Source organism: Paenibacillus sp. FSL L8-0435, assembly GCF_037965655.1.
Lineage (GTDB): Bacteria > Bacillota > Bacilli > Paenibacillales > Paenibacillaceae > Paenibacillus.
Map to the genome: position 1 here is coordinate 4,728,563 of NZ_CP150185.1, position 115,343 is coordinate 4,843,905.

General features: G+C 45.6%; 106 protein-coding genes and 4 tRNA genes (2 of these 110 running past the window's edge). 22 read left to right on the forward strand and 88 right to left on the reverse strand.

Annotated features, from left to right (window positions below):
- The 12 genes from rsmB to NST33_RS21095 all read right to left on the reverse strand — a co-directional run.
- Positions 1-378: the beginning of a 16S rRNA (cytosine(967)-C(5))-methyltransferase RsmB gene (rsmB, locus tag NST33_RS21040; RefSeq protein ID WP_339304939.1), read on the reverse strand. 1,101 nt of this gene lie to the left of the window's left edge; only the first 378 of its 1,479 coding nucleotides appear in the window; it begins with the start codon at positions 376-378; its stop codon lies beyond the left edge, outside the window.
- Positions 375-1,328, reverse strand: coding sequence for a methionyl-tRNA formyltransferase (fmt, locus tag NST33_RS21045; protein WP_339304941.1), 954 nt, complete (start codon positions 1,326-1,328; stop codon positions 375-377). The genes rsmB and fmt overlap by 4 nt, the downstream gene beginning before the upstream one ends.
- Positions 1,329-1,340: 12 nt before the next feature.
- Positions 1,341-1,829 carry a peptide deformylase gene (def, locus tag NST33_RS21050; RefSeq protein WP_017687449.1) on the reverse strand — a complete coding sequence of 163 codons (489 nt, stop codon included), beginning with the start codon at positions 1,827-1,829 and terminating at the stop codon, positions 1,341-1,343.
- Positions 1,830-1,944: 115 nt separating this feature from the next.
- Complete coding sequence (priA, locus tag NST33_RS21055) at positions 1,945-4,494, reverse strand: primosomal protein N' (protein ID WP_105599619.1); 2,550 nt, start codon at positions 4,492-4,494, stop codon at positions 1,945-1,947.
- A 3-nt stretch (positions 4,495-4,497) separates the two neighbouring features.
- Positions 4,498-5,733 carry a bifunctional phosphopantothenoylcysteine decarboxylase/phosphopantothenate--cysteine ligase CoaBC gene (gene coaBC / locus NST33_RS21060; RefSeq protein WP_339304943.1) on the reverse strand — a complete coding sequence of 412 codons (1,236 nt, stop codon included), beginning with the start codon at positions 5,731-5,733 and terminating at the stop codon, positions 4,498-4,500.
- Positions 5,734-5,871: 138 nt separating this feature from the next.
- Positions 5,872-6,084 (reverse strand): DNA-directed RNA polymerase subunit omega, encoded by a 213-nt coding sequence (gene rpoZ, locus NST33_RS21065; RefSeq protein WP_091028645.1) that lies wholly within the window; start codon positions 6,082-6,084, stop codon positions 5,872-5,874.
- Between the two features lie 157 nt (positions 6,085-6,241).
- A complete protein-coding gene (gmk, locus tag NST33_RS21070; protein ID WP_017687445.1) occupies positions 6,242-6,814 on the reverse strand; it encodes a guanylate kinase in 573 nt (190 codons plus the stop codon).
- 13 nt (positions 6,815-6,827) lie between these two features.
- Complete coding sequence (locus NST33_RS21075) at positions 6,828-7,088, reverse strand: DUF370 domain-containing protein (RefSeq protein ID WP_006209218.1); 261 nt, start codon at positions 7,086-7,088, stop codon at positions 6,828-6,830.
- A gap of 51 nt (positions 7,089-7,139) precedes the next feature.
- Positions 7,140-8,039: a YicC/YloC family endoribonuclease gene (locus NST33_RS21080; protein ID WP_339304945.1), complete on the reverse strand. Its 900-nt coding sequence runs from the start codon at positions 8,037-8,039 to the stop codon at positions 7,140-7,142.
- Between the two features lie 19 nt (positions 8,040-8,058).
- On the reverse strand, positions 8,059-9,948 hold the full coding sequence (locus tag NST33_RS21085; protein WP_339304947.1) for a bifunctional homocysteine S-methyltransferase/methylenetetrahydrofolate reductase: 1,890 nt from the start codon (positions 9,946-9,948) through the stop codon (positions 8,059-8,061).
- Between the two features lie 215 nt (positions 9,949-10,163).
- Positions 10,164-10,997: a diaminopimelate epimerase gene (gene dapF / locus NST33_RS21090; RefSeq protein ID WP_339304949.1), complete on the reverse strand. Its 834-nt coding sequence runs from the start codon at positions 10,995-10,997 to the stop codon at positions 10,164-10,166.
- A 183-nt stretch (positions 10,998-11,180) separates the two neighbouring features.
- On the reverse strand, positions 11,181-14,039 hold the full coding sequence (locus tag NST33_RS21095) for a calcium-translocating P-type ATPase, SERCA-type (RefSeq protein WP_339304951.1): 2,859 nt from the start codon (positions 14,037-14,039) through the stop codon (positions 11,181-11,183).
- Between the two features lie 357 nt (positions 14,040-14,396).
- Between NST33_RS21095 and NST33_RS21100 the strand changes: the two genes are divergently transcribed.
- Positions 14,397-16,169, forward strand: coding sequence for an NFACT RNA binding domain-containing protein (locus NST33_RS21100; protein WP_221825323.1), 1,773 nt, complete (start codon positions 14,397-14,399; stop codon positions 16,167-16,169).
- 297 nt (positions 16,170-16,466) lie between these two features.
- The gene (locus tag NST33_RS21105; RefSeq protein WP_339304954.1) at positions 16,467-16,913 is read left to right on the forward strand and encodes a GNAT family N-acetyltransferase; all 447 of its coding nucleotides are present in this window, start codon (positions 16,467-16,469) and stop codon (positions 16,911-16,913) included.
- Between the two features lie 139 nt (positions 16,914-17,052).
- Here NST33_RS21105 and NST33_RS21110 read toward each other — a convergent pair whose 3' ends face one another.
- The 8 genes from NST33_RS21110 to NST33_RS21145 form a co-directional block, all read right to left on the reverse strand.
- Positions 17,053-17,922: a PHP domain-containing protein gene (locus NST33_RS21110; RefSeq protein WP_339304956.1), complete on the reverse strand. Its 870-nt coding sequence runs from the start codon at positions 17,920-17,922 to the stop codon at positions 17,053-17,055.
- Positions 17,923-17,986: 64 nt separating this feature from the next.
- On the reverse strand, positions 17,987-18,910 hold the full coding sequence (locus NST33_RS21115; protein ID WP_221825328.1) for a selenium metabolism-associated LysR family transcriptional regulator: 924 nt from the start codon (positions 18,908-18,910) through the stop codon (positions 17,987-17,989).
- A gap of 132 nt (positions 18,911-19,042) precedes the next feature.
- Positions 19,043-19,480 (reverse strand): hypothetical protein, encoded by a 438-nt coding sequence (locus NST33_RS21120; RefSeq protein ID WP_017687436.1) that lies wholly within the window; start codon positions 19,478-19,480, stop codon positions 19,043-19,045.
- Positions 19,481-19,645: 165 nt separating this feature from the next.
- On the reverse strand, positions 19,646-19,909 hold the full coding sequence (locus NST33_RS21125) for a YlbG family protein (RefSeq protein WP_026080981.1): 264 nt from the start codon (positions 19,907-19,909) through the stop codon (positions 19,646-19,648).
- A gap of 30 nt (positions 19,910-19,939) precedes the next feature.
- Entirely contained in the window at positions 19,940-20,377 is a 438-nt protein-coding gene (locus NST33_RS21130) for a YlbF family regulator (RefSeq protein WP_036614642.1), read from the reverse strand.
- Between the two features lie 152 nt (positions 20,378-20,529).
- Positions 20,530-22,248 carry a helicase-associated domain-containing protein gene (locus NST33_RS21135; RefSeq protein ID WP_339304958.1) on the reverse strand — a complete coding sequence of 573 codons (1,719 nt, stop codon included), beginning with the start codon at positions 22,246-22,248 and terminating at the stop codon, positions 20,530-20,532.
- Between the two features lie 36 nt (positions 22,249-22,284).
- Positions 22,285-23,979 carry a DNA repair helicase XPB gene (locus NST33_RS21140; protein WP_339177826.1) on the reverse strand — a complete coding sequence of 565 codons (1,695 nt, stop codon included), beginning with the start codon at positions 23,977-23,979 and terminating at the stop codon, positions 22,285-22,287.
- Positions 23,980-24,173: 194 nt separating this feature from the next.
- Positions 24,174-25,343, reverse strand: a complete 1,170-nt coding sequence (locus NST33_RS21145) for a M20 family metallopeptidase (protein WP_339304961.1) — start codon at positions 25,341-25,343, stop codon at positions 24,174-24,176.
- A gap of 210 nt (positions 25,344-25,553) precedes the next feature.
- Here NST33_RS21145 and NST33_RS21150 point away from each other — a divergent pair, with 210 nt between their 5' ends.
- Together NST33_RS21150 and ftsW are read left to right on the forward strand one after the other, a co-directional pair.
- Complete coding sequence (locus tag NST33_RS21150; protein WP_339304963.1) at positions 25,554-25,901, forward strand: YugN family protein; 348 nt, start codon at positions 25,554-25,556, stop codon at positions 25,899-25,901.
- A 13-nt stretch (positions 25,902-25,914) separates the two neighbouring features.
- On the forward strand, positions 25,915-27,204 hold the full coding sequence (gene ftsW / locus NST33_RS21155) for a putative lipid II flippase FtsW (protein ID WP_221825333.1): 1,290 nt from the start codon (positions 25,915-25,917) through the stop codon (positions 27,202-27,204).
- A gap of 129 nt (positions 27,205-27,333) precedes the next feature.
- Here ftsW and NST33_RS21160 read toward each other — a convergent pair whose 3' ends face one another.
- Positions 27,334-27,696: an Asp23/Gls24 family envelope stress response protein gene (locus NST33_RS21160; RefSeq protein ID WP_017687428.1), complete on the reverse strand. Its 363-nt coding sequence runs from the start codon at positions 27,694-27,696 to the stop codon at positions 27,334-27,336.
- Between the two features lie 184 nt (positions 27,697-27,880).
- Between NST33_RS21160 and cax the strand changes: the two genes are divergently transcribed.
- Entirely contained in the window at positions 27,881-28,951 is a 1,071-nt protein-coding gene (gene cax, locus NST33_RS21165) for a calcium/proton exchanger (protein WP_036674882.1), read from the forward strand.
- 234 nt (positions 28,952-29,185) lie between these two features.
- On the opposite strand, the gene NST33_RS21170 is transcribed toward cax, so the two are convergent.
- The 5 genes from NST33_RS21170 to NST33_RS21190 all read right to left on the reverse strand — a co-directional run bounded on the left by NST33_RS21170 (position 29,186) and on the right by NST33_RS21190 (position 34,255).
- Positions 29,186-29,479: a YlaN family protein gene (locus NST33_RS21170; RefSeq protein WP_017687426.1), complete on the reverse strand. Its 294-nt coding sequence runs from the start codon at positions 29,477-29,479 to the stop codon at positions 29,186-29,188.
- 225 nt (positions 29,480-29,704) lie between these two features.
- On the reverse strand, positions 29,705-29,950 hold the full coding sequence (locus tag NST33_RS21175) for an HPr family phosphocarrier protein (protein WP_036614658.1): 246 nt from the start codon (positions 29,948-29,950) through the stop codon (positions 29,705-29,707).
- Between the two features lie 96 nt (positions 29,951-30,046).
- A complete protein-coding gene (locus NST33_RS21180; protein WP_076211404.1) occupies positions 30,047-31,162 on the reverse strand; it encodes an aminopeptidase in 1,116 nt (371 codons plus the stop codon).
- Between the two features lie 111 nt (positions 31,163-31,273).
- A complete protein-coding gene (locus NST33_RS21185; protein ID WP_221825336.1) occupies positions 31,274-32,164 on the reverse strand; it encodes a hypothetical protein in 891 nt (296 codons plus the stop codon).
- Positions 32,165-32,263: 99 nt separating this feature from the next.
- A complete protein-coding gene (locus NST33_RS21190) occupies positions 32,264-34,255 on the reverse strand; it encodes a sensor domain-containing diguanylate cyclase (RefSeq protein WP_221825339.1) in 1,992 nt (663 codons plus the stop codon).
- A gap of 465 nt (positions 34,256-34,720) precedes the next feature.
- Between NST33_RS21190 and rpsD the strand changes: the two genes are divergently transcribed.
- From rpsD to NST33_RS21205, 3 genes are all read left to right on the forward strand, one after another.
- Complete coding sequence (gene rpsD / locus NST33_RS21195; RefSeq protein WP_062835377.1) at positions 34,721-35,320, forward strand: 30S ribosomal protein S4; 600 nt, start codon at positions 34,721-34,723, stop codon at positions 35,318-35,320.
- A gap of 165 nt (positions 35,321-35,485) precedes the next feature.
- Positions 35,486-37,615 (forward strand): methyl-accepting chemotaxis protein, encoded by a 2,130-nt coding sequence (locus NST33_RS21200; RefSeq protein WP_339304967.1) that lies wholly within the window; start codon positions 35,486-35,488, stop codon positions 37,613-37,615.
- A 229-nt stretch (positions 37,616-37,844) separates the two neighbouring features.
- Positions 37,845-40,940, forward strand: a complete 3,096-nt coding sequence (locus NST33_RS21205) for a transglycosylase domain-containing protein (RefSeq protein ID WP_339304969.1) — start codon at positions 37,845-37,847, stop codon at positions 40,938-40,940.
- A gap of 240 nt (positions 40,941-41,180) precedes the next feature.
- Here NST33_RS21205 and acsA read toward each other — a convergent pair whose 3' ends face one another.
- The gene (acsA, locus tag NST33_RS21210) at positions 41,181-42,905 is read right to left on the reverse strand and encodes an acetate--CoA ligase (RefSeq protein WP_339304971.1); all 1,725 of its coding nucleotides are present in this window, start codon (positions 42,903-42,905) and stop codon (positions 41,181-41,183) included.
- A 296-nt stretch (positions 42,906-43,201) separates the two neighbouring features.
- On the opposite strand from acsA, the gene NST33_RS21215 reads away from it, so the two are divergent.
- The gene (locus NST33_RS21215) at positions 43,202-43,834 is read left to right on the forward strand and encodes a GNAT family N-acetyltransferase (RefSeq protein ID WP_339304973.1); all 633 of its coding nucleotides are present in this window, start codon (positions 43,202-43,204) and stop codon (positions 43,832-43,834) included.
- Positions 43,835-43,944: 110 nt separating this feature from the next.
- On the opposite strand, the gene NST33_RS21220 is transcribed toward NST33_RS21215, so the two are convergent.
- The 4 genes from NST33_RS21220 to NST33_RS21235 form a co-directional block, all read right to left on the reverse strand.
- Entirely contained in the window at positions 43,945-44,640 is a 696-nt protein-coding gene (locus tag NST33_RS21220) for a 5'-methylthioadenosine/adenosylhomocysteine nucleosidase (RefSeq protein ID WP_221825350.1), read from the reverse strand.
- 128 nt (positions 44,641-44,768) lie between these two features.
- Positions 44,769-45,782: a catabolite control protein A gene (gene ccpA / locus NST33_RS21225; protein WP_169481547.1), complete on the reverse strand. Its 1,014-nt coding sequence runs from the start codon at positions 45,780-45,782 to the stop codon at positions 44,769-44,771.
- 92 nt (positions 45,783-45,874) lie between these two features.
- Entirely contained in the window at positions 45,875-46,222 is a 348-nt protein-coding gene (gene ytxJ / locus NST33_RS21230; RefSeq protein ID WP_339304975.1) for a bacillithiol system redox-active protein YtxJ, read from the reverse strand.
- 122 nt (positions 46,223-46,344) lie between these two features.
- Complete coding sequence (locus NST33_RS21235; protein WP_221825352.1) at positions 46,345-46,758, reverse strand: hypothetical protein; 414 nt, start codon at positions 46,756-46,758, stop codon at positions 46,345-46,347.
- A gap of 276 nt (positions 46,759-47,034) precedes the next feature.
- On the opposite strand from NST33_RS21235, the gene NST33_RS21240 reads away from it, so the two are divergent.
- Entirely contained in the window at positions 47,035-47,559 is a 525-nt protein-coding gene (locus NST33_RS21240) for a type 1 glutamine amidotransferase domain-containing protein (protein ID WP_036674874.1), read from the forward strand.
- Positions 47,560-47,679: 120 nt separating this feature from the next.
- Here the strand turns inward: NST33_RS21240 and ptsP are convergent, their stop codons facing one another.
- The 4 genes from ptsP to aroA form a co-directional block, all read right to left on the reverse strand.
- Positions 47,680-49,440 carry a phosphoenolpyruvate--protein phosphotransferase gene (gene ptsP, locus NST33_RS21245; protein ID WP_339177856.1) on the reverse strand — a complete coding sequence of 587 codons (1,761 nt, stop codon included), beginning with the start codon at positions 49,438-49,440 and terminating at the stop codon, positions 47,680-47,682.
- Entirely contained in the window at positions 49,437-51,317 is a 1,881-nt protein-coding gene (locus NST33_RS21250; protein ID WP_221825358.1) for a glucose PTS transporter subunit IIA, read from the reverse strand. The genes ptsP and NST33_RS21250 overlap by 4 nt, the downstream gene beginning before the upstream one ends.
- A 197-nt stretch (positions 51,318-51,514) precedes the next feature.
- A complete protein-coding gene (locus NST33_RS21255; protein WP_221825360.1) occupies positions 51,515-51,949 on the reverse strand; it encodes a CoA-binding protein in 435 nt (144 codons plus the stop codon).
- Positions 51,950-52,008: 59 nt separating this feature from the next.
- On the reverse strand, positions 52,009-53,304 hold the full coding sequence (gene aroA / locus NST33_RS21260) for a 3-phosphoshikimate 1-carboxyvinyltransferase (RefSeq protein ID WP_145151207.1): 1,296 nt from the start codon (positions 53,302-53,304) through the stop codon (positions 52,009-52,011).
- A 105-nt stretch (positions 53,305-53,409) separates the two neighbouring features.
- Between aroA and NST33_RS21265 the strand changes: the two genes are divergently transcribed.
- Complete coding sequence (locus NST33_RS21265) at positions 53,410-53,715, forward strand: rhodanese-like domain-containing protein (protein ID WP_017687407.1); 306 nt, start codon at positions 53,410-53,412, stop codon at positions 53,713-53,715.
- A 136-nt stretch (positions 53,716-53,851) separates the two neighbouring features.
- On the opposite strand, the gene NST33_RS21270 is transcribed toward NST33_RS21265, so the two are convergent.
- The 4 genes from NST33_RS21270 to NST33_RS21285 all read right to left on the reverse strand — a co-directional run bounded on the left by NST33_RS21270 (position 53,852) and on the right by NST33_RS21285 (position 58,680).
- Positions 53,852-54,361 (reverse strand): shikimate kinase, encoded by a 510-nt coding sequence (locus NST33_RS21270; RefSeq protein WP_223868845.1) that lies wholly within the window; start codon positions 54,359-54,361, stop codon positions 53,852-53,854.
- A 591-nt stretch (positions 54,362-54,952) separates the two neighbouring features.
- Positions 54,953-56,362: an NADP-dependent phosphogluconate dehydrogenase gene (gndA, locus tag NST33_RS21275; protein WP_339304978.1), complete on the reverse strand. Its 1,410-nt coding sequence runs from the start codon at positions 56,360-56,362 to the stop codon at positions 54,953-54,955.
- 172 nt (positions 56,363-56,534) lie between these two features.
- Positions 56,535-57,134, reverse strand: a complete 600-nt coding sequence (locus NST33_RS21280; RefSeq protein WP_076211433.1) for a hypothetical protein — start codon at positions 57,132-57,134, stop codon at positions 56,535-56,537.
- 253 nt (positions 57,135-57,387) lie between these two features.
- The gene (locus tag NST33_RS21285; protein WP_221825362.1) at positions 57,388-58,680 is read right to left on the reverse strand and encodes an MFS transporter; all 1,293 of its coding nucleotides are present in this window, start codon (positions 58,678-58,680) and stop codon (positions 57,388-57,390) included.
- 176 nt (positions 58,681-58,856) lie between these two features.
- On the opposite strand from NST33_RS21285, the gene NST33_RS21290 reads away from it, so the two are divergent.
- Positions 58,857-60,332: an aminotransferase class I/II-fold pyridoxal phosphate-dependent enzyme gene (locus tag NST33_RS21290; protein ID WP_047844430.1), complete on the forward strand. Its 1,476-nt coding sequence runs from the start codon at positions 58,857-58,859 to the stop codon at positions 60,330-60,332.
- A gap of 208 nt (positions 60,333-60,540) precedes the next feature.
- Here the strand turns inward: NST33_RS21290 and NST33_RS21295 are convergent, their stop codons facing one another.
- The 4 genes from NST33_RS21295 to NST33_RS21310 all read right to left on the reverse strand — a co-directional run bounded on the left by NST33_RS21295 (position 60,541) and on the right by NST33_RS21310 (position 62,726).
- Positions 60,541-60,858 carry a DUF1292 domain-containing protein gene (locus tag NST33_RS21295; RefSeq protein WP_036614722.1) on the reverse strand — a complete coding sequence of 106 codons (318 nt, stop codon included), beginning with the start codon at positions 60,856-60,858 and terminating at the stop codon, positions 60,541-60,543.
- 97 nt (positions 60,859-60,955) lie between these two features.
- Positions 60,956-61,510, reverse strand: coding sequence for a copper amine oxidase (locus tag NST33_RS21300; protein WP_036614723.1), 555 nt, complete (start codon positions 61,508-61,510; stop codon positions 60,956-60,958).
- Between the two features lie 474 nt (positions 61,511-61,984).
- Positions 61,985-62,164: a hypothetical protein gene (locus NST33_RS21305; protein ID WP_017687398.1), complete on the reverse strand. Its 180-nt coding sequence runs from the start codon at positions 62,162-62,164 to the stop codon at positions 61,985-61,987.
- 142 nt (positions 62,165-62,306) lie between these two features.
- Positions 62,307-62,726: an organic hydroperoxide resistance protein gene (locus tag NST33_RS21310; protein WP_221825363.1), complete on the reverse strand. Its 420-nt coding sequence runs from the start codon at positions 62,724-62,726 to the stop codon at positions 62,307-62,309.
- A 221-nt stretch (positions 62,727-62,947) separates the two neighbouring features.
- Here NST33_RS21310 and NST33_RS21315 point away from each other — a divergent pair, with 221 nt between their 5' ends.
- Positions 62,948-64,159: a chromate transporter gene (locus NST33_RS21315; RefSeq protein ID WP_339304981.1), complete on the forward strand. Its 1,212-nt coding sequence runs from the start codon at positions 62,948-62,950 to the stop codon at positions 64,157-64,159.
- A gap of 126 nt (positions 64,160-64,285) precedes the next feature.
- Here NST33_RS21315 and NST33_RS21320 read toward each other — a convergent pair whose 3' ends face one another.
- The 6 genes from NST33_RS21320 to NST33_RS21345 form a co-directional block, all read right to left on the reverse strand.
- Complete coding sequence (locus tag NST33_RS21320; protein WP_221825365.1) at positions 64,286-64,972, reverse strand: hypothetical protein; 687 nt, start codon at positions 64,970-64,972, stop codon at positions 64,286-64,288.
- A 2-nt stretch (positions 64,973-64,974) separates the two neighbouring features.
- Positions 64,975-65,973 (reverse strand): hypothetical protein, encoded by a 999-nt coding sequence (locus NST33_RS21325; RefSeq protein ID WP_237174427.1) that lies wholly within the window; start codon positions 65,971-65,973, stop codon positions 64,975-64,977.
- A 1-nt stretch (position 65,974) separates the two neighbouring features.
- Positions 65,975-66,232 (reverse strand): hypothetical protein, encoded by a 258-nt coding sequence (locus NST33_RS21330; protein WP_221825368.1) that lies wholly within the window; start codon positions 66,230-66,232, stop codon positions 65,975-65,977.
- Positions 66,233-66,570: 338 nt separating this feature from the next.
- Positions 66,571-68,784 carry a M1 family metallopeptidase gene (locus NST33_RS21335; RefSeq protein WP_221825370.1) on the reverse strand — a complete coding sequence of 738 codons (2,214 nt, stop codon included), beginning with the start codon at positions 68,782-68,784 and terminating at the stop codon, positions 66,571-66,573.
- A 226-nt stretch (positions 68,785-69,010) separates the two neighbouring features.
- Positions 69,011-70,645, reverse strand: a complete 1,635-nt coding sequence (locus NST33_RS21340; protein ID WP_221825372.1) for a recombinase family protein — start codon at positions 70,643-70,645, stop codon at positions 69,011-69,013.
- 212 nt (positions 70,646-70,857) lie between these two features.
- Positions 70,858-70,929: transfer RNA gene (locus tag NST33_RS21345), tRNA-Val, on the reverse strand.
- A gap of 204 nt (positions 70,930-71,133) precedes the next feature.
- Between NST33_RS21345 and NST33_RS21350 the strand changes: the two genes are divergently transcribed.
- The 3 genes from NST33_RS21350 (at position 71,134) to NST33_RS21360 (ending at position 72,423) form a co-directional block, all read left to right on the forward strand.
- A complete protein-coding gene (locus tag NST33_RS21350) occupies positions 71,134-71,391 on the forward strand; it encodes a hypothetical protein (protein ID WP_221825377.1) in 258 nt (85 codons plus the stop codon).
- A gap of 238 nt (positions 71,392-71,629) precedes the next feature.
- Positions 71,630-72,073, forward strand: a complete 444-nt coding sequence (locus NST33_RS21355) for a GNAT family N-acetyltransferase (RefSeq protein WP_036614958.1) — start codon at positions 71,630-71,632, stop codon at positions 72,071-72,073.
- Between the two features lie 113 nt (positions 72,074-72,186).
- Positions 72,187-72,423: a DUF3892 domain-containing protein gene (locus tag NST33_RS21360; RefSeq protein WP_105410271.1), complete on the forward strand. Its 237-nt coding sequence runs from the start codon at positions 72,187-72,189 to the stop codon at positions 72,421-72,423.
- A 419-nt stretch (positions 72,424-72,842) separates the two neighbouring features.
- Here NST33_RS21360 and NST33_RS21365 read toward each other — a convergent pair whose 3' ends face one another.
- The 4 genes from NST33_RS21365 to NST33_RS21380 all read right to left on the reverse strand — a co-directional run bounded on the left by NST33_RS21365 (position 72,843) and on the right by NST33_RS21380 (position 74,161).
- The gene (locus NST33_RS21365; RefSeq protein ID WP_221825380.1) at positions 72,843-73,124 is read right to left on the reverse strand and encodes a hypothetical protein; all 282 of its coding nucleotides are present in this window, start codon (positions 73,122-73,124) and stop codon (positions 72,843-72,845) included.
- Positions 73,108-73,329: a hypothetical protein gene (locus NST33_RS21370; RefSeq protein ID WP_017687387.1), complete on the reverse strand. Its 222-nt coding sequence runs from the start codon at positions 73,327-73,329 to the stop codon at positions 73,108-73,110. Before NST33_RS21370 ends, NST33_RS21365 begins: the two co-directional genes overlap by 17 nt.
- Before the next feature lie 146 nt (positions 73,330-73,475).
- Positions 73,476-73,796 carry a DUF3889 domain-containing protein gene (locus NST33_RS21375; RefSeq protein ID WP_221825383.1) on the reverse strand — a complete coding sequence of 107 codons (321 nt, stop codon included), beginning with the start codon at positions 73,794-73,796 and terminating at the stop codon, positions 73,476-73,478.
- Positions 73,797-73,852: 56 nt separating this feature from the next.
- Positions 73,853-74,161, reverse strand: a complete 309-nt coding sequence (locus tag NST33_RS21380) for a hypothetical protein (protein ID WP_221825385.1) — start codon at positions 74,159-74,161, stop codon at positions 73,853-73,855.
- Positions 74,162-74,421: 260 nt separating this feature from the next.
- On the opposite strand from NST33_RS21380, the gene NST33_RS21385 reads away from it, so the two are divergent.
- Positions 74,422-75,324 (forward strand): manganese catalase family protein, encoded by a 903-nt coding sequence (locus NST33_RS21385; protein ID WP_036614750.1) that lies wholly within the window; start codon positions 74,422-74,424, stop codon positions 75,322-75,324.
- Positions 75,325-75,548: 224 nt separating this feature from the next.
- On the opposite strand, the gene NST33_RS21390 is transcribed toward NST33_RS21385, so the two are convergent.
- The 9 genes from NST33_RS21390 to NST33_RS21430 all read right to left on the reverse strand — a co-directional run bounded on the left by NST33_RS21390 (position 75,549) and on the right by NST33_RS21430 (position 83,758).
- Positions 75,549-75,851 (reverse strand): DUF6809 family protein, encoded by a 303-nt coding sequence (locus tag NST33_RS21390; RefSeq protein WP_221825388.1) that lies wholly within the window; start codon positions 75,849-75,851, stop codon positions 75,549-75,551.
- 141 nt (positions 75,852-75,992) lie between these two features.
- Complete coding sequence (locus NST33_RS21395) at positions 75,993-76,172, reverse strand: ribbon-helix-helix protein, CopG family (RefSeq protein ID WP_221825390.1); 180 nt, start codon at positions 76,170-76,172, stop codon at positions 75,993-75,995.
- 187 nt (positions 76,173-76,359) lie between these two features.
- The gene (locus tag NST33_RS21400; RefSeq protein ID WP_221825393.1) at positions 76,360-77,445 is read right to left on the reverse strand and encodes a DUF3626 domain-containing protein; all 1,086 of its coding nucleotides are present in this window, start codon (positions 77,443-77,445) and stop codon (positions 76,360-76,362) included.
- Between the two features lie 178 nt (positions 77,446-77,623).
- Positions 77,624-78,205 (reverse strand): DUF3221 domain-containing protein, encoded by a 582-nt coding sequence (locus NST33_RS21405; RefSeq protein ID WP_221825394.1) that lies wholly within the window; start codon positions 78,203-78,205, stop codon positions 77,624-77,626.
- Between the two features lie 125 nt (positions 78,206-78,330).
- The gene (locus tag NST33_RS21410) at positions 78,331-78,660 is read right to left on the reverse strand and encodes a hypothetical protein (protein WP_221825397.1); all 330 of its coding nucleotides are present in this window, start codon (positions 78,658-78,660) and stop codon (positions 78,331-78,333) included.
- 231 nt (positions 78,661-78,891) lie between these two features.
- On the reverse strand, positions 78,892-80,607 hold the full coding sequence (locus tag NST33_RS21415) for an ABC transporter ATP-binding protein (RefSeq protein ID WP_076250814.1): 1,716 nt from the start codon (positions 80,605-80,607) through the stop codon (positions 78,892-78,894).
- A gap of 44 nt (positions 80,608-80,651) precedes the next feature.
- Positions 80,652-81,683: an iron ABC transporter permease gene (locus NST33_RS21420; protein ID WP_221825399.1), complete on the reverse strand. Its 1,032-nt coding sequence runs from the start codon at positions 81,681-81,683 to the stop codon at positions 80,652-80,654.
- A gap of 2 nt (positions 81,684-81,685) precedes the next feature.
- Positions 81,686-82,741, reverse strand: coding sequence for an iron ABC transporter permease (locus NST33_RS21425; protein ID WP_036614761.1), 1,056 nt, complete (start codon positions 82,739-82,741; stop codon positions 81,686-81,688).
- Positions 82,742-83,020: 279 nt separating this feature from the next.
- Positions 83,021-83,758, reverse strand: coding sequence for a glycerophosphodiester phosphodiesterase (locus tag NST33_RS21430; protein ID WP_221825402.1), 738 nt, complete (start codon positions 83,756-83,758; stop codon positions 83,021-83,023).
- Between the two features lie 230 nt (positions 83,759-83,988).
- Here NST33_RS21430 and NST33_RS21435 point away from each other — a divergent pair, with 230 nt between their 5' ends.
- The gene (locus tag NST33_RS21435) at positions 83,989-84,255 is read left to right on the forward strand and encodes a hypothetical protein (protein ID WP_076211469.1); all 267 of its coding nucleotides are present in this window, start codon (positions 83,989-83,991) and stop codon (positions 84,253-84,255) included.
- Positions 84,256-84,474: 219 nt separating this feature from the next.
- Here NST33_RS21435 and NST33_RS21440 read toward each other — a convergent pair whose 3' ends face one another.
- The 5 genes from NST33_RS21440 to NST33_RS21460 all read right to left on the reverse strand — a co-directional run bounded on the left by NST33_RS21440 (position 84,475) and on the right by NST33_RS21460 (position 88,116).
- Entirely contained in the window at positions 84,475-84,603 is a 129-nt protein-coding gene (locus NST33_RS21440) for a hypothetical protein (protein ID WP_255319930.1), read from the reverse strand.
- A 120-nt stretch (positions 84,604-84,723) separates the two neighbouring features.
- Positions 84,724-85,308 carry a TIGR00730 family Rossman fold protein gene (locus tag NST33_RS21445; protein WP_221825404.1) on the reverse strand — a complete coding sequence of 195 codons (585 nt, stop codon included), beginning with the start codon at positions 85,306-85,308 and terminating at the stop codon, positions 84,724-84,726.
- A 238-nt stretch (positions 85,309-85,546) separates the two neighbouring features.
- The gene (locus tag NST33_RS21450; RefSeq protein WP_017687369.1) at positions 85,547-85,966 is read right to left on the reverse strand and encodes a hypothetical protein; all 420 of its coding nucleotides are present in this window, start codon (positions 85,964-85,966) and stop codon (positions 85,547-85,549) included.
- 19 nt (positions 85,967-85,985) lie between these two features.
- The gene (gene ung / locus NST33_RS21455) at positions 85,986-86,654 is read right to left on the reverse strand and encodes a uracil-DNA glycosylase (RefSeq protein ID WP_076211477.1); all 669 of its coding nucleotides are present in this window, start codon (positions 86,652-86,654) and stop codon (positions 85,986-85,988) included.
- A gap of 241 nt (positions 86,655-86,895) precedes the next feature.
- Positions 86,896-88,116: a MalY/PatB family protein gene (locus NST33_RS21460; protein ID WP_339304988.1), complete on the reverse strand. Its 1,221-nt coding sequence runs from the start codon at positions 88,114-88,116 to the stop codon at positions 86,896-86,898.
- Positions 88,117-88,364: 248 nt separating this feature from the next.
- Here NST33_RS21460 and NST33_RS21465 point away from each other — a divergent pair, with 248 nt between their 5' ends.
- Entirely contained in the window at positions 88,365-89,072 is a 708-nt protein-coding gene (locus tag NST33_RS21465) for a helix-turn-helix transcriptional regulator (RefSeq protein WP_221825411.1), read from the forward strand.
- A 149-nt stretch (positions 89,073-89,221) separates the two neighbouring features.
- On the opposite strand, the gene NST33_RS21470 is transcribed toward NST33_RS21465, so the two are convergent.
- The 5 genes from NST33_RS21470 to NST33_RS21490 all read right to left on the reverse strand — a co-directional run bounded on the left by NST33_RS21470 (position 89,222) and on the right by NST33_RS21490 (position 99,181).
- Entirely contained in the window at positions 89,222-92,143 is a 2,922-nt protein-coding gene (locus NST33_RS21470) for an insulinase family protein (RefSeq protein ID WP_237174411.1), read from the reverse strand.
- A gap of 1,027 nt (positions 92,144-93,170) precedes the next feature.
- On the reverse strand, positions 93,171-94,112 hold the full coding sequence (locus NST33_RS21475; protein WP_237174410.1) for a hypothetical protein: 942 nt from the start codon (positions 94,110-94,112) through the stop codon (positions 93,171-93,173).
- Positions 94,109-97,018, reverse strand: coding sequence for an ATP-binding protein (locus NST33_RS21480; RefSeq protein ID WP_237174409.1), 2,910 nt, complete (start codon positions 97,016-97,018; stop codon positions 94,109-94,111). Before NST33_RS21480 ends, NST33_RS21475 begins: the two co-directional genes overlap by 4 nt.
- A 1,202-nt stretch (positions 97,019-98,220) precedes the next feature.
- Positions 98,221-98,306 (reverse strand) — tRNA-Leu (locus NST33_RS21485).
- Between the two features lie 425 nt (positions 98,307-98,731).
- Positions 98,732-99,181 (reverse strand): general stress protein, encoded by a 450-nt coding sequence (locus NST33_RS21490; protein WP_237174408.1) that lies wholly within the window; start codon positions 99,179-99,181, stop codon positions 98,732-98,734.
- Positions 99,182-99,388: 207 nt separating this feature from the next.
- Between NST33_RS21490 and NST33_RS21495 the strand changes: the two genes are divergently transcribed.
- A complete protein-coding gene (locus NST33_RS21495; RefSeq protein WP_017687353.1) occupies positions 99,389-99,613 on the forward strand; it encodes a hypothetical protein in 225 nt (74 codons plus the stop codon).
- Positions 99,614-99,805: 192 nt separating this feature from the next.
- On the opposite strand, the gene NST33_RS21500 is transcribed toward NST33_RS21495, so the two are convergent.
- Both NST33_RS21500 and NST33_RS21505 read right to left on the reverse strand, forming a co-directional pair.
- A complete protein-coding gene (locus NST33_RS21500; protein ID WP_169481583.1) occupies positions 99,806-100,288 on the reverse strand; it encodes a NucA/NucB deoxyribonuclease domain-containing protein in 483 nt (160 codons plus the stop codon).
- Between the two features lie 109 nt (positions 100,289-100,397).
- On the reverse strand, positions 100,398-101,546 hold the full coding sequence (locus tag NST33_RS21505) for an ATP-binding protein (RefSeq protein ID WP_339304992.1): 1,149 nt from the start codon (positions 101,544-101,546) through the stop codon (positions 100,398-100,400).
- 337 nt (positions 101,547-101,883) lie between these two features.
- Here NST33_RS21505 and NST33_RS21510 point away from each other — a divergent pair, with 337 nt between their 5' ends.
- Both NST33_RS21510 and NST33_RS21515 read left to right on the forward strand, forming a co-directional pair.
- Complete coding sequence (locus NST33_RS21510) at positions 101,884-102,048, forward strand: hypothetical protein (protein WP_339308737.1); 165 nt, start codon at positions 101,884-101,886, stop codon at positions 102,046-102,048.
- A gap of 139 nt (positions 102,049-102,187) precedes the next feature.
- Positions 102,188-103,411 (forward strand): MFS transporter, encoded by a 1,224-nt coding sequence (locus tag NST33_RS21515; RefSeq protein WP_237174405.1) that lies wholly within the window; start codon positions 102,188-102,190, stop codon positions 103,409-103,411.
- Positions 103,412-103,452: 41 nt separating this feature from the next.
- Here the strand turns inward: NST33_RS21515 and NST33_RS21520 are convergent, their stop codons facing one another.
- From NST33_RS21520 to NST33_RS21585, 14 genes are all read right to left on the reverse strand, one after another.
- Positions 103,453-103,782, reverse strand: coding sequence for a DUF1904 family protein (locus NST33_RS21520; protein WP_091028528.1), 330 nt, complete (start codon positions 103,780-103,782; stop codon positions 103,453-103,455).
- 159 nt (positions 103,783-103,941) lie between these two features.
- Positions 103,942-104,067: a sporulation protein YjcZ gene (locus NST33_RS21525; RefSeq protein ID WP_083657089.1), complete on the reverse strand. Its 126-nt coding sequence runs from the start codon at positions 104,065-104,067 to the stop codon at positions 103,942-103,944.
- Between the two features lie 116 nt (positions 104,068-104,183).
- Entirely contained in the window at positions 104,184-104,858 is a 675-nt protein-coding gene (locus NST33_RS21530) for a hypothetical protein (RefSeq protein WP_237174404.1), read from the reverse strand.
- Positions 104,859-105,029: 171 nt separating this feature from the next.
- Positions 105,030-105,209 (reverse strand): hypothetical protein, encoded by a 180-nt coding sequence (locus NST33_RS21535; RefSeq protein ID WP_339304995.1) that lies wholly within the window; start codon positions 105,207-105,209, stop codon positions 105,030-105,032.
- Between the two features lie 139 nt (positions 105,210-105,348).
- Positions 105,349-106,905: a tetratricopeptide repeat protein gene (locus NST33_RS21540; protein WP_339304997.1), complete on the reverse strand. Its 1,557-nt coding sequence runs from the start codon at positions 106,903-106,905 to the stop codon at positions 105,349-105,351.
- 242 nt (positions 106,906-107,147) lie between these two features.
- A complete protein-coding gene (locus NST33_RS21545) occupies positions 107,148-107,573 on the reverse strand; it encodes a hypothetical protein (protein ID WP_336761819.1) in 426 nt (141 codons plus the stop codon).
- A gap of 176 nt (positions 107,574-107,749) precedes the next feature.
- A tRNA-Ile gene (locus NST33_RS21550) sits at positions 107,750-107,823 on the reverse strand.
- A gap of 56 nt (positions 107,824-107,879) precedes the next feature.
- Positions 107,880-107,953, reverse strand: a tRNA-Met gene (locus NST33_RS21555).
- 71 nt (positions 107,954-108,024) lie between these two features.
- The gene (locus NST33_RS21560) at positions 108,025-108,189 is read right to left on the reverse strand and encodes a hypothetical protein (protein WP_017687342.1); all 165 of its coding nucleotides are present in this window, start codon (positions 108,187-108,189) and stop codon (positions 108,025-108,027) included.
- A gap of 131 nt (positions 108,190-108,320) precedes the next feature.
- Positions 108,321-109,772 carry an extracellular solute-binding protein gene (locus tag NST33_RS21565; protein ID WP_339305001.1) on the reverse strand — a complete coding sequence of 484 codons (1,452 nt, stop codon included), beginning with the start codon at positions 109,770-109,772 and terminating at the stop codon, positions 108,321-108,323.
- 21 nt (positions 109,773-109,793) lie between these two features.
- On the reverse strand, positions 109,794-110,657 hold the full coding sequence (locus tag NST33_RS21570) for an ABC transporter ATP-binding protein (protein WP_036614799.1): 864 nt from the start codon (positions 110,655-110,657) through the stop codon (positions 109,794-109,796).
- A 2-nt stretch (positions 110,658-110,659) separates the two neighbouring features.
- Positions 110,660-113,584 carry an FtsX-like permease family protein gene (locus NST33_RS21575; RefSeq protein WP_339305003.1) on the reverse strand — a complete coding sequence of 975 codons (2,925 nt, stop codon included), beginning with the start codon at positions 113,582-113,584 and terminating at the stop codon, positions 110,660-110,662.
- Entirely contained in the window at positions 113,584-114,693 is a 1,110-nt protein-coding gene (locus tag NST33_RS21580) for an efflux RND transporter periplasmic adaptor subunit (RefSeq protein ID WP_339305005.1), read from the reverse strand. The genes NST33_RS21575 and NST33_RS21580 overlap by 1 nt, the downstream gene beginning before the upstream one ends.
- Positions 114,656-115,343: the 3' portion of an ABC transporter ATP-binding protein gene (locus NST33_RS21585; protein WP_339305007.1), read on the reverse strand. 242 nt of this gene lie beyond the right edge of the window; only the last 688 of its 930 coding nucleotides appear in the window; the start codon falls outside the window, past its right edge — the gene reads right to left on this strand; the stop codon is at positions 114,656-114,658. Before NST33_RS21585 ends, NST33_RS21580 begins: the two co-directional genes overlap by 38 nt.

Sequence of the window (115,343 nt, forward strand, 5' to 3'; positions counted from 1 at the left end):
GCTGATTCGCAGCAGGCTACGAACCCATGGTTGCAGTTTGGATACTCCTTTGGCGACGTAACGTTCCAGAAAATAATCAAGTGTATTCAATCTGGCGATTGTTCCATACACCAATTCGGTAGCTAGTCCAGCATCTGCGGGGCTTAAATCCGCCTCTTTCAGACGACGGTTCAACTCCAGATTACTGTATGCTCCATCTTGCTCAACAGCACTCAGAACCTTGACTGCCAATGTACGAGCAGATGTTTTGGGTTGCTGGGAGCGCGATGCACCACCCGATCTACCGGAATTCGGACGACGGTTTCCTTCACGTCCGGATGAATTTCCATTAGCTTTCTGGCCTTTTCCTGACGAACGTCCTGGTATGTTACCGCTCATCGCAGCACCGTTCCAGGTTTCAGTGTACCACCGCGAGCAAAGTCAGCGGCCTGCATCACCTTTTTACCTGCTGGCTGCACTTCAGTCAACCAGAGAGACCCATTGCCTGTGCGGACTTCAATCCCTGCCTTGTTCAATTGCAGCACCGTTCCCGGCTCTGCTTGTCCAGCATCCGAAGAAGTTTCCAGGTCCACCTGATCGGGATTAGCCGTTGCCCAGACTTTGAAGACCTGATCATCCCACATCGTAAATGCACCGGAGAACGGCACAAGACCACGAATCTGATTGAACAGTTCACGTGAAGTACGACTCCAGTCCATTTTCTCGTCATCCCGAGTCAGATTGCGAGCATACGAAGCCTCGGCATCATCCTGAGGGACCGCCGTTGTCTCGCCTGCAATCAATCGTGGCATTTCTGCCTGAAGCAGTTTGGAACCAGCCTCACTTAATTTATCGAACATCGATCCTGATGTATCTTCATCCGTAATTGGCAGTTCCACACGCGAGATCATATCTCCGGTATCCAGGCCTTCAGCCATATACATCAATGTGACTCCTGTCACGGATTCCCCGTTAATAATGGAACGTTGGATCGGGGCTCCTCCGCGATATTTCGGTAAAAGAGAGCCATGCACGTTCACACAACCGCGAACAGGCATATCCAGCACAGCTTTGGGCAGAATCTGTCCAAAGGCCGCGGTCACGATCAGATCCGGCTTCCATTCAGCCAAGCGGGCTACAGCTTCCGGATCACGTAATTTAACAGGTTGAAACACCGGCAGACCGTGGCGTTCTGCCGCGGCCTTAACCGGTGTTGGCGTAAGTACTTTTTTGCGTCCTTGTGGTTTATCAGGCTGAGTCACCACACCCACCACATTGTATCCCTCTGCCATCAGCATATCGAGAGAAGGAACTGCAAATTCAGGTGTTCCCATAAAAACAATATTCAAATCGATCACTCCTTAATTACGACGCGGTCCCGTTTGATCGGCTGCAATTTCGTACACTTTCTCGGCGACATCCGTAAAGAGTACGCCATCCAGATGATCAATCTCATGCTGGAATGCACGGGACAGCAAGCCACTACCCGTAATAATAAGCTCTTTGCCTTCACGATCCAGACCTTTAACCGTAACGGTCTCGAAACGGCGAACATCACCATTAATTCCAGGGATACTCAGACAACCTTCCGGTCCAAATTGTTCTCCCTCACTTGCAATGATCTCCGGGTTAATCATCTTGATCAGCCCTTGCTCATCACCTGCGTCGATAACAATCAGACGTTTCAGAATACCAACCTGCGGCGCAGCAAGACCCACACCTTCTGCATCGTACATGGTATCAGCCATATCATCCAGCAATTTTTGTACGTTCGGTGTAATTTTGGTTACTTCTTTGGCTCTCTTGTGGAGCACCTCATCTGGTTCTTGCACGATAATGCGAATCGACATGTTGTAAGCACCTTCCTAATCCTCATCATAATTTCAGGACGATATCTGTATTTTGGGGTATTCATTTTAATCTATGTTTATACCGCTTGTTTACATCCGCATTGCTGCAAAATGCTTACATTAACATTTGCGGGTCTACATCCAGACTAATAAGCAATTTCTGCGCCTGAACATCATCGTCCATGCGCCGGGCCGTAGCCAGAGCAAGTCCTATGGCGTCTACATCCCCCCGCCATTTTATCATACATTGGAATCTGTATCTATTCTTGATCCGAGGAATCGGAGACGCTACCGGCCCCAGCACATCAAAGGCATCATTGCTGAATCGATCCAGACTGCCGAGCCATCCGGCCGCGTTAGCCTTCTCTTTCAGTATTCGCGTATAGTTCTCGGCAAGACGAATCAATACCGGAAGCTGCTCATGCGAAAAGGTCACCAGGATCAGGCGACAGTAAGGCGGATATTGCAAATTGCGACGGTGCAGCAATTCCTCACGTACAAACGACACATAGTCATGCTGACTCGCATGCCCGATTGAGTAGTGTTCCGGCGTATAGGACTGAACAAACACTTCACCAGGCAATTGGTGCCGACCCGCTCGGCCAGCTACCTGTGTTAATAACTGAAACGTTTTTTCCGCAGCACGGAAATCAGGTAAATTCAACGCTGAATCCGCTGTTATCACGCCAACCAGGGTTACATCCGGGAAATCAAGTCCCTTCGCAACCATCTGGGTGCCCAGCAAGACATCCGCCTTTTTCTCACGAAACTGTTTCAGCAGCTTCTCGTGAGCCCCTTTTTCCGTTGTTGTATCCACATCCATCCGTATAACCCGAATACCTGGAAAGAGCTTTGCAAGTTCTTCCTCGACCCGTTGTGTACCTGTACCAAAGTATCGAATATGCTCACTTCCACAATCCGGACACACTTCAGGAGCCGCTTCCGCATATCCGCAGTAATGACAACGGAGATTATTCGAGCGCTGATGGTACGTCAATGAAATATCACATTCGGGACAACCTGCCACATATCCACAACTTCGGCACATGACAAAGGTCGAATATCCACGGCGATTCAGCAGCAGCACCGTCTGTTCACCACGCTCCAAGCGCTCCTCCAGTCCTTTGTGCAAAGCCCTACTGAACATGGAGCGGTTGCCATCCTTCAACTCTTCACGCATGTCAACGATTCGCACTTCAGGCAACTTGTTCCCCAGTGCCCGTGTTGGCATCTCCAGCAAGAGTGGTGCAAAATCATCATTACTTTGCGAGCGTGCCGCATAATAACTTTCCAGCGAAGGTGTCGCCGAACCCAGAACAACCACGGCCTGGTGCTGCTGTGCTCTTTTTACCGCTACATCACGGGCATGATATTTCGGCGTTTCCTCCTGTTTGTAAGAAGTCTCGTGTTCCTCATCCATAATGATCAACCCAAGTCGACTGAACGGAGCAAATACAGCTGAACGCGCCCCAATCGCAACCTTCACCTGACCCTCACGAATCTTGCGCCATTCATCATAACGTTCACCACCAGACAGACGACTGTGCATAACAGCAACTTGGTCCCCAAATCGCCCTTTAAAACGTTCTACCATCTGTGGTGTGAGTGCAATCTCGGGCACCAGAACGATAGCCTGCCGATCCTGTTCGATGCATTGTTGAATGGTTTGAAGATAGACTTCCGTCTTGCCACTTCCCGTAACACCATGTAACAAAAACACCCCATGGCGTTGTTCCTGCAATCGGCCATTGATATTGTCGTAGACAAGTTTTTGCTCATCGGTCAGAACCAGCGGTTCAGTCGCTTTGAACGTCCTGCCCTGATAAGGGTCACGGAAGACCTCAACGTCCTCGGTGACAATCAATCCCTTTTCCTCAAGCCCTTTAATCGTTGCAGCCGATACCTGTAGTGTAGATAACACTTCTTTCATCGGCATGGGCAGCAGTTCTTTCATTTCCAGCAAAAAAGCCAGAATCTCCTTCTGCCGCTGTGCTTTCGCCGGGAATGAAGCAAGTGCTTCCTGAGCAGCAGCAATATCTACAGCCAGATCAACGGACTTCATCGTTTTTTTATTTAACTTGTCCTTGATTGCCTGACTTTCCAGCAGCACGCCACCAAGCAATAATTTCTTAATTAGTGCAGCATGATTGGGATATTTTCGACTCAGTTGTTGCAGCGGTACCTGACCCCGACTTTTGACAAAACGGATGATATCCTGCTGTACTTTCTCAGTCGTAGACTCTTCTCCCCAAACAAATAACACCTCATCATCCGGTTGTGCACCCGCCATCTGTCCATCAAGTGCATCTCCCAGCGAGATGTATCGCTCTGCTTTCCCTTTCAATGCCGTCGGCACCATGACCTGCAATGACAAAATCCGGTTACTGGCATAACGTCCACTCATCCATTCGGCCAACTCAACCAAATCCTTTGACAACGGGGGAACAATGTCCAGTAACTCCTGAATCTGCTTAAGCTTGAATGTTTCCTCTCCGGTACGCGGCACAAGATCAATCACGAATCCCTGCACCGTCCGATGACCAAAAGGCACACCCACCCGGCTGCCAATCTCGATCCATTCTCTCATCGATTCAGGTACCAGGTAATCAAACGGCCGATCTGTTTCCTTCACGGGAACATCGACTATGACCTTGGCAATCTCCATATCCTAATTCCTCCCGGCAATGCGCTCCGCCGCAATCTGGAGCAACCGATGAGCCACATCGTCCTTGGCCATCACTGGAAGCTCCTCCACCAAACCTTCCCGGTCATAGATATGTACCGCGTTGGTGTCTGTTCCAAATCCTGCACCCGTGCGGGTTACATCATTGGCTACGATCAGATCACAGTTTTTCCGTTCCAATTTCTCACGTGCATACATCTCAACTGACTGAGTCTCCGCAGCAAAACCAATCAAAAACTGATGGGTTTTCTGTTTGCCCAGTGTTTCAAGAATATCTATATTTTTAATAAGTTCGAGCGACAGCGTGTCGCCTTTCTTCTTGATCTTCTCGGTATAAACTTCCTTTGGACGATAATCGGCAACTGCCGCCGCCTTAACCACGATATCAGCATCGTCCCACTCGCGTGTTACCGCTTCATACATATCCTGTGCAGACTGTACAGGGATCAACTCCACGTTCTCCGGTGGCTTGGATTGGGTACTGCCCATAACCAATTTCACATCTGCCCCCAGATCACGCGCAGCTGCGGCTATGGCAAATCCCATTTTGCCAGATGAATCGTTCGTAATGTATCGTACTGGGTCAATGCGCTCAATCGTACCTCCAGCCGTAACAACAACCTTCTTGCCCTGTAACAATGGAGCTTGTCCCTGCCGACTAATGCCTGCAGACTCTCGCTGTTCAAAGAAACGTTCTACCACATCCACAATGCTCTCCGGTTCTTCCAGACGTCCCTTACCCACATATCCACACGCAAGCAGACCTTCACCCGGTTCAATCATCATGGCGCCCCGTTCAACAAGCAGGTTCATATTATGCTTTACAGCTGGATGATCATACATATGTACATTCATCGCTGGAGCAATCATGACAGGGGCTGTCGTGGCAAGAAGAGTTGTTGAGAGCATATCATCTGCCATGCCATGCGCCATCTTGGCAATCACATTCGCAGTAGCCGGGGCAACCAGAACAAGATCCGCCAGATCGGCCAGATGAATATGAGATACGACTGCTGGTTCACGCTCATCAAATGTATCGGTATATACGGTGTTTCGGGTCAACGTTTGCAGCGTTAATTCGGTAATAAACTGTGTAGCGGAAGCTGTCATGATCACATGAACATCCGCTCCCTTTTGCACCAGTCTGCTGCATAATGTTGCCGCTTTGTAAGCGGCTATGCCGCCAGTCACACCAAGCAAGATTTTTTTACCGTTCAACATGTTTATTTCCCCCGATATTTATACGACGTCTAAGTAAGATTCCGTTAAAATATGCTTATTCGTAAAAAAATAACAACCTCGCGGTTGTCAATTAATCCGGCTTGCGCCGTATGCAGTTGAAGAGCAGCCGCAGGCGGCTTACTCTTCTTCTTCGTCCTGTCCTTTGATGACAACGAGCAGGTCTCCATAGATTTCTTCCAGTGCAACGCCCACTTGTTTATGGGATCTCGCACCTCTTAAATCCGATTTTTCACCTTCACGTAGCTGTCTAGCCCGGCGGGAAGCAGCAACAACAAGGGAATACTTGCTGTCGACTTTGTTCATCATTTCATCAATAGAAGGATACAGCATATTAACAAACACCTCTTCGCATTAGTATAATCGCAAGTTGCCGCCTGACAGAACTGATGTGGCATGTCTTCACACCCGGGCATTCCGAGAAGGAGTGCTTCAGTATATGATATGACAACTGCCCCACTTATATCGCATTCTGCAGCGGCAAAAGGGATTATTTATTGATCTTACAATGTTCGGCGATTATGATGCTTTCTATTCTCTTGCACGCCAAATCAATTTCATCATTAACAACAGCGTAATCATACTGCTCCAGCAGACTGATCTCATCAACCGCTACGGACATCCGGTGATCAATGGTCGCTTGGCTTTCGGTACCACGGCCCTGAATGCGATCTTTCAGCTCGTCCAATGAAGGAGGAAGCAGGAAAACAAAGATCCCTTCCGGGAATTTCTCTTTCACTTTTAACGCGCCTTGAACCTCAATCTCCAGAATGATGTCGCGGCCTTCGTTAATCGTTTTCTCCACAAAATCACGCGGTGTTCCGTAATAATTACCAACATACTCCGCATGTTCCAACAATTGATCTTCAGCAATCATGTTCTGGAACTCTTCATGACTTCTGAAGAAATAGTTCACACCATGTTCTTCACCAAGACGAGGCTGACGGGTTGTCGCCGATACGGAATAGATCAATTCCGGCACCCGTTTGCGCAAAGCGCTGCATACAGTACCCTTCCCGACCCCAGATGGGCCGGACAACACTACCAGTAATCCCTTAGACATATTACACTCCATTTTATTCGTCGTTATCATCATCTTTCGAAGAAAGACGATGGGCGACCGTCTCAGGCTGAACTGCAGACAAAATGACATGATCGCTATCCGTAATAATTACGGCACGAGTACGTCTTCCGTACGTTGCATCAATCAGCATGTGACGATCTCTTGCCTCTTGTATAATTCTCTTGATCGGCGCCGATTCCGGACTCACGATGGATATAATCCGGTTCGCCGATACGATGTTACCGAATCCAATGTTAATGAGTTTGATTGCCATAATCAGGTTCTTCCCCCTATACATGCGACTCTTTTGCCGAAATGTGGCCGTTCATTCGATATTCGCAGCTTGCTCACGAATCTTCTCCAGCTCCGCCTTCATCTCGACAACACGATTCACCAGAGCCAAATGGTTGGCTTTTGATCCAATCGTATTGACTTCCCGATTCATCTCTTGAATTAGAAAGTCCAACTTACGACCTACGGGCTCATCACTCTTCAGCAGTTCCCTGCTCTGTCCAAAGTGACTCTGTAGACGCGTAAGCTCCTCTTCTATGTTAGAACGATCGGCAAACATTGCAATTTCCATACCCAATTTATGCTCATCAAAAGGGAAAGAGCCTTCTTCCTGCATTTCCGTAAGCCTCTGTCTTAGCTTGTTGCGGTAATCACTTACCACAGTCGGTGCAAGATCAAGCATCTCGGTATGCAGTGACTCCAGACGGGTAATCCGCCGTTCCAGATCACTGGCCAGATGAAGACCCTCGCGAGCGCGCATCTGTTCAAGGCTGGACAGAGCCTCCTTCAATCCTTCCTGCAGAACTCGCTCCCATTCGTCCTTCTGCTCTTCGGCAATGGAACTTGTCCCATCCGAATGAACCATGACGTCCGGCAACCCAAGCATATCCACAATACTTGGTTTGCCCTGCATTCCATATTGGGTCTCCAGTTGCTCTGCAGCCTGCAGATAGGCCCTGACCGTCTGTTCATTCAGAACAGCGGGAAGAGCCTGGTCTTCCTCTTTTTCTTTCATTACATAAACATCAATCCGCCCACGTTTCAAACGACTCTGTACAATCTTCCTCAAACCGTCTTCATAATACGTCCACTCTCTTGGCAGACGCATCATCACTTCGCAATAACGATGATTAACAGATTTGATCTCTAATTGTACCTTATAGCCGCCAAAATGAAAGGCGGATTGACCGTATCCGGTCATACTGAATGACATCGGCATCACATCCGTTTTACTATTGTAATTGATTATTAGGGTTGAAACAAGTAGGACATTGATGCTCCGACTTCTCCCATACGTATTGAGTCAGTTCGGCCGTCATGCCGTAGAACATAAACGGTGTCATGAGATAGATGCCTTTGAAATGCGCTGTTGCTACGTCCAGCAACTCCTTGGCAATTTTTACCCCCATCGCACGGCCTTCTTCGCCTTCCAATCCGGCCATACGGGAACGCACTTCATCCGAAAGCTGAATTCCGGGAACCTCGTTGTGCAGATACTCTGCATTCCGTCCACTCGCCAGCGGCATCACACCTACAAAAAAGGGCACATCCAGGTGTTTGGTCGCTTCGTGCATTGCTACAATCAACTCAGGATCATAGATCGGTTGTGTCATGATGTAATCTGCGCCAGAGGCAACTTTCTTCTCCAGACGTTGTACAGCTTTCTCCAAATATTTCACATTGGGATTAAATGCTGCTCCGATGACAAAACCAGCTTTTTGCTTCAGCGGTTTACCTGAGAAAGCCACTCCATCGTTCAACTGTTTGATCATGCGTATGATTTCAAAAGAAGTCAGATCGTATACTGAGCTTGAACCCGGCAGATCACCAAATCTTGCAGGATCTCCTGTTACAGCCAATACATGATTAATGCCCAGAGCATCAAAACCCATCATGTGGGACTGTGTTCCAATCAGATTCCGGTCACGGCAGGCAATATGCACAAGTGGACGAAGGCCCGTGCGATCCTGAACGAGGTGACCCAGCGCCATGTTGCTCATCCGTGTAACCGCGAGTGAATTATCCGCTAGGGTCAGTGCGTCTGCTCCTGCTGCTTTTAATGTCTCGGCACCTTTCATAAACTTGGCAATGTCCAAGTCACGCGGCGGGTCAAGTTCAACGATAACAGTGTGACGCTGCTTGACCAGATCAACGATCGTAGGCTGTCCGCCACGTCCGGAACGCTCATCCACATGTTCATGCAACACAATACGCGGTTTGGATTCTGACGGATCAGGCTCCAAAATAGGCGAAGGCACATAGTCAGCAAGCGCCTCCTTCATAGCGGTAATATGATCAGGTGTCGTACCACAGCAACCGCCGATAATACGAGCGCCCAGTTCAGCAAATTGCACTGCCGTCTGACCAAAGTACTCCGGAGTCGCACCATAACGGAACTGACCATCTACATAATCTGCTGCACCCGCGTTCGGGTAGACGGACATTGGAATACCAATACGTCCGGAGACGGTTTCCATGGCACGCATAATCCCGTTTGGACCTGAGCGACAGTTAAAACCAATGACGTCCGCACCCTGCTCCCGCATGATTCGGAAGGCTTCAGGCATTGTATATCCGTCCAGTGTATGCCCTACATCCTCTACCGCGAACTGTCCAATCACGGGCAGATCACTCAGCTTGCGCGCTTGCAAAAGGGCAATATCCATTTCCTCGATATCATAGAAGGTTTCAAGCAAAATGCCATCCACGCCTTCATCAAGCAGTGCAAAGATCTGTTGTTGATAAAAGCGTTTCAGTTCACTCGTTGACACGTTTGTCCGCTTGCCACCTCGAATGGAACCAACTGCACCAAGCACATAACCGGTATCCCCAGCTACCTCTTTGGCAATGCGTACGCCGGCACGGTTCACGTCCTCCACCTTGGACTCCAGACCGAACTTGGACAACTTGTCGTAATTGGCAGAATACGTATTTGTTTCAAATATTTCTGTACCTGCATCCCGATAACGGCGATGTACATCCGCCACCACTTCAGGTGAAATCAAGTTTAATTCTTCATATGAAATCCCTACCGGGAACCCCATTTGGTACAGAAATGTTCCCATGGCCCCATCTCCAACGAGAACCCGTTCCTGCATAACTTTGCGCAAATCCGCCTTCATCCCATTTCCCCCCGCCTAGCTGTGATCATTTACATACTAATGTAACACAAAAAACGCTAAAAAACGAAGAAAAACACAGGTTTTTGATGAGTATCCAGCTCATATGGACTTTCTTGCCATACAGCCCCCAATATGTCTCTGTACAGGAGACACGACCTTTCCTTTTTGACAAAAAAAGAGGCCCGCAGGCCCCTTTGGTTAAACCTTCCACTTTTTTAAGAAGTGATTCCTTTAAAAACAACTTCAGCAGGTCCAGTCATGTACACATGATTGTCAGCTTCATTCCACTCAATGTGGAGATCCCCACCCTTGAGGCTGATGACTGCTGTGCGATCTGTATGTCCATTCAGGACAGAGGATACCAGTGTCGCACAAGCTCCGGTTCCACAAGCAAGTGTTGGACCCGCTCCGCGTTCCCATACACGCATGTCCACATATCCACGGTCACGAACTGTGGCGAATTCCACATTGATTTTTTTTGGAAACATCGGATGCACTTCAAGAAGTGGGCCCCAAGTTGAGAGGTCAAAATTCACAGCGTCATCGACATAGATAACCGCATGCGGGTTACCCATGGATACGGCAGTGAATTTGAACGCATGTCCATTCGCTTCAATGTAGTGATCAACCACTGGGTTGGCATCCACCGTTGTAGGCACTTGAAGACCGTTCAGGATCGGCTCACCCATGTCGACACGTACCGTTTCCACTTTACCATCACGAATGTTGAGACTCACAGGTTGTACCCCTGCACCAATCGTTTCAATGGTGATCTGCTCCTGGTTCACGTGACCATGATCGTATACGTATTTGGATACACAGCGAATGGCATTACCGCACTGCTCTGCTTCCGAACCGTCCGAATTCATAATACGCATCTGAAAGTCCGCCTTCTCCGAAGGCAGTATATAAACCAGGCCGTCCGCACCGATGCCAAAGAAACGGTTGCACCATTTCACAGCCAATTCTGCTGCATCTGCCGGAAGCTCCTTTTCACCAAATACAACGATAAAATCGTTACCAAGTCCATGCATTTTTGTAAATTCCATAATCTTGCCCACTCCTTTTGGCAGTCTGCTGCCAAAGCTATATTCTTGCTCTTCTACAGGATTACCATAGAAATTCATATTCAACATTTACACAAAAAAGCTATCCTGCAAAAATGCCAAAGCTTCCGCTTTGAATCATTTTGAGGATAGCATAACGAAATAGGTCAGGAAAAGGTATTGATTTTATGCCGAAAACTTTGTACTTTTCGGTACGAAGCGGCCAGAACCACCCATACGGCGGCGGTTACGACGACCACCCCACACGCTGCCTGCGCCCATAAGGAACGTTGGAATGCCTGCAGCAACGATACAGAGCGCCCATTCACGCAATCCCAAAGGTACGGTTTTGAAGATCGGCTGCAGCGGCTCAACGTACATGACAATTAGCATCAGTACAACCGATGAAATAACGGCAAGAACCAGATATTTGTTCTGTAGTGGATTGCGGTGGAAGATGGACCGTGAACTACGGCAATCAAAAACATGGATAAGTTGCGCCAAAACGAGTGTAGCAAAAGCTACAGACTGTGCCTTGATGAGTTGACCCGGATTATCCGGTGCAGCCTGTAAGGTAAGCCAGAACGCTCCGAGTGTGCACAATCCAATCAACACCCCCCGGCTGACGATTTTCCAACCCAGTCTGCGGGCAAAAATGTTTTCCTTGGCTCCACGGGGTTTGTGTTCCATCAAATCTTTCTCCGGCTGGTCTACCCCGAGCGCCATTGCAGGCAAACCATCTGTTACGAGGTTAACCCACAGAATCTGAATAGGTACGAGTGGTAGCGGCAGGCCCATCATCATTGCAAAGAACATTGTCAATATTTCGCCCACGTTTGATGCCAGCAAATAACGGATAAACTTGCGAATGTTCTCATAAATATTACGGCCTTCTTCAATGGCAGCCACAATGGTTGAGAAGTTATCATCACTCAGAATGAGCGCCGAAGCTTCCTTCGTGACATCTGTACCCGTAATACCCATCGCGATCCCGATGTCTGCTGCTTTAATGGCTGGAGCATCATTGACTCCATCACCCGTCATCGCGACGACATGCCCTTTGCGCTGCAACGATTTTACGATGCGAAGCTTGTGTTCAGGACTTACCCTTGAGAACACATATATGCCCTCTACCTGTTTATCCAGTTGCTCGTCTGTCATGCCTGCAAGTTGCTGACCACTTAACGATGCGCCTCCGCGTGGAAGAATCCCCAACTGATGCGCAATGGCTTCTGCCGTTGTTCCATGATCACCTGTGATCATGACGGTACGAATGCCTGCTTTGCGGCATGTTGCAATTGCATCTCGCACTTCACGACGCGGTGGATCTATCATACCTGCAAGTCCTACGAAGACAAGCTGACTCTCGGCGGCGTGTTCGTCAGCCACTTTTTCTTCCGGTCGCACTTCACGATAGGCCATTCCGAGGACACGTAGTGCCGCTCCGGCCATGCTCTCGTTAGCTGCCATCACTTTCTGTCGCAGCGTTCCAGTGAAAGGTACAACCTTGCCTTCCCACAAAATATAACTGCAGTGTCCGATCAACACATCCGGTGCACCTTTGGTGTAGATCATTCGGCCTCCCTGATGATGAACCAGGACCGACATGCGTTTTCGCTCCGAGTCAAACGGGAATTCCTGCTGACGGGCATACAACTCTTTGAGTCCGGCAGGAGTAAGCCCCATTTTGGAGGCCAGTGTGACGAGTGCACCTTCCGTCGGATCACCTTTCAGCTCCCAGAATACATTATCTCGTTGAACGGTTTCTTCTTGGAGATCACCTTTTTTCGTGTTTTTCTTGCTGTCCTTTTTGTTATCCTTGCCCTTTTTCTTGCTCCCCACCTCGCTTGCAACACTTTCCACAATACTCGCATTGTTGCAAAGCGCACTAATCTGAAGCATTCTGCGCAGGGACTGGTCACTCTTCAGTTCCACCATGCGACCGTTCTCCAGCATCTGTCCTTCAGGTGCATAACCATCCCCGGTAACCTTGATGTTACGTCCCTCCAACCACACATCCGTTACTGTCATCTTGTTCTGAGTGAGCGTGCCAGTCTTATCCGAACAGATTACAGATGCACAGCCCAGAGTTTCGACAGAAGGCAGTTTGCGTACAATGGCTTTACGTTTGATCATACGCTGTACGCCTAGTGCGAGTGCAATGGTTACAATGGCCGGCAGACCCTCTGGTATGGCAGCCACCGCGAGGCTGACCCCAGCCAGAAACATGCCAACGGCTGGTTGTCCGTGTAATATCCCTGCGACGACAACCATAATGGTTAATCCCAATGCGACAAAAATCAGAATTTTGCCCAATTGTTCCAGCCTGTGCTGTAACGGTGTTTCCTGCTCCTCCGTATTCTGGATCAGATCGGCGATTTTGCCCATCTCCGTCTCCATCCCCGTACGGATAACCACACCTTTGGCTGTACCACGAGTGACCATGGTACCCATAAAACCAATATTCTTCTGATCACCCAGCGGAACGTCCTCGTCCGCAATCGGAAGGCAATGTTTGCTTACAGGAACCGATTCCCCGGTAAGTGCCGACTCCTCGACATCCAGACTGTTCGTTTGCAGCCAGCGCACATCAGCGGGTATGCGGTCCCCACTCTCCACCATAATAATATCCCCGGGGACAAGTTGTTTGGCGGCAAGATGTACTTCCTGACCTGAACGAAGCACTTTGGCAAGAGGTGCAGACAACTGTTTTAATGCACGAAGAGATCGTTCAGCCCGGAATTCCTGTACAAACCCCAGAATCGCATTCAGTACGATAATAGCCACAATCGTTACCGCATCCAGATACTCACCCAGTAATCCGGATACCAACGTTGCTCCCATCAACACCAGCACCATAAAATCCTTGAACTGATTCAAGAGCAATGTAATCGGAGATATGCGTTTCCCCTCGCTCAGCTCATTCGAACCGGCCACTTTCCTCTTCTCTGCTACAGCTTCATCCGTCAATCCTTCCTGCGGGCTGACGCCAAGAGTGTTACGAAGCTCTTCATCACTAAGTTGATGCCACTTGGTATGTTCCATGCTTCAAGTTTCCCTCCCAGTCTGTATTTCATCTGCAAAATAAGCTCACATGACTCACCGGCGCGCTGGTCGACAGGCTGTACACTATGCCGGACAAACTACCTGCTCTATATGTATTCGGACAGGTCTGTGATTAGCACCCGGAAGGTGAATCCTTTCCCTGATGGACAGAATAGGCTAAAATAAAAGTCTGCGATGTTCTGCGCAGTACCGATTCCAGCGTTCAACAGGCAAGCAACGAAGAATCTGCAGCCAGTCCTTGTTTTTTTACATACCTGGTTGCACGGTTTCAGTTATATAGATGAAGCATTTGGCATGATAAATGCAGATGCTCGATAGAGAGAGGAAGTGGAAAAAATGGCATTGGACGGCATTGTAACACGGGCCATTGTTCATGAACTGCAAGGCTGCATTGGTGGACGTATCAGCAAGATCCATCAGCCGAATGGCCATGACGTAGTTCTCACCCTGCGTGCTCAGCGCGGAAATAGTAAATTGCTTGTTTCGGCAAGCCCGACATATCCCCGTGTGCATTATACGGAAAAGACATTCCTTAACCCTACGGAAGCACCCATGTTCTGTATGTTGCTCCGTAAGCACTGTGAAGGTGCAATCATTGAGGAGATCCGTCAGATTGGCATGGAGCGTATTATCCACATCAATGTGCGCCAGCGCGACGAACTGGGGGATGTCTCGGTTAAACGGATCATCATTGAATTGATGGGGCGTCACAGTAACATTATTTTGCTTGATCCCGTTACAGAAACGATTCTGGATGGCATTCATCATGTGACTCCTTCCATCAGCAGCTACCGGGTAATCATGCCCGGATTCGCGTATACCGCCCCACCCGAGCAACATAAAAGTAATCCGCTCGAAGTGAGTCGTACAGCATTCGAGGACAGCTATCATGCCGCTGAGGAAGAGGCATCACGCTGGCTTGTGAATTCCTTTAGCGGTCTTAGCCCGTTAATTGCGGGAGAGATTGCTGCTCGTGGGATTGCTGCTGAAGGCATCGTGAGCACTCCAGATGTGGTTGAGGGTGAGAGCCGAGTTGAGTCTGGTGCACTCTGGGACGCTTTTGAAGCCGTGATGGGACCTGTCAGAGATCATATCTACACGCCTGTAACCGGAACAAACGCCAAAGGCAAAATGATTTTCTCGGCCGTTCATCTTGAGAGCATTCAGGAGTTGGAGAAAACCTATGACACGATGAGCAAGTGCATGGAAGATTATTACGGAGACAAGGCTGAACGGGATACGGTTAAACAGAGAGTAAGTGATCTGCTCCGTTTTCTCCAGAATGAGCGAAGCAAAAATATCAAAAAGCTGGACAACCTAAACAAGGATCTGCTGGAAGCGGACGATGCGGACAAGTTCAGACTATGGGGTGAGTTGTTATTTGCCTCCCTGCATCAGGTTCACAAAGGGGACAAAAGCGTCGAGCTTGTGAACTTCTACGATGAAGACCAAGCCAACATTACCATTCAGCTTGATCCGCTGCTCACACCGTCTGACAACGCACAACGTTATTTCAAGCGGTATAACAAATACAAGAACAGTCTGGCTGTGATTCATGAGCAGCTTGGCAAAACCAAAGACGAGATTGACTATCTTGATAACCTGTTGCAGCAGCTGTCCATTGCATCCATGAACGACATTGAGGAAATACGGGATGAGCTTGTGCAGCAAGGATATCTTCGTGACCGCAATAAAAAGGGTAAAAAGAAGAAGAAAAGTGACCGTCCAACCGTACACCAGTTCACCTCTTCGGAGGGGATTGACATTCTTGTGGGCAAAAACAACCTGCAAAATGAGTACGTGACCAACCGTCTCGCTTCTTCCAACGACACCTGGCTGCATACCAAAGACATTCCAGGTTCACATGTCGTTATTCGCAGTACGGACTTTGGTGAAGCTACATTGGAAGAAGCAGCACAGCTTGCTGCCTATTTCAGCCAAGCCAAGGAGTCCAGCAGTGTGCCTGTGGATTACACGTTTATCCGTCATGTGCGCAAACCAAGTGGTGCGAAGCCTGGTTTTGTGATCTATGATCATCAGAAGACCTTATTTGTTACGCCAAATGATGAATTGATCAAAAGTCTGCCATCCACGATTAAAAATGGATAAGGCTATATAAGTTTGAACTAAAGATTATTTACACTGACACTACGATGACAGAACAACCTTCCAATCGCTGTAATCCTCCGTTATCGTGTAAATGATTAGTTCAACTTATATAGATGTAAAAGTAACAAAGACAGAATCCCCTGACCATTAACGGTTCAGGGGATTTTTGCGGTTGCAGTACTTGTTTGAATGATATGTGAAGCTCAGCTTATTTAGCTTTCTCATTGAATATTAATTCATTTATATGTATAATAATTCGATTGTGATGAATAAAATTTATAGTTAAGGAAGTGTATCATGACCATACATATCAGAGAAACTCAACCTGATGATCTGAAACCCCTGATGGCATTAATGCAGGACTATGTGGTGGGATTCTACAACAACCCCTGGCCAGGTGATCAATCCATCCAGCTTCTGATCAACAACCTGCTTAATCAGCAGATCGGTGCGCAATTCGTGGCAGAAGAAGACGGGAAGCTTATCGGATTTTCCACCCTGTTCTTTACCTACAGCACGATGAAAGCAGAGCGTGTTGCCATTATGAATGACCTATTCGTTACGGAAACATTCAGAGAAGGCGAAGCAGAAGCCAAATTATTTGCACACTGTCAGCAATATACGCGTGATCATGGATGTGCATATATGTCTTGGATCACAGCAGTGACCAATGGGCGAGCACAGCAATTATTCGAACGTCTCGGGGCTACACGTGGCGATTGGGTAAACTATTCGATCACGTAGACTTTTTTTAACAAAAAAAGGACATGAATACATGTAGGTTCAGCCCTATCATGCTTGCATGTCCTTTACTCCTTCGATCTTAAATGTATCCAGTAATACAGAATTTATTATAGTCAGATAAAGCGTTGCAACGTCTCGCTTACTCTCCCTTTTGCTGTGAAGCAGCTGCCTTCAGCCTTTCCAACACATCAACCGTTACGGTCTTGCTACCAAGATCCCCGTGGAAAACAACACCTTGCCGTTTACCATGATAATCAGATCCACCTGTTTCAATGAGTTCGTATTCCTTGGCCAGCTCACCATACCTGCGTTCCTCTTCCGGGCCATGGTCCGAATGAAACACCTCAATGCCATCTGGACGAGAGTCTTCGATGATACGTCGCACCAATTCATCATCATTATATAGACCCGGATGGGCAATTACAGCGGCTCCACCTGCGGCTCTGATCCACTTGCACGCATCCTCTGGTGCAACGCGGGGTACAGATACAAAACCTGGCTTGCCTTCAGCAAGATACTGATCAAATGCATCCCGCATGTCGACCGCATATCCCTTCTTCACCAGCACATCGGCCATATGAGGTCTGCCAATACTCTCATCCGGCTCTAACGAGCGTCCCAGCTCATCCAGTACCTCCTGCCAGCTTATATCAAGCCCGAGTTCTTGGAGCTTTGCGATAATCAGATGATTCCGCTCATCTCGCGCTTCTCGTAATCCGCGCAACCGTTGCAGGAACTGCTCATCCTCTGTATTCACATAATACCCGAGCACATGAATATCTTTCCCACCAGCCCGAGTGCTAATCTCCACTCCGGCAACAACATCAATATCGTACTCTTTTCCCGCTTGTTGCGCTTCCGCTACACCGGCTACTGTATCATGGTCTGTTAGGGCAACCGCAGATAGCCCTTTTTGTTTGGCAAGCTTCACATTATCAGCAGGTGGCTGCATTCCATCTGAAGCCTGACTATGCGTATGAAGATCACAGCGTCCTTGGCGTTGATCCATGTACAACAGCTCCTTTGTGTAAGTCATTTGGATTAAATCTCATCTATCATTGAGTTTCCGGCTATTATGCCTTCCCTGTCTTGTGTACCGACTTAGGCTGCTCCTGCTGGCGCAGATAATTCAGGAAAGCGACTGCTGACAGGGGCAACAAGGACGATTTTAGATGGATGGCATAGAACTGCCTTTTGAATTCTAGTCCGCGGATATCCACAATATGAACAAGTCCCAGAGCCAGTTCATGCTGCACCGAAGAAGGAGATAACATCGTAATGCCTACCCCTGCCTCCACGGCCGATTTTACCGCTCCTGTACTGCCAAGTTCCATCACCACATTCATATCCTGTGGATCAATCTTTTTCTTTTGCAATTGGTCTTCCATCACCTGACGAGTACCCGAGCCCTTCTCACGCAACACAAAAGGATAATTCATTACATCCTCAATATTTACTTTGCTGCGCTTAGCCAAATCATGCCCGGCAGGTACAATCAGTTTCAGCTCGTCCTGCATGACAGGCTCTACAATCATGTCCGGGTGGTTCACTGGCGCTTCAATCAGACCAAAATTAAGCTGGTGCTTCAATATATCATCCATAATTTGCGTTGTATTCATCACTTTCATGACGATGGAAATATCCGGATATTGAAGTGCAAATGGTCCGAGCATGCGTGGAAGCACATATTCCCCGATCGTTAAACTGGCTCCCAACTGGAGTCGGCCCTGTAACATCTGGGTAAACGCCGACATCGCTTCGTCCGTCTGTCTGACCAGCTCTACACTCCGTTTCGCATGAGGTAATAACGTCCGGCCCGCCTCGGATAATTCTATTTTTTTGGTGGAACGATGCAGTAACTTGGTGCCAAAATAGTCTTCCAATGATTGAATCTGCATCGTTACTGCCGGTTGAGTCATATGTAATGCTTGTGCAGCAGCCGAGAAACTCCCCTTCTCTGCTACCGTATAAAAAATATGCAATTGGTGAAAATTCATATCTTCGCCCCTCTTCGATTACACTCTCTACATTGTAGCCGATTTCCCGCTTGGCAACAAAAAAAGCATGCAGCTTGTCTGCATGCGATAATACTTGAATCTATGAGTTCAACATATTGAATCTACTCCAACTTACTTATGCTTACGGCTATTTTTGACCAGCGTCATTCTTCTTGAATGTCTTAACCATGAATAATATGACTTCAGGTCCCTTAATTCAATGGTCTCCGACATACGTCCCAGAAACGTAACTACAATCATTTTGTGCAGCGGGTTGCCCGCAATATCATATTCTCCTTCAAGTTCGGAAAATTCGGCGACCACCACCAGATCCTCATCAATCAGGTAGACGTCCTGTTCATTACGGTAGTATGGTGTTATTCGGTCCTGCTTCAGACACTCCCATAACCACGCCGCAATATGGTCATCATCACTACGTGCAGGCTCAATACGGTCTGCATACCGCATCTTGGCATGATGGGTAATGACGATGTCGGCCACTTTCTTGTCTCCAAGAGCCACGAAAAACGGCTCGTAGGTGCTCCAACGTTGCATCACCTTATCACGCATGGGAATCACTCTCCACCAGATAGGACTTTCTATCTATTTATTACCAAATATATTACAACATTAGTCCCGCAACCTCAAGGCGTAAGTTTAACTTTTTTTCACAATAGCCAATTTGTGTATAATTCAAGAAAAGAGCGACCCCAAAGGGTCCCTCCAGTTTCTCGTCTATATTCCGTAAAAGCTCGTTTTGTCCATCGTTTTGCTGGCATACTCGGTTTTGATCTCATTACGATACGAGCGTTCAATCTTGCGCACATAGGAAAGTCGCTTCACATTTTTCATCGTATCATCAGCCCGTTCTGCATTAACATACATGACTACATAATGCATACGGCGGGAGATATAATGCACGGTGCCATATTTTTCGAGATTACGGGCAGCCTTCAAATCACTGACCCAAATAATGAATCCTGTCCTTTCCGCAAACATCATCGTTCCCCGCCCTTCTATAATGATTACTTAACTGCAACCACACTTGCCGCCACTACCGCAGCCGCCCTTCGGATTCGGATCATTGCTCGGTACCTTAATGGTCGTTGACACTGCAAATGCAATGGTCTCTGACATCTGGAATAACATATCATCCAGGGACTTCTCTGCCTGTTTGAAGCGGATTACCGCCTCGAAATTTTCCAACTCCTGTTCCAGAGCCTTCACCTGGTCTTTTGCTGCATGATAATCCGGGTGAAAATGACCGAAACGCTGTGTTTCTTCAAACAATTCCTTCTTGGCATTCAGCTTCCGAATCCCCATCTGAATCTCAGGGGTAGTCTCGACTTGCTGCTTCCAATATAAATAATCCGATACTTCGGCAGATTGGTTAATCATGTCGCCCAGTTCATATGCGCCCGTTAACACTTGGGCCATATCGACCGTGTTCATTTCCGCTACGCTCATGAAATATTCATCCTATCTATATATAAAGTTCTACTTAACGTAGACTACCTCATCATAGCATATCCATGAATAGTTAAGAAGAGTTTTTCCTGCAATTAGAAATACGGGGAACTCGAAAATTCGCCTTTCAACCTGATATTCACGTGAAATAGTCAGGTTATGACATCATCTGGCAGGATAAGACGCATTGTATCCCACTCTGACGGGGAGAATGTACGCCATTCCGTCTCTGATGTATTTTCACTTGAATCCAGCATACACCAACCGCTTAAAGTCCATTGTTCATGACCCTCTACCTGATGTGGAATGAGGTATTGCGTACGATTTTCCTGTTGTATACCCAGCTTGGTCTGCCACTCAATGGCTTTGGCAGCAATCTGTCGTGCGGTTGAACTATGATATCGACGCCACTCCCTGTACCAGGTCTCCGGTATCTCCTCAAATCCCAACAGAGAGAACTTCTTCTCAATGACAGAATGATCACGCTCCAACCCATGCAGAGAAGCAGGAACATCAACCAGACCTTGATTATCGGGTGTGTAGAAAGAAGAATATACATCGCTCAACATATCCTTTTCTAATAACTTCGGATCATCTGCAGAGCCTGTACTTGCCTCCATTACCTTCATATTCCGATCTACAGTCAACGGTGCAGCACCCGTCCCCTTTCCCCAATCTGCTAACACATTCCGTACATTCTCCGGTATGCCTGTCAGAGCATATTGATCCAGAAACTCCATCACTTCATGTAGTCCATACCCTCTGGCAATGGCCGAAATGAATCGTTCTCTTGTCAAACGGTAGATGGACATTTGATCACGTGTCACCCGTTCTGCGTATTGCTCAAGCATCCAGATCACATCAGGCCCTGCTTCCGGCGGCACCAACATTTCAAAATCAGGCTGCATGTAAAATCCAGACGGCTCCGTCTCACTTACCATCTCTTGTTCCCGATTTAACAGGCTCTGCGGTTCGATCAGCCAGCGGAATGCCAGCTCTCCCGACTGATCTTCTCCTACTTCACCATAACCCCAGCCAGCCAGTGCGCAGAGCCAGCCCCTGACTCGTGGTTTCAATTCCGAATTCTCTATATGGCACCATATGTTTTTTTCTGGAGCAAGCACTGCCAATTGATAACGGAAATGCTGCAACGCGGGTTCAGCTTCACCGTATCTGTCCATACACGCTTGATATATTTCCCGATGCATCTGTCTCCACGAAAGCTTCAACCATTTTTGTAATCGATGATCTACAATTTGAATATGGCCATCTGACTTCTGAACGAGATTCAGACTGAGCAGTAGATCGAGAAGGATTGCTACGTGGGTCGGATACAAATCCGAATGTTCATATCGGATACCCAGACCTTCAAAGTCTGTCGAAGATAATACCGTGATCACACTTAATTTTTGAACACTTTTTTTATGTATAGTGCCTTTACCTGTCAAAGGAAGTCCTTCTCTTTCAATCCACGCGACCAAATGAAGTAACTCTGCAGCAATATCCGGCTTTCCCTCCTGTAGTACTTGAGCATGTTGTGTTATCTGTTCAACGGTTATGCCCACTCTTTGTGCGTAAGCACTCGTCAATGTCTCCAACAGTGAAGCAGGAATATAGAATAATTGCTCCCCCCAGCTCTTATATGCAGATTCAATCCATCTTTGTTGCCTAAGGTTGGCGAATGAGGATTTGACTTCTGCGACACTTAGTCCTTCGATGGCCCACTGTTCTCGCGGCAGGAGGGAGGAAAAAGGCTGACCCGCATGTTTGTGAAAAATTGCACCAAGCACTTTTTGCTCCACCAAAGTAAGCTTTGACCATGAATCAAGGTTCAGTACCACAGGCTCATCTATTGGTTCAAATGAAGACATATCCCAATCCCTCCTCTTTTCGCGAGTATAAATGGACTATTCGTTCTCATGAACGATGGCATATTCATATCCCTGCTCCACCAAGAACATCTGACGGTTTAGTGCAAACTCTTGTTCCTTACTATCCTCCGATACCAACGCATAGAAATATGCTTTGTTTTCTCCAGCTTTTGGTCTCAGAATTCTCCCCAAACGTTGTGCCTCTTCCTGCCTTGACCCGAAACTCCCGGATATCTCAAGCGCAACAGCAGCATCTGGCAGATCCACAGCAAAATTGGCAACCTTGGATACCACAATCGTTTTAATCTCTCCTCGCCGAAAAGCGGCAAACCATTTGATTCGCTCTTGCTGTGACATGGTTCCCGAGATCAGAGGTGCTTCAATTTCCCGGGCAATCAACTCTAACTGATCCAGATATTGTCCAATCACTAGTGCAGGCAAATCCCGATGACGTTCCAGCAAACGCTTGACTACACGTACTTTTGCCGGATTCTCGGCAGCCAATCGAAATTGGTGCTTAACCTCAGCTTGCAGATAATTCGATCTTAGTTCCGGGGAAAACGGGATACGTATCTCCTGACATTGTACATCAGCAATCCACCCTTGCTGCTCCAGTTGTTTCCACGGCATATCATAGAGCTTTGGACCAATCAGCGAGAAAACATCCTGTTCACAGCCATCTTCTCGAACCAATGTAGCCGTTAATCCCAGTCTTCGCGTAGCTTGAATATCCGCAGTTGCACGAAACACTGGTGCTGGCAGCAAATGTACTTCATCATATATGATCAGCCCCCATTGCCGCTCACTGAGCAGTTTAATGTGGGTAAAATCAGCATCCTTTGATTTCCGGTGTGTAAGAATCTGATATGTAGCTACAGTCACAGGTTTTACCTGTTTTTTCTGACCTGAATACTCACCAATCTGTTCGCTGGTAATCGTGGTTTTGTCTTGAATTTCCTGAATCCACTGTCGCACAGACGTTGTATTGGACGTTAAAATCAAGCATTCACATTGAAGCCGCTCCAGCACGGCCATGCCAATGACCGTTTTGCCTGCCCCGCAAGGAAGTACGAGTAAACCACTTCCTCCCATGCCCTCACTACCTTCGAATGCATCCACAGCCTCTCTCTGGTAAGAACGCAGCGCAAATTGCTCAGAGTGGTCCCCCGGACCATTGGTTCGCCATTGGAATGAAAGCTTGGTTCCCTCCCGATACCCCACGTAATCAAGTACGGGGTAACCTAACCTTGTTAATTCCCTTTTTAATAACCCTCGCTGTTCTCCTGGAAGCAGTAGTTCATGAGCGTCCTTGCGTTCCATGCGAAAGGCAGCTATCGTTTTCAATCCACTTAATTCATCCAGCAACCGCTCATCCTCACTGTAAAGACGCATTCTGGTGTGATCTGCTTCGGAATGCAGCCTTAATTTGCCATACTGATCCATGATTCTCCGAACATCCTGTATGAGTGCAGCAGGTACGTTCCAGCGGGATACCAGCTCCAAACTTGCGATGACCTGATCTGCATTCCATCCCAGCGCAGCCGCATTCCAGAGCGATAACGGAGTGATTCGGTAGGTATGAAACGCTGCCGGTGTCTTAACCAGTTCTGAATACATCCCAAGCTGCTCTCTTGCTCTTTCGAATCCGGGGTGGCCAACTTCCAGCAAAACTGTAAAATCTCGCTGAACGATACAAGCATCTGTCCTTACCATATGTTCTGTTCCTTCCATTTGGAGCCTTCCTCCTATCACAAAAAAAGTCCAGTTCCGGCAGCTTCCGAAAATGAACCTCTATAATTGCGAGTTCAAAAAGTCTGGTTTTCAGTACCGAGAAGATGGACTTTTTGAACAACATCTATAAAAATCCACAAAAAAACATCCTGCCCATACCTCGGTATGAACAGGATGCCCAACTGGCTATAAAGTCATTCGGCTGTGTAACCCTTAGCCATGGCGATAAATAATCTCACGGCTGTCTGCATCGCGTCTTCATCAAAATCAAACATCGGATGATGATGCGGATAGATCGCATTTTTATCCGGGTTACCTGCTCCAACAAACATAAAGCACCCTGGAACCTTCTGTAGATAATAAGCAAAATCTTCCGCTGGCATCAGCATTGGGGAAGCTTGCACTCGTTCTGCCCCAAATAATTCTGTAGCTTCTCTGAAGAAACGTGCTGTCTCCTGTTCATCGTTCACCACAGGCGGATATCCCATAATATATTTCACTTGCGTTTCTGCTCCATAAGCTGCCCCTGTCTGGGCTACCATGGTAAGCACACGCTCTTTCATCCCGTTTCGGGTCTCTTCATCAAACGTTCTTACCGTACCGCTCATTTTGCATTGCTCTGCAATTACATTCTGAGCCGAGCCCGCCTGCATTGTACCAATGGTCAGCACCGCGGGTTGCAATGGATCAACCGAACGACTGACAACGGTCTGAAGCTGCATCACAAGCGCAGAACCCGCGATAAGACTATCTATCGTGGATTGTGGCATCCCGCCATGTCCACCTTTGCCTTTGATCTCAATGTAAAAATCGTCCGCCGCCGCCATCATCGGTCCTGCTTTACTGGCAACAACACCTACAGGCAGCGGGGTCCACAGATGAATTCCGTATATGACATCCACGCCTTCAAGCGCACCATCCTCAATGACCTGAACTGCACCGCCCGGCAGCAGTTCTTCTGCTGGCTGGAACAAAAAACGAATCTCGCCTTGGATCTCCTGCTTGTGACGGCTGAAATACAATGCCGTACCGAGCAAGATTGAGATATGACCATCGTGGCCGCATGCATGCATCGCCCCTGCTTGTTGTGATGCATACTCAATATTCTTCTCATCCTGAATTGGCAGTGCGTCCATGTCAGCTCGCAGCATGACGACAGGACCCGGCTTGTCCCCACGAATGGTACCGATGACCCCGTGACCACCAACATGACGCCTCACTTCCACGCCAAAGCTCTCCAACATATCCGCTACAAAAGAGGATGTCTTCTCCTCATGAAAGGAAACCTCTGGATTGCGATGAAGGTGACGCCGCCATTCCACCATGTGGATCTGCAGATCTTCCCACCATATATTATTAGTCATGTCTCTCCACCCTTTCAATCTTAAACGGGACTTGGATCAAGCCCGAACCTTCCTCTTCAAACCTATTGCTGTATATTGTAGCAGAATTGGAAGAAAACCGATACGAAACGCCTTCGGAAAGCTTGCACGGGAAGGGGAAACATACTATCATGAACTAGAGAAATACTCGAGAAATTATACTCGGAAGCTTATGAGGAGGATCAAACGCTTATGATTTTTGAGAATACAGGCTTGGATGGCTTGAAGAGCGACTTGGCATACCTGGAAGAGAGCGCCGAGAAAGTCGGATTTGTCCGGTGGCAATGGGAATATTACCGTGCTACATATGACTACAAAATTGAAGATGAACAAACCAACTCAGAATACTTTGTACGCATTAATACCCGCGCTGTGGAAGGCAAATTGGAAAAACCGGATACCGTTCTTGCTGTTGAAGCAGTATACCTTGGCAAAGCCACTTTCCCTCACGGCCTGGATTATGACTCTTCCGTTCCGCAACCAGTCGTGAAGCTGGCAGCCGAAAAATTACAGCAGCTCAAAGAACTGCTGGAAGCATAGGCTGGGCCAAACGATGAAACAACAAACGGCCCAAACGAAAACGAAGAGAGGCACGCCGGATTTTCAACTGCTAATCCTCACTTTATTGTTGGTGGGCTTTGGACTGGTGATGGTATTCAGCTCCAGTTCCAGCATTGCAATCGCAAGCGATAAATTTAACAATGATGCCCTTTACTTCACGAAAAAACAACTTATGTGGGCGATTATCGGTCTATTTGGCATGTTTTTTGCCATGAATATCCGCTTCAACAAGTACAAAAAGCTCTATGCACCCTTTTTCCTGCTCACTACGGTCATGCTGGTGATTGTTTTGATCTCAGGTGCAGTATTGAACGGTGCACGAAGCTGGATTCACATTTTCGGTTTCAGTCTTCAGCCTGCAGAGTTCGCGAAAATTGCTATCATTCTCTATCTCTCTGCTCTTATTACCAAAAAAGGTGAGAAATTCAGGGTTTTCAAGACAGGGTACGTTCCCGTCTTGTTCATCGTTGGATTCATCGCAGGACTGATTATGCTGCAACCAGACTTCGGTACCACCTTCATTCTGGTCTCCACCTGTGGTCTCTTGATCTATGCCGGTGGAGCCAGTATGAAACATATCCTGGGTTCGATTCTCCTGGTTGTGCTCGGTGGGGCACTGGCGTTTGGAGCGAATTCCTTGTTTTCTTCCATGTCTCCTTCCGACTCAATGACTGCTACAACAGCAGTCACTGCGGAGCAGAACTACAAGATCGGACGTATTCAGGCTTTCTTGAATCCATTATCCGATATTAATGGCGGAAGTCTCAACCTCTACCGTTCTCTTGTTGCCATTGGCGATGGCGGCATGACAGGTTCGGGAATTGGACAAGGTACAATGAAGCTGCACTATTTGCCAAATGCTTATAATGACTTTATTTTCTCCGTGATTGGTGAAGAACTTGGGTTCATCGGAAGTACATTATTCCTGCTTGTTTACCTGTACTTCATCTGGCGCGGAATTATTGTCTCTCTCCGCTGTCCCGATCCATTCGGAACACTGGTTGGCATAGGCATCATGGGACTGATCGCGATTCAGGCATTTATCAACATCGGTGGTGTAACTCAGACCATTCCGGTGACGGGGGTCACGCTTCCGTTTATCAGTTATGGGGGTACCTCACTCTTTGTGATGATGGTTGCCATGGGCATTCTGCTCAGTATCTCACGCACCAACAATCTGGACGTGATTAAGGAAGAGAAAACCAAGTCCGTGACTGTACAGACACAGACTCGCACCTCTCCTGCTCTTCGTTCACGGGAGTCCATCCGTCGGATTCGATAAAAAAACAACACAAAAAAGGCTGTGCACCCAATGGATGCGCAGCCTTTTTGTGTGTACTCGGTACAATTCTGTCTATCAAGATGAAGAACAGGTCAATATCGCTCTGTCCTCCATTGCGGATTGCGAATTCTACAGATCGTCGCCTTTGAAAGATACGCCTTCTACCTTTACATTGACTTCAACCACGCGTAATCCGGTCATGGTCTCTACCGCTTCTCTTACATTCTGCTGAAGCATACGGGAAACTTCATGAATCGGGGTTTCGTACAGGACGATGATGCGCAGGTCAATGGCTGCTTCCAGCTGGCCGACCTCAACGCTCACGCCTTTCTGTACGTTTTTACCGCTGAGTCGCTTCGCCCAGCCCTCTGACAATCCTCCAGACATTGCGGCAATTCCGGGTGTTTCCATTGCAGCCATTCCGGCAATTTTTGCAACCACGTCATCGGCAATCCGGATGTTTCCGCTCTCCAGTTGAAGTTGTTCTGCCATGCCACATCCTCCTTCACTTCGTTACTCGTATTTTAAATCCTTTCCACCCCAAAAAGCAAATTAAACTCAAAAAGATGCGTTTACAACCTACCACCATTTGGTTATATTGAAATATGAAAATAATCTCATAAGCGATTTACAGTGTAATTCAAAAACAAAATAATTTATAACCGAGGTGTTTGTTGTGAGAAACCGGATTTCATCCATTTTGCTGATTGCGTTCTTTGCACTCAGTGCCATCGCCCACTACTTGAAATGGGATTCGATTCTACAGTTCGTGATATCAGCCATTTCGGTTATTTTTGTGGCCGGTTTTTTAGGCAAAGCCACCGAAAATGTGGCCCACTACGCCGGACAGCGGCTGGGTGGATTCTTGAATGCAACCTTCGGCAATGCCGCCGAATTGATCATCGCCATTTTCCTCGTCAAAGAGGGGCTCTTCGACATGGTCAAAGCTAGTCTGACAGGTTCCATCATCGGAAATCTGTTGTTAGTGCTCGGGTTAAGTATTTTTGCCGGAGGACTCAAGTTCAAAATTCAGAATTATAACGTTTCACTTGCAGGTCTGAATGGTTCCCTGATGATTGTTGCCATCATTGCCCTGTTTATTCCAGCAGTCTTTCTCAATACACATTCCATTACACAGAAAGACACCAATACACTTAGTCTCATCGTGGCCGGATTGCTCATTCTCGCCTATATTGCGTGGTTGCTATTCTCCATGGTGACACATAAGAACTACCTTGCAGACGTCACTGAGGATCGCGATGAAGAGCTACCTCATGAGCATGCTCCGGCATGGTCCAAGAAAAAATCTATTCTCTACCTGGTGCTCGCAACGGTCATGGTTGCCTTTGTCAGTGAATGGCTGGTGGGCACGCTCGAAGTCTTCACTTCGGAATTTGGACTTAGCGAACTGTTTGTCGGTGCATTCCTTGTCGCCATCATCGGTAATGCGGCCGAACACAGTGCAGCGATCATGCTTGCCATGAAAAATAAAATCGGAGCCGCCGTTGAGATTGCGGTTGGCAGCAGCTTGCAGATCGCGCTCTTCGTTGCTCCTGTACTGATTTTTGTCAGCTACTTCACAGGCAGAACCATGGATATCGTATTCACAACGATTGAGTTGGTCGCCATCGGCGTATCCGTATTTATTGCAAAGTCCATTACCCAAGATGGTTCAACGAATTGGTACGAAGGTTTACTCCTGCTCGTGGTATATATCATACTCGGTGTATCCTTCTTCCTGGTGTAACCAGGCCTTCACGTAGCGATATAAGTTGAACTAAAGAATATTTACACTGGACACTCCGATGACAGAACAACCTTCCGATCTAAACTATAAGAGACAGCCCGAATATATATTCGGTGCTGTCTCTTTGCTCGTATACGCCTTCCGCCTGGCTATATCTCCATCCCCGTTCAGACGTACAAAAAAAGCATGCATAAACGCCTGCATGCCTTCTATTCTGACCCGCGCATTTGCAGGCTATTGCTCATTCTTCTTGTTCAAGGCTTCATATAGAATTGCCAAATTCCGCTCAAGCGCGCTAACCAGCTGCTTACCTGCACCTTCTGGAAGGAGCCCTGCACGAACAGCAAAATCAACTTCCTTGGAGAACCCATACATCTGTGTATCCAATACTTCCTCATAGAGAGGGCAGTAGCGGGTAGCCAGATTCTCCATCTGTACTTCAATAAGCTTCTGTATTTTATCTGCATCTTCTTGAAGAAGACTGATCGCTTTCAAATTCAGCTGGTCCTGCAGATCAGATGAAGTCATGCATTTTTCCCCCCTATGTCCCAAAAATCGCGTAAAGACGTTCTACCTCTAATATTAGACGAAATGAAGAGCTAATACAAGAACCTGACCAAAATAAGCCCGCAAAGTTAAGCCTTTTGTTGAAGCTTAATCCACCTGTTCCAGTCACGTCCAGACGAGTATTCAGATCATTTCATGCCAAAAAACACCCCTGCCTAAAAAGGCAAAGGTGCTTCTTGAGAGCTATTACTCAGATGCGATGCTTACATTCAGTCCATGCTTGGCAAATACTTCTGACATGGCTGCTTTTGCTTCAACTGCATCTGGACCATGAACATGCAGTTCATAGCTGTGCGTGCTGATCAGCGTTGTAAACAATCCGAGAATACTTTTTACATCGATATACTTGTTCTCCGAATGAAGCACGATTGAAGAAGTAAACTTGCCTGCTGTTTGAGCAATTTCCACTACAGCCGCGTTATTACTCGACATAGGAATCCCTCCGTCTTTTTACTATTGGTATCATCTATTAATTACCACTACATGATACCGTGAATCCGCTTTCCTAGCAACAGCAAAATCCTGCTCCTACTTCAAACGGTCCGGATTCAGGCATTCCAGCTCAGGAATAACAAAGATACCGTCTTTGCGAATCAGCACATCGTCAAAATAAATCTCCCCGCCGCCGTAATCCGGACGCTGGATCAATACCAGATCCCAGTGGATGGACGAGCGGTTGCCATTGTCCGTTTCTTCGTATGCCTGACCCGGTGTAAAGTGCAAGCTGCCTGCGATTTTCTCATCGAACAGGATATCTTTCATCGGATGAAGAATATGCGGGTTAAATCCAATCGCGAATTCACCGATATGACGAGCACCCTCATCCGAATTCAGGATTTCATTCAAACGCTCTGTATCGTTACTTGTGGCTTCAATGATTTTTCCATTCTCGAACGTGAACTTGATATTTTCAAATGTCACTCCGTTATACAGCGTTGGTGTGTTATAACTAATCGTTCCGTTCACGGAATTGCGCACAGGGGCACTGTACACTTCGCCATCCGGGATATTTTTTTGGCCAGAACATTTCTCTGCACCGATATCTTTAATGGAGAAGCTCAGCTCTGTTCCTGGTCCGGTGATACGAACTTTGTCCGTCCGCTTCATCAGGTTAGCGAGCGAGTCCTGCGCTTTGTCCATTTTGGCGTAATCCAGGTTACATACGTCAAAGTAGAAATCTTCGAACGCTTCTGTACTTGTATTGGCGAGTTGCGCCATACTTGCGTTAGGGTAACGAAGTACAACCCATTTCGTATGTTTGACACGTTGTTCGCTATGTACCGGGTGGGAGTACAATGAATTGTACATTTTCATTTTTTCTTCCGGCACATCGGACAGATCATTCACATTTTCTCCCGCGCGAATACCGATGTAACAATCCATCTGTTTCATACGGTTCAGATCAATCTCTGCCCATGTTTTCATCATTTCTTCTGTGGCATTTTTCAGCATCGCACGCTGTACGGTTTTATCAGTCAACTGTACAAAGACGTTACCACCTTTTTTGCCTACCTCTTCAATAATGGCGTTAATCAGATCACGTTCCGATCCAATCATCTCAACCAATACATTTTCACCAGGCTGTACATCTACTGAATAGCCCACCAGATTTGCTGCAAGCTTTTGAATTCTTGGGTCTTTCATCTTGGTAAAATCCTCCTGTCATCTGCCATACTTGAATTGAACAACGGTAAATTACGATACTATTGTAGCACGCGAACAGTCATCCCGTCAGCAGGCAGTCCCTCACTTCGTTTATTGATATGACTTGAAGTTAACATCGGTGACAAGGGCTTCTTTGTTACTTTTACGGTTGTTGTCCGTATAACTCATCTGACTTTCAGAGGATAAGCGAAGAGGCAGACTGCTCTTCCGATCTACCGTGAGATGATATACCGTCTGCACGCTCGCTTGTTTCATCATCTGTTGCATCGTTGTTTCACCCTGTTTCCAAACTTTCTCCAGATCCTTCTCAAGCTTCTCCTTACGCGCCCCTTTCACCGAAGCTGCCTTATGCATATATTCTGACCGAATGGCGTTCATCTCGTCGTTTAGCTGGGTTACAGCCCATGATTTGGCGTCTTCCGGTGCAAGTTCAATCCGTAATGTTCTGGTTCGACGACCAGCACCATACTCGGATTGAATGGTTTTGTGCATCCCATCGATCTTCTCCAATTGGGCAATTGGGTTAAAACGAGAAAGAGACCCTCGCAGTGGCTCATGCTGCGCTGACAATGCCATCCATTGCCCTTGTTTCCGCTCGAAAGAGGCGCTAAACCCACTGGGCTGTCCATTATTTTTTACGGCAGTTGTTTGAATGCCTGTCCCCACAGCAGTTACTTCTCCTGGTAACCGGGTCTGAAGGGTCAGACGATCATGATTCTCCAGCTTGCCTTCAAATTTGAACTGATTTTCGAACAGCCCACTGTTCTCCCGTCGAAGTCCTGCCTCTCCTTCAAAACTCAATGTTTCTTTTCCCGCTATCCCGGATAAAGCCAAGGAAAAAACCTCTTCAGGCGTTTGATCTCGCTGGATTAATCCACAACCCGGAACACCAATAATCACGATGCTCACAAATAACCATAATGTACGTACCGAATGGCGGTTAAACATGTCTATCTTCACCCTTCCGTGAACTTTCTCCATAGATTGCCCCGCCCGTATACGCTTATACTTCCTTCTATACACAACTTGATCTCCGATGCACAAAAAAAAGAGAACGACTCCGCAATTGGAATTGTTCTCTTAACGTGTTACATTCTGTTCCTCTACAACGATTCTGTTCCGACCACCATTCTTGGCGCTGTACAAAGCCATATCAGCCCGATAAAACAAGGACTCTACACTGACCTTTTCATCCATCCAATTCCACTCTGCGATGCCACTGGATACTGTAACGGGCGGTCTGGTCTCTTCTTCGACTCTCTTTCGAATCACTTCCGCATAATCTAACGCCTGCCTTACACTCACCTGTGGCATATAGATCGCCAGTTCTTCTCCACCCCATCTGGCACAGACATCCTCTGAGCGAACAGAGCTGGTGACGATCTCACTCACTTGCTTCAATACTTGATCCCCCGTCTGGTGTCCGAATGTGTCATTCACCTGTTTGAACTGATCAATATCCACCACAATGAGGGAGCCACAGAATTCATGAGCCTGTCGCTCGTGAATCACACTGTCCAGATAATGCCTCACATACAGACCTGTCAACATATCCAGATTAGCCAAGCGCCGAACCTCGGCATGCAGCGTGGCATTTGACAGAGCAAGTCCGATATGGATGGATAACATCTGCAAAAGCCGATAGTTATCATATGAAAAGTAGTGCTCTCTACTGTGTCCCAGCAAAATGGCACCCTTCACTTCACCATTGACTCTGATCGGTGATGCAATCAGTGACATGGATCCCGTATCTTCCATGAAAAAGGAGGACACTTTATCATACTGTGCATAATTAACTATAATAAGTGGTTCCTCTGTTCGGTACACCAAACCTGCGATACCGTAGTCTACAGAAAAGGATTGGTGAAAAACATCTTTCACGTTAGATGACATGACTTCGAAGTCATTTGTACTGTCATTGAGTTGAAGAATGCAACACGTTTCAGCCTGGAATATTTCCTTTAACTCTTGCTCGGATAATTGATAGATCTCCGAAAGATGCAGGCTTTTGTTCAACCGCTGTGTAAGATCATTAATTAAACGAAGTTCCTGAATTAACATATTGGATTGTTCATGCAGCTTGGCGTTCTCAAAGGCCGTTCCTGCAGTGTCTACCATCATCGTAATCAATTGCAAGTCCGATTCTTCCATAATCTCTTCATTCATTTCGATATGGAACACACCGTATATGCCTTGTTTGCCTTTGAGCGGAATCCCTATATCTACAATGCGGTTCTCTGCATCATCTGAGCGAGCAACGATCAGCTTACCTTCCATAAATGAACGCACACAAATATCTTCTCCTCGCTCGTGGACAAGCAACGGTTTAATCCGTGGATCAGAATTGCTCTGATCCTGAGACATATACAATTTGATATAAGTGGCCGGGTACAAGTAGTCCATACTGTCAAATACCTCATCCAATATGGCCTCGACATCCATTTTGTCATGCATTCGCTGAACAATCTGAAAGAGGATGGACCTCCGGTGTTCCTCACGAGCTGTTTGTTCATGAGCATGTAACAGGTCCGTCATAAATATGTATTCAAATCTTCGGTAAAAGCAGGTGCGATAATGCAATGCCTCAGATTGAACCACAGCTTCAGACGTTTCATATCCATTGGATTCATAGATCACAGCAGTGAATACGGCAAACATATCCTTGTTTGTTCTGGAGAATAAGGGATGTGTTATTATAAGATACTCTCCGTGTTCGCTTGTCCCTTTAAGGGACAGGACCTGTCTCTTATCCAAACATTCCAATACCAGCCTGCGTGCATTTACACCCGGATCAGCTTCATGATCGCTATCGTATCCTATGCAATCGCCTTCCGTGTTCCAAACGCTGTAAAAGGTTGATGTTCTGGTCAGCCTTGAACCCACTCTGGAGTTCCAGTCACTGTATGCCTGCTCTAGCAAGCTGCCCAAATATGAAAAATCAAAAGGTGTGATATCCATTTTTTGCATCCACAACACATGCTCTTCATGAGAACGAGGAGCGGCAAAAGATGCGGAATCGCCCGAACTTCGTGAATTCAAGCTGGCAGGTAAACTTCTTAGATGTTCTAACATGTCAGGCGCTCCTTTGCACCGTTTTTGCATCCACCAGGATGCATTAATCTGCAGACGTTATCGCAAACCTGCAAATTCGTTGCGATAACCTTGTTACATAAAGATGATTTAAAGTTAAGATACAATCTATTTTACTCTGTTTATAGCTTTTTTGCATCCATATTTCAGAAAATTGTCCCATTATTTTAGGCCCAATGACCTATCGACAAATTTAGACGTTTTTTTGCTTTTATTCTATGCTTGACTTTGTTTCTCTTAAACTGTAATATAAATTGTTGATGAAGACTACTAATGGGTCTTTAAATTTGGGCATTACCGGTTGTGTCACCCTCATTCTTTTTGTTGCTTTCAGGACAGCGGCTGAACTTTCCTGATCGTTCTATGCGAGGCCAAGCCCGCATCAACAAATTGGAGCGCAAACAGAGCCCTAATATGAACTTTAACTAAAAAGGAGCTACTTTAAACATGGCACGTTACACTGGTCCTAAATTTAAATTGAGCCGTCGCCTCGGCATTTCCCTTAGCGGAACAGGCAAAGAATTGAAACGCCCTTTCCCTCCAGGTCAGCACGGAGCTAACCAACGCAGAAAAATGAGCAACTACGGTATGCAATTGCAAGAAAAACAAAAATTGCGCCACATGTACGGTTTGGGCGAGAAGCAATTCCGCACACTGTTCTCTAAAGCTCAAAAAATGCAAGGTATTGCCGGTGAGAACTTCATGTTCTTGCTTGAGTGCCGCCTTGACAACCTCGTTTACCGCCTTGGGTTCGCTAACTCCCGCGCTGGAGCGCGTCAGTTGGTAGCACACGGTCACGTAACTGTAAACGGTAAAAAAGTCGATATCGCTTCTTACCAAGTAAGCACTGGTGATGTAATCGGCTTGCGTGAGAAGAGCCGCGCTCTTTCTTCCGTTAAAGAAGCTTTGGAAGGCCGTTCGCATCTTCCAGCATACGTTGAATACAACGAAGCAGCTGTAGAAGGTAAATTCATCCGCTTGCCTGAGCGTGCTGAATTGTCCCAAGACATCGATGAAAAACAAATCGTCGAGTTCTACAACCGTTAATCGTTGCAATCACATTAAAGTTTCAATCCAAACAGCTGTCGAGATTTTCTCGGCAGCTGTTTTTCTATGCTTTTTTTTAATTATCTTCATTATAGGAACGTAAATAACGATATAAAATATAGACTCCCTTCAGGAGAAGCACACATCCATATATACATCACAAGAATGACATCGAGGGGGATTAAAACATGCATTTTTTTTCGCAATCGCAAGCTCGCTGTTAAGCTTGGACTTTTACTCGGGATCGTATTACTCTGTTGTATTGGAGCCCTGATTGCATTTAATACCAAATCCATTTACAACAAAAGCCTCCAGTACGGCGAAACTGTTGCTGGACAAGCAGCAAACCGGGCTACGAATGAGTTTATGACAGACATTAATCAGGTCAAAAACACATTGGACACCATGAGCACCACGTTATTGGATGCCGCTCAGAACGGGTCTCTCAACCGCGAAGAAGTCGTTAGACTCCTTGAACAGTATCTGAAAAAGGACGAGAAAGTTTTTGGCTTTTATACGGGCTGGGAACCAAATGCCTTTGATGGAAACGATGCGGATCACGTGAATAAAAATGACTATGATGATGCTACAGGCCGCTTCATCCCCTACGCCATACGGGACGGTAACTCCCTGCATTTTGAGCCTCTGACTACCTATGAGGGAAACAGTGAAACCAGTACATACTATCAACAGCCGAAGAAAACCAAATCCATCTATTGGTCCGAGCCAGTTACCTATACAGTTGGCGGAAAAGAAACACTACTCGTTTCGATTGTCCTCCCTCTATTAGATGAAAACAAAACTTTTCTGGGCATTGTTGGGGCCGACTTTACCATTGATCGTTTTCAGCAAAATATAGCATCACTTAATCCGGATCAGGGTTATGCCATGCTGATTACTAGTGGAGGACAGATTGCTGCACACGGCTCCAAACCGGAACTGGCTAATGAAGTAGCCGTAATTCCATCTGAAATGAAGACAATTATTCAGCGTATACAATCTGGCGAGTCTCAGTTTTACGCCACTGACCCTGAAGTAGGGGAAGAACTATTTATTGCCGAGCCCGCCAGGTTACAAGGAACGGATTCAAACTGGTACCTTGTATCGGCGCTGCCAAAGAGCCATATCCTTCAACCCTTCTATGACAGCTTGAACTGGTCCATTCTGATTGCCGCACTGGCTGTCCTTCTGCTTGCAAGTGTGGTTACCTACACCATCGTCACCATTGTAAGGCAGTTGAATCAAGTTAATATCGTCGCTGGACAGCTGGCTGGCGGGGATTTGACACAAAAGTTACCTGTACGATCCAAAGATGAATTTGGCGTCATGGCGGGTCATATGAATCAGATGATGGATACACTGCGGCATACCATATCAGTTATATCCGAACATGCTTTATCTGTCGGCTCTACTTCTCAACAATTGACCGCAGGTGCCGAAGAAACAGGTAAAGCAGCCGAACTGATTGCATTAACAGGAGTCGAAGTTGCAGATAAAGCAGGTAAACAGGTGCAGGAGCTGCAAGAGTCCTCCCGTTCCATGAATGAAATATCTGCAGGGATCGGAAGAATTGCAAAGGCCGCCTCCGATGTATCGGATTCATCGCGAGCTGTGGCTGAGCGAACAACTGTCGGAACCGATAAGATTCAGTCCGCCATGCGTATGGTCGATAGTGCCACCTCTTCTGTGCAGACGTCCATGACCGCACTGGAGAATTTCCGTCAACGTTCGGAAGAGATTGGCCATATTACAGGCATGATCACAGAAGTTAGCCGACAAACCAATCTTCTTGCCCTTAACGCTTCCATTGAAGCATCACGAGCAGGTGAACATGGGCGCGGCTTTGGTGTTGTTGCTTCCGAGATTCGTAATCTGGCTGAACAATCCAGAATATCGGCAGCGCAGATTGCAGCATTAATTCATAGTGTTCAGCAAGAGGTCCTTTCTCTCGTTGAAAATATGGAACAGGGGAATGCCGAGGTTAGCCATATAGCGGAAGTGATTCATGAAAGTGGTGAACTATTCCTCTCCATTTCATCACAGATCACAGATGTTAATGAGCAGATTGAGCATGTATCAGCCATTGCGCAGCAGATGTCAGCTGGATCACAGCAGGTGGATGCCACGTTAGTGAAACTCAAAACCATTGGTCATGAGACGGCAGATCATGCAACTCGTGTTGCCTCCGCCTCTGAGGAACAACTCGCATCCATGGAAGAGATTACGGCGGCATCTGCCTCACTGGCTAATCTTACCCAGGAACTATTAGAACTGATTCAACGATTCAAAACCTAATGTAGAAGACCTCCAATACGACAAATCATTCAGGTCACCCTATGCACCTCAGCATGGAGGTGGCCTGCTTATTTTGGCTTACAACTCATGAAATGTGCTTCAATATCGCATGATATATAGCATAATGCATGGCAGAATGGCAAATTTCGACCATTACTTGTATTTCTCAGGCATGCAAACCCGCCTTTTTATGCTATAATAAGTGCTGTTAAAAGGAGGAAGACACTGAATGGTTGATGTTAATAAGAAAAAGCCCGATGAACAGCCTGTACGCAAACGCAGCTTTGCCCGCAGACTGGGAAGTTTCGTCAAATGGATGGTTGTCCTAGGATTTATGGGGGCACTATTTGTAGGCGGTGCTTTGATGGGATACGTCAGTTCCATTGTGAAAGACGAGCCTGTCCGTTCAAGGGCCCTGATTGAACAAAAAGTCAGCGAAAACTCCATCACAGGCTTTGCTTACTTTGCCGACGGCAGTCCGATCGGTCAATTACGTACGGAAGAAGACAGGCGTCCGGTCACTTCGGACCAGATCCCACAGAAGGTTATTGATGCTGTCATTTCGATTGAAGACAATCATTTTTACGAACATAAAGGTGTAGACATGAGCGGAACACTACGTGCCGTGAAACAGAAAGTGCTGAAAGAATCAGTACAAACCGGCGGTAGTACACTGACTCAGCAATTGGCGCGTCGTGTGTTTTTGAATCTGGATCGCACGGAAGATCGGAAAGTGAAAGAAATTTTGCTCTCACTCCGACTCGAACGTTTCCTGACCAAAGACGAGATCATGACAGCCTATCTGAACAAAGTTCCTTTTGGTAATGGTTCCAGCGGATACAACGTTTACGGAATCAAAGCGGCCGCCAAAGGATTGTTCAATATTAACGATCTAGAAAAAATCAACATCGCTCAAGCTGCTTATCTTGCTGGATTGCCACAACTCCCCTCCTCTTACTCCGCTTTTAACGGTAAAGGTGATTTTGTAGAGGAGAATTTTGACCGCGCAATCAACCGTCAGCATCTGGTACTGCGCCGTATGCTTGAACTGGGCAAAATCAATCAGTCCGAGTATGACAAAGCTCTTGCTTTTGATATCAAAAGCTCTCTAGCTCCGAAGACCATCAAGGCTTACAACACTTATCCATATCTTATGATGGAAACGGAACGACAAGCTGCACAGATTTTGATGAAACAGTTGAATTCCGACACAGCTGAATCTACAGACAAAGCTACGGATGCAGCCACACCTCAGAAGGAAAGCAGTGCACTATTAGAGGATGCTCAGACGCAACTGCGGACAGGTGGATATCGTATATACACGACCATCAACAAAAGTATCTACAAAACGATGCGTACCATTGCGGAAGATGACAGCAATTTCTCAGCAGATGATCCTGTCAAAGGAAAAGAACAAACTGCTGCCATGCTGATTAATCACAAAACCGGTGCTATTCTAGGTATGATTGAGGGACGGAATTTCCAGGACGAACAGATGAACTATGCAACGCAGATGATACGTCAGCCAGGTTCAACGATGAAACCTATAGCCGCTTATCTTCCTGCGCTAGATGAAGGTCTTGTCCAACCTGCTTCTATTATTGATGACTCACCGATCATTCTCAAAAATGGTCCGAGCGGATACCACATTGCCAAGAATGCCAACAACCGGTATCAGGGACTGGTCACTGCCCGCAGAGCACTGAATTATTCTCTTAATATACCGGCTCTGAAGTTGTTTAATGAAGAAGTAGGGATCGAGAAGGCTTGGACCTTCGCCAAGAAACTGGGGATTACCACCATCCAGAAGGAAGACTATCAGGCTCAGACCGGTGTTCTCGGAGGTCTCCAATACGGTGTAACCGTTGAAGAATTAACCAGTGCCTATGGTGCTATCGCCAATAAGGGTGTATATAACGATTCTTACATGATTAGCAAAATTGTAGATTCCAAAGGAAACATCGTTTATAAACATGATACTGAACCTGTCCAAGCCTTCTCGGAGCAGACAGCATACCTGATGACCGATATGCTGCGGACCGTTATTACAGAAGGAACGGCAGATAAAGTACGTGAAAATTACAAATATTCCAAGAGTGTGCCAATCGTAGGTAAAACGGGTTCCACTCAAAACTACGCAGATGTCTGGTTTGAAGGTTATACACCAGATGTCACACTTGGCGTGTGGGTTGGATACAAACAGCCCGTGAATACGCTGGAAAGTAAATCACAGAGAAAACGTGCGCAGCAACTATGGTCGAAAATCCTGAACGAAGTGATCGATACGCAAAAAGATCTGTTCGTTACGGATTCGTTCAAAAAACCGTCTGGCATCGAAACGCGCACGGTGTCTGCATACAGTGGCAAGTTGCCAACATCCATGACTGACAAATTTGTTACGGATATTTTCAACAGCAAGTTTGTTCCGAAGGATAGCGATGACGGTGTAGCCAAAGCCAAGTACATTACTTACAATGGTGTAAACTATATTCCGCGTGACGGAACACCTTCGGACATGTTGAAGGAAAAAACAGTCATCAAGCGTAAAAAACCAATCTCGGATCTCATCAAAGAATTGCAAAATGCATTCTCACGTATGAGTCGACATGAGTCACTTGCTTATTATCTTCCTGAAGATGCTGGTGCAGACATGCCAACACAGATTGATCCAAGGACGGATAACGGCAAAGCTCCTGATGCACCAGGCAACGTACGCATCTCAACCTCAGGTGACACAGCTGTCATTACATTTAATGCCACACCTGAAAATGATGTCGTGGGTTATCGTTTGTACCGTTCTGTAAACGGCGGAGGATTCCAGAACCAGGGTCAGGTTGTCCTGACTGGTGATTCCAGATCATTCTCTGCATATGCAGCGCAAGGCGGTAACTTCGCCTTCTATGTAACGGCAGTGGATGTTGCCGGCAGAGAATCTGCTCCTAGCGCTACAGTAAATAGTGCTGGTGTAGCTCCTCCTGTGGAAGAAGAGATTAATGAGCCAATTGAAGTTCCAGGTACAGTCATTACACCAGGAGAAACGCAGACCGATAATACAACAACGACAGCCCCAGGCACACCTGGTCAAGTCAGCGTATCTGCCCTCTCTCAAGGACTGCGTATTCAATGGGCATCCAGTCCAAACGCAGATAGTTATGCTGTATATTACAGTGAAACAGGCTCAGCTCCTTACACCAAAATTGGAACAACAGCGGGAAATACCATGGATTATGGAGTACCCGCATCGACCAGTGGATGGTTCAAGGTATCTGCCAGCAACAGTGCGGGTGAATCCGAACCTTCTGCAGCCATACATTTTCAACCCTGAATCAGGCATAACGTTCCAAAACAAGCCGCATCCTCAGACTGTATCTGAGTGTGCGGCTTTTTATTTGTATTTACAGTAAGCCAAAAAGCCTGCTTCATGCCATTGGCATAAAACAGGCTTTTATAATCCATTTTAATGGGTAGAGTCACTGTATTTGGAACCGCAGAATATTAACTTCTTACCCACTACTCAATGCATGACCATCGATACCAACACATTGATGATCCTAGCACTGTCGCGTTAGTCTTCAATGGTGGATAGATCTCCTGTTGGCAGATCAAGCTCCCAGGCTTTCAGGACACGGCGCATGATCTTGCCGGAACGTGTCTTGGGCAGTTTATCCTTAAACTCAATCTCACGCGGAGCTGCGTGGGCAGACAGGCCCTCTTTGACAAAACGATAGATCTCTTCTTTTAGCTCGGGTGTCGCCTCATATCCTTCACGAAGCGCCACAAAGGCCTTGATGATCTCCCCACGTGTCACATCCGGCTTACCAATTACGCCCGCCTCTGCTACCGCAGGATGCTCCACGAGCTTGCTCTCCACTTCAAAGGGGCCGATACGCTCCCCTGACGAATTAATCACATCATCAATCCGTCCCTGGAACCAGAAATACCCTTCTTCATCCATATAAGCGGAGTCACCGGATACATACCAACCCGTAAGCCTGAAATACTCCTCGTATTTCGCAGGGTTATTCCAGATCTTCGCCATCATGGATGGCCAAGGTGTCCGTATGGCCAGATTACCCATACTGTACGGAGGCAATTCCTGCCCGCGATCATCAATAATGGCTGCTTCGATTCCAGGCAACGGACGTCCCATGGAGCCAGGCTTGATTGGCATTCCGGGATAGTTACAGATCAGCTGTGCACCTGTTTCCGTCATCCACCATGTATCATGAATTCGCTGACCATAGGCTTTCCATCCCCAACGAACAACCTCCGGATTGAGCGGTTCACCAACAGACATGACATGACGCAGACTGCTCAGATCAAACTGGGCTATGGTCTCTTCTCCCGCTCCCATCAGCATACGGAAGGCCGTTGGTGCACTGTACCAGATCGTGACTTTGTTCTTCTGGATGGTGCTGTACCAATCTTGAGGACTGAAACGACCGCCTCGTATCACATTGGTTACTCCGTTGAGCCATGGAGCAAAGATACCGTAAGAGGTGCCTGTCACCCAACCAGGGTCAGCAGTACACCAGTACACATCATCCTCACGTAAATCCAGAACAACCTTACCTGTATAATAGTGCTGAATCATGGCATTTTGAACATGGTACACCCCTTTGGGTTTACCCGTTGAGCCTGAGGTATAATGAATAAGCAAACCATCCTCACGATTCAGCCACTCTACTTCCATCTCATCCGAAGCGGCAGACATCTCTGCATCAAAATCGATGAGTCCTTCTTCAGTCTGCACGCCCCCACCCACAATAAATATATGTTTGAGTTCGGGCAATTCGGAACGTTTGATGCGTTTTAGCAATTCCGGAGTGGTGACGAGTGCTACTGCTCCGCTATCCTCCAGCCGATCCTTCACTGCCGTTTCCATAAAAGCTTCGAACAACGGACCCGCGATGGCTCCAGCTTTCAATATGCCCAGAAGACTAAAATACAGCTCAGGACTTCGAGGCATAAAAATAAACACCCGTTCCCCTTTGGCTATGCCATATTTGCGGAGAACGTTCCCGAACCGACTCGACTGTTCGCTCAGATCAGCAAAAGTATAGGCCTCTTCACGTGAAGCATCGCTATACAATAAAGCGGTTTTCCCGCCCCTTCCTTCCAGTACATGACGATCAATCGCTTCATGCGCCATGTTTACTTTTCCGCTGGCGTGCCACGTAAAGTGCCTTTCCACCGATTCCCAATCGAACCGGCTTCTCGCCTCCGTGTAATCGCCCAGGTTAGATTCGGACACAACCGTTTGCAGCATCTCACCATGTGCTTGACTCATGCTTGCCAGCCTCCTTCAACTCGACATTTCGATTCCCGTTAGGGGTCAATCCTCATTGCCTTTGTGTTGACTGAACTTCCAGTTAGCGCTTACATTAGTAGAGAGAACTTCTCATCATGTACTTGCTCGGCCAAACAGATGTTAACTATACTGTATTGAATTGTGAACATTTTTTGTCTACGCAATTATAGCAAATCTTTTCAATTGTCGTCTATGGCTTTTCAATTTTTTGGATTTTTGCTATAGCGTTCCTTTTGGAACAACCTCTATAAGTAGGAGAGAGAGGAGCATGAACCATGGAACATATCAAAGAATATCATATGCGTTCCATCTTCAAGTCCGCCCACCGAATTACTGTTGAAGGCCCCGTGCAGGCCGAGGAGATAACCCGTCTTGTCTTCCATCCGGATCTGGATGCCTTTCGGCGCCCAACGGAGCAGCAGGAAGCTCTCGCAGAGATCGCAGCATTGCCTGAAGGGCGAATTATCATTGCACACGAAAATGAAACGATTATCGGTTATGTAACCTTTCATTATGCGGATGATTGTGAACGCTGGTCAGAGGGCAACATGACTGATCTGATTGAGCTTGGGGCAATCGAAGTTGCGGATGACTATCGCTCCCTTGGCATTGGACGTGAGATGTTGCTTACTGCTCTGGAAGATAAATACATGGAGAACTACATTATTTTCACCACAGAATATTATTGGCATTGGGATCTGAAGGGCAGCGGACTAAACGTATGGGATTATCGCAAAATGATGGAGAGGCTGATGGAAACGATCGATATGACCTGGTATGCAACAGACGACCCCGAAATCTGTTCACATCCTGCGAACTGTTTGATGGTGCGAATCGGAAGTCAGGTGCCCATCACATCGGAAGAACAGTTTGATCGTGTACGCTTCCGCCATCGGTTCATGTACTAAGTCAATGATCTGTTCGACAAACGATATACATAACAAAAACCGCCTCTCGCAGCGTTGCTCCATACTTCATGGAACAGCTAATCGAAAGGCGGTTTTTCAAGTTACTGCCATTACATATTTTCTAACATGTGCTCCACAATACGGTGTGAACGCTGCGAAGATTCCACGGTAAATTCAGCAAAGTTAACATGCGCCGAACCATCCGCTTTATCTGACATCCCACGCAGGACAACAAATGGTACTCGATTCATGTAACAGACCTGAGCAACTGCTGCCCCTTCCATCTCGGCACATGCACCGTCCATTTCAGTATATAACATCTTAACCGTATCTTTATTCGCAATAAATTGGTCTCCAGATAACACTTTACCGATCAGGTAATTGGCTCCCTGAGCTTTACATGCTTCTTCAGCCAGTGTAATAAGCGAAGCCTCGGCAGGGAATGCAGATGTCTCCTGGTAAGGAATAACCCCGCGTGCGAACCCCAGTGGCGTTACATCCATGTCGTGCTGAACACATACAGACGATATAACCATATCTCCAATGTTCAGTTCCGGGTTAACTGCACCCGCAACACCTGTGAAGATAATCCGATTAACCTGAAAACGATCAATCAAGATCTGCGTTGTAACCGCTGCATTTACTTTACCTACGCCGGATTTGCACACGACAATCTGCTTGCCCAGCCACTCGCCGGCAACGTATGTTATACCGGTTTGTTTGACCGTCTCAAGTTGCTTCATACCTGCCAGCAAAAGCTCAACTTCCTCATCCATCGCTCCGATGATACCAATCGTTTCACGCATCTTCTGATACCTCCTATTTTCACTTTTAGCATCATTCAGCACAAAAGCTCCGTCTCCGGAGCTTTCGCATGTCCACTATGTAGAGAGAATAATGACTTCTCCCTTAATATATCTGTATATAATCCCGATTAAACTACATCTGCGTGACTTACAGACAGACGAAGAATTGTTTCATGCGGCAAAATAACCCGTGGGTTCTCCACATTTTCTTTTTTCATCAACTTGGTCAGCAAACGCATCGCTACTGCGCCAAGGTCGTACATTGGCTGAGCCACTGTTGTCAACTGAGGACGCACCATGGAAGCCATACGGATGTTATCCACACTAATAATGGAGAAATCATCCGGTACTTTCAGGCCTTCATCCTGAATGCTGTGAATGGCACCAATCGCCATTTCATCTGTTGCAGCAAAAATCGCCGACGGCTTCTTCTTCAGTCCGAGGAAATATTTCATTGCTTCCACACCGGATTCATAACGATAGTTACCGATACGTACCAGATCCTCCTGGTATTCCATGCCTGCTGCTTCCAGTGCTTTCTTGTAACCTTGGAAACGTGCATATCCATTCGCTGGATCTTGCAGCGTACCACTGATCATCGCAATTTCCTTGTGTCCATGACGAATCAGGGTGTTTACCGCGTCAAACGCAGCAGCCTCATGATCAATATCCACTGAAGGGAATGAGCCCTTCTCATCACTCGTTGCACAAAGTACGATCGGCACAGCCGCAGACTGGAACGCCTGAATGTGTTCATCCGTTACTGTTCCGCCCATGAATAGCAGTCCGTCTACTTGTTTTTCGAGCAACGTGTTAATAACACGAATTTCTTTTTCTTTCTTCTTATCTGCGTTACACAAAATAATATTGTAGTGATACATATTCGCAATATCTTCAATTCCGCGGGCAATCTCCGCGAAGGTGGAGTTCGAAATATCTGGAATAACAACCCCGACCGTGGTTGTCTTCTTGCTTGCCAGACCTCTGGCTACCGCATTCGGACGATATCCCAACCGTTCGATGGCTTCATATACTTTTTTCCGCGTTTGCGGTTTGACATTAGGGTTATTATTAACTACCCGTGATACCGTTGCCATAGACACTCCAGCTTCACGTGCCACATCATAAATGGTTACCGTCACAGTACTTCTCTCCATTACCAGTAAATTTTCATACCATTTTCATTAAGATTTATATTACGACAAATTTTTGCATTAATCAATTAAAATAGGCTTTAGGACTCACTCAAAACATTCGCAAGTGTGGTTCTAGTAATATCTGAATGGGAAGTATGCCATACAGGAATTCCCTTTTTGATCAGGATTGCCTGTGGAGATTCGTGCTTAACACCCAGCTTGTCTGTTGCTTCATTCGATACCGGGCGATCTTCCACAACATAGATGATGCCATATTTCACTTGTTCATTGGCATTGTTAAGCAAATAATCGTTCATCTCCTGATAAGCATTCGAGCTGATCGGACAGCGCGTGCTATGCTTAAACAGAAGCAAGGGTTGATCCTTGGTAGCCTCCACTGCGGAGTTTAGCTGTTCAATACTTGTCATTTTAGTCATGTCAGCCATTAGATATACATCCCCCTTTACCAGGAATACCGCTATGTTGAGCGTTTTCACTCTTCGATATCTTAACAAAAAGTGCGCGAAAAAGCCAATTTTCATGAAAACAAGCATTTTACACGTCAAAATTAGACAGCATTTGAGAAGTACTCCTGCCACACAAATCCGGATAATTGACTTAATCTGCGCTCCGTTGTCTCAATCCACGCTGCATCACCAGACTTCGTTGCGTAACCCATAATGTCCAGCAGCAGATTGATACGCTCCTCCACTGCTTGTTGCATTCGATATTCCATCTCCCGATCGGTCGCATCCGGCCAGGCCAGCAGTAGCTCATGAAACACGTCTGCCAGTTCATTACGTTCACCAAAAGATACGTCTTGCTTCACGGGCTGTTCACCCAATGTGCTTATGCATTCTGTTAAGTCCGGCTTGACCGGCGGAAGCACTTCGTATGATACACAGTCTGTACACGCAAATACGGGTACGTTTCGAATCTCCACTTTTTTGGCGTATACCACTGTTCTTAATTCCAACTCCATTACATGTCCACATCTGCACGACTTGCGCACAACCATCACCTCATTCGTTCTATACTCTATATAAGTACCATTCGACCTATTTCGGCTCAAATCCTGCTATAAACGAAAGGTTGCACAAATTACCACTCCCACCAGATGAAGGTTGTCGAATGCAGGCAGTTACTGACTTGTAATCGCTTCCTCCAAACTGAATATGCACTTCCATGAAGTCCCTTGGAGAATCTGTTACAATTAAAGACGCAACAGACCTAATCACCGCAAAAAGGAGAGATGGACATGAGATTAACCGGTAAAAAAGTCATCGCTCTGGTCGATGAAGAATTCGAGGATTTGGAATTGTGGTACCCTGTACATCGGGTTCGTGAAGAAGGTGCAGAAGTGCATCTTGCTGGAGAGAAAAAAGGAAAAACCTATATTGGCAAATACGGTGTGCCTGCTGAAGCCGAATACAGTTTCGATGAACTCGACAGTTCAGATTACGATGGCATTCTCGTGCCAGGCGGCTGGGCGCCAGACAAGCTGCGTCGTTATCCGAAAGTACTGGAGCTTGTGAAGGAAATGAATGCAGACCGGAAACCGATTGGACAGATCTGTCATGCGGGCTGGGTGCTGATTTCTGCCAAAATTCTGGACGGGGTTACAGTAACCTCTACACCAGGCATTCGCGATGACATGGAAAATGCAGGTGCGATCTGGAAAGATGAAGCCGTTGTTGTTGATGGACATATCATCTCAGCACGTCGTCCGCCTGACCTTCCCCCTTATGGCAAGGCATTCTGTGATGCACTCGCTGACAAATAAAAACAACCCCATTGTGCTCTCATGCACAGTGGGGTTATTTTATATAACAAGGTGTCCAATACATAATTATCACAAATGTAAATATATTAACTTAAAGGTATTTATATCCAGTTAACCCAATTATGATGCATTCGATCCACTTTGTTCATCTGGACTTCCCGTGGAGTCATTAAAGACTTGCAGTCGCTCCTCAATATCTCCGCTGGTCCGTAAGGCGAAGCACTTTCGTGCTTCTTCTTTGGCGGCCGATGCTGTTGTGTTCAGCACTCTGTGCTTCACACGTAACAGGGATTGCGGAGACATACTCAAGTGGCGAATGCCAAGCTCCAACCAAAGCGGAATGGCACGTTCGTCCCCTGCCATCTCTCCGCACACACTGACATCAATTCCAGCCGTATGAGCCGCATCTGCTGTCGCACGAAGCATCCGCAGAACAGCCGGATGATAGGGGTGATACATATGAGCAATCTGCTCATTCATTCGATCTACTGCCAGTACATATTGAACCAAGTCGTTCGTACCAATACTGAAGAAATCAGCTTCCTCTGCGAGCAGATCAGCAATCATCACCGCTGCCGGAACTTCAATCATAATTCCCACCTGAATGTGAGGGTCGTATGCTAATCCGCGCTCGTCCAGATCGGACATCGCCTCACGGAGAATCTCATTGGCCTGCTGAAGTTCTTCCACCGAAGAGATCATCGGGTACATGATTTTGACATTTCCGGCAGCGCTGGCACGCAGTATGGCTGTAAGCTGTGTTTTGAACAGATCCTTGCGATCGAGACTAATCCGAATAGCTCGGTAACCCAGAAACGGATTGTCTTCCTCCGGCAGTTCAAAGTAATCGAGTTGCTTGTCACCACCGATATCCAGTGTACGAATAACAACGGATTGTCCTGCTGTTTTCTCTGCCACAAGACGGTATACCTCATACTGTTCTTGCTCACCCGGGAAAGTCGCACGGTCCATGTACAAGAATTCTGTTCGGAACAAGCCCACACCTTTGGCTCCTTGTTTCAAAGCAAGGTCCAATTCCTTCACCGAACTGATATTGGAAGCCAAGTGCAAAACAGCCCCATCTTTGGTTACAGCATCCACGGTAGCAAGAACTTGAAGTTGTTCCTTTTTCTTCAGTTGTTTGCTGCGAAGCATGGTATACCGTTCAATCGTCTTACGATCCGGGTCCGTAAATACCAAGCCATTGTCACCATCCACGACAAGCATATCCCCTGTCTCTACTGGCATGCCAAGACTCGCTTCCAGACCGGAAACGAGAGGAATGCCAAGGGCACGAGCCATAATCGCAGAATGTGATGTTTTTCCGCCAATCAAGGTTACAATGCCTAGCACATGGGTCGGATTCAGATGTGCCAGTTGGGATGGCGATAATTCTTTGGCAACGAGCACATACGGCTGGGTATCCGAAGGAAGTGTAATCTCCGGTGCACCGAGCAAATGCTTGAGCAGACGGTTACCCACATCCTTGATGTCAATGGCCCGCTCCTTCATATACTCGTCTTCCAGCAAGTCAAACATCGTGACAAAGTGGTCAATGGCTTCTTTGACCGCCACTTCTGCTGCCTTATATTGACGCTCGATAATGCCGCGAATTTCGTTCATGAATACCGGATCTTCCAAGATGGCCAGATGTGCATCAAAGATACTGGACTCCTCTGGACCAACAACTTCCTTGAACTCATTTTTGATATATTCGATCTCATCCTTTGATGTCCGTATGCCCTCATACAGCCGTTCGAACTCTTGGGCAAGATCCACCGAATCCATCTTTTGATCCGGCAGATCCCATTCCCAACTGGGCAGGACAAATGCTTTGCCGATGGCTATGCCTGCAGCTCCGTTGATGCCTTGTATCTTCATTCTACCCCTCCAACGTTCCTGTCATAGAGCACCACGGACATAACGGATGCCTGACCTTTCTTAACTTGCTTAAATGGAGCAAAACTCCATGATTTTACACGATCCGGATTCGTAATTACCATGGGTGTTGTTAGTGACGCCGCTTGCTCGCGGAGTACTGCCAGATCAAACTTGATCAACAACTGCCCTGGCTCCACCGTATCGCCCTCCTGAACAAAAGCTTCAAAATGGCCTTTCAACTGAGAGGTATCGATGCCGATATGCAGTAATACCTCAAGCCCCTCACGGGTAGAAATACCCAAGGCATGCATGGTCGGGTACAAGTGCATAATCGTTCCGTACACGGGTGAGACCAGCTCTCCCTTTTCCGGAACAAAGGCTACACCATCACCGACAAGCTTGGCTGCAAAAATCTGATCAGGTACCTCTTCAATCGGGAGCATTTTGCCCTGAACGGGGGCACAGAACAGAACCTGTTGCAGATCTCTTTCCAGCAACTTCGCGATTTCTTCCCGAATCAATTCCGAGTAGGTCCCGAATACCACCTGTACGTTACCGCCACCCAGCTTGATCAGTCCTGCGGACCCCATACTCTTCATGGCACCCGTGTCGATCAGCCGGTCATCATGCACAGTAAGGCGAAGACGTGTAATACATGCTTCAACCTGTACAATGTTACTCTTCCCACCCAATGCTTCGAGGATTAAAGGTGCCTGATAAGGAATGTTACCTACCCAATCTTCCAGCATGGAGCCCTCTTCACGTCCTGGTGTTGGAATCTTGAACGTACGAATCGCCCATCGGAACAGGAAGTAGTAAAGCAGCCCATATAGTATGCCAATCGGAATGAGCTTCCACGCATTCTCCGATAGATGGAAATTGAGTATGTAATCAATAATACCTGCGGAGTAAGAGAATCCATGCCGGATATCCAGCCAGTAACTAATCCACATGGCAACGCCGGACATCACTGCATGCACGATGAACAGATAAGGAGCCGCGAACAAAAAAGCAAACTCAATCTGTTCCGATACCCCGGTTAGAAAACAAACGAGTGCCGATGTCAGAAAAGTTTTCTTGATTTTCGGTTTCAGATCTTCCCTGGCTTCCTGAATAATAGCAAAGGCTATCGCCGGAATGGCAAACATCATGATGGGAAACAAACCTGCCATAAAGAATCCTGCTGTTGGGTCACCTGCAAAAAATCGGGGCAAATCCCCTTGCACAATGTTACCATCAGGCGTTTCAAACGTCCCTAACTGGAACCAAAACACATTGTTAAGCAGGTGATGAAGCCCAAAAGCGACCAGCACCCTGTATAACACCCCGTAAATGAACAGTCCAAAACCCCCGAGACTGTATTCCCAAGTGGCAATGCCGTTCAATCCATGCTGTAGGATCGGAGCGAGCCATAACATAAAACAGGAAAACAATGCCGAACAAAGTCCGACGATGAGCAAAACAAACCTTGAACCTCCAAAAAACTGTAAAATTTCAGGCAGTTTAATGCTTTTAAACCGATTATGCATCCCACCGGCAAGCGCGCCGAGTATGATTCCGATTAAGGAAGCGGGCTGAACGGTGCCATCCCCGAAGTTCCGAGTCACCTGATCATATATCACGATACCAGCCAGAGCAGCAAGTCCCGCTTGTCCGGCCTGGTTGGAGAGTCCCAGTGCTACACCGACAGCGAACAAATACGGTAAGAAATAAAAAATACCGTGTCCGGCCACGGTAGACACTTCACCGACAATATCCAATCCCCAGGCGTCCCAAGGCAGACTGCCAACACTGAGCAAAATTGCGGCGGCGGGCAGGACCATTGTAGGCAGCATTACCGCTCGTCCGAGCTGCTGCAAGGATCCGAGCCAATTCATGGCGACCTCTCCTTTCTATCCTAGATGGTAAGCTTTACGCAACGTTTTGTCAAAGCAAAACAGTAACCAATTGGTAATTAATAATGGCAAAAATAGAACAGAAAAAATCCCGTCAACTTCAAGTTAACGGGATTCATCCTATGTTCATTCAATTGGGTCAGATCAGGAGATCAACCGATCTTAGGTGAACGAGCCTCTCAGCCGCGTCCAGCGCCGCGCAGAACGATGGAATCTTCTACCTTGATACAACGATTCGTTACCGCTGTCATGCCGTTCTCTGCAGCAATCTGGACCGCTTCATCACTATGGATGCCAAGCTGCAGCCACAGCACATTAGCTTTGATGGCAGCGGCGTCACGAGCGACTTCCGCGCAAAACTCTTCGCGACGAAACACATTGACAATGTCTACCGGCTCTGGAATATCCGCGAGTGTGGCATATACCGTCTCGCCTAGGATTTCACCTTGCGCCTGTGGATTAACCGGGATAATGCGATAACCTCTGCTCTGCATGGCTTCTGCCACCATATAGGAAGTGCGATCTGATTTGTCTGATAAGCCGACGACTGCGATGTTGCCTGCCTTGCGCAAAAGTTGCCCAATTTCTTCACGAGTAGGGTTGTTAAATTCCATGTTCAAGCACCATCCTTTTCTGATTAAAGTGCGTGTTCAAAAGACAGGTTTCAGTTATTTTACTCTTTTACCCATTGAACCGAGGCGCCAAGCGCCTGCAAATGATCGAAATATTGCGGATAAGACTTGGCTACATGGTGTGCATCCCGAATACGAAGCGGCTCCTTGGAACGCAGACCAACGACAGTTAGCGCCATAATTACACGATGATCGTAGTGAGCATTAATCTCCACGCCGCCTTCAACGCCTTCCGGACGTCCGTGTACAATAATCTCAGCTTGACGCTCTTCAACGTTCGCTCCTGCCTTCCGCAGTTCGTTCAAGTAATCGGTGATTCGGTCACATTCCTTGTAACGCAGGTTCTCTACATTATAGAACCGTGACGTGCCTTCCGCAAACACAGCTGCGGCTACCATAGCCAAAACGGCATCCGTCGCGGCATCCCCATCGAATTCAATCGCTTTCAGTCTGCCATTACCTTGAACGTGTACGACATCGTTCTCATGTGTCAAAGGCACTTCCATCATGCGCAGAACGTCAACGATGGCACGTTCACCCTGTTTGCTCTGCTCCATCAGTCGCAGAATTTTCACATCAGACTGTGTAACCGCAGCTGCGGCAAGAACGGCTGCCGAGCCCGGGTAGTCCCCTTGAACCGTGTAGGTCGTCGGCTGGTAAGCCTGTCCACCTGGTACACGGAAGGACATGTAATCATCACTTGCATGGATAACGATGCCTGCCTGCTCCAACACTTCCAGCGTCTGTCCGATAACGACCTTGGACTTCAGGTCATTCAGTACTTCAATGGTGCTGTCTTCTGCAAGCAACGGAGTTACAAACAACAATGCACTCAGATATTGGGAGCTGACGGAGCCGGATACACGAATGTGTCCACCCTTGGCATTGCCACCCTTGATTGTAATCGGCAGGCGTCCTTGTTCATGTTGTACTTCTACACCCAATTGACCAAGCGCATCGATCAGGTCATCATGGGGGCGTTTGCCCAGTGAATCCGGGTACGTATTCACAAAAGTAACTTCAGGGCAGAGCGCTGTAACGCCCATCAGGAAACGAAGTACAGCACCCGCATTCCCAACATTCAATTCACGCACATCACGGGGATGACTGCCAAAGCCCTGGATCACAATCTTGCTGTCGTCTTCTTCAAGTACTGCCCCCAGATCGCGAATACATCTGCGCATGGCGTCACTGTCTTCACTGTGTGCCGGGAAATGAATGGTACTTGTGCCTTCTGCCAGTGCAGCAGCCAGCAAATAGCGGGTAGTGTAGTTTTTGGAGGACAGAGCCCCGATTTCCCCGTTCAGAGTGGGGGTTGGTTTAACAATAACGTCCATGGATGAAATTCTCCTTCGTTGATTATATTGTGGCCAAATTGACATTCCGTGCATCGCTTGGGTATCATTATAGCGTTAAGTCCATACAGAAAAGAGGACCTGAATATGACACAAATAGCTGAAATTGAAACGTCTGAGCTGCGCCGCCGTTTACAGGCGGGAGAGAAGCTGCAGATGATAGACGTCCGCGAGGACGATGAAGTCGCGCAAGGCATGATCGAAGGAGCCAAGCATATTCCGCTTGGACAGATTCCGGACCGACTGTCTGAGATTGAGAAATCAGGCGAGATCGTGATTATCTGTCGTAGCGGTTACCGCAGTGAGCGTGCCTGTGAATATCTGCAACAACTGGGATATGAAGGCTGTACAAACATGGTCGGCGGTATGCTTCAGTGGCAACAGGAAGACTAGAGAAACCCGGAGAGAAGCGAAGTCATTTGTAACCTTGTGACTTCTGTTCTGCTCCACTCCTAGAAACGGGCCTATATGGCCCGTTTTGTTATATCTGCCACCACCTATCAACCATCAAACTTCGATGATAACAAGCTTAGACGCGGTAATGCGCTAAAATTAAACGAGTCACTTCGGCAGCGGATAACTCGGTTGTATCCACCGTATAATGTGCGAACCGATATGCGTCTTTCCGTTCTTCCATAATTGCCTGAATGCGTTCCTCTGCATTGCCTGCGAGAAGTGGACGGTTGTCACAGCCACTAACACGCTCTACAATCACTGCCGGATCAGCAGTCAAGGCAACAACCCAACCATTCTTCAGCATCACGTCACAATTATCCGAACGCAGCACCACGCCACCTCCGGTCGCTATGACCTGTGACTTCTTCTCCAGCATCGAGCACAACATGCGGCTCTCGGCATCACGGAAATACGTCTCTCCCTTGCCAGTGAACAATTCTGGAATCGTACAGCCTTCCTCTTTTTCCACCGCGGCGTCTACATCAATCAATCGATAACCAAGCTCACGTGCAAGCATGTCAGCGACGGTTGATTTGCCGGTTCCCATCATGCCGATGAGAATAATATTGTTAGACTTGCTCAAGGTGTACACTCCTTTAATTCAAGCAATTCGTGAGCACTTTTGTCCTATCATAACACAGCCCTGCGGACTGGGAAAGACCATCTCCTGACCGACTTCTTTTCGACCTTCCGCAACCTTCCAAGACAGATCAAGTAACTTCCGGCATCTAAGCCTACGTCAGATCACCCTCAAGCAGTTTTGAGCCCCCAAACGTCTCAATCAGTGACCAACTATTAACCTAACGAACTCCAATGAGCTTATTTACGGTAAATAGGCGCAGTTAAACTTCTTAAGAATCTGAGTAAACTTATTTCCAAAAATCACCGTCAAAACCTCGACATCTCGCTATGAATTATCGAAATAGTGCCTTCTGAGTTCGTTAAAAAATAGAACCGGCTCATTTTGCCAAAATAGAGTGTCTCCTGTTCATTAGGTCTAGAATCAGCTACATATCTTCTTTATCAACATTATTACTGTATAACACAGTAAAAAAAGAGGCCCAGCGTTGACCGGCAATCACCGGAACGCCAAACCTCTTTTGAGCCCCTTAGCAGGCCAAAGCTCCTACTTAAGGACGCTTTGGCCAAATCTAATAGACTTGTATATGTGGTACTACTCCATCCAGTTGTGGTGGAAGCTGCCTTCTTTGTCCACACGTTTGAACGTGTGAGCACCGAAGTAGTCTCGTTGAGCTTGCAGCAAGTTGGCTGGCAGACGCTCTGTACGGTAGCTGTCGTAGTAAGAAAGAGCGCTGGAGAAGCCAGGTACCGGAACACCTTGTTTTACAGCAGCCGCTACAACTTCACGCCATGCGTCTTGATAAGACTCAACAATGTTTTGGAAGTACGGATCCAAGAGCAAGTTTTTCAGAGCTGCGTCTTTATCATAAGCTTCCTTGATGTTTTGCAGGAACTGCGAACGGATGATGCAACCGCCACGGAAGATCATGGCAATGTTGCCGTATTTCAGATCCCAGCCATACTCGTCGGAAGCTGCACGCATTTGTGCAAATCCTTGTGCGTAGGATACGATTTTACTTGCGAAGAGGGCTTTACGCACGCTCTCAATGAACGCTTTTTTGTCGCCAGAGAATGCTTCAGTCGCTGGTCCATTCAGGATTTTGCTAGCTGCTACACGCTCGTCCTTCATGGCAGACAGGAAACGGGAGAATACGGATTCCGTAATCATGGACAATGGTACGCCGAGATCCAGCGCGCTTTGGCTTGTCCATTTCCCTGTTCCTTTTTGTCCAGCCGCGTCCAGAATGACGTCAACCATTGGTTTCCCTGTTTCTGGATCGTATTTGGAGAAGATATCTGCTGTGATTTCGATCAGGTAGCTATCCAGCTCTCCTTGATTCCATTCCGTAAAGATTGCATGAAGCTCTTCAACAGAAACGTTCAATACGGATTTGAGCAAGTGGTATGCTTCACCAATCAACTGCATATCTCCGTACTCGATACCGTTATGCACCATTTTCACATAGTGTCCGGCACCGTCTGGTCCAATATATGTACAACATGGATTGTCACCGACTTTGGCCGAGATCGCCGTCAGGATCGGTTCAACCAGTTTATAAGCACTTTCCTGTCCACCTGGCATGATGGAAGGGCCTTTCAGTGCGCCTTCTTCACCACCGGATACACCTGTACCGATGAAACGAATGCCTTTGTCTTCCAACTCTTTGCTGCGACGTTGCGTGTCAGGGAAGTATGCGTTCCCTCCGTCAATGATGATGTCGCCCTCATCCAGGTGAGGAAGAAGTTGTTCAATGGTAGCGTCGGTCGCTTTACCGGCTTGTACCATGATCAAAATTTTGCGCGGGGATTCCAGGGATGCTACGAACTCTTCAATGGAGAATGAGCCTGTCAGGTTTTTACCTTCAGCTTCTTTCAGAAGATCATTGGTTTTCTCCGGGGAACGGTTATATACCGATACTGAGAAACCTTTGCTTTCAATGTTAAGGGCCAAATTTTTGCCCATGACAGCCAGGCCAATTACGCCAATTTGTTGTTTTGTCATCTGGTCCTCCATCCTTTGCTCCAATTAATTTTATTGAAATAAATTCTCAACAATACTCCCATTTTAACGGTTTTATGTATAGAAGTGAACCCCGTGGCACAGCTACGCAACGAGAAAACACCCCAATCTGCTGAGGTGTTCATCGTATTTTCATAAATACGGCCTTATCTTGTCATCCTTCCAACATTAACAGATGCCCAGACAACTGTTTTAAGACTTCGCGGCAAGCATTTGCTTTTTCGATATTATCCATCTGCATGGCCGTGTAGAGGCGTTCCAGTTCATCATCCACTTCCATGCGCAACAACATGAGCCTTTCCTCACCTTCACGCGAGAGGAACATCTCTTCCATCTCTTCCGCCGTCGGCGCAGGTTCCTTTTGAAAAATGACACGCTGTTTGAACCCAGACACTTCCACGAGACGAATGACTTCACCGAATAAAATGTTCTCCACGGTCATCTGCTGATCCTTGAACCGCTTCACAACTGCATGCCCGCGTGTATCTCCAATCAGCTTCTCCAGCCACTCTGCAAGTTTTGCATCCTTAATGATATAATCTCCAGTCATCTTGTAGTTCCCCGTGCGTGTCTGTTGAAAGCGGAGCTTTACCAGCTTGCGGCCGGTCCGGACTGACAGGATAAAAAAGGATTCGTCCTCGCTCCAATATAGTGAATATCCCTCACGAATAAGGTCTCTGATCAAATTTTGGATATGCCGACGGTTGAACCGCAGCTCCAGATTGCAATATTCAACTTCATAACTCTTATTCACGGCACTCCCTCCATCTGTACCGGATCAACTCCGGCCCTCGTCTTCAATCGCTTCTACTCAATCGGCTTACCCTATTTTATACTTCATTTTATGTAAGGGTACTTGGTTATTTGACTATTTTTCACCGAAAGGACCGCCGGATTGCAGCTTTCCGCAGACGCACAGGGGCAAGCCCCCGATTCTCGTGATATAATGGACGCGAAAAAGGGAGCTCCACAACCAAGGCGGTTGGTGGAACTCCCTTTTCTTTTGCTTATTTGGCCGGAGCGGTGCGAAACGGATTGCGGGATAACACAAAGTGCACAACGGCAAGTCCTGCCATGACGATGGCACTACCGATGAATGGAGCCGGATGGCTCACGTGGTCCCACAGCAGTCCGGAAACAATGGGGCCTACAACCATGCCTGATCCCTGCAATGTAAGGAAGAATCCCCAGATTGCTCCCCGCTCTCCTTTGGGAATCAGAGTGGCTACAAAAGCATTCCAGGCGGGCAAAATCATGGCATAACTGATGCCCACCAGCATGACAATACCAAACACCACCGGAATGGATGTTATGGAGGAGAATGCGAACAGACTCGCCGCCGCCATCAAAAAACCAATATTCAGGAACGGTTTAGTACCAAACCTGTCTACCATTTTACCTACAGGCAGCAAGGCAATAACGGTTATTCCACCTCCCGCAATCAGCAACAAACTGTAAAGGTTCGGTGAGATGTGCAGGTCTGTGCGTGTATATAGCGTGATTACTGGACTAAGCAGCCCAATGACAAACGATTGCATAAACAAGGCAGGATACACGAGCGGATTAACATTAAGTGTGCTGCGTACCCTTTGCAGTGTGCCCTTCACACTCTTTTGCAGCCGGATGAACGGCGTGAGCAGATTCGGTTTGGCTGGATATTTCACATCACTATTCTTCGCTGCTTGCTCGGCATGCTCCCCTTCAACAATGACACGTCCAGGAAGAATCATGGCCACCAGAATAACGAGAATGGCACAACCCATCAGCACGAGGAATATCGTTCGATAATCATGATGCGTGCGCTCCAGCAGCCAGTTCATGCCTATAGGTCCAAGCCCCGTTCCCCCGAGAGCAGCCATCTCCAGCGCCCCCATTGCTGTACCATTCTTGTTCTGTGGGCCTGACATCGCAGTCACGCCTGTCATGGCGCAAGGCCATAGTGGTGACGTACCAATGCCAAGAATGAGACAGGCCATGGCCAGTCCAAAGGCACTTTTGAGAAAAAGGATCATAATAACAGCGATTAAGGTACAGATTAGTGCTGTAACCATCGTTGCGCGGAACCCGATCCGTTCTGCTGCCCAGCCGGAAGGCGCCCGGAACAGATTATCACCCAGATATTGAAGAGCAAATGCCACACCAATGACGCCTGCAGACAGACCCAGTATATTGTCCATATACACGGGCAAAACAGCTACCAACAGGGCTCCTTTGATAATTTCAACTAGAAAAAGTGTCAGCCACATCGCGATAAAAAATGGTGATCGCAAAATTTTGGCTGGTTTTGTGTCGGTTTGCATTCTTTTTCCCCTTTCGGTGTTCATTTGCCTATTCCCTATCCTTAGTGTAACCGTGGGGAATGTGCCCAAATCTCGGCAATTTAAAAAATTGTCGATTATACTGTTGCATTCGGTTCTTAATTTGCTATACTCATCTTTGTTTACCAATTTTATTAGGAAGGGTTGTGACAGCACTGATGAATCACCACCGTACGCCGCTGTTTACCGCTTTAAAAAATCATGCGGCACTCAATCCGGTACAGTTTCATATTCCGGGCCATAAAAAAGGATTGGGAGCGGATACCGAATTCCGTGAATTTATTGGCGATAATGCCTTCTCCATAGATTTGATTAACATCGCACCGTTGGATGACCTGCATCAGCCAACCGGTGTCATTCAGGAAGCACAGATTTTGGCAGCAGATGCCTTCGGAGCCGATTATACCTATTTTAGTGTACAAGGCACAAGCAGTGCCATTATGACCATGATTCTGTCTGTATGTTCACCTGGTGACAAAATTATTGTGCCCCGTAATGTGCATAAATCGGTTTTGTCCGCGATTATTTTCTCAGGCGCCAAACCCGTATTTGTTTCTCCTTCACAAGATGCCAATCTGGGCATTGACCATGGAGTGACTACACAGTCTATCCGTCGCGCACTTGAGCGTCATCCAGATGCCAAGGCATTGCTTGTAATTAACCCGACCTATTACGGCGTGGTTACCGATCTGAAAGAGATTGTTGAGCTTGCACACAGCTACCAAGTCCCTGTACTTGTTGATGAAGCACATGGCGTACTCATTCATTTCCATGAGGATCTGCCGTTGTCTGCAATGGCAGCAGGTGCCGATATGGCTGCAACCAGTGTTCACAAGCTTGGTGGCTCCATGACACAGAGTTCCGTACTCAACCTGAACACGAAGAATGGGTTCGTGAACCCGCAGCGTGTACAGACGATCCTGAGTCTGCTCACCTCAACATCAACTTCATACATTTTGCTTGCTTCACTCGATACATCAAGACGTAACCTGGCACTCCACGGTCGTGAGATTGCACAGAAGGCGATTGAACTGGCTGAGTTTGCCAGACGTTCAATTAACGATATGGATGGCCTGTATTGCTTCGGTAGAGAGTTGCTGGGTACAGAAGCGACCTTCAACTATGATCCAACCAAAGTAACGATCCATGTTCGCCATCTGGGTATTACAGGATATGAGACAGAGAACTGGCTGCGTGAACATTACAACATCGAGGTCGAACTTAGTGATATGTACAATATTCTGTGTCTCATCACGCCAGGAGATACGGATGACAGTGTGGATATCTTGCTGAACGCTTTGCAGGATCTCTCCCGTACCTATTATCAAGTGAACCCGGCCCATGAACTGGTCGTAAAAGTACCGGATATTCCACAGTTGATGCTGACTCCACGCGATGCATTCTACGGTGATACCGAAGTGATTCCGTTTAAAGAATCCGCGGGACGTATTATCTCGGAATTCATCTATGTCTATCCGCCAGGAATTCCAATCCTGTTACCGGGTGAGGTTATCACCCAGGAAAACATCGACTACATCATCGATCATGTCGAAGTTGGATTACCCGTCAAAGGACCCGAAGATCGCAGCGTAACCAACGTTAAAGTGATCGTGGAAGCCGATGCCATTTTCTAAAACAACTCCATCACCCTGTGAATGGAATAAACTTGAAGGACCAAGCCTTAAGCTTGGTCCTTTTTTTATTTTATGGGACAAACGAGTTTGCATTTTCCCGTCTATTTCGTCGTTCAAACCGGTGGTGTACATGCTCGTATACCTCTTAAAAACAAACAAAAGGCCCCCTGAGATCAAGGAGCCTTCATGTTATGTTCCAAAAGAATGACTATTCTTGTGATGCAACGAGTTCGTTGTAAGCCGCTTCAACGCGGTTCCACTCTTCTTCGTCTTCAATATTGTAGAGCACCATTTCCTCGTCTTCTTCTTCCATACGCAGGATGATGCCGTCAGCTTCAGGATTGTTACGTTCCAGCAGGAGCGCATAAACATGCTTCTCCACGTCAAACGTCTCCACCAAAACCATCTCCACGTCTTGGCCGTTCTCGTCTGTTAATGTGAGAAGGACTTCTTCATGCTCGTGGTCGTGGTCGTGGTCTTGCCCGCATCCGCAGCCATCGCCGTGTTCATGTGTGTGATCGCTCATTGAAATACCTCGCTTTATAAATAGAAATTGTGTAACCTTGCATATCGTAACATGTTCAATGACCCAGGTCAATTTAACCCACAGGGTTATTTTCGCTTCAATCGTTCAGCGCTGTAATGATTTTCTCCGCTACCAGGACGTAGCTGCTGTTTGCATTTTCTTTAATATGAAAGCCAACCTGATACTTGCCAGCACGACTGAAATCATACGTAAAATCATATGTGCGGAACCAGAAGTTATCCTTCTGTGTCGTAAGCTCCTGTGACTGGATATCCTTCACCTGACCGCTTGGATTGGTAATCGTTACTTTCACCGCAGCTACATCTGCTGTCAGACTGTCCACTTGTGAAAATACATTGAATTTCAGCTTACCTACGTTAACGTTGCCAAATACAGTGTCTCCCTTGAAGAGAAAAATATGTACATTCGGTTTGATCACCGTTACTCTCTTGTTACTGCTGTCCCATTTGACGACGCCTCCGGCTTCTCTTACAGGTACATAGGTCGTTCCATCAATGAGATAACCTCCATCAGCTGCTTCCTTGCCGTTAATGAGAACACGAATCTTCTCGTTCACTGAGTCAGCAAACAATAAAGACCCGCCGAGCAAGGAGAATACCGTGACACAAAGCAATATTCGTTTCCATTTCATTCCGTCAATATTCCCTCCCCTGCTGCTAGCTGTTGTACATTTATACTGCAGATTCATCCACAAAGTTGCGCTGTTTTTCATCATTTTTCATTTTTTATCCAGAATTTTTTCCACCCCTTGGAATGCACAAAAAGAGGCGATCCTCATTAAAGGATGCCCCTGATCTATAATTGTTATATATACAGGATTATACGAAGAGTTATGAAGAAGTATGGCGGGTCAATATACAGGGAACGCCCTTGCCTAAAGCCCCTTCAATTCTCATACGTGCAGCATAATCCATTCCTCGTGTACAGGGTGTCTTACATCTCTCACATACATCCGAAGTGACCAACTTCATGGATACACGTATTTTATCACTCTTTAATGCGGGAGCTTTCTTGCCCTTTGCTTTTGCCATCCCGGATTCCCCATTTCCCCAAGTGCTTACTGATGTAGTCCATCATATGGGGATTCGCCCGGTTGTGTGTCTACTTAGAAAACGTATTTAAATAATAAAAATATGACAAGGAGGATACCTCCGAGAATGAGCCAGTTGCTGATTTCATACCAAATGCTCTTGCCTCCGGACAGGTATTTCTGTTCATTCTCCTGATGACGCTGACGGTGAGTATCGGTCTCAGAGCCATGGGGTGGTTTGCTAAAATCCATCATAAGTACATTCCCCTTTCAGCAGTTTTGTGTAAACTTACTACCATTATAACCCACAATTGAGTGCGAAATTGATTTTTATGCATAAAACACCAAAAAACCTCCGATTTCTCGGAGGCTTCTTATCAACAAATAGTATCAGTGATTACGCGAGTTCCACGCTAACATTCACGTTTCCTTTAATTCCTTTGGAATATGGGCAGTAGTCATGGGCAAGTTTCACAAACTTCTGTGCTGTTTCTTCATCCAGACCAAGGATTTTAACTTCCAAATCGACTTGAAGCTTCACGCCGTTATCCTCAGAGTCCGTCACCAACATTACGGTTGCAGCTACCGTACTTCTTTCAATCTCAACTTTGTGTTTCTTCAATTGAAACTCCAGTGCGGAGTTAAAACAAGCACTATACCCTGCTGCAAACAACTGCTCCGGATTGGTAGCTGTCGTCACTTGTCCTCCGAGTTCAGGCGGTGCAGCAACATCCAGCATAAACACGTTATCTGGGGATTGTACGATGCCTTGACGTCCGCCTGTATTGATTACTGTTGTTTCATATAATGTTTTCATTTGTGAAAACTCCTTTAGTTGATTAGATTTATTTTGACTAAATTTTGATCTCTCTTCAATCGCTAACAATTACATTGTACACAATTAAATTGTGCATGTAAATAGCTAATATAAAAAAAAATAATATAGTTTAATGCTACGTTTAAATGAATAGCGATGAGGAGGATTATAATGTAGTTATTGGATAGCCTGCATCGAACCGTTAAGGAGGAATAACACCTTTGGAGAATAATTCATTTCTAACCCCGGACAAGCCCAAACATACAGTCAGAACACTTTCTGAGGTGTTGGCTGTATCAACCAAACTTGGCCTGACTTCATTTGGAGGACCGATCGCTCATCTCGGCTACTTTCATGAAGAATATGTTCGCCGCAGAAAGTGGATGGATGAACGAAGCTATGCAGACTTAGTTGCGTTATGTCAATTTTTGCCCGGGCCTGCCAGCAGTCAAGTCGGGATTGGAATTGGCATCATCCGCGGCGGTTTGTTGGGGGGACTGATGGCTTGGCTTGGTTTCACACTTCCTTCTGTCATTGTGTTAGTTTTGTTCGCTTTCTTTCTTCAAGGATTTGATATCAGCAGTACTGGCTGGATTCATGGTCTTAAAATTGTTGCTGTAGCTATTGTCGCTCAGGCGATATTGGGCATGGGGCAAAAACTAACTCCTGACCGTTACAGGGCAACCATCGCTATCTTTACTGCAGCGGCGACTCTTGTGTGGCCGACTGCGTTCACTCCAATCCTTTTTATTGTTATTGCAGGCATAATAGGCATGATTCATTTTAGAAAAATGACAGGTATTAAGACAGCAGACTTGTCTGTTCCGGTGAGTCGTAACTTGGCAATAGTCTGTTTGGCTACGTTCTTTGGAATCCTGATTCTTCTCCCGTTACTCACACCATTTGATCGTTCGGGATGGCTGTTATTCTTTGATAGCTTCTACCGTTCAGGATCACTTGTATTTGGTGGAGGGCATGTTGTACTTCCGTTACTGGAACGTGAATTTGTCCCTACAGGTCTGATGAACAAGTCCGACTTTTTGGCGGGATATGGAGCAGCACAAGCTGTACCCGGACCATTGTTCACCTTTGCCAGTTATTTAGGAGCGATGATGCGTGGGATTCCCGGTGCTTTGGTTGCAACGATTGCTATCTTTTTGCCAGCGTTCCTTCTGATCGTAGGCGCATTGCCCTTCTGGAATTCTTTATGTAAAAGCTCGAAAATCCAAGGAGCATTAATCGGAATTAATGCAGCTGTTGTAGGTATTTTGTTGGCATCGTTGTACGATCCGCTTTGGACAACTGCGATCCTAACTCCTGTTGATTTTGCACTGGTATGTATGTTGTTTCTAATGCTCGTTTTTTGGAAAGTACCACCGTGGATCGTTGTCGTTGCTGGTGCAGCAGGCGGTACAATCATGAACCATCTCTAAATAAAAAAGGTACCCAAACACTGCACTTCATTTTCAAAGCGTCCGTGTTTAGGTACCACATTACTTCAAGTATATCTTTCACCTATCCATGCAGATAATCTATTTATTCTCTTTGTCATTCCAATCTCAGTTACTCCAGATATCCACTTTCATCTGTGCACATTTGAAATACTTGGCCTCTGCCTTGCTTGTAGTCAGTTTCAAAAGACACTGCAATTCTCCATGTTGGAACAACCCCCCGCTAAGGTCAGCAGCAACACCGCCATACTGATCATCCGCACCAAGCCATACGGACGGTCTCTCGAACCCCGGTGAGAACTGTAATCCGGTACAGAGCAGCACAGTGAGATTCTTACGGTTCTGTGCTTCATCTCCTGCTACGCCATGTGTGGTGAAGAACACCATGTTTTGATTAAAATCCGTGTACGTTCCATCTGCTTTATAGGCACGGACCATACCATACTTCTGATTTACGTTTTGAAAAAAGGTGATTCCGGCCTTGCTATCCTTCGATTTAATGCCAACCTGAACTGAGATTCCAATGTTCCCGTTTAATTGTAGCGCTTCCAAAGTGATTGCAATTGCGGTTACTTTCGAGCTGTCAATCAGATGTTTCATTTTCAACTCTGCCGTGGCTCCTGCCGTTGTTGGTGTTGTAACGGTTATGGTCCCTCTGTCGGGCAAAGGCTCAAACGTAGGGGTGCCCACCACCTCCACCCAATCCGGTAACGTTCCGTAAAGAAAATCGGCCACAAGCTGTTTGTGAACCTTTCCAAAGGGCACGATCTGACCTGCTGCATCACGTATAACCATCTCTACACCCCCACCGAATAGGCTACACCGATATTATGATCGGTATTGTAATACACGTACACTACGCCGTCCATAACGGACACCATTAAGGATTGCATGTTGGTCGTTTCCCAATTCAATGCCGGAAAATATATATCCGTAGGTTTGTCCAGCAGTTGACGAAAGTCTGCGCTGATCTTGGCAATGGCTGGCCGAGCTACAGTCGTAACCCCACCGGAAGCATAAGCCGACAACATGCCTATCCACCACATGCTCCCTTTGTACATAAATACACCAGCATTGGGTCTCGAAATATTTTCTCCCGCACTTAAAGTGGCATCATTACCACCCATTAATGGCCTTGGATCAGCTAACCAGCTACGTCCGTCATGTGAATGCCAGATACATTTACGACCAAAGTCACCACCGCCCATCACCGAGAAACCGATCCATTTGCCGCCATTTCTGAAACACGAGAAGTAACCGGTATGACCATCACCAGGGAACCCGGGAGGTTTGTCCAAAATCAAACCCACTCTTGTCCAGTTGATCATGTCTACAGAGGTCGCAAGTGCCGTTGATTGATTGATCCCTAGACCGTTTTGTTGATAATACATAAAGAACAAATGTTCTTCATCGTTCCAGATCACAAATGGAGTTTCCGTCGAATTCCCAACCACGGTATCGAGATACACTTGTCCGTGTTTGGTCCATGGTCCTGTCGGGCTGTTCGAATAGGCTAGTCCAATTCCTCCGATGTGATTATGGTTGGTAGAATACGTAGCATAATAATCTGCTTTTGCATCAGGGATAAGCCCTTTTACCTTGATCGCCCGAAACCAATAGATCGATTGCAGACCCGCCATTGCAGCGGTATAGATAGGATTGTCCATTTTTTTATCAAATTGAGGCGTGTACATCCGTCTGGTTTCTGCATCGCAATAATCATAAGGTGAAGTGAAACTGTTGGCCGTGACATTAGCAGTCTGTTCTGCCTGGATATTTTTTTCAATCATTGACATGTTACACAACCTCCTTAACGTGCAGGGTGACAACGTCCAATGGAGAGAAGTATACTAATTCCGATGCGCCCTTTAGTAGATTTGAGAGATCAACAACATTACCCATATTCGCAGCCGGCCCCTGAATAACACGAATGATAGAGCGAATGCCTGTATTATATGAATACGCTTTCATTTTGTTAATTCCTTTGCTTTCCTTACCGTTGTGATCAGTGACTGTCTCTTTCCATGGCATGCCAGGATAATGTTGATCCTTCATATTAATCCCTCCTATTGTTTTCTCACGATAAGTATATTCATGAAGTTACCTTTCTGTTAAAGCATCATGCCCATTTTAAGGCCTAATATTCCAAGACTGGTTTGCAAAACAACATAAAATTTTATCTCCTTTTAGACTTTTTGAAGGTTATATTTTTTCTATGGAGGGGAGTGAGTTGTGCAACCATCGGTTTGCTTTTGTTAAAATGACTGAACAGGCTAACCAATAACAATTGGCTAACCTGATTAGAAGAAGAAACTGCAATATAGATGTTCTCTTAAACAATTATTTCGTGGTGTTACAAGGGATGCTTTCTTCACTTTTCTAAAGCCAATGACTTATTGCTCCGCAAAAAATGAAGATATGGGATTCGCTATTTTTTTATTGGATTTCTCCTTGCCTTGGTGATCCAATAGATAGTATTGGTAAAAATCGTTAGTGAATCCGACAGACTCTTGTATTTTCAGCTTAAAGGCTTCAAATGCCTCATCACTCAGATGATCCTCATTCCAGAAATAATGAAGCATCAATCGATTCTGGTTATAGGGATGTTTGATCACATATGCACCAGCAGCGAGAGGTTCATTCATGGTATTTTTCCAAGGAAAACCTGTCTGTTTCGCCCGATCGATCATGCTGGATTTTAAAGCCTGCACCAGACCGTTTGACTTGGCATTGCCAATGACAATAAGGTTGCTGTTGCCGATCTCTTTTTTCATCTTTTGCTTCAGTTCCTTGCGATCCCGTATAACGTCGTATTTCATACCGGTCATATCAAGGAATCCGGTCAACTGATTAACCATATCTTCCTGCTGTTTAGTTGCAAGCTTACTCACCTGATCGCTAAGCACAATGGTTAATTTCTCGCCTTGAAGGACTTTGTCCATCAATCGATTCATTACTTCATAAGGCAGATTAGGGATCATTCTCATGACAGCCTGATACTGTAGTTGTAACATGTCATGTACATAGGCGGCGGTCTCTTCCTGTGATAATTGGTATTCCGGCTTTAAGACAAAGTTAGGCTGATATAGGGCCATTTGCATTTCTGTACGTACTTCCTTACCAAGCACATCTTCAATGGTGTGGAGCAGCCCCTCTACCGTTGCATTTTGGTACACGTAGCGTTTGAAATATGTCCTCATGAACTCGTCAAATTTCTCTTCACCGACGGAACGGTAAAGCTGATAGATCGCTTGTCGCCCCTTCTGATAATATACCAAACTTGCCAAATCCCCAGCTTCATCGTTTGTTGACGCAATCGCCATATCTACGGGCGCAGTATCAAACTGTATGGATCTGAACCCATTTAGCTTGTCTCCCTGTTTCTCGGCAAAATACACCATGGAGAAATCAGCAAAGCCTTCATCCAGGAAGGATTCTGTCTCCGAGTTATTACCGATCAATGCATGGAACCACTGATGCGCTATTTCATGAACAAATGTTGTGTCTTCTTCTGGAACAGCACCATTTTGAATCTGTCCCATCTGAATGAGCCTCGCATACTCCACGGCAACGCCTTGTACATACGTTTCGACAATTCGGAACTCTGGATAGGGATACTTGCCATATTTTTCACTATAAAAATCAATGACCTTGAATGCCTGATTAATGTACCGGTCAACTATCTTTTTCTTGGATGGATCATCGTTAAAATAATAGTATTCCACCGTTAGACCGTTACGGGTAGCACGTTCCACTTGAAGATTAGGACTTGCAAAGAAAACAAACTCCCTCGTATTCTCGGCTACAGCAGACACTATCTTACGATCATGTTCTGTACTGTCTTGAGTGGTGATCGTGCCCGGCATGGCTACCTGATACTCATCAGGAACATTTAATTGAACTTCAAAGTCCGATGAGGTGTAATAATCGCTCTCAAATGTTCGACTATACGGTGCCTTGTTCCATTGATGCTTAACCTCGTCGTATACAGACATCACCGGGAACCCGTGTGCACCATTGATCATGTCCTTGTAGTAGGACACTCGCTGTGAGCCATAGGGTATATTCAACTGAAACTCCAGTTGGAATGATACCGATTCGCCTGGTTGAACGGGCTTCTTCAACTGCACGGTCAACGCTTGGTTTTCCTTATGGAAGCCCAGCGATTGGCTATCTGCGGTTACAGCCTGAATATCGATGCCACCCAGAAAGTCCTCCGCTGTCTTCTCCGGATGATCTTCACTAATCTTCTCATTATGCTGTTGGTACATGCTCGCCTGTGTAGACTTGGAGAGGTTCGCATCAGCATATGTATGAAGGACCAGCTGCTGGAGTGCATCCTTGCTTGTGTTGCGATACGTTACCATCTCGCTCCCCTGGATTGTCATGTCCTTCTCATTCAACCGAGCCTGGATCTGGTATTGAATCGGGGTCTGCTCAAGAGAGTCTTTCTGTGTGTTATGTATCTTTGTAGATACAGGCGATAGGTCTGCTTCCGCGGCAACAACCCCCATTTTGACAAGTGGGCTTGTTGCCAGTATTAAAGCCAGTGTACCCGCGATCCCTACTCTGGCTAACTTTGATGTAAATGGGTTTGAATAATTCATAAGTTCTCTCCTTCTCCTGTTCTATGTTGACCTCAGAACCAAGTATAGAAGACGAACCTTACGCTGAATTTATGTTTTATTTAAGTTTTGTTTAAAAAGAGGAGAGAAAATGGAGCTATCGCAAATCGCATTCATGTTTGTATGTAAAAAAAAGAAAAGAAGCCTTACAATGTAAGGCTTCTCCTGTATGATCTGTAGTGAGCTCGAACCACTGACCCCTACCCTGTCAAATAAGTGAGCTCTTACTATCCTTACTCTCTCTGTATAGATGACCGAGTAATTCTTTTATTCCACCCTTGATTTCAACCAATATTTTTTCTTTGCTAATGTAGACCACGTCTAACAATGTGCTTAACATCATTTTCTTCTTCTCTGTTGAAGCATTTGTAAATACATCCCGCCAAACTGGGAGATCATCTTTTAGAGTCTCCATCTCTGATATCTCCATTTTTTTGGAGGATAACAATTGCTCTATTCCCTTAATATCTTCAGTAGTTTTCTCAATTTCGTTTTCTTTTTTCTCGATAAGACCATTGAGCATTTCTGGCTTGAATGCGCTCTTACCCATTATAGCTTTTGGAACCTCAGCGTTTAATGCCACAAGCTCCTCATAGTGCCCTTCCAGTAAAGTTTGCATTGTTTTAATTTTTTCCTCTTCTTCATTAGAAACTTTCTTTTTTATTGATTCAATTTCTGATTGGAAATCTATTGTTCTGAGTTGACTTAAGTATACATCCACTCTTTCTAAGACTTGTCTCTCTACCTTCTTTGAAGAAAATGTTGCCTGTCCGTTACAATCCGTCTTTCCTTGCAATTTTCCACTACAACGATAACTTTTATTCTGATTGTATCTAACTATTTCTCCATTAGCTGCTTTGTATTTATTTACAAATGTAGTCGTAGTCAATCTAGAATTACAACAACCGCATCTGGCTATTCCAGTTAAAAGTAAACTTCCTTTAGTGCTCATGGGAATGGAATTTTCATTTCTTTTTGGATTCTTAGGGTTCTTTTTATCCCTTATATCCTGTACACTATTCCAATCCTCTTCTGAAACTATCATTAATTCAGGGATTGGTTTTGAAAATATATCGTCTCCTTTTTCTTTTCTGTATCTCATCACTCCTTTGTAAATTGGATTCTTAAGTATAACGTTTACAGTAGGAGCACCCCATTGTTTTGCTTTTCTTGTCGGAACATTTTTTTCGTTTAGAAGTTTAGCTATTCTTAATTGTCCGTAACCTTCTTCAAGCACTAGTCGGAATATTTCTTGTACGATCTTTGACTCTTCTTCGTGCTTGCACAGTTTTTGCAGTGCTTTTCCTTTTTTATTTACATTACCGGAATCAACACTTTTATACCCGTAGGGAATACCTCCTCCTCTGAAAATACCATCTTCGACCATCTGTATATGTTTTTCGTTGACACGGTCAGAGGTCTTCCTACTTTCATCGCTTGACTGCCAGAATCTTAAATAGTTGACCATCCGATCGGTGTATGCTTCAATTTTTTGCTGACCTTCTATTACAGACCACATTTCAACACCTTTGTTTACAAACCACTCAAGTACAAAGGGAGTCTCATCGTCTTTTCTTCCAAGCCTATCAAACATAAATACCAATAAGACATCGAATAAACCATTCTCTGCATCCTCTTTGGCCTTTTGGATAACATCACGCTTCGAGGCAGGTACTTTGAAACCTGATACCCCTTTTTCTGTATATTCCTTGACTAGCTTCCATCCCTCTTGTTTCTCTACCATCTTCCTGCATGCTCGTTGTTGCATTGGAATATCGTTCCCGTCCATCTGTCCTTTTGTGGACACTCGATATAGTGCTGCAACACGCTTTATTTGTCCCATTCGATCAACCACCATATCTTTTTTCTGTATTATTTTTATCGATAGTTGTAACTACTTTCACTGCTATTTTTATCCAAATTTTACCATTAAGTATATATATTATCAACAAAAACCACCTACACTTATTATTGGAGGTAGCCATATTATTATATAAAAAAACAACTCCTCTTGAGATATAATTCTCAAAAGAAGTTGCCTTTAATTTTTTCATATAGGACGAGTGGGGATCGAACCCACGACCCTTACCCTGTCAAGATAATGCTCTCCCGCTGAGCTATCGCCCTGTAATAATTAAGATGTATCAATAGCGGTCGTACTACTAAATTTAACTGAGCTAACAGATCATGATATATAATTGTTTCCCAATCAAGTAACAGTATCATATCAAGTAACCGTGTTCATTGTCAATGATTTATTTGGTTATAATTCACCCAAAATGGTGCACAATAAAGGAAAGATTACCATTTCTACAACGAGGTGAATTCCCTATGAGAAACATAACAAAACGGTCAAGATCCAATAAACATACATTTACCAAATGCTTCTTCCCCTGCGTTGGGCTTGTGATTCTCATTACAACCGTTACTGGTTGCGGCTTGGAGAGGGATGAACATACGGTACAATTCCAACAATTACAACAGCCCAATGAAAATGGTGAGTCTCTGCCCGTCTGGCTGGACGTGTACTCCAAATCTGTAATTCAAGATGTGTATTCTCCGCGAGGAAGCAGTGAAGTCTTGCCCTGAAGGTTAACAGGTGAATTACTCATCTTCATCCCACTTGCGTGAATATGCTTTCTTCGTAACGTAATACAACAGAGTAATCATTCCCGCCGACATTAGCAATGTAATTACCATGATGCCTGTCATGCCCATCACTACCCCCTCCTCTCCCAATATGTTCCAGACTTCACTATACAGGAAAAACATTTTTTTGTATAATTCAGTCTGATATGTCGCGCAAGAGCAGAAAGAAGGAATGGAATTGGCAGCTGAGATTAGTTATGTATCAACAGAAGAACAACTGGAGCAAGCCCTGGGAATTCGCCATCACGTTTTTGTGATCGAGCAACAGGTGCCTGCCGAGATTGAGATTGATCAATATGATGTCATCAGTCCAGATGTGCATCATGTATTGTTAAGTACAGATGGGCAAGCTGTAGCCACAGGACGTCTGATCTATTACAGCAAGGATACGGCCAAAATGCAGCGGATCGCGGTGCTTGAATCTCATCGTTCATTTGGTTATGGACGTGTGCTTCTGCTCGCGATGGAGGAGCTGGCACGTGAACTCGGCTTATCCTATTCTGTACTGGATGCGCAGTGTCAGGCACAGAAATTCTATGAAAAACTGGGTTATGAAGTGATTTCGGAAGAACCTTTTTATGATGCAGATATTCTGCATGTTCGTATGAGAAAGAGCCTGTAAAACCTCCGCGTTGGCAGGTCTTTATTAGCATATGGTGCATACTTCCGATGAATTGGGATAGGCTAATCAGGTAAGCAGATTCCTATCTCGTCATATAAGGAGAGTGTGACATCATGGATCAGACAACACGCGAGAGTTTCACAGCCGTGCAAAAAAATGGTGACGGTGACCTGACAGCCTTTCAGACTTCAGCAGGACGTGTACTGGATTATCAGCAGGCCCTTACAGAAGTACAGGCTGGCGCTATTGCCGGTGTGAATGTATTTAAAGGCAAGGATGGCGAAATGTACATTCGCGGCGATGCCGACGGTGACCCAACCAACAACCTGGACCAACTTCCCCATTTCTAAAATAGATGCACATGTCTTACATGTGACACAATAAGCACCGATCCGGTTACCCGGGTTGGTGTTTTCTTATGTTCCTAGAAAGTGCCTTAAAACCTACTGAAAGCCGAACTCAGACCCACGACGAATCTAAGGCGTCTTATTCAAGGATTTGAAGCCACCTTAGAGATCTAAGGAATCTGAGACACGCTATATCAGAATTTTTGGCCTTTTATAGCGTTTTTGTCAGGGGATTGCGGGAAGTAACTTGTCTGATGTTCCATACAATTTTAAAAAAGGAGGAGCGGAAGGCCAAATAAGACGTCCTGTGTTCCTTAGAAATCATCTGCTCATTCGTCAGGATCAGCCAACTTGGACTTCCAGGCTGTTTAGATGCTGACATCCATTATCGTCGTATAGCTTGCTTAGTTTGAAAGCACACCCTAATAGTCCGTAAAATATTTTACGGAGTCCCCGGAAGGCTGGCTTTTGCGAATCGGCTGTTGTACCTGTTCCCAAGCCTGCAATATCTGTATCCCTTCCAGAGTAGACCGGTTCTCCCAGGCGATATGCCCGGTGCGTTCAAGCTCCAGCAATGACTCATGAATGAATGCTTTGCTTCGTCCGGTCTTGTTCTCCAGTTCATCTATTCGCGGCAACCTGCGCCGTTGCCCTGCATAGTTCACCATAATACGCAAAATCTTGCGTTCAAAGTCGTTCAGCATACTTTACCTCCCCATTCAGATCGGTAACAGGACGCCATGCCAGAATACCTTGCTCCAGAAATGTTCGGGGTGAGCCTTCTTTTCCCGCTGATGCTCTAATCATCCCGCCACGTACACTGTTAATTCGAATCTGTCGCTGCGTAATCTGCCCTGCACGATCCATGTAGACAAGCTCCACCATCTGGCCAATATATTTCCCTAGCATAATCATCCCTCCGATAAGAACGTTTGTTTGTATTTTATATTATATGCGAACACAAGTTCTTTATTCAATAGTAAAAAAAGGGTTTTTGTAAAATAAAAAAACCAGACTTTCACCTTAATCATTAAGGCAGTCTGGTTCATAACGGATCAGTGTCGATCCGATTCTGAAAATTGTACTTTCTTTAACTGTTGTGTAGATGGATTAAAATCAACATTCACATAAACTGCGAATTGCTTGCCGTCTTTCGCACGAACCCATAACTTGAACTGTTCCCGTGATTGATCCGCTGTTAGAGAGGTGCGACCGATATGCTTATAGTCCAAAATATCCACATTATACTTGGTCTGTGTTTCTTTGACCGCAATAATTCCCCACTTCGCATAATCAGGGATAGCGGTCCCTGATCCTGATGTAATTCCAGCCAAACTCAGGACTACCGACATGACGGTAACGATGAGCATTCTCATTTCACTCACTCCTTGGGACAATATGTTTCTGTTATATTGCCCGTCCGGGTTTCATTTTACACGAATAAACGAAAGATCCAGGCCAGTGGCCGCAGGGAAAAAGGAACCACATGAACAAGTCGGTCAAACGAATCAGGAGGCTCTGTCCGGAAACTCATTCCCCAGTCACCCGAGAAAAAGTGTTGTTGTGTCTTCGGCTCCTGAGGACGATCCAACCCGTATTTCTTTTCAAGCCTTTGCCTCGTTTGTTCATCCACCTGAACCTCGTTCGTAACGTCATATGCTGTGGCAGGCTGGCTGCTTATGTACATCTGAATCATTAGAAACATCACAATCCCAACTATTTGTATCCAACGCTTGTTCATCTCTTACTCCTTTATAGATTAATGGCTCTCTTCTCTTGTACGAAGACTTGTTTGAATGTTTTATTATACAAAAATTTTACCATAGTAGGAAATAACAAGTGGTAGAAAATATGCGGCTTGCGTTATGCGATGCTTAAGTCCCATTTGGTTGTTTTTTTGTTTAAAAAACCCAATAGACGTGTAATAGGCCATGACAGAGTGACTTCACGATCTGAAACCCTACACGATCTGTAATACCAATTTGAGGAGGTTACACCCGAATGTTCAAACGCCTGGATGAAATCCTGATTGAGATTCCCAATGTCGAGAAGCCAGATCCGAATGCTGCGGCAGCCATACAAGAATTACTCGGCGGCAAATTCGGAGAAATGTCAACGTTGAACAACTACCTCTATCAATCGTTTAATTTTCGATCCAAAGAAAAGCTGAAGCCCTTCTATGACCTCGTCATGAGTATTACGGCCGAAGAATTGGGTCATGTTGAGCTCGTGTCTCATGGTATTAACAAGTGCCTCAGAGGTTCAACCGAGTACAAAGAACCCGACGATACACCACTAGGTTCCGTAAAAGATGCTCGTCTGTCGTATCACTACCTGGCAGGTGCACAAGGCGCAATGCCTTTTGACTCTATGGGTAATCCATGGACGGGAGCAAACGTCTTTAACAGTGGCAACCTAGTCGAGGATCTGCTGCATAACTTCTTCCTAGAATGTGGCGCTCGTACCCATAAGATGAAAGTATATGAGATGACGGATCACCCGGCAGCCCGGGAAGTGGTTGGTTTCCTGCTGGTACGTGGCGGCGTGCATGTTGTCGCATATGCGAAAGCACTTGAGATTGCAACTGGCGTAAATGTGACCAAGCTGGTTCCTATCCCTTCACTGAACAACAAAGCCTTCAACGAGGCTCGCAAATATGAAGAAAAAGGGGTACACACCAAACTGTACACCTATAGTGATAAAGATTTCAACACGATTGGACAGATCTGGAAAGGAACTCACCCCGAAGATGGACAACCTCTTGAAGTCATCCAAGGGATACCTGAAGGATTCCCGATTCCAGAAGCTCCTGCGGTCGAGGAAGAATTTGCACCGGGCATATCGCAAGAAGACTTTAAGGAAATTGCACGCCGTCTGAAGATGGCAGGGAATATTGCGGATTAAAGAACAATTTGTTTAACAGGTTCTTTCCCTATATATAGATTTTTTAACTCTATGTTTAAGTGAAGCCCTCGAACCCTGCTGCTGAATGCAGAGAGGATTGGAGGGCTTTGTTCTACTAAATTTATGATACCATTTTATGGTGCAAGATAAGTATATTGTATGCACGTCACTTCCTGATAATTTAGCTGTAAAAGTAAACCGGATCTCCACTCAGATCGTTAAACTTAGTTAAACTCCAATACCGATTCCTCACGCTGACTCATGACTTCAATTAGCATGTTGGCACCCAGACGAAAACCTTGTGCAAACGCTGCTTCCGTATGCATGCCCTCACATCTGCCACACAAGTCAAATAACTGTTCAAGCTCACGGAATTCTTCATCTTCTTCATCGCTCAATCGATTCTTCCATTGCTCTGTCAGAGCTGCAATCTGCCGCCCTAACGCTTGGTATTCAGGATGTGTCGGCATCATCATCTCATCCGGTCGAAGTCGTCCATTATATAATGCTTCTAATATCGAATTCATGTGCATCCTCCTGTATATCAATTCGCACCTCACTTGAATGAACGTTCTGCACATGGTAGGATATTTATGCAGTCGCTCATTTAAGTGATTGCGGCATAGGAAGCAGCGGTGTTCTTCGTCGGACTCAAGCTGCTTCCTTTTTTATTTTTGGAGTTCGCCGTAAATCTTCTCAATCCCTTTGCGAACGATGTCTGATCGATTCGTATTCAGCTTCTCAGCCGAAATATCGAGCTTGTTCATAATTTCCTCATCGACACGTATTTCAATCGTTCTGCTTTTGGGTTTGTCAGATTTAGGCCGCCCCATCTTTTTGACGGACATTGCTTCACCTCTTTTTTTGTCCTGACAATAATATATTATTGTCAGGACAAAAAGTCAATTTAATTATAAAACATACGTTCGTTTTTGTGACAGCAGATTCATAGATAAATTTATAGTCAGTAATCCGTTTGAATGATAAAAAAACAACCTTGAACGGCTAGGCGCTTAAGGTCGTTAGAGTACTATTTCACTCTTCCATTGGCTTTCCATATCTCACTAAGACATGCCAGAGTAATTTTAACTCTTGTAGAACTTCTTTGTAGGTTTCTCTATCGCTCCAATGGCTTGGGTTTCGTTTCAAGTCCATAGCTGCAGAACCAATGGTATTTGCATCAATCAAATCACTTTTTGCAATTCTCTTGGCTAGTGAAGGCATCGAAGGACCTCGAAAATCCATAGGAACTTCATCAACCAATAGTGTAAAGCCCATGTGCCAGTGGAGATCAATGGAATACTTTAAACATATCTGCTCTAAGATTCTTCCTGTATGGGTGCCTTTAAATGATGGGTCGGCAACAAGCATCTTTACATCTTTTTCAAGGGAAATATCACCATGAACCTGAGCTTCGATATAATGGTCCAGATTTCGGTTTGGCTCTTGGTTGGATGGATTTTGGAATGGTTTCTCAAGATTGACGAGCATATGATCGATTAACTTTTGAACCGTTAGATTTCTTTCACCAATGGCAAAATCACTATAAAATACATCCCTCATAAGAGCAGCCAAAACGAGGTCAAATTCCTCATACGTTCCCTTTTCCTCGGGGTCTTGGTGAGAATCCAAATATGTATACGTGCTACGTTGAGAGACCTCAGTGGATAAAAGGAAGTAACATGATCCAAAACGCGGAGCAGGTCCATCGGGATGTAACATAACATTGAGTGCCCCATACTTGGGCCGTTCGCTATTGGTTGAGCCATTTATTTGGTACGCTCCGCCAAACATTTTATTCTCCCAAACGTCACGTTCACCGCCTGAAAATGCGGAGACACTTCCATTTGATAAGAAAGTCTCAAACTGACTTTTATAAACTCCCTGCTCAAGTAGTGCTTCAGCAACGCTTTTCATGGTCGGATCTAATCGATCTGGGTGAAAGTGTAGCGCAATACTTGCATGAGATTTTAGTTTATTGATAGCTTTTTCAAATGTCTTCAGCTCGATGTTGGACATACGAAGGATTTCCCTAATGGTTTGCTCCGCTTCATTTTTGCGGCTTCTTGCATAATGGGTTACATGCTCTTGAGCTAATTGCTGAGACCTTGATAGTTCCATGGGCAGAGGAGTCCTTTCCCTTTTTATAGAATCATAATACATGATGGACAGTAAGTGAACTTACAGGCGGTTCAAAAATCATGATAGCTTACAATGAATCAATCCGTGTCACTTCTTTCAATTTGAATCATATCTTGTGCAACACGCGCTTCTCCACCATCATAAAGCTATGAACCCCTTATTCTCCGCCTTGTGTCTTAACTTTCTCCTCATCCTTCACGGTCACATGAACTACTTGCCCTTCATTCGCTGTCATCGCATCTCGCATAAGAAGGGTCCATGTCCCTGAATCTGCATCAAACCGCTTGTCCTCAATGACTGGAACACGGATGTTCTCTGCATCAGGTGAAAGAAGTCCGCTACGAATCGCATCCGCATCCGTCATGTGCGCACCATCCGGTGCCACTGGACAAGATACGGCTATCTTTTCTGCTCTGGCCTGCCCAGGATAGGGTTGATTTTCCGGGCCTCCATCCGTCCAGATTTCAACATAGGAGCCGATCTGCGGATCAGGCGCATTGGAGAACCATTTTGCCGGATAATACCGATTTCCTCCTCCGTTTGCACTGAAATCCTCATATGCGGGATCAACCACAAGAATGGAATTGTCTTTGCGTTCAACCACATAACCAGTGAATCCATCTTCACTTGGTGCATTCGCTTGAGTCTGCACAGAGTTGCACTCGATATGTCCTGAACATCCCGTAAGGCATACGATTAGGATTGAGAGCAATATGAGGACTCGACGAAGGTTGGACATATGTAAATCCCCCTTTAATAACACCTCTTTCTAAATTTAACGTTCCATATCAGTTTATTGTTACAAATACAGCTGTCAGCTCACCCTTAACTTCCTGACGGGCTCAGCACGATCAACCCAAATATTCACTTCTTCCTATCCCTTTTGTACACGTACCTGCCCCAGATCACCAACGCCGCACACAACAAGATCACACAATAAGCCCAAACAAACAGCATGGCAAGCCCCAACCCGATGTTAGCATCCAGGCGCTCATCAAAGATCTCTGTGTATAGCGAAAAACCGAGTGGCACAGCACCAATAATGAAAAGTCCAATGGACCATCCACCCCAGCGTTGGAAACCGGACCCCGCACGAGTACTGGAAAGTTTGCGAATCCCTTGAGTCAGTAGCCACCAAATCAGAATAAATAATAGACAGGTTATAAGAATTTTCAACATATCGTTCAACTGCATATCGTGTACCTCCTATATCTTGCAAGATGATGAACATATCTTAGACGTTAAGCGTTCTCTTTACTATATTACCCGTTTCCATATCCATGATCACAGACAGATAACAACGTTGCACCTCAGACTCACACAATAATTATGAAAAAGAAAAAACGCCACCGTCCTGACTCCTTCCAAGTCAACAACGATGGCGTTACTTCTCATATTTACATTGTTACATCCACATTGAATAGGTTACGCGCCAAACTGCGCATAGTGAAGGCGGCTATACACCCCACCAGCTGCGAGTAATTCTTCATGACGTCCCTGCTCCGTAATACCTTGTTCAGCAACGACAATAATGCGGTCTGCATTTTTGATCGTAGCCAATCGGTGAGCAATAACCAGTGTGGTCCGACCCTCGGACAGCTCAGCAAGGGATTGCTGAATCGCCGCTTCCGTTTCTGTATCCAGCGCGGATGTGGCTTCGTCCAGGATCAGAATTGGTGGGTTTTTCAGGAACATACGGGCAATAGACAAACGCTGTTTCTGTCCACCGGACAGCTTCACACCACGTTCACCAATTAACGTATCCAATCCTTCCGGCATGGATTGAATCAAAGGTTCCATCTGGGCACGTCTGGCGGCCATCCAGATTTCTTCTTCGGATGCATCCAGCTTGCCATAGGCAATGTTCTCCCGAATGCTTCCATCGAAGAGGAACACGTCCTGTTGTACAATTCCGATATGACTACGCAACGAGTCTAGTGTCATATCCTGTATCTCCTGCCCATCGATCGTGATGCGACCTTCCAGCACATCATAGAACCGCGGCAGCAGACTGCATAGCGTTGTTTTACCTGCCCCCGATGGACCGACAAGCGCTACAGTTTCACCTGCACGTACGTTTAGATCGATACCTTTGAGAACAGGTTCCTGATCGGAATAACCAAAGGTCACTTGCTCATAACGGATATCCCCACGCAAATGGGATACCGTAACGGCTCCTGGACGATCTTCCACATCCGGTTCCATATCAAGCAACTCCGTATAACGTTTGAAGCCTGCAATCCCTTTGGGATACGTCTCAATAACCGAGTTGATCTTCTGGATCGGTGTCAAGAACACATTGGATAACATAATAAATGCAATGAACTGACCGTAGGTCATACTGCCTTGAATGACAAACCATGTTCCGCATACCAAGACAAAGAGGGATACCAGCTTCATCAGCATATAACTGACAGAAGAGTTCCAGGCCATGATTTTGTATGCGATCAGTTTGGTCTGACGGAAACGACCGTTGTTCACAGCGAATTGTGCTTTTTCATGCTCTTCATTAGCAAAAGCCTGAACAACACGGATACCTGTAATATTGTTCTCTACACGAGCATTGAAGTCCGCAATATCACCGAACATTCGGCTGAATGCCTTGGACATTTTGCTACCAAAGTAGAGTGACAGATAAATAATCAGCGGTACGATGATAAAGGTTAACACCGCCAGATTCCCGTTAATGCTCATCATGATGCTGAATGCACCAATTAGCGTCATGACCGCGATAAATACATCCTCTGGACCATGATGGGCAATCTCACCGATATCCATCAGGTCATTAGTCATGCGGGACACGAGGTGTCCTGTTTTTGTATTATCGAAGAAACGGAACGATAACTTCTGCACATGATTAAACAGACTTTTACGCATATCCGTCTCAATGTTAATACCCAGCTTGTGTCCCCAATAGGTAACCACGAAGTTCAAAAATGAATTCAATAAGTAGATGCCCAGCAATGCCAGACATGCCCATAGAATCCAGTCCCAGCGACCGCCTGGCAGCAGATCATCGACTACCCGGTTGACCGCCAGTGGAAAAGCCAGCTCCAGCAGAGCGACCAGAATCGCACAGCTGAAGTCAAGAATAAAGAGCTTTTTGTAAGGCCTGTAATAGGCAAAGAAACGGCGAAGCATGGACTGAAGTCCTCCTTATGCAATCACACAATAATGATTACGTTCTATTTCGTCTTTCTTAAGAGGTACAGGAAGTATGGCGCACCAATAATGGCAACCAGGATCCCCGCAGGAATCTCCGAAGGCTGCAGGATGACACGACCCAGCGTATCTGCAACCAGTACAAGCAATGAACCGATCAGTGCAGATGCGGGTAACAGGAATTGATGTTTGGGACCCACCAGACGACGTGCCAAATGCGGTCCGATCAGACCTACAAAACCGATCCCCCCACTCACAGATACGCATGAGCCGGCAAGTCCTACAGCAGCCGCAAGCAAAATCAGTCGCTCACGCTCAACCGGAGTCCCGAGTCCACTTGCAGTCTGGTCACCCAGATTCAACACGTTCAGTACACGTGCCTTATACAGAACAAGCGGGACAAGAATAATAAGAAACGGTAGCAATGCCGTTACAAATTTCCAGTTTGAGCCCCAGATGCTGCCTGCCATCCAGGTAGCTACAAATTGATACTTTTCCGGACTAAGCCGTAACGTAAGCACGATCATGGCAGAACTGATTCCCGCCGCTACCCCGATCCCTGTAAGCAGCATACGCGTAGGCAGAATGCCCTCTCCTTTTTTGTAAGAGAGAATGTAGATCAGAAATGCAGCAAAACCAGAACCGATCAGGGCCAGAATTGGCAAAAGAAATACCGGCGCTGCTGTCGTTGTCGGGAAAAAGGAAACAAATAACATGACGACCAGACCAGCACCTGCGTTAATCCCGAGGATCCCCGGATCTGCCAACGCATTCCGAGATACTCCCTGCAAAATACAACCAGATAACGCAAGTCCGGCCCCGACCAGCACCGAAATCACAATACGTGGCAGACGGAATTCAAACAGGATCAATTCCTGTTTCGCCGTGCCTCCACCAAACAGGGTTCGCATCACCTCAAGCGGCGAAAGCTTGGTAAAACCTGTGTTCATGCTCACCACAAAAGCCGTAATAATTAATAGGGCAAGCACAATGAGGACAATCGTACTCTTGGTTCTCTTCTTGCGCTCTGCTCCAACTATTGTTGAGGATTCCATCGTTACAGAGTCCTCCTTTCTTTACGCGCCAGATACAGGAAGAATGGTACCCCGATGAGGGCAACCAATGCGCCAATTGGCGTCTCGTACGGCGGGTTAATCATACGTGCAGCCAGATCCGCAAATACGAGCAACAGACTGCCCATCACAGCGGAACATGGAATAATCCAGCGATAATCGACCCCAACCAGCTTCCGCGTAAGATGGGGAATAATGAGTCCAACAAAACCGACCGCACCCACAACGGACACAGCCGTACCCGCGAGAATCAATACAACAATCAGGCCTATGAGCTTGATCAACCCAGTACGTTGCCCCAAGCCCACCGCAATATCTTCTCCGAGACTAAGCAGAGTAATGGAACGGGAGATGAGAAGACCTGCGATCAGTGCTGCGAGTACCCATGGGAACATGACCTCAAGTTGAGACCACTTCGTTCCGGCTACACCACCGGCTGTCCAGAAAGCCAGATCTTGTCCAATTCTGAAATACAATGCAATCCCTTCACTAAGTGCCGACAACATCGCTGATACAGCCGCACCTGCAAGTACAAGGCGTAGCGGTGTAAGACCCGATTTGGAAGCTGCACCAAAACCATACACCAACAGGACACCAAGCCCTGCTCCAAGGAAGGAATACATGATGATATACATAAATGGCAAGCCAGGGAAGAAGGCAAAACAAACTGCAAGTGCAAATCCAGCTCCCGCATTCAACCCAAGCAGACCTGAATCGGCCAGCGGGTTACGAGTCATGCCCTGCATGATCGCACCAGCTACAGCGAAACATGCACCAACCATTGCTCCTCCAAGAATACGTGGCAACCGAATCTCCCATATGATCTGATGTGGAGTCAGCTCAGGATTGAAATCAAAGATAGCCTTCCAGACTACACTAAGCTTAATATCAGCAGCGCCAAAAGAAATGGACAACGCCATACCCAGAGCGAGTAGCAAAACTCCCCCTGTAAGAATAAGTGTGGCCGCCCACGGACGAGTGTGTATCTTCGCTGTGGGTGAATCCGGATTATGTTTTTCTGGTGAAGCTTGTGAACTCATACGCGCCCACCCTCGTTATGAGTGGAGCTGCTCAATCCTATGTACATAACAATCACCTCTCTATAAATACCGAACTTTAATGATATTGATATTGATTCTCATTCCCATAGACCATTGTAAGTGAATCCACGGGCTCTGGCAATGGACAAATAGGACATGTTTATTGCATATATGAAGATTTGCACACAATTTTACACGCAAAAAGGCTGCGTAAGAGCCAAAAAGCTCAAACACAGCCTTATTCATTGCATATGTAGAACATGTAAAATATAGACTCGTTTAACGGACATGTACCGTAAGTAAGGATGCCAGGACATCCGGAACATCAGTAATGATCCCTTGCACACCCATGTCAATCAAGGCCTGCATCTCGGCAGGATCATTCACCGTAAATGGGTAGGTAACAACGCCATGTGCCAGTGCAGCAGCAACATCTTCTTGTGTGACCGCCAGCTTGTAGGGATGAAGGCCGGAAGCTTCGAGTTTGGCGGCATAATCATAGGGACGATACAACTTTTCCATATATAGAAGTGCTGTACGAATCTCCGGGGCAAGACGTTTACATCTCACGAGGGAAGCATGATTGAAGCTGGACAGCACGACCTGTTGCTCCAGATTCCAGTCCCGGATCGCTTGTATAACCTTCTCTTCCATCCCCTTATAACTCACAATACCATTTTTCAATTCCAGATTAAGCAGGGTTCCTTTCCCCTGTACCAGCTTGAATAACTCCTCCAGAGAAGGAATACGTTCCCCGGTAAAATCAGCATGGAACCAGGAGCCGGCATCCCTTGTGCGCAATTGATCGTAAGTCGTATCTTTAACCCAGCCTTCTGTGCCACCAGTTCGACTTAACGTCTCATCATGAATCAGTACCAGTCTGCCATCACTCGTCATCTGCACATCGGTTTCGATCCCTGTCGCTCCAAGCTCCAGACTTCGTTCAAAAGCGCTCATCGTATTCTCCGGGCATACGGCAGATGCACCGCGGTGGGCAATAATCTCCATGTTCCTCATTCCAGCGCCTCCTGTGTTCAAGCTTCGTTATATGATTCTTACTATAAACACGGTTTGTTAGACCTGTATTAACAGAGCGTATAATGGGTTACCTGCTTCGCTAATACTAGCGACCGGGTTGAACATCAACGGGCTGGGGATTCACTCATTTTTGCGAACTCAATCTGAAAATCGACATAACATAGTATGAACGATGGAAGCACTGAACTCCGTTATAAGGAGGTTGACTATTGAATCCCTCAAAGAAAAAATCGATACCTACGCGTCCTCACACATCCCAGTTACAGTCGGCTTCCAGGCATTCTAGAGCATCTGTCCATATCAAAAACAAATCCGGCAAGACGGCTAATCAGCGTTCTCTTAACTCCAGTTCACCCAACACACTGGATCAGCTGGCTATTGTTGCAGCAATACTCTCCTTAATTGCAGCCGCCATCGGGCTATATATCGCCTGGAAATCGTTAAGTAATCCGGATCAAACTGCTGTTGTGGTGTAAAGCTGCTTGTTGCGCAGCTAATGGCTCAGGAGGCTCTCTCCTGCTTCTGACCTTATTCAGGGGCAGGTTTTTGCTTTTTCAAATACTCAACGTATGCTGAAAACGACAAAAAACCGTTCCCCTGAAACGCCAGCATATACCGGCGTCTCTTTGGAAAGGTCATTTTTTATTCGGGCGCTGCCTCTGCAGCTTAATCCCCGTCCCGGGATACTGACCGAATTACAGAATGAATGTGCGGGAGATAATAACCAACAGAATGAACAATACCAGAATTGCACCTGTTGATGTCCATGCTCCACCACCGAAGCCTCCGCAATATCCGTAACCTGTACCTTTGAGTTCGCTCATCAGTGACACTCCCCTCTTCATCGAAGTACACTATAGACTATGTCCAATAGCGCAACTTGCTTGGGCAGATCGAAAATTCTCCCGAGGAACGATTGGATACAGGCCCGTCTTCTTATACACTCATTTCCCGTTGAGTTGTGACCACTTCTGAGTCAGCTCTGCAGGAATATAGGATGACATTTGTTTGATCAGTTCAGCCGGATCAGATTCCAGACTCCACAGACTGAGATGCGAATTGTTGGAGAACCCTTCCTGTACGCTATGTTCTACCATCTTCATCAGCGGTCCATAATATCCATTGACATTTAATAAGCCAACAGGCTTACGATGAATACCGATCTGTGCCCAACACAGTACCTCGAATAGTTCTTCAAATGTACCCATACCTCCGGGAAGTGCAATGAATCCATCGGATAATTCAGCCATCGTAGCCTTCCGTTCATGCATGGTTCCCACTTCAATCAGTTGTGTGAGCCCTCCATGAACAACCTCGCCCCGGAACAATCCGGTAGGCATAACCCCGATTACTTCTCCTCCTTGCTCAAGAGCAGCATCGGCTACTGCACCCATCAAGCCCATGCAAGAACCACCATAGACCAGTGCATAACCACTATCAGCAATCTGTTTGCCCAGTTGAACAGCCTTCTCTGTATAATCGGGGTGATTTCCCGGATTGGAGCCTGCAAAAACAGCTATACGTTTCATTGGGTTTCACTCCTTCTCATGATCTATTTTAATAGTATACAACATGAATGTAATGGGTATGTACAACGTACAACAGGTTAACAGAATCAATGGACAAAAAAAACCCGACCGTTTGCAGCCGGCCGGGCTCCCATTTCAATACACATCAATTTAGAAGGGGTTGTTATTACCTAATATACCGACCAAACATTAAATCCGTATGATCTTTGCATGAAATGAATATTAAATCTTCGTATAATTAACGTATCCCACGGCGTGAACGTACAACAAACATATGCTTGTCTTTACGAAGAACCCGACCATCTGCAAGTTCAACCTGATCCTCGTCATGACGCAGAATCGTCGTGGATAACGCTACAATTTTGGCCCGGCGCCAGATCATAACCTGTGACTTGAAATAGATCGCATTTTCGAACTGAATCGCCTTTTTCATCACATATCCAACCTTGTGCACTTCAGAACGTGCTTTCTTTAAGGGAAGACTCTCTTCGGGAAGAGGTCTGATCATTGCGATATTGTCAAACGATACCTTAATCCGTTTCGGTCCGATCCGTACACATTCCGCTTCTTCATCCCACTCGACCAGCGTTCCCTTCAATGGCTCCCGTATGCCTGTTGCACGATATACCGCTACTTTTCGTCCTATCCAATGTCGCAATGTTCTCACCTCCATCTGTCTAGTTTTCAGGTATCTTCCAGTCGATCGGTTCAATACCTTTGGAGGTCAAGAAATCATTGGCTTTGGAAAAGGGACGACTGCCGAGGAATCCACGATGCGCAGCCAGCGGACTGGGATGTGTAGACTCCAGTACCAGGTGCTTGTCCCTGTTAATAAAAGCACCTTTCTTCTGGGCATGACTGCCCCATAGCATAAATACCATTGGCTCTGAACGCTCATTCAACGCGCGAATGACCGCATCCGTAAACGTCTGCCACCCCAGTGCCTGATGGGAGTTCGGCTGACCTTCACGAACCGTCAGAACGGCATTTAATAACAGGACTCCCTGTTGTGCCCAATGAACCAGAGATCCATGATTCGGAATCGGCAGGTCCAGATCGGCATGAAGTTCCTTATATATATTTTTCAGAGAAGGCGGTACACGCACTCCCGGTCTAACCGAAAAGCTTAATCCATGAGCCTGTCCTGCTCCGTGATAAGGGTCCTGACCAATAATAACGGCCTTAACCTGATGATACGGCGTCAGCTTCAGTGCCGAGAACAGGTCTTCTTTGGGCGGAAAGACCGTCTGCGTTTTGTACTCGGCGGCGAGAGTGTAACGAATCTTGTTAAAATATTCGGCTTCCGTCTCTTCCTGAAGCACCTTGTCCCAATCGTTTCCAAACATATGTATAGGCTCCTTTCCCCTGATGAATGCAGTTTCGTTCAGCCCAACTACTGGGCTCTTCCTTCTGAGAGCCGCATGTCATGCAACTCATAGACTATCCACCATTTTAACATAACCGGGGACAGCAGACCAGAATTGCACATCAGGGTATACGTTCACCTCGAAATAAATCGTATTCTTGCTGCCTTCAGTATACTCATACAAAAAAGTCACCTCGCTGTTGCGTGATGACTTGATGACTTTATACTTGAACGGGCACTTCTTCGACTACATTCACAAGCACACTGCTGATTCTTCGTAACCCTTCCTGAAGGACAGAACGGGGACAAGCCAGATTCAACCGAATACAACCCTCACCATTGGCTACAAACATATGACCATCTTCAAGCAATACACCCGCTTGCTCAGCGAAGAATAAAGGTAAGCTTACATTATGGGGAGCATATGCCGAGATATCAATCCAGGCCAGATACGTGGCTTCCGGGATGTGAAAAACAGCCCGTGGCAGATGCTGCTTCACATACTGTTCAACGCAGGCGAAATTGGCGTCTAAATAACCTTTTAATTGTTTCAGCCATTCATCACCCGTTTCGTAAGCCGCTTGAGTGGCAGCGATGCTCAGTGGGTTTTTGAAACCATAATGGCGTGCCTGCCAGATGTCTCGAAGTTCATTATTCGGAATGATGACATTGGAGAACATCAGACCAGCCATGTTGAATGTTTTGCTCGGAGACATACATGTAATGATTCGATCCGTATCCGGGAACAGCTTTGCAAGTGGCGTATGTCTTTTGCCTGTCCGCAGCAGATCACAGTGAATTTCATCCGAAATGACCCATACGTTGTTCCTCAGGCAGATCTCACCCACACGCTGTAACTCTTCGGTTGTCCAGACACGTCCAGACGGATTATGGGGGTTACAGAAAATACATACCCTTACCTTCTCATCCTTCGCCTTGGCTTCAAAATTCTCAAAATCAATCGAGTAATGCCCCTGCTCATTGAGCATATCCGAACACACCAGTTCAAGATTGTTATGCTCCGCAGCTGACTTGAAGAAACCATAAGACGGGGTCACAATCAGTACTTTCTCATCCGATTGACAGAGATATTCCACCAATTCATATAAAGCGGGAATGATCCCGTTTGAGGTCTCCAAATGCTCCTTCGCGAAGGACCAGTCATAGTATCTTTTCATCCAATTGGAGACTGCTTCGTAGTATGCGGGATCGAATACTTGGGAGTAACCCATAATTCTACGGTCCAGACGATCCTTAACTGCATCCAGAATCTCGGGAGGTGTGGCAAATTCCATATCTGCAATCCACATGCGAATAAATTCTTCATCTTTGAATGGAAAAGTCATGTCCTCTGTGGCATTAAAAATATATTGACGGAAACCATCCGTATTCATGGCATTTGTACCTGTGCGGTCTATAATCTCATCAAAGTTATATTTCATAGCTTCTGCTCCTCTATCTGCTCAACATTTCATTGTCGTTTCATGTCGTATTACATCCATTATTCCATGACGCAGGAATTGCATCAAATGCAATACAATCTATCCTGACGAAACAAATGAAGTTTATTGTTTCTCCAAAATAGGTATTTCGACGAAAAAGTGATATATTTCTCATATAACATCATTTTTATGATGACTTTCATCATTTTCACGTACTCTCAAGAAACATTGCATAAGGAGAACCGTTTATGAACAATATCAATCAGGAAGTTGGCAAGAAAATACGAAACTTTCGGAAGTGGCGGGGAATGACCATTCAACAGCTTGCGGATCAGATCTTCAAGAGCAAGGGCACGCTGTCCAAATATGAGAGCGGAGATATTACACTTGATCTGGTGACGTTACATCATATTGCGAACGCACTCAACATCCAGGTGGAGCAACTCTTGTACCAAGAGCCAAGACATGCTTCTCCCCTGATGAATGCGGTCCCGTCCAGCTTTTTCAAGAACTCCACTCGTTTCTATTCCTATTTCTATGATGGGCGTAACAACAGTCTCATTCGTTGTGTCATTGACATGATGGCTCAATCGGATGCCAACCGTTATCGCACCGTGATGTATATGAATGTGAAGGATTTTGAGAACTATCAAGAGTGCGAGAATATGTATTGGGGCCACACCGAGCATTATGACACACTCACCACCCTGATTTTGAAAAATCAGGCCACGCCGCTGGAGAACCTATATATTAATATTTTGGCGTCTTTTCAGGAATCGGAGAAAAAGTGGGGACTGATGGCGGGTGTCTCCTTCAGACCTTTCATGCCGATTGCGCTCAAAATGTTATTCTCCAGAACCCCGCTGCCCGAGAATCAGGAGTTATATAATGAATTAAAAATCTCAAAGGAAGATCTGCGGACCTTGAAAATATACAACATGCTCGCTGTCACTTGAACAACGCAGCGCGTCACACATTCTCATATCATATGGGATGGAGATAGATCCTCCCCATTAGAAAAGGCACTTCTATAAGCTGTTGAAGCCAGCTCATAAAAGTGCCTTTCGCTTTGACGCCTATCCGTTCGGGGAAGCGAGACTATCGCTTAGTTTTTAATTAAATCCAGCGTCTCGTCAAACATTTGCTTCTGTTCCTCAATCTTGTTCTCATTACCGATCACGCAGCGCTGTTGCTGTTCAAGTATAGCCGATAAAAGCTCAGCAAAACCGATAATGTCGCTTTCCTTTGTGCTTAACACTTCGTCACGTTCCTGTTGCAGATCCGCTTCAGTCACATTCGACAGATAACACTCCAGGGAGAAAGCTCCTTCTCCATAAGGCGTTCTCGGCGTATCGAGATCCTGAATCGCACCAATGATATAACGCGTCATCTCCCGCTCGTCTGCCCGGAAATCGGTCAAATATTGCGGTATTTCTTCATATACTTTGTACGTTTTATCGAGATTAGGGTCACGATACGATGCAACGTAGCTGTCTCCGTTCCGTCTGAAGCCTGACATACAGCCATAAGCTCCACCTTTGGCTCGGATATTGGTCCACAAGTAATCCAGAGACAGGATTCCCTGCAAGACCCGTAGTGAACCGGTGTATTGATATCCTTTGTCGATATAATTGCCCGTTTGCACCACGTACTGCACCTCTGACGGGGAACGGAATCCTTCCTTATGAGTAGCCGGTGTGAACGTAAACTCTTCCTTGGCAACATCATGTGTGAACAGCTTCGCTTTCAGATCGGATACCTGTTGCTCCAGTCCTTCATATCCCTGCTCATCCGCAGTGTAACTAACAAGCAAGTTCTCCGGTCTGAAAATATACCCCGTCAACTCTTGCAGACTGGAAGATAACTCTTCTTTTCTAGCCTCAAAATTCGCCTGAAGATCCTCTAACCACTGGTAAAACGCGATACCACTCACAGCTTCCCTGAAATCCGCAACTGCTGAATGTTTGGACGAAGACCGGCCAATTCCCGCAGAGTGTCCGCTGTTGATCAGATTACGTTGCAGATTACCTTTCATCTGAGAGATGATCTCATACAATCGCTTCGAATTGTCGAATCGGGATGTGAACACGATTTCTTTGATCATATCAAAGGCAAATCCAAGCTTGTCATATAACACTTTTGCGTTGAACTCATAGGTAGCCTTGAATTCATTGTGTTTATGCGCGTTGGCATAAGATCCTATCCCGCTATGAATACCGCCTGAATGAATATGAATTTCATTGGACAGTTCATTGAACGAGTAGTTTTGAGTATCCACGTAACCCAGTACATTCTTGAGCAACCCTGCATACGGCAGGAGATGACGTGGCACTTCTTTGATATCAAACAGCAGTCTCAGATAACCAATTCCGTTGGTGTAGAGGTTATGATGGAGAATAGTTGTGCCGTCGACCTGGTTCACCGTTTGATGCAACGTAGAGGCCTTCGGTTCAATATCTTCAATCGATAACGTCGGAATGACCTGCTGCTGCTCTTTGGTTGAAGGTGTATTCTGATACTCGGCGAGTGCCTCCGTTTTCTGAATCAACGTTTGAACTTCTTCCTCACTAAGACCAGCCTGAATGGTTTTCAGACGTTCTTTCAACGCTTCTTCTTTGCGTGAGTTCAGCCCCTTATCCGGGGTAAGCGCCACAAAGGAAGTATGTGTGTTCTGCAAAATATATTTCTCAATCAGTTGCTCGAAGTAACCTTCGTTCATTTTTGTCCGCAATTCAGCAAATACGTCATTGGCTTCCAAATGAGTGAAAGGTGCTTCTTCATCATACAACCAGCTTTGCAGGGAAGAGAATCCGTAGATCAGGCCTTTCGGCATTCTGCCATAGTCCGCTTCCCTGTGATTGAACTCATATGAGTTAATGCCTGCAAGCAGCGCTTTAGGATCAAAGCCTTCTTTTACCACACGCTCAAGTACTTCTTTGACCGTTCCCAGGAAATCCTCTTTGCTCGCCAGATTGCTCTTCTTCAGTCCCACCGTGAACACAGGCTGGTACAGGCTGTCATCATACGAACCGTAGACGTCCTTCGCGATTCCTTTATCCAGCAAAGCCTGTTTCAATACCGCTCCCGGAGCGTTCAGAAGGGCGTATAACAGAATTTGGAACGAAATGTTCAGTTCCTTGTCCAGACTTGTGCCGATCACCGCATTATAGGTCAAGAAGCTGTTATCCACTTCCGATTCCGTACTTCCCGCAGAGTAAGTCTTAACTGTGTCTACCCGTTCTGCAAAAGCAGGTTGAAGTTGAATGGCCGAATCAATCTCGATTCGATCATATGCACTCAGATAGTTTTCATCCAGCCATTGCAGCTTCTCTTCCATATCCATATCCCCGTAGAGATAGATGTAACTGTTGGAAGGATGGTAGTATCTCGTGTGGAAATCCAGCAGCCCCTGATACGTTAGATCCAGAATAGCTTCCGGGAATCCACCAGACTCGGAGGAGTATGTGGTATCCGGGAAAAGGGAGTTCAGCACTTCTCTGCGCACCATTCGTTCCGGTGAAGAAAAGGCCCCCTTCATCTCGTTATATACAACTCCGTTGTAGGTTAACTCATCATCTGCAGAGGCCAGGTTGTAGTTCCAACCTTCCTGCAAAAATATCTTTTCATTCTCATAAATATTTGTATTCAATACCGCATCTAGGTAAATATCCATCAGGTTATGGAAGTCATGATCATTACGACTCGCGATCGGATAGATCGTCTTATCCGGATACGTCATGGCGTTAAGGAATGTATTCAATGAACCTTTCAGCAACTCAACAAAAGAATCCTTGGCCGGAAATTTCTTGGACCCACAGAGCACGGAGTGTTCGAGGATATGGGCTACCCCTGTATCATCTTCCGGAGGTGTGCGGAAACCGATACTGAATACTTTGTTGTCGTCCTGATTGGACAAAAGTACAATTTTGGCCCCAGATTTCTGGTGCTCCAACAGATACGCATCCGATTTCAATTCTTCGATTCTGCGCTCCTGTAACACCTTGTATGGCTTAAGCTGTTTCAACATAAACTTGAGTCCTCCGTCCATAAGATTGTTTTATTGGTTTTGTGACTCTACATAAGTTCAAATATGTTTATTTACACGGGCACTCCGATGACAGAACAACATCTGTCCTCTCCGTTATCGTGTAAATGTGTAGTTGAACCTATATCGTTCAGCAAGGTAAAGGTAATATATGCCTACGGATAGTATACACCATTGTCCCGTCTCTTCATAAAAGTCAGATAAATGTACCTTCTGATATGTATTATGCAGGGTTTATGTTTATGAGCTGCATGGTGAAGTGGTCATCAATGAAGTGACATTGATATTAATGAACATAAGAAAAGATCGCATGCAGCTTGGTTAACAAGCGTCATACGATCTTTTCTTTAAGATGCCGAGGACCGGGATCGAACCGGTACGGTAGTCACCTACCGCAGGATTTTAAGTCCTGGAATGACCTTAACATCTCCTTTTTTACACCACGGAAAACACGTACACAAATCCTTTTAACCAAGCGGGTTGATGCGATTTTTTGTGTTCTGTACTCTCTGCGTTCAGAAATTTGTATATGTAGGCATGTTAGCAAGCTGAACAAGGATGATCGCGCCTTTAATTTTTATTTAGTAAAATAAGCCACCCTACAGTTGAGCACAAGGGGATATTAACTTACGTTATAGCGTTTTCCACAGGAATCCATACCTTGCACATCGCTTCATCCTGTTTATCATCTGTCCAATAGTATTTCTCCATACACGGTTCTCCCCATCAGTTCTTCCGCCGCCAGCGTAAGCCGCCTGTTGCGTAAATCTCTGGTAACGGTAAAGTTCGTCGAGGCATGGAATATGCGCTGACAGTGGTATTTCGAAGTCAACTCTGTTCAGGAGCTATCCTCAACCTCGATGGCGGAGTTAAAGTTATGTTACATAATCAATCGACTGCTGAAGCTAACATTCATTTTCAATATACTTACCCTTCCTTTTCAAATCATTGTAGAGAAACCAGCAGAGCTGTTTATAATCGGGAATGTTTTGATTTGTCCATATGCTTGCTAATCTTCACTACTATATATCTTTAATTCTTTGTGCAAATCATGCATCATTTTTCCAAGTGGTTTAGTTCGCATGGTCTCTTTCGTAATCTCAGGGCCAAAAATAATTTTTTTAATATCATCATCAGTTAGATTTTCCGGACCTAATACATCTATCAACTCTTTCTTTTGCGAACTGTTATACATCTGCTCCCTCTCTATTAAATCCAGGACCTCTGAGCCATGTATTTGATAAGCCTCTTCAATCCTCATTGTATCAATATTGGTCTTCAGATAACCTTTGGGGTCTAAAATGATTTTTATATCATCTAAATTTGTTCCAGTATATGAAAAAATCAAGTCCTTTCCCCAGTCAATACTGTTATCAAAAGGGGAAGCAAATACTGATGTAGAGGAACTTTTAACTCTGTTACAGTTGCCACAGACGGGAATGAGGTTATACAGACAGATCGCAAATAAGGGGGATACTGATCTGCTGAAAAAATGATCCAGTTGGGCACCTGATACATGCGGTGCTCTACAGTTAATGTAGTCTCTGTTGCAGTAAGGACACACTGTGAGACCAGTGTTCTTAACAATTCTGACACGCATAGTTGTATAACTTAATTTTGAATTAGCAAGTAATTCGTAGGAGTCATGAATAGTCTTATAGATGCCTTTAATAGAAGTGCTCCCCTCTTCATTAATGTCAAAGCACTCCTCCTGCTTGATACCAGTTGTCTCAGTAGTTATAAATATTTCTGCAGCACTCAGTTTCTCAAATGGAGAAAGGATTAATGCCTTGAATTTAAATTCATCTTCGATACCTTCAAAAAAATTGCGCGGTAGAAATTTTTCACAACTCTTGATAATTTCTGATTGGATAGAAGAGGCTATTTTTGATTTGGCTGTAGTCCAGTATTCTCGCTCAAATTCTTCTGAATAAGTTTTAATTTGAATCATTCCTTCACCGTGCTTTCTCGTTTTAACTCTATAATTCTACGGTTCATTTCGGTCATCTCTTTTTCTAACGCTTCTATCTGCAATGCTTTAGTCCCCTGAATGCCCCACTCTGTTTTGCTGAGCATATCTAATAATTTTCTTTTATAAATCGGTTCACCTATTTTATTAATCAAATCATTTATTTTCTTGAAAAAGTCTTTAGATTCTATATATTCGTTATAATAATGACTGAGTTCTTCTCTAATCTTACTCTCATCTCTTTTTGAGAGCCATTCTGTGATTCTCACAATCAGTTCTCGGCTGTATTCACCTATGGTATAGTCCATAAAGAAATTTTGTGTAAGAAGCTTATGAATATTTTGACCGAAGGTATCCTGAAATCCTTCTTTTTCCTTAGAAAGATAGGTAATATCTTCGCTGAGAATATCTGAAATAATGAATGGTGAATTAGTTGTAATAACCACTTGAAGTTTTGAATCTGTTTGAGTGACCGTGCGATCAATACTATCAATGAGTGTTTTAATATAATTTCGTTGCCATTCAGGATGATAATAAAGCTCACCCTCATCAATGAATATAAGCGCTGTTTCCCCGTCTAAGAGTGCTTCGTCGAGGCTGAAATCATTTGGCCCTAACACATCTTCGAAATCCTTAACATACTTTTCATGACCCGTTAAGAACCAGTAGAGCTTAGAATGGAATGAAAACTTGGCATACTGCCCTGACGAGAAGGGCCCTAGATTGGCATCGGGTGCTGAGAGAAATGGCTTGAAAACTTCCAAATCTTCAATTGGTTGCTTAACCATATGAGTTACTTCATTCAACAAATCACTTCTGAGAGTAAATATTTTACCCGTAGGCATATCAAAAAATTTGCCTATATCTTCCTGTGTCAAATGCTTTAAAAATGTTAATTGATAATATAAGTCTTTATTAAACACTGGGCTAATCTTAGGCTGGATAAAATCCCTCTCATTCTTGTTGTCATCAGCTTGAATCGCTACCTTGGTAGCCTTTCGTTTACGTATAAAACTTGCGGCCTCAGAGTAATCGACTTGTTTGAAGCTGTTAAGGGATTCGGCTATCTGTATAGCTTCTTTTTCTTCCACAGTCAAAACGTATCTTTCAGTTGTTTCTTTATCGACAAGCAGGCTATCTTGATTAGCACTGAGCATATTTGAAAAATATATGACTTTACTCAGTTCATTGTTACTATCATACGCATTACGATCAAATGGCACTATCTGGGAAACAACTATATTTTCTATATTAGTTAAGTAGAATGTTTTGTTGTTTAGATGGAATACGATTATAAATTCACAACCCATATCTAAAATATTATATTTTGCATAGTCTCTTTCGCATACGTAGCCATTGATACAGGTAAGATTATAATCACGGATTAAGTGAATGAGTTTAAAGAATGTGCTTCTTAAAAAATCCACCGTACTACTTTTTCCTGCACCATTCTTGCCAACTATACAGGATAGTGAGTAAATATTTTTTCCGTAAAAATGCGGAATGATTGTCTGTGCTTCTGAGGGTACCAGTGCATTTAAATCATTGCTATATGTATATTTGTGATCAAAATCAACCAACTGCTCTCTAAGCCCTCTATATTGATTGAGATAAAGCATAGAGAAAATCAAATGATGATTATTGCCCATAGATGCTTCTTTTGAGATCGATTCAGTTGGTTCTAGTATTTCAGTAACTTTATCGGCATCTTCATCAATTAATTCTGGTTCGTCAGATTTTACAACATCATTTAGTTCTTGTTCAAACTTCAGTGAACCATAATGATCCAATAACCAATCCTCGTATTTGAATGTTATATTTAACGGTTTGGATGATTTATCTAAATTATGTATAATAATCTTGTTTTGATTGATTTCAAAAGAGATATGAATAACAGCTTTGCGAACCACTATAAACTTTCTTTCTGCTCCAAAATTGTTAGTCCAGTAAGTATATATCTTCTCGGTACTAGAATATTTAAGTACTCCTAACCTGTTTTTCTTTAGTTTACTGGTTAGAAAGTCATAATTACCACCAATGTAGTTATTTTGCCCATATGCTTTAACAAGACTGTTATTCATATAATTAGCTATAAGTAGGCTGTCTAAAAAGAAAAATTTGTAATTAGGCTTTTCAACATCATTAATGCAAGAATAATTAATTATTGTAAAAACCTGATTTCTGTAAACCTTATCGTTAACTATTCTATAAATTTCATACTTTTTAAGTAATTTATGTATAACTCCTATAGGCAATCTACCAATATACTGGCTGATCAGTTTAATCCCATTGTAAGCAAAGCCGGAGTCACCAAATGTTCCTGCGTTAGTAATATGATGAAAAATCGCTGTTACAATATCATCTAAGTTCTGTCTTAAATTAACTAATTCAGGATAATGTTTACACAATAATTCAATCGCTTCTTCATTATCAGAAAATTTCCCAAAGAAATTTTTATAAAAATCAACTAATCCTAAGTAAAGTATTTTCTCAAAAAATGAATCTTCCAAGATGGTTTGAAATTGCTTCCCTTCATCCTTTGTAATCAAACGTTGACTATCGAAATGACTGTAGAAACCATAAGAGACATGCCGTTGGCCTAGTAGTTTCTTATAATCCTCATATCCTTTAAGTCTTTCATGTTCTGGAATTAATAATAAAACCAGTTGTGTAGCAAAATACCTTACATTTTTTTCATAATTGTCGGTTACATATGCTTTCGAATGCTCTGCAAGTATAGCAGCCTCCTCTTGGTTAAAGAGATTAATGAGCTCTGATAATAGTTGTTTTATGGTCATATTTCTGTCAGTGAATAGAGTTTTCCCAGTAGGTACATAGTCTTTATAATCTTCAATTTTAGTTAAAATATTTACCACTAAATTTTGCATAAGAGGTCACTCCCACTATAATTGATATTTTCTCAAGTTTGCTCATTAGCTCTCAGGTACTCATTCATTAATAAATTGAGAGTCGGAATAGAAACATTTACGATGGTGAAAAACAAAGCGATTTAACGTAATTCTACAATCCATGTTGAATTAGAGGTACAGTGTCCACTATAAGGGAGTACAACCCGGTCTCCTGCAACCACCCACACATTCTACTTGATACCTTTCCCTTGATCTATATACAGCTCCATAAACCACTCAAATCTGGTCCAGATAGCAAATCTATATTAGCTTGAATTATTTGTTGATCAGTTAACTTTTTTGAAGAAGAAATCTGACGCTGAACTACAGATTTCTTCGCAGCTGTTTTCTTCTTTGATTTAGCCGTGAAGCGTTGCTTGTTTGTCCATAATGATCAGATAATCTCTTGCACTAAGCACCGCTCCAATGATTATGCCGAAAAAAAATCCCTAGTGTAAACCTGGAACCTTGAAATAAATGATCAAGCTCTCAAGTATGAAGATTCCTCTCAAAAAAAGCTAGCATAAATTCAAGCCATCTTACCCCCTACAAACATTCATACTTACATTAAAAACAACATAATCATTTCCAAATATTACACATTCGACATCATATGACTAATCCCCTTCTTTTAGGTGAGATTAATAGGCATATTGATTCATGAAAATTAAGCACTATAGTCCTGGATATTATTAGCTGTTGATGTAAGCATTGATTGTATTAACGCAAGCGGGAAATCCCACTTAACCCGCTTGAAGGCGTTAAGCGTCTTCAGATCAGCAAAAAAAAGAAAAAATGTACATCGAGATAGAAAGAAATATTTTGAGGAGGATGAAGCTAATGAATTTATTGAAACACTGGCAACGACTTAAATCTGGCGGCTATATTTCTTTGGTGCAATTATTGGTGGTTTCAGTAGGGGTGAATTAGTTGTAAATATTTTGTGATTATTCGAATACAGATCGATGAGAGTATTTCCCATACTGAAAGTGATCAAGCAAATATCACAGATATGAAAAACGAGCATCAGACGTGGAAATGCCGAGTTGACACATGGACAAACTTCCCATCCCTAACGGCAAAAAGCGGCACTCAATCACCTTTATTTTGTCTAATCCAAATAAGATATAGAAAAACAAAAGACCCCTTATGTATAAAGGGATCTCATGCCTTTCTTATGATGCCGAGGACCGGGATCGAACCGGTACGGTAGTCACCTACCGCAGGATTTTAAGTCCTGTGCGTCTGCCAATTCCGCCACCCCGGCAGGATTATGTATTTCTTGGCGACAAGAAATATCTTACCATGAACTAATTAACTTTGCAACACTTTTTATAAAAATAATCTAACTATATAAGTTTAACTAATGATTTACACGATAACGGAGAGGACAGAAAAAACTGAAAAAGCGAAGCGTTCGCCTTTATCACCGGATTTTCCCTTGAGAAAAGGGAATCGAAAAAATCTGGGGATAACAGCGATTAGAGGTTATTCTGTCATCGAAGTGCCAGTGTAAATAATCTTTAGTTCAACTTATATAAATGAAACAGGCACTGCAAGCGTCAGCTCACAGTGCCTAGAAAGTCCGAGTTGCGGTCCCGGACTTCCGGTAAACCAATCTATATTAAGGGAGGTGTGAGATAAGAATACCTCCCCAACATTAAAGAAACCTAAAATCAGCCTTAAATTAAACTAAAAAAGTAAAATAGGTCGAACACGAGCCGCTTCTTCCTCACTGCACTCCACGATAACCAAGATATGGTCCTTTAATAGCCAATCTTCGTAATACCGCGCATCCTCCTCCGAGATCCCCGCTTCAGTCAGTGTAAGCACCAAATCATCGGTCTCACTCCCAATCTCATTACCAGCGAGTCTACGCACTGCATTTCCGATCGACATCGTCTGATCCATTCGCTTCCCCAGACCAGCCAATATGCCTTTCAGAGCACCAAAGGCACCATCTGTTCCGGCACCCTTCAAAGGTTTGGGCAGCCCCGTCTTTTCGCTCACCAGCTCCAGATTAAGCTGCTCCTTGGCCACCGCTCCTAAATTTTTATCCTTGATGCCTTCATCTTTCACCTTATTCAGCATAATTATAGCCTCGTTCTCGGTACGGGCCAGCCCAATAATCAATTGTGTCATTCCGTCCCCCTCCTTTTACCCTAATATAACCCCTTAATCCCCATTCAAAAACGGATCGTCCACAGCTAAGACAAATCACCTAGAAGAATGTTGATTTCTCTTCTGGAAATCTATACCTAGTTCTGATAGACTAGATAAAGAAGACAAATTAACCATTGAAAACATTGACATATGGATTTAACATCTCATAATCAGGAGCAATGACTTATGAAAAAAGAGGTAGAAATTGCCATCCGGCGCAAACAACAGATCATGGTTCGTAATACAAGCGGTCAGACGGTAACCGGATTTCCCGAGCGTACCGCTGATACATCCATTCTTTCCTTACGTACGGTCCACGGCAGTCTGTGGATACCGTTTGATGAGGTTGAACATGTTACACGTCTGTTAAGCATCCGGTCTCATCATTTAAGCGGAATGCAACTCGTTTAGTCGGCTCTGTAATCCTAGAAACTCAGTTCCCGTATAGATACGTTAACTAGATCTATTTATGCCAGCACTTTATACCAAAAAACCAGACGCATGCACGTCTGGTTTTTCTCTTCACCTTTTCCTGTACCATGCTGCCACTGCCACGCAATGAAAGCATTACTATCCTTTTTTCTGCTCACCCATATCCTATTGTTACTTCACTACAAACTTCACTCGTGTTCCATCCGGATATGTACTTAACTGATTCCCTACCCATGAACCTGCACCACGATTATCCTTCGGGGTAATGTACTGGATATCTGCACCTGTACCTCCCTCAGCGCACATCGCCATAGGCCACTCGTCCCGATCCTTACCTTTTTTGACCGGAACACCCTTAAGGGATAAATCCCGGTTGCCTTCCGCTCCATTACGATCAATGGTGCATACATCCGAATGCCCTGCCTTGATAGCAGCTTTAATATGGTTGGCCGTTTCGGGATAACGCTCTGAAGGGAACGTAATGGTATGGTCTACACTCTTATTAGTCCCTACGAATGGATTAGGTATCTCCTCCGGCCATTCGCCCCCAGCCCAGGCATAAAGAGCTACCAGCAGCATTGCTACCAGCGTCAGAACCTGCTTTTTGAAACCTTGCTTACCTTTACGTTTTCTTCTTGTGCGTCTCTTACTCATGCTGTGTCTCCCCCATTCAACACTTGCATTATAACAGAACGCCCGTTCGTAAAACAATCCAATAAAATAAAAAAACAGCCGAGACCGCCCGGCTGTCCAGCTTGTTTGATTATCCTACATTGGGAATGGCCTGTTGGCGCAGCAAGGGCAGTATCACCTCAAACTGTGTGCCTTTCCCCTCAGTACTCTCCACCGAAATCTGGCCATTCATCAGTTCCAGCAGTTCTTTGCAGATGGTCAGACCCAGACCGCTTCCGCCAAATCGGCGCGCATGGGAGATGTCGGTCTGAATAAATGCATCAAACAATTGTTCGATCTGATGCTGGGGAATGCCAATCCCCGTATCACGCACAGAGAACATCAGTACAACGGTATCCATCAGTTGTTGCCTCACATCCACCTGTAACTGCACTTCACCTTGTTCTGTAAACTTGATCGCATTACTCAGTAAATTATCCAGTACCTGCCGAAGTCTTAGCGGATCACCGATAAGCACATCCGGAACATTCAGATCAGCATGACAGAGCAGACGTATGTGTTTATTCCGTGCCGCAGGCTCATGTGTCTTTACAATCTGTTGAATCAGCTTCAGAGGTTGAAACTCAATGTTTTCAACATCCATTTTGCCTCTGCCCAGTTTCGCCATATCCAGGCTATTGTTAATGATGTTAAGTAGCGCCTCACCTGATTGACGTGCTAACTCCAGATATTCTTTCTGCTCATCCGTAGTTTCACCCATACCGACAAGTTCGATCATACCCATAATGCCGTTAAGCGGGGTACGAAGCTCGTGATTCAACTTGCCGATGAATTCCAATTGCCCTCTGCTGTTCATCTCAGCCATGGAAGCGGCAAACTTCAATTGCTGTTCAGCATATTTCCGTTCTGAAATATCGTATTGAATGCCTACAAAATATAAGCACTCTCCGGATTCATTAAAGATCGGATCAATATTCAGTTCGTTCCAGAACTTCTGACCACTTTTTGTATAATTTAAGATATCAATCTTAATGGATTGTTGTTTCTTTAATGCATCACGGATCTGCATTACCGTTTCGGAGTCTGTATCCTGCCCTTGCAAAAATCGGCAATTGTGTCCGACAGACTCTTCATACGTGTATCCTGTCAGCCGGGTAAAGTGTTCGTTTACATACATGAGCGGAAGCTCAGGCAAGGTAGCATCGACCACCGTCACGGAGGATTTCACTTTCGAGATGATAAATTCCCATTGTAATGGGAGTTGATTATGTTGGCTCATGCCTTCCTCCTTCATCTCATACACATTAATGTTTATATATTCTGCAATCGTACATTATAAGGAGAGAAAACTAACCGAATGGTATGTGTTGATATAAAACCAATATATTTTAATTGTAACACAGTTATTCAAGTCATGTGGTTCTTGGGTAATAGTTGATAACTAACATTCCACAATAATCTAACAACTCATCAGGAGGAACATACATGAAATTTCTGTTAATTATCATCATTATTATTTTGATTGTAGTCTTTTTTACCAGACGCAAACGTTAAGATAAGATCCGTTATGTAAGTGAGAAAGGAAGATGGGTATGAGAACCCTCTTTTTTATATTCATGGTACTCTGTATCATCAATCTCTGTTTTCCAAAATTCGGCTGGTATCTGCGCTATGGCTGGATTTCCCAGGGTGAAGCCGAACCCAGCAGGCCTTATATGACTATGGTCAGAACGACCAGCCTGCTGATGTTGCTTATCGCCTTCACACTTGCTATGGCATGAACTATAGGCATTAGAAGATGACTGCCCTGTTGGGCAGTTTTTTGTGATGAAATGACGGGAAAATGATAACTTTGTTTGTGGTGCAATGATGACAATGCCCGTAATATAGATATATCGTTTCGGAAAGGACATCATTGGCATGAACATCGCATTTTATCCGTACTGGGCCGCCAAAACGCTGCTCTCGCTTATTAATGTCATATATATCATGGTCATTACTACGTATATATACGGTCTCACTGGATCGGTACTCTCTGCTGCAATGTTTCCACTTATTCAGATTGTTGCACGCACAATAGCAGGTTTCACTTTGCCATTACTTGTGAACCGTTTCCCATTCTCCAGACTATTGATCAGCATTTCCATAACCAAAACATTCATCATGACCTGTATAGCCATTTCGTTGAATCACTTGATTTCACAATTGCCGCTTCTATTGATCGGAGTGGTCATACTATCCTTTTTGGACGGATGGGAAACTCCGTTACTGAAGACTTTAACGCCACGATTGGTTCAAGGTGAAGACCTTATAAAAGCAAATAGCCTACTATCTTTCTCCAATCAGACTGTAACCATTGTTGGTTATGCCATGACGGGATTCGCCGTGATGAACTGGGGGGCGTCACAGACATTCTGGGCAGCTACAAGCCTGTCTTGGGCCGTTCTGATCTTCATGATTGCCATGGGCTCGCTCACACGGAATGTAGAACAACCCCAGAAATCTGCTGTATCGCGGAATGTATTGAGGGAAGGTTGGAGTATACTTTGGAACAATCCATCATTACGACTGATTACGCTTATGGACATTGCCCAAGCACTTGCGGGTTCCATCTGGATCGGAGCTGTTACGCTGGCCTTTGCAAAAGAAGCTCTGGGACGAGGAGAAGGTTGGTGGGGACTCATGAACTCGAGTTACGCTGCTGGAACCATGCTTGGAGGTATTCTGGCTCTTGCTCTGGCCAAACGTATTCAGAAACATCTAATCGCTAGTATGACCATGGGTTCTCTTCTCTTCAGCCTGCTGACCGTCGTTTATGGTCTAAACAACCTGCCGTGGCTCGCTCTGGTGTTATGTATACTCATGGGTCCAGTTCATCAGATTCGTGATGTGGCTCAGCAGACAGCGCTTCAGAACAGTGTACCTGTCGAATCCCTAACCAAGGTATACGCCACCCATGGCGTTCTGATATCCACGGTTATGAGTGTATCTATAGTCATCTTTGGTCTAGTCGCCGATCAACTGGGCGTTCGGTTGGTATACCTTATCGGTGGAGCCTTGTTTATTGTGTCTGCGATATGCCCATTATCGTTGAGCAGGGTTCACAGGAACCAGCCCATTACTAAACATACAAAAAATATGTAAATCAAAAGAGACGAGCAACATTCTGCTCGTCCCTCACAATCTCAATCCAATCGATAATCTGTCAGCGGCCTGCCTTTTTTATAATACAAATTAGGTGACAATATATTGAAGAAAATATGCACATCCGGCATGTATGCTTCTTCCAAAATAGCTTGCACCGACGATGCAATCCGATTATGAATCTCCTGGTCACGTTGAAACATCAGAATCTCTATAGAAGCCGGAGAAGGTGTTAGCGCTTGGACATCATGGCGCTCTGCCTTCATTCTCTCCCTTGGAATATGAGTAATTAGGGCCATCTGCTCTGTAATTTGGGGTACAACTTCCTCTAGCTGAGGACCTGTGAATCCTTTAAAGCGAATAAACGGCATTGCTATCCCTTCAATCTCTGTTAATAGTCTCTTATGTGATTTTAAGCACATTGTTTTCAGTTGTCAAATGTCACGGATGGCATATGTTGCTTCTTATAAATAGGAAAAGCCCCGCTGAAGTCTCAGCGGAGCCACTGTTTGCACGTTTCTATACGTGACTTACAGCCAGAAAGATTTTGTGATGATCACGAGCAGAATGAACAGTACGAGAATTGCGCTTGTAGAAGTCCATCCGCCGCCAAATCCTCCAACATTACCACCACAACCGTATCCAACTTGACTCATTTGATTGGCCTCCTTTGAATTTCAAGGTATGCCATAACATATGCGTATTCCGCGCAAGTGACCGGGCGATTCGGCAAGTTCATCAGCCCATTCATCTGGTATTCATGCCTGGTAACTTAACCAGATGGGTCGATGGAGATTCTCAGTTGTATTTCATGTGACTCCTGAGGTGAAGGGTCTGTATTTCCTCTGTCCAGAAGGATTGTACGAGTACGTGTATCACTTCGGGATGCCAGAACAACCTCTCCATCAGGAGTTATACAATAAGCGATTGGAATGGAGATCCCGCTATCACGGTATGAACCATCCGCATGGCTTGTCCCCATGACAATACATTGATTCTGCAAGGCGATCTGCCGAGCCCCTTCGACCCACTCACTGTACTGCTCTTCACTGAACATCCCCACACCAATGGAATGCATCACAATGTCCACATTTCCTATATTCTCGTTGCAAAATCCTTGCAGGACCAGCTCATCACACAACAAAGTGCTTATTACCCAACCCTGTTCCTGAGCCGTCTCAGCAGGTGTATATTTTGCTTTCTCCGATACAATCTCTCCAGCCTTACTGATCATAATCGATCGGTCCTTTGGACGTTCGTTCAGTCTGCGATGACCCGATACAATCATGGTCCCATATTCAGCCGCCAACCTGCAAGCTTCCTCAACATTCTGGTTCAGATAACCTTCAGGAAAAAATAATACATCTGCATCAGGATGTTGCTTGAGTTCGGCTTCAAGCTGCAACAAATCCTGTTCGAGCCTCGGTTGTCCAATGATAATCTTCATCTGGCATCCCCCATTCATAAATAAAAGCCGGTTCATACCTGAATAAGGTACGAAACCGGCTTAAAGGTTGTACGGACAGAACTCCTGCTCACCGTACTTCGCTTCAAGAGTAATTAGTTCTCATGTTATTGCTCGCTGAAACAATTACCTTTACAGTTGAATGATATGTAGTTAGGCATTTCTACGTTCAATACTATCATATATCGCCTGCCCATCATAGCTTCGATCTGTCGCGATATCTTTCACAAAAAGGGCGCTGCCTGCAGCACTGTTTGCATTAACAGACAGAACGCTAAATGCACCAACAACCCACATTAATGGATATAACGCAACGGATAAGGCTTTTTTCATATTTTTGTCTCCTTTGCTGTTTAAACAGATGATTGGTTTAATATCCCATTAATACGATTACAACCCAATTAAGTTTCAATTTTATATACAACCATCAGTATTTCTAGACATATAGGAGACAGGACTTCAATTGTTCCGTTCATATCAACTCGAAACTCTGGAGCAACGCTGCCGCCTCTTCATGATCAGGTTCCAAAGCCAATACTTTATGCGTATATGACAGGGTTTCTTCTTCCAGTTCAAGTTCATAACAGCACACAGCCAAATCGTATAAGACGGCTGGATTATGGTTACTCGGATCTGCAACCAATGATAACTCCAGAAACCGTTTGGCATCCTCGTACATATACATCTCATATAATAGCTGCCCTGCCAGAAATGCCAGACCGCCTTGCTGCTCCATCACATAGTAGGACGACCACATCGTATGAATCCCAGACTGAATATCGAGCATTTCCTCATCACTTGCATCAGGAAGAAGACTGGAAATGTGCGTCGCACTGTGAATCAAGAACTCAGCATCATATCCGCCCAGACGCCAAAATGGTAAAATATGCTTCAACTCCATACTCTCTATCCGAGAGTCTACCCATTGTTTCATGCTGAAAAAGTCATCTGGTCCAAAACGCTCAACAAATCGATGATAGGCTAACCGCGTGTTCACATAATTCATCGGTTCTTCCACCATCAACATGCACCCAACATTCAGATCTTTATAATGATGTGTCGTGAATCGAGTATAGGCGCCCTTTTGTTCCAGGACATATTGAATCGCATGGTAATTGGCTGTTAGAGAAAAACTCCCGTGAAGAACGAATTCGGGTGGCTCTGCGAACTTCCAGTTATCCAGCCGATGATCCCCTTTATCAGCGGTAATCAACACATAACCTGACTGTGACAATTTGTTCAAGCGTTCAAGACAGGACAAGCCGATGGCAGGAAAAAGAATATGTGAATCCTCCAGCTCCGCCTTGTACAATGTGATAAGCTCCTGATAAGGATAGTTATCCGCACTGTATTCCGGCGCTCGGCGATATTCATAACTCAGCGTCATGTTCTTCAGCATCTCAGCAGGCTCAAGATCAAGACGACGATCCGGGGATTGTACAAGCAGATCGCACTCATAGATCTCGCCATCCCCAATGTAGATTAATTCCTGTGGAATGCTGTCAAAAAAGTAATTAGCAATCAACAACAACGGTTGTTTCAGATCACCGGGCCGAATAACCGTACCTGCAACGGCCAGATTCAACTCCGTATCCGCTACAGCGTCAAAACGTGCAAAATCCACTATACCTTGTTGAATAAAGGATTGCATGGATGGATGCTCCTGCCAACCCAGTACATTCTCCGCTACGAGATCCGTCATCACATATCTGAAAGCTGGTAACTCTATTCCGGCAAATTCCTTTAATTCAAGCAGTTTCAGGAGAATTTGATGCGCCAAACGCCCTACACCCGCTCCAAGTTCAAGAATGGTTACGGTCTCGCTGATCTTTCCTTTGTTCGATAGGTCCTGAAGAAAACCAAAGATCATCTCTGCATACGTCGTGGCAATCATCGGATTACTGGTAATATATTGAGGTACTTGGTTCTCTGTCCAAGCTTGTAACCCCTTCTGTTCATAATAAGCTCTCTGCCAATCCCAGACCGGAGCTTCGCTGTAACGAAAACGTTGACTTTCATTTGACGTCATTAAACGTTAAACCTGCTTTCTATCTATAATTTCATAAGATTCTTAGATGTTCATGTATCACTTTATTATCGAATACCATTCCAATCTCTGTAATGTATTATATCATAGAACCTTGTCGACTCGATGGAGTTCAGTGTTCCCTTTCAATAAGAAAAAAACCTGCTTTTGAGGGCAGGCCTGTGATGTCCTTCATTTTAAGAAAATGAATGATCTAATCCACTTTGGAGCAGGTGCACTCAACACTAATCAGAATACAAAACTCCGTCGAAGTTCTCAGGGCCAACACGGACTGTTCCCAACAAGTTAGAGCTCACAAATGCAGTGTACGTCAATTGCGGTGTGATTGGCGGATTGAAGTCATCGGCAGAGAAGGTAATAATCTGAGGTGCCAGGATGCTCAAGCTAAACGTAGACGTTGCGGAATAGATAACAGGGTCTGTTGGCAAAGTTCCTCTGACAATTGTAATGGTTATACCAGCGATCGCTAATGGAAGTTGCACAGACACAGTTCCCTTGAACTGCACCCGCGGGTTTGCCCCAATGCCAGCAGTGGTTATCAAACCAATCTGTCCAAATAACTGAGGCGTGTTAATCACCAGAATAGGTATAGCAATAGAACCTGCCAAACTCGCATTCTGCGAGGTTCTTGCATCAATAAATTGACTCATGAAATCTACCTCCTATGGGTTGGGATAGGATAGTATATGCGAGATTTGGTGTGCGGCGTGGACATACACTGAGATGCGCAAAAAAGGGCATACCAACAATGATGACTTTTACCTTTTAATCCAGCCCCTAAATGAAGACAGAAAAAAACCCTTGCTGAGCAAGGGTTTCAAGAATATGGGCCCTACAGGACTCGAACCTGTGACCAATCGGTTATGAGCCGACCGCTCTAACCAACTGAGCTAAGGGCCCTAGACATAATGTATAACGTGCAGATGATGGCTGTGAATCATCCAAGTGAAACTAAATTGCGGGGGCAGGATTTGAACCTGCGGCCTTCGGGTTATGAGCCCGACGAGCTACCGGGCTGCTCCACCCCGCGTCAGTAAGAAATATTAAAACAGCGACTTAATTAATATACACTATCACCACCCTATAAGTCAAGGGGTAATGTCAGGGAATAAAACGTACACCGTAACGTCCTTTACGTGATCGATAAACTTCCACTTCCGCTGGTTCATTATGACCGTAAATCCACCCATCCTGCTCCATACGTTTGGCCAGACATCCTGCCTGAAATTTGGTTGCATACAACTTGCTGAAATATACCCAGTGCATACCGCTCGTCCTTTCCGGAGTCGTCATTTATTCCTGCTTTTTGTAGAATACCCCATTTTCATAAAAATAGCCGCCAAAGATTAAAATCTTCAGCGGCTATCCCTATCATGATATGACTACTTCATCAAATCTTATTGAAACGTAGCTTTAGGATCCTTTTTCAATTTCTCCAGCATCTCGTTTCCTTTAGCTGCCCACTCACCAAGCGCTTCTTTTGGTGTCTTTTTATTCTCTAGCACTTGGTTGAAATATTCCATACCTTTTTCATTGACTTGCCATAAGCCTGGGGATTTTTGATACATTTTATCCAGGTTGGTATTGGTTGGCGGAATCGGCTTCAGCGCATAGAATGCTTGAATGTTATAATCCAGGCCGTCTTTGGGTTTAATGAAGCTCTTCCGTGATACCATCTCGTAGCTGCTACGTGCTTTGATCTTAGCCCAGTCCTCACTGTTCATGTACTTGATCAGTTCCCACGCATCATCCGGGTTCTGAGCCGCACTATTAATCGCCATGAGGTTGCTCAGATAGATGCTGCCTCCAATTTCAGGAGCTTCCGGGTGAACTGGCGGTGTTACCACATCCCAATCCACTTTCGTAAAGTCTTTCATTTTATCCGCATTTTTATTGGCATCAATTAATTGATTAATATAGCTGTAATCACCAATAACCATGGCTGACTTGCCACTCAGGAATAGGTCACCCTGTACTGGATCATAACGCCCACTCGGATCCTGATCCTGTGGTTCGTCGCCTTTAGGAATAACTTTGTCAATCGCAAGTTTGCTGATGGTGCTCCACACTTTCTCCCATTGAGGAGAATCTACTGTCATCTTCTCTGCTTTGTCATCAAACGTCTTCAGCTGCAACGAGCTGTAGTACTGCTGCATGGAGTAGTACGGCGAACCACCCTGATATGTCGTGAAGGAGAAACCAAATACATGATCTTTACCTTCACCTTTCGTTAGACGGGTACCCAAATTGAAAATATCATCCCATGTCATGTTGTCCGTTGGCGGTTCCACGCCTGCTTTTGCAAACATACCCTTGTTATAGAACAAAGCCGATGAGGAGAACGTTGGTGTCAATGCATAAATGCTCTGATCCCCAAGGTCCTTAATTCCCTCCAGTACACTAGGCACGATATCACTGGTATCAAACTTATCTTCCTGCATCAGTGGGTCCAGCTGTTTCACCAGATTCTCCTGAATTAATGATTTCACTGTGGCGGTATCAGCCACGATAACGTCAACCGGGTTATCCCCAGTCATAATCTTCTTCAGACTCTCCATCGTATCCGGAACTTCCGGCTGTTCTTCCGTGTTGCCATACCCATACATGCTGCTCTGATCAACAGCAGCCACAATTTCGATGGTTACATTGGGATGTGTCAATTCAAAAGCATCGGTGAACTGCTGACGGAAGTAACTATCATCCTGTCCTCCCCACAACGTTGCCACACGTAATACACGCTGTTCCGTATCCTTGGCCTCACTTGCCGTACAGCCGGCAATCAGCGGCAGTGCCAGCGTCGCAGTAGCGATGACAGCCAGCACACGTTTTCCCCACAACCTGTTCTTCATCTTCCAATTCCCCCTCATTAATTATCTTGGCGGCGTAATAACAATACGTTCACCGTCAAATTCCAATGTAGCCCGATTATCAATGGATAAGGCCTCCAGATACTCTTTTGGCACCTGAAGCCGCCCTGCACGGTCAATAATGACAAATGCTTCGTGAATGTCCGGCATACCCGCTTCGGACAAGTTATGCTCATCATCCAAATTTGGATTGCGCTTCACAAACTCGGTACTGGTCAAGCCGTCCCGAATCGCAACGATCCGGTCTACCTTGCCAGCAAGCGTCAAGTCATGGGTAACGATGACAATTGTAACGCCAAGTTCCTTGTTCATTCTTCGGAAAATGCCCATGATTGTATCACAAGTCTCGGAATCGACCGAACCGGTTGGTTCATCTGCAAGCAGAATTTTGGGCCGATTGGATAATGAGATCGCAATCGCTACCCGTTGTTGCTCTCCTCCTGACAATTGATGCAATTTGTTATGCATCCGATCCTTAAGGCCTACCCATTCGAGCAACTGTTTCGCGTATGCACGATCACGCTTGCCTCCCAGAATCATGGGAGTCTCCACATTTTCCAGTGCAGTGAGATAAGGCAGCAAGTTACGACCGTTATTTTGCCAGATAAAACCTACCGTATGACGTTTGTATTCGACCAATTGGGCATCTGTCATCTTGAGCAAATCCCAGTCTCCCACAACGGCCGTACCAGCCGTAGGACGATCAAGCCCACCCAGAATATTCAGCAGTGTGGATTTACCGCTACCGCTGTTACCGATGATCGCCATCATTTCACCTTGATTGACAGTCAGGTTGAGACCCTGAAGGGCAACGACTTCCACATCGCTGGATTTAAAAATTTTGACAAGTCCTTCGCATTGGATCACGTTTACCTCTCCTCTCCCATTTTGACTGCCTGGTGAACCCGCAATCTGCGAATCTGCCAGAGCAACATCGTTGCACCAATGACCAGCATCACCACAGTGACCCCATACAGTTGCAACATATCTTGCTGTTCAAACACAATCCGGAACGGAGGTACCTGAGCAGATACATTATCCGTCGTTTGCAGGAATGGCAGGAATAAACGACTGGATACCTGACCAATCCCAATACCCAGCAGGATCGACAGCCCCGCTGTGAACACCTGCTCCAGCAGCAGCATACCGCTCAGTTGTGCCCGGGATAACCCCATGGCCCGTAATACACCAAACTGCACAACTCGGCCGGACAGGTTGAAGAACCAGTACAGCACGTATCCAATCAACGAGATAATAACGGATACCAGGAAACCAAGGCTCAGAATCCCGAATACGCCACCTCTTGACGGATGTTTACCCTGAGACACCAATTCGGTGCGGACGTCACGCACAGAAGATAACTCAATGCCCTCTGCTGCAAGTTTCTCCATAAGCGGAGCCACTTTGGCATCCGGTTCCATTTTCAGCCATACCTCATAAGGAATCAGAGGCACCTGATCATAGATATAATCCAGATTCGCCACGAAAAATGGCATCTGATCCGGATACTGGGCTGGCCAGTAAGGAATGATCCCAAACACGACGAATTCAATCGCCTGTCCCTGTACACCCATGGAGACAAGATCTCCAGTTTTGAGTTTGAACTTGTCAGCAAATTTGGAAGAGATCAACACAGCCCCTTCATATTTACCAAGCAAGTCAAGGTACTTGTAGGGATGTGCTGGGAACAGATCGTTGCGGAACCATGCCACTTGAGCAAAGTCCACATTATCAATTCCGACCAGCATCCCCTGTCCGCCCGATTTACCAGAAACGATAATATTGCCCTTGGTCTGCAGCACGCGTGCTGCATGTTCAACCCCATCTAATCTGCGGAACACTTCGAATGGAGGTTCGGAGTAGATGACTTTGGATGGCTGCGAAGAACCGCCACCGCCACCACCTGGAGCACCTCCACCGCCATTTCCTCCGCCAGAACCCCCTCCAGCAGAACCTCCTCCTCCATTGCCACCACCTTGTTGACCTCCACCCGTACCGCCATTCTGTCCGGAACCACCAGGTTTAACCTCAGGTGTTCCTTCCCACACAGTCTGCATAATCACATCAGAACCATAACGGTACAAGGTACGCTCAGTGGAATTCAAATCAATCGTCCGAGCAGCAGCCGAGTTGTATACCCCAAGTCCCAGTGTCAGTACAAGAAGGATCATCAGCGGATAATATGAAGAAGATGAACGCGACAACTGTGTTAATGTCAGATACAGCGGGACCGGGAGAAATTTACGACCGATCAGCTGGATGAGCTTCAATATCCATGGGAACAAGCGCAGGAAGAATAGTCCAAGCGCAAAGATCGCGAGTGCGGGTACAAAGAACAGAAACGGCTGTACCTGCAGCTGATCGGTTGTCATTCCCGTCTGGAAGGTCAACATCTGACGTTCATAGAACAGGTAGTATCCATATCCAGCCAGACCCAGCAACACAACGTCCAGGAACCAGCGTTGCCATACTGGAGCACGATCTGTTCGTGCTTGCCGCCGTTTGGCCGAAACAATGGTTGCCCGTGCATAGGTTATCGCAGGGATAAGGGATGCGATGATCGCAACAAGGACCGCTGCTACGCCCAGGAGAATGGCTTCTTTTGATACACCGATCGGAATAGACTTCCGATCTACGAACGAGAGAAAGCCACTTGCTGAACCGATACTCTTGGCCATAAACCAACCAAGCAACGGCCCAATAACGAGCGCAATAACCCCCAGAAATATGCCTTCAAGCAGGTAGAGAGAGAATATCTGCCGAGCTGAAGCTCCACGGCTGCGCAATACCGCAATATCACTCTCTTGCTTCTGTAATGACTGTCTGGCATTCATCGCAATAAAATAAAAGACCATCGCAATCATCGGTGCTGCCAAGGTAAACAACATCGTCTGCAGTTGCAGACTCTGACTGCGGAACTGCTTAAGCAGATCACCAAAGGTGATGTCCACTTTTGTATCTTTCAGCCGCTGGTACAGATCGATATCCAGCCTTTCCAGCATGGAAGTCAGACCTGATAACTGGCTGGTTTGAATTTCTTTCAGATCAAAGGCATAATACCAACGTGAATTTTGAAGTGAAATCCCTTTTTCCTTCAGTAAAACATCATTAAAAACCGATTCATCCACATAAAGTCCATTCATCATGCCGTCAAATCCTTGTACCCAGTAAGGGCTGTTCGGATCATCTGCCTTGAAGGAACCCGTAATCTTCACACGTAACGTGATATCAAGACCGCTATACACCGGATATTCCAGAATGTCACCGATATGCAGATCGTTACGATACATGCCCTCTTCCAACATGACTGCCTCAATCGTGTCATCTTTGACCTGGTTTCCAGGTTTCACCCCGGCAGAGTAATTCACCTGTGCATCCAGCCCACTCATCGTACCCAGACTCATACTGCGCGCCCTGCTGGCATCCACTTTGGTTGGATCTTCCGGGCTCACCTCTGTGCTGCGAATAGATCTTGAATTCACATACGTATGAAAAGGAAAACCAATATCGCGAGGGACATCCTCACGAATATAACGATCGACTTCATCCAGACCCCGTGTGTCTGTCTTCACGCCACCAGGTGCCTGATAACTCATAAGCAACGAACCGGCTGGCAACCCTTCACTGTTATCCTGCAGCGTTTGCGCGACGACCCGTTTCAACGCACCATCGGCATACATTGGAATACTGACGGTGAACGCTACCGCCACAATCAATCCGATCAGTGTGCTGAAGGTCATCCAGCGCGTGTTCCACATTTTGCGGAACAGCAGCCGAAGCAATGGCAGCCCCATTAGCGTCCCACTACTTTCTGGCCTACGGTCAGACCTTTCAGAATCTCAACATCTGTCGACGTCTGCTGTCCAACTTCAACGTCCACTTCACGCTTGCTGCCATCACTCTCCACCACTTGTACGTACGTTCTTGAGCCGATGGAGCGCAAAGCGGATACAGGAATCACAATTGCGTTCTCGGTACGCTGCGTTACAATCGAGACCGATAGTGGTGTGCCACGTTCGACGCCTTTTGGCATTTTTGCAAGTGTAACGATGACATACTTATCCAGCGTTTCCTTGGTTGGAGGCGTACCACCTTCACCCGTCCCTTCGCCACTACCGCTTCCCGATGCTTCCGCGATAGGCATGACTTTAATTTTGCCAGCGACTTTACCAGCTCCATTAATATCTACTTCTGCCTTCATACCCGCGGAGAACTTCTCCAGATCCTCCTTGGCAAAGGTAGCTGCCACAACCAGATTGGATGTATCCGCAATCGTAGCAATCGGATCATACGCTTTCACGGCTGCACCCTTCTCTACCTGCACAGCAATAACGGTGCCACCAAACGGAGCGGTCAACGTGGCTTTGCCCAGTTGTTCCTCCAGATCAGCGAGTTCCTGGCGTAGTTCTTCAAACGCAATCGTTGATTCTTCGAACTCTACCGGGTCCATCTCATCCTTCTTGCGGAGTGTTTCCTTCATTTGAACTTCGGATTTGCGAATAGCCAGTTTCTTGCCACGGATCTCCTTCTCTACACTCTCCACATCGAGGACAGCAAGAAGTTGACCCTTTTTCACTTTATCCCCTGGTTTAACATTTAACTCTTTGACATGCATGCCATCAAGCGTGAAGTACACCTTCTCTTCCCGCTGACTCATCATCTTGCCGCTGCCACTTACTTTTTTCTCCAACGTTTCCGTCCGGACTTCATATTCCGGTTTCTTGGAGATCGTTGGTGGTGTAATAGGTGGAAGCACTTCTTCCTCTGTTTCTGACGGCAGCAATGAGCAGCCGGACATCGTTGCAGCCATTATTGCACCAAGCACAACAAGTGCTGCGCGTTTCCCCCTCTTCGGAGCGGCCCCTTTACTTGATAAATCTGCCGTCCGCCATTTCATAAACATGGTCCGCAACCTCCAAAATTGTAGGATCGTGTGTAGTCATACATATTGTTACTTGTTCTACTTCAATAATATTGCGGAATACGGCCATGACCTGAGCGCCCATCTTGGAATCCAGTTCCGCTGTAGGCTCATCCGCAAGCAACAATCTGGGTCTATGGGCAATCGCCTTGGCTATAGCCACCCGCTGTTGCTCTCCCCCCGACATTTCGAAAGGTCGGTGCTTCACCCGTTTGGAGAGTCCAACCAGATCCAGACAGTGACCAACCCTGTCCTTCCACTCCGCTCGCGGAACGTCCGCCATGCGCAGCGACAGTTCTACATTTTCCCAAGCAGATAATAAGGGCATGAGTGCATATGCCTGGAAAATAAAACCGATCTCTTTGCGCCGCAAAGCGGTCCGCCGCCGATCTCCCCAATCCTGAAGAGGCTGACCGGAGAACAGAATGTCTCCACTTGAAGGCTGATCCAGTCCACCGAGCATATTCAGCAGTGTTGTTTTGCCTGAGCCTGATCGCCCCTTCAGCATGACCAGTTGTTGCGGATTCACTTCCATATCAATGCCTTTGAGCACATGGATGATACGACTGCCTGTCTGGAAACTGCGATGCACGTTACGCACCTCCAGTACAGGTCCATCATATGGAGGCAGC

What these genes read in the sequence shown, in the direction of transcription:
- NST33_RS21385 (WP_036614750.1), top strand. Translation starts at nt 74,422, where the DNA reads ATGTTCAAACGCCTGGATGAAATCCTGATTGAGATTCCCAATGTCGAG.
- NST33_RS21445 (WP_221825404.1), bottom strand. Translation starts at nt 85,308, where the DNA reads ATGAAACGTATAGCTGTTTTTGCAGGCTCCAATCCGGGAAATCACCCC.
- NST33_RS21515 (WP_237174405.1), top strand. Translation starts at nt 102,188, where the DNA reads ATGAACATCGCATTTTATCCGTACTGGGCCGCCAAAACGCTGCTCTCG.
- NST33_RS21190 (WP_221825339.1), bottom strand. Translation starts at nt 34,255, where the DNA reads ATGTTAGAACATCTAAGAAGTTTACCTGCCAGCTTGAATTCACGAAGT.
- NST33_RS21300 (WP_036614723.1), bottom strand. Translation starts at nt 61,510, where the DNA reads ATGAAATGGAAACGAATATTGCTTTGTGTCACGGTATTCTCCTTGCTC.
- NST33_RS21475 (WP_237174410.1), bottom strand. Translation starts at nt 94,112, where the DNA reads ATGATTCAAATTAAAACTTATTCAGAAGAATTTGAGCGAGAATACTGG.
- NST33_RS21370 (WP_017687387.1), bottom strand. Translation starts at nt 73,329, where the DNA reads ATGCTAGGGAAATATATTGGCCAGATGGTGGAGCTTGTCTACATGGAT.
- NST33_RS21320 (WP_221825365.1), bottom strand. Translation starts at nt 64,972, where the DNA reads ATGGTTATACGTGATGCAGCAGGTCAGATCGTGCCCTTTGGAAAGGTT.
- NST33_RS21160 (WP_017687428.1), bottom strand. Translation starts at nt 27,696, where the DNA reads ATGGCAGAACAACTTCAACTGGAGAGCGGAAACATCCGGATTGCCGAT.
- rpoZ (WP_091028645.1), bottom strand. Translation starts at nt 6,084, where the DNA reads ATGCTGTATCCTTCTATTGATGAAATGATGAACAAAGTCGACAGCAAG.
- NST33_RS21525 (WP_083657089.1), bottom strand. Translation starts at nt 104,067, where the DNA reads ATGAGTCAAGTTGGATACGGTTGTGGTGGTAATGTTGGAGGATTTGGC.
- NST33_RS21420 (WP_221825399.1), bottom strand. Translation starts at nt 81,683, where the DNA reads ATGGAATCCTCAACAATAGTTGGAGCAGAGCGCAAGAAGAGAACCAAG.
- NST33_RS21365 (WP_221825380.1), bottom strand. Translation starts at nt 73,124, where the DNA reads ATGCTGAACGACTTTGAACGCAAGATTTTGCGTATTATGGTGAACTAT.
- NST33_RS21135 (WP_339304958.1), bottom strand. Translation starts at nt 22,248, where the DNA reads ATGTCTTCATTTGAACCAATAGATGAGCCTGTGGTACTGAACCTTGAT.
- NST33_RS21250 (WP_221825358.1), bottom strand. Translation starts at nt 51,317, where the DNA reads ATGAATTGGCTCGGATCCTTGCAGCAGCTCGGACGAGCGGTAATGCTG.
- gndA (WP_339304978.1), bottom strand. Translation starts at nt 56,362, where the DNA reads ATGACAAAACAACAAATTGGCGTAATTGGCCTGGCTGTCATGGGCAAA.
- NST33_RS21325 (WP_237174427.1), bottom strand. Translation starts at nt 65,973, where the DNA reads ATGTCAATGATTGAAAAAAATATCCAGGCAGAACAGACTGCTAATGTC.
- NST33_RS21170 (WP_017687426.1), bottom strand. Translation starts at nt 29,479, where the DNA reads ATGACTTCATCTGATCTGCAGGACCAGCTGAATTTGAAAGCGATCAGT.
- gmk (WP_017687445.1), bottom strand. Translation starts at nt 6,814, where the DNA reads ATGTCTAAGGGATTACTGGTAGTGTTGTCCGGCCCATCTGGGGTCGGG.
- NST33_RS21075 (WP_006209218.1), bottom strand. Translation starts at nt 7,088, where the DNA reads ATGGCAATCAAACTCATTAACATTGGATTCGGTAACATCGTATCGGCG.
- NST33_RS21520 (WP_091028528.1), bottom strand. Translation starts at nt 103,782, where the DNA reads ATGCCGTTTATTCGCTTTAAAGGATTCACAGGTCCTCAGCTAGAGGAA.
- NST33_RS21265 (WP_017687407.1), top strand. Translation starts at nt 53,410, where the DNA reads ATGACACAAATAGCTGAAATTGAAACGTCTGAGCTGCGCCGCCGTTTA.
- def (WP_017687449.1), bottom strand. Translation starts at nt 1,829, where the DNA reads ATGTCGATTCGCATTATCGTGCAAGAACCAGATGAGGTGCTCCACAAG.
- NST33_RS21495 (WP_017687353.1), top strand. Translation starts at nt 99,389, where the DNA reads ATGAAAAAAGAGGTAGAAATTGCCATCCGGCGCAAACAACAGATCATG.
- ytxJ (WP_339304975.1), bottom strand. Translation starts at nt 46,222, where the DNA reads ATGGCTGACATGACTAAAATGACAAGTATTGAACAGCTAAACTCCGCA.
- NST33_RS21360 (WP_105410271.1), top strand. Translation starts at nt 72,187, where the DNA reads ATGGATCAGACAACACGCGAGAGTTTCACAGCCGTGCAAAAAAATGGT.
- NST33_RS21150 (WP_339304963.1), top strand. Translation starts at nt 25,554, where the DNA reads ATGATTTTTGAGAATACAGGCTTGGATGGCTTGAAGAGCGACTTGGCA.
- NST33_RS21400 (WP_221825393.1), bottom strand. Translation starts at nt 77,445, where the DNA reads ATGGAACTATCAAGGTCTCAGCAATTAGCTCAAGAGCATGTAACCCAT.
- NST33_RS21105 (WP_339304954.1), top strand. Translation starts at nt 16,467, where the DNA reads ATGACCATACATATCAGAGAAACTCAACCTGATGATCTGAAACCCCTG.
- NST33_RS21565 (WP_339305001.1), bottom strand. Translation starts at nt 109,772, where the DNA reads ATGAAGAACAGGTTGTGGGGAAAACGTGTGCTGGCTGTCATCGCTACT.
- ptsP (WP_339177856.1), bottom strand. Translation starts at nt 49,440, where the DNA reads ATGAAGATACAAGGCATCAACGGAGCTGCAGGCATAGCCATCGGCAAA.
- NST33_RS21140 (WP_339177826.1), bottom strand. Translation starts at nt 23,979, where the DNA reads ATGGAAGGAACAGAACATATGGTAAGGACAGATGCTTGTATCGTTCAG.
- NST33_RS21470 (WP_237174411.1), bottom strand. Translation starts at nt 92,143, where the DNA reads ATGTTGAAACAGCTTAAGCCATACAAGGTGTTACAGGAGCGCAGAATC.
- NST33_RS21340 (WP_221825372.1), bottom strand. Translation starts at nt 70,645, where the DNA reads ATGGGACAAATAAAGCGTGTTGCAGCACTATATCGAGTGTCCACAAAA.
- NST33_RS21330 (WP_221825368.1), bottom strand. Translation starts at nt 66,232, where the DNA reads ATGAAGGATCAACATTATCCTGGCATGCCATGGAAAGAGACAGTCACT.
- NST33_RS21405 (WP_221825394.1), bottom strand. Translation starts at nt 78,205, where the DNA reads ATGTCCAACCTTCGTCGAGTCCTCATATTGCTCTCAATCCTAATCGTA.
- NST33_RS21100 (WP_221825323.1), top strand. Translation starts at nt 14,397, where the DNA reads ATGGCATTGGACGGCATTGTAACACGGGCCATTGTTCATGAACTGCAA.
- NST33_RS21215 (WP_339304973.1), top strand. Translation starts at nt 43,202, where the DNA reads ATGGAACATATCAAAGAATATCATATGCGTTCCATCTTCAAGTCCGCC.
- NST33_RS21395 (WP_221825390.1), bottom strand. Translation starts at nt 76,172, where the DNA reads ATGTCCGTCAAAAAGATGGGGCGGCCTAAATCTGACAAACCCAAAAGC.
- NST33_RS21425 (WP_036614761.1), bottom strand. Translation starts at nt 82,741, where the DNA reads ATGAGTTCACAAGCTTCACCAGAAAAACATAATCCGGATTCACCCACA.
- NST33_RS21545 (WP_336761819.1), bottom strand. Translation starts at nt 107,573, where the DNA reads ATGAGTCAATTTATTGATGCAAGAACCTCGCAGAATGCGAGTTTGGCA.
- NST33_RS21305 (WP_017687398.1), bottom strand. Translation starts at nt 62,164, where the DNA reads ATGATGGATTTTAGCAAACCACCCCATGGCTCTGAGACCGATACTCAC.
- NST33_RS21295 (WP_036614722.1), bottom strand. Translation starts at nt 60,858, where the DNA reads ATGAGCGATCACACACATGAACACGGCGATGGCTGCGGATGCGGGCAA.
- NST33_RS21200 (WP_339304967.1), top strand. Translation starts at nt 35,486, where the DNA reads ATGACATCGAGGGGGATTAAAACATGCATTTTTTTTCGCAATCGCAAG.
- NST33_RS21120 (WP_017687436.1), bottom strand. Translation starts at nt 19,480, where the DNA reads ATGCGTGATAAGGTGATGCAACGTTGGAGCACCTACGAGCCGTTTTTC.
- NST33_RS21175 (WP_036614658.1), bottom strand. Translation starts at nt 29,950, where the DNA reads ATGTCGAGTAATAACGCGGCTGTAGTGGAAATTGCTCAAACAGCAGGC.
- NST33_RS21460 (WP_339304988.1), bottom strand. Translation starts at nt 88,116, where the DNA reads ATGAAATATAACTTTGATGAGATTATAGACCGCACAGGTACAAATGCC.
- NST33_RS21110 (WP_339304956.1), bottom strand. Translation starts at nt 17,922, where the DNA reads ATGGATCAACGCCAAGGACGCTGTGATCTTCATACGCATAGTCAGGCT.
- ftsW (WP_221825333.1), top strand. Translation starts at nt 25,915, where the DNA reads ATGAAACAACAAACGGCCCAAACGAAAACGAAGAGAGGCACGCCGGAT.
- NST33_RS21480 (WP_237174409.1), bottom strand. Translation starts at nt 97,018, where the DNA reads ATGCAAAATTTAGTGGTAAATATTTTAACTAAAATTGAAGATTATAAA.
- NST33_RS21180 (WP_076211404.1), bottom strand. Translation starts at nt 31,162, where the DNA reads ATGAAAGACCCAAGAATTCAAAAGCTTGCAGCAAATCTGGTGGGCTAT.
- NST33_RS21085 (WP_339304947.1), bottom strand. Translation starts at nt 9,948, where the DNA reads ATGAAGGCGGATTTGCGCAAAGTTATGCAGGAACGGGTTCTCGTTGGA.
- dapF (WP_339304949.1), bottom strand. Translation starts at nt 10,997, where the DNA reads ATGGAATTTACAAAAATGCATGGACTTGGTAACGATTTTATCGTTGTA.
- NST33_RS21080 (WP_339304945.1), bottom strand. Translation starts at nt 8,039, where the DNA reads ATGTCATTCAGTATGACCGGATACGGTCAATCCGCCTTTCATTTTGGC.
- NST33_RS21145 (WP_339304961.1), bottom strand. Translation starts at nt 25,343, where the DNA reads ATGACTAATAATATATGGTGGGAAGATCTGCAGATCCACATGGTGGAA.
- NST33_RS21375 (WP_221825383.1), bottom strand. Translation starts at nt 73,796, where the DNA reads ATGAGAATGCTCATCGTTACCGTCATGTCGGTAGTCCTGAGTTTGGCT.
- NST33_RS21535 (WP_339304995.1), bottom strand. Translation starts at nt 105,209, where the DNA reads ATGAAAAAAGCCTTATCCGTTGCGTTATATCCATTAATGTGGGTTGTT.
- NST33_RS21095 (WP_339304951.1), bottom strand. Translation starts at nt 14,039, where the DNA reads ATGGAACATACCAAGTGGCATCAACTTAGTGATGAAGAGCTTCGTAAC.
- NST33_RS21505 (WP_339304992.1), bottom strand. Translation starts at nt 101,546, where the DNA reads ATGAGCCAACATAATCAACTCCCATTACAATGGGAATTTATCATCTCG.
- NST33_RS21235 (WP_221825352.1), bottom strand. Translation starts at nt 46,758, where the DNA reads ATGGAGTTGGAATTAAGAACAGTGGTATACGCCAAAAAAGTGGAGATT.
- NST33_RS21430 (WP_221825402.1), bottom strand. Translation starts at nt 83,758, where the DNA reads ATGAGGAACATGGAGATTATTGCCCACCGCGGTGCATCTGCCGTATGC.
- priA (WP_105599619.1), bottom strand. Translation starts at nt 4,494, where the DNA reads ATGGAGATTGCCAAGGTCATAGTCGATGTTCCCGTGAAGGAAACAGAT.
- NST33_RS21560 (WP_017687342.1), bottom strand. Translation starts at nt 108,189, where the DNA reads ATGCACTGGGTATATTTCAGCAAGTTGTATGCAACCAAATTTCAGGCA.
- acsA (WP_339304971.1), bottom strand. Translation starts at nt 42,905, where the DNA reads ATGAGTCAAGCACATGGTGAGATGCTGCAAACGGTTGTGTCCGAATCT.
- NST33_RS21380 (WP_221825385.1), bottom strand. Translation starts at nt 74,161, where the DNA reads ATGAACAAGCGTTGGATACAAATAGTTGGGATTGTGATGTTTCTAATG.
- NST33_RS21125 (WP_026080981.1), bottom strand. Translation starts at nt 19,909, where the DNA reads ATGTTTGCGGAAAGGACAGGATTCATTATTTGGGTCAGTGATTTGAAG.
- NST33_RS21530 (WP_237174404.1), bottom strand. Translation starts at nt 104,858, where the DNA reads ATGAAGATTATCATTGGACAACCGAGGCTCGAACAGGATTTGTTGCAG.
- NST33_RS21285 (WP_221825362.1), bottom strand. Translation starts at nt 58,680, where the DNA reads ATGCAAACCGACACAAAACCAGCCAAAATTTTGCGATCACCATTTTTT.
- NST33_RS21440 (WP_255319930.1), bottom strand. Translation starts at nt 84,603, where the DNA reads ATGAGCGAACTCAAAGGTACAGGTTACGGATATTGCGGAGGCTTCGGT.
- NST33_RS21115 (WP_221825328.1), bottom strand. Translation starts at nt 18,910, where the DNA reads ATGAATTTTCACCAATTGCATATTTTTTATACGGTAGCAGAGAAGGGG.
- NST33_RS21580 (WP_339305005.1), bottom strand. Translation starts at nt 114,693, where the DNA reads ATGTTTATGAAATGGCGGACGGCAGATTTATCAAGTAAAGGGGCCGCT.
- NST33_RS21350 (WP_221825377.1), top strand. Translation starts at nt 71,134, where the DNA reads ATGAGAAACATAACAAAACGGTCAAGATCCAATAAACATACATTTACC.
- NST33_RS21575 (WP_339305003.1), bottom strand. Translation starts at nt 113,584, where the DNA reads ATGGGGCTGCCATTGCTTCGGCTGCTGTTCCGCAAAATGTGGAACACG.
- NST33_RS21415 (WP_076250814.1), bottom strand. Translation starts at nt 80,607, where the DNA reads ATGCTTCGCCGTTTCTTTGCCTATTACAGGCCTTACAAAAAGCTCTTT.
- NST33_RS21130 (WP_036614642.1), bottom strand. Translation starts at nt 20,377, where the DNA reads ATGAGCGTAGCGGAAATGAACACGGTCGATATGGCCCAAGTGTTAACG.
- NST33_RS21540 (WP_339304997.1), bottom strand. Translation starts at nt 106,905, where the DNA reads ATGACGTCAAATGAAAGTCAACGTTTTCGTTACAGCGAAGCTCCGGTC.
- NST33_RS21220 (WP_221825350.1), bottom strand. Translation starts at nt 44,640, where the DNA reads ATGCGTGAAACGATTGGTATCATCGGAGCGATGGATGAGGAAGTTGAG.
- NST33_RS21490 (WP_237174408.1), bottom strand. Translation starts at nt 99,181, where the DNA reads ATGACACAATTGATTATTGGGCTGGCCCGTACCGAGAACGAGGCTATA.
- NST33_RS21465 (WP_221825411.1), top strand. Translation starts at nt 88,365, where the DNA reads ATGAACAATATCAATCAGGAAGTTGGCAAGAAAATACGAAACTTTCGG.
- NST33_RS21510 (WP_339308737.1), top strand. Translation starts at nt 101,884, where the DNA reads ATGGTACTCTGTATCATCAATCTCTGTTTTCCAAAATTCGGCTGGTAT.
- coaBC (WP_339304943.1), bottom strand. Translation starts at nt 5,733, where the DNA reads ATGTTGAACGGTAAAAAAATCTTGCTTGGTGTGACTGGCGGCATAGCC.
- NST33_RS21290 (WP_047844430.1), top strand. Translation starts at nt 58,857, where the DNA reads ATGAATCACCACCGTACGCCGCTGTTTACCGCTTTAAAAAATCATGCG.
- NST33_RS21390 (WP_221825388.1), bottom strand. Translation starts at nt 75,851, where the DNA reads ATGAATTCGATATTAGAAGCATTATATAATGGACGACTTCGACCGGAT.
- rpsD (WP_062835377.1), top strand. Translation starts at nt 34,721, where the DNA reads ATGGCACGTTACACTGGTCCTAAATTTAAATTGAGCCGTCGCCTCGGC.
- aroA (WP_145151207.1), bottom strand. Translation starts at nt 53,304, where the DNA reads ATGGACGTTATTGTTAAACCAACCCCCACTCTGAACGGGGAAATCGGG.
- NST33_RS21205 (WP_339304969.1), top strand. Translation starts at nt 37,845, where the DNA reads ATGGTTGATGTTAATAAGAAAAAGCCCGATGAACAGCCTGTACGCAAA.
- NST33_RS21255 (WP_221825360.1), bottom strand. Translation starts at nt 51,949, where the DNA reads ATGGAATTTAACAACCCTACTCGTGAAGAAATTGGGCAACTTTTGCGC.
- NST33_RS21500 (WP_169481583.1), bottom strand. Translation starts at nt 100,288, where the DNA reads ATGAGTAAGAGACGCACAAGAAGAAAACGTAAAGGTAAGCAAGGTTTC.
- NST33_RS21240 (WP_036674874.1), top strand. Translation starts at nt 47,035, where the DNA reads ATGAGATTAACCGGTAAAAAAGTCATCGCTCTGGTCGATGAAGAATTC.
- NST33_RS21335 (WP_221825370.1), bottom strand. Translation starts at nt 68,784, where the DNA reads ATGAATTATTCAAACCCATTTACATCAAAGTTAGCCAGAGTAGGGATC.
- NST33_RS21410 (WP_221825397.1), bottom strand. Translation starts at nt 78,660, where the DNA reads ATGCAGTTGAACGATATGTTGAAAATTCTTATAACCTGTCTATTATTT.
- NST33_RS21310 (WP_221825363.1), bottom strand. Translation starts at nt 62,726, where the DNA reads ATGAAAACATTATATGAAACAACAGTAATCAATACAGGCGGACGTCAA.
- ung (WP_076211477.1), bottom strand. Translation starts at nt 86,654, where the DNA reads ATGTTTGGAAACGATTGGGACAAGGTGCTTCAGGAAGAGACGGAAGCC.
- NST33_RS21185 (WP_221825336.1), bottom strand. Translation starts at nt 32,164, where the DNA reads ATGGAGAAAGTTCACGGAAGGGTGAAGATAGACATGTTTAACCGCCAT.